This window comes from Acinetobacter sp. TUM15071 (genome assembly GCF_008980925.1).
In the GTDB taxonomy this organism is placed as follows: domain Bacteria; phylum Pseudomonadota; class Gammaproteobacteria; order Pseudomonadales; family Moraxellaceae; genus Acinetobacter; species Acinetobacter dispersus.
The window spans coordinates 57,672-173,014 of sequence record NZ_BKGB01000007.1 but is presented as its reverse complement, the minus strand read 5'-3'; the positions used below and the strand labels follow the sequence as shown (position 1 = coordinate 173,014).

The 115,343-nt window shown below is 40.6% G+C and carries 107 protein-coding genes and 1 other RNA gene (2 of these 108 cut by a window edge); 46 read left to right on the top strand and 62 right to left on the bottom strand.

The annotated features are described in order from the left end of the window. The 3 genes from purT to dapC all read left to right on the top strand — a co-directional run. On the top strand, window positions 1–247 hold the final stretch of the coding sequence (gene purT / locus GBI66_RS08950; RefSeq protein ID WP_171494290.1) for a formate-dependent phosphoribosylglycinamide formyltransferase. Its footprint begins 971 nt before the window's first position; 247 of the gene's 1,218 nt are visible here — the last part of the coding sequence; its start codon lies beyond the left edge, outside the window; the stop codon is at window positions 245–247. A gap of 70 nt (window positions 248–317) precedes the next feature. Beyond that, window positions 318–2,981, top strand: coding sequence for a [protein-PII] uridylyltransferase (glnD, locus tag GBI66_RS08945; RefSeq protein WP_151715835.1), 2,664 nt, complete (start codon window positions 318–320; stop codon window positions 2,979–2,981). Window positions 2,982–3,006: 25 nt separating this feature from the next. Further along, entirely contained in the window at window positions 3,007–4,176 is a 1,170-nt protein-coding gene (gene dapC / locus GBI66_RS08940) for a succinyldiaminopimelate transaminase (RefSeq protein WP_151715834.1), read from the top strand. A 75-nt stretch (window positions 4,177–4,251) separates the two neighbouring features. On the opposite strand, the gene GBI66_RS08935 is transcribed toward dapC, so the two are convergent. After that, on the bottom strand, window positions 4,252–6,282 hold the full coding sequence (locus GBI66_RS08935; RefSeq protein ID WP_151715833.1) for a TonB-dependent siderophore receptor: 2,031 nt from the start codon (window positions 6,280–6,282) through the stop codon (window positions 4,252–4,254). Between the two features lie 190 nt (window positions 6,283–6,472). Next, window positions 6,473–7,090, bottom strand: coding sequence for a LysE family translocator (locus GBI66_RS08930; protein ID WP_032864510.1), 618 nt, complete (start codon window positions 7,088–7,090; stop codon window positions 6,473–6,475). Window positions 7,091–7,242: 152 nt separating this feature from the next. On the opposite strand from GBI66_RS08930, the gene GBI66_RS08925 reads away from it, so the two are divergent. The 3 genes from GBI66_RS08925 to GBI66_RS08915 all read left to right on the top strand — a co-directional run bounded on the left by GBI66_RS08925 (window position 7,243) and on the right by GBI66_RS08915 (window position 12,135). Next, on the top strand, window positions 7,243–7,695 hold the full coding sequence (locus GBI66_RS08925; protein ID WP_004807851.1) for an Lrp/AsnC family transcriptional regulator: 453 nt from the start codon (window positions 7,243–7,245) through the stop codon (window positions 7,693–7,695). 95 nt (window positions 7,696–7,790) lie between these two features. Next, complete coding sequence (locus tag GBI66_RS08920) at window positions 7,791–8,981, top strand: efflux RND transporter periplasmic adaptor subunit (protein WP_151715832.1); 1,191 nt, start codon at window positions 7,791–7,793, stop codon at window positions 8,979–8,981. A gap of 1 nt (window position 8,982) precedes the next feature. Further along, the gene (locus tag GBI66_RS08915) at window positions 8,983–12,135 is read left to right on the top strand and encodes an efflux RND transporter permease subunit (protein ID WP_151715831.1); all 3,153 of its coding nucleotides are present in this window, start codon (window positions 8,983–8,985) and stop codon (window positions 12,133–12,135) included. A 39-nt stretch (window positions 12,136–12,174) separates the two neighbouring features. Here the strand turns inward: GBI66_RS08915 and GBI66_RS08910 are convergent, their stop codons facing one another. The 4 genes from GBI66_RS08910 to msrB form a co-directional block, all read right to left on the bottom strand. Further along, the gene (locus GBI66_RS08910; protein ID WP_151715830.1) at window positions 12,175–12,798 is read right to left on the bottom strand and encodes a LysE family translocator; all 624 of its coding nucleotides are present in this window, start codon (window positions 12,796–12,798) and stop codon (window positions 12,175–12,177) included. A 72-nt stretch (window positions 12,799–12,870) separates the two neighbouring features. Next, window positions 12,871–13,677: an AraC family transcriptional regulator gene (locus GBI66_RS08905; RefSeq protein ID WP_151715829.1), complete on the bottom strand. Its 807-nt coding sequence runs from the start codon at window positions 13,675–13,677 to the stop codon at window positions 12,871–12,873. A 70-nt stretch (window positions 13,678–13,747) separates the two neighbouring features. Continuing rightward, window positions 13,748–14,233, bottom strand: a complete 486-nt coding sequence (locus tag GBI66_RS08900; RefSeq protein WP_005189470.1) for a glutathione peroxidase — start codon at window positions 14,231–14,233, stop codon at window positions 13,748–13,750. Further along, a complete protein-coding gene (gene msrB, locus GBI66_RS08895) occupies window positions 14,230–14,649 on the bottom strand; it encodes a peptide-methionine (R)-S-oxide reductase MsrB (RefSeq protein WP_005152257.1) in 420 nt (139 codons plus the stop codon). Before msrB ends, GBI66_RS08900 begins: the two co-directional genes overlap by 4 nt. A 240-nt stretch (window positions 14,650–14,889) precedes the next feature. Between msrB and GBI66_RS08890 the strand changes: the two genes are divergently transcribed. Next, window positions 14,890–16,320, top strand: coding sequence for a pyridoxal phosphate-dependent aminotransferase (locus tag GBI66_RS08890; RefSeq protein ID WP_151715828.1), 1,431 nt, complete (start codon window positions 14,890–14,892; stop codon window positions 16,318–16,320). A gap of 165 nt (window positions 16,321–16,485) precedes the next feature. Next, window positions 16,486–17,988 (top strand): hypothetical protein, encoded by a 1,503-nt coding sequence (locus GBI66_RS08885; RefSeq protein ID WP_151715827.1) that lies wholly within the window; start codon window positions 16,486–16,488, stop codon window positions 17,986–17,988. Between the two features lie 68 nt (window positions 17,989–18,056). On the opposite strand, the gene GBI66_RS08880 is transcribed toward GBI66_RS08885, so the two are convergent. Then, complete coding sequence (locus GBI66_RS08880; RefSeq protein ID WP_151715826.1) at window positions 18,057–18,953, bottom strand: tetratricopeptide repeat protein; 897 nt, start codon at window positions 18,951–18,953, stop codon at window positions 18,057–18,059. Window positions 18,954–19,168: 215 nt separating this feature from the next. Between GBI66_RS08880 and dnaE the strand changes: the two genes are divergently transcribed. From dnaE to GBI66_RS08855, 5 genes are all read left to right on the top strand, one after another. After that, entirely contained in the window at window positions 19,169–22,732 is a 3,564-nt protein-coding gene (dnaE, locus tag GBI66_RS08875; protein ID WP_151715825.1) for a DNA polymerase III subunit alpha, read from the top strand. A 13-nt stretch (window positions 22,733–22,745) separates the two neighbouring features. Further along, on the top strand, window positions 22,746–23,585 hold the full coding sequence (locus tag GBI66_RS08870) for an RNA methyltransferase (protein ID WP_004807869.1): 840 nt from the start codon (window positions 22,746–22,748) through the stop codon (window positions 23,583–23,585). Next, complete coding sequence (cysE, locus tag GBI66_RS08865; RefSeq protein WP_151715824.1) at window positions 23,578–24,390, top strand: serine O-acetyltransferase; 813 nt, start codon at window positions 23,578–23,580, stop codon at window positions 24,388–24,390. The genes GBI66_RS08870 and cysE overlap by 8 nt, the downstream gene beginning before the upstream one ends. Before the next feature lie 113 nt (window positions 24,391–24,503). Further along, a complete protein-coding gene (locus tag GBI66_RS08860) occupies window positions 24,504–25,403 on the top strand; it encodes an ABUW_2363 family tetratricopeptide repeat lipoprotein (protein WP_151715823.1) in 900 nt (299 codons plus the stop codon). A gap of 124 nt (window positions 25,404–25,527) precedes the next feature. Continuing rightward, complete coding sequence (locus GBI66_RS08855) at window positions 25,528–27,546, top strand: triacylglycerol lipase (protein WP_151715822.1); 2,019 nt, start codon at window positions 25,528–25,530, stop codon at window positions 27,544–27,546. A gap of 46 nt (window positions 27,547–27,592) precedes the next feature. Here GBI66_RS08855 and ahpF read toward each other — a convergent pair whose 3' ends face one another. The 18 genes from ahpF to GBI66_RS08765 form a co-directional block, all read right to left on the bottom strand. Further along, entirely contained in the window at window positions 27,593–29,158 is a 1,566-nt protein-coding gene (gene ahpF / locus GBI66_RS08850) for an alkyl hydroperoxide reductase subunit F (RefSeq protein ID WP_151715821.1), read from the bottom strand. A 127-nt stretch (window positions 29,159–29,285) separates the two neighbouring features. Further along, window positions 29,286–30,203, bottom strand: coding sequence for a hypothetical protein (locus GBI66_RS08845; protein ID WP_151715820.1), 918 nt, complete (start codon window positions 30,201–30,203; stop codon window positions 29,286–29,288). A gap of 27 nt (window positions 30,204–30,230) precedes the next feature. Next, complete coding sequence (locus GBI66_RS08840; RefSeq protein WP_151715819.1) at window positions 30,231–31,355, bottom strand: toxic anion resistance protein; 1,125 nt, start codon at window positions 31,353–31,355, stop codon at window positions 30,231–30,233. Between the two features lie 12 nt (window positions 31,356–31,367). After that, window positions 31,368–32,144 (bottom strand): tellurium resistance protein, encoded by a 777-nt coding sequence (locus tag GBI66_RS08835; RefSeq protein WP_151715818.1) that lies wholly within the window; start codon window positions 32,142–32,144, stop codon window positions 31,368–31,370. Between the two features lie 178 nt (window positions 32,145–32,322). Next, complete coding sequence (locus tag GBI66_RS08830) at window positions 32,323–33,315, bottom strand: putative solute-binding protein (protein WP_151715817.1); 993 nt, start codon at window positions 33,313–33,315, stop codon at window positions 32,323–32,325. Between the two features lie 196 nt (window positions 33,316–33,511). Further along, window positions 33,512–33,937: a PaaI family thioesterase gene (locus GBI66_RS08825; protein WP_151715816.1), complete on the bottom strand. Its 426-nt coding sequence runs from the start codon at window positions 33,935–33,937 to the stop codon at window positions 33,512–33,514. 64 nt (window positions 33,938–34,001) lie between these two features. Then, entirely contained in the window at window positions 34,002–34,985 is a 984-nt protein-coding gene (locus GBI66_RS08820; RefSeq protein WP_151715815.1) for a fatty acid desaturase family protein, read from the bottom strand. Window positions 34,986–35,105: 120 nt separating this feature from the next. After that, entirely contained in the window at window positions 35,106–35,903 is a 798-nt protein-coding gene (locus GBI66_RS08815) for a PaaX family transcriptional regulator (protein ID WP_151715814.1), read from the bottom strand. Between the two features lie 100 nt (window positions 35,904–36,003). After that, entirely contained in the window at window positions 36,004–36,804 is an 801-nt protein-coding gene (locus GBI66_RS08810) for an undecaprenyl-diphosphate phosphatase (RefSeq protein ID WP_004807892.1), read from the bottom strand. Between the two features lie 127 nt (window positions 36,805–36,931). Beyond that, window positions 36,932–38,821, bottom strand: coding sequence for a M48 family metalloprotease (locus GBI66_RS08805; protein WP_171067531.1), 1,890 nt, complete (start codon window positions 38,819–38,821; stop codon window positions 36,932–36,934). A 100-nt stretch (window positions 38,822–38,921) separates the two neighbouring features. Next, window positions 38,922–40,460: an amidophosphoribosyltransferase gene (purF, locus tag GBI66_RS08800; RefSeq protein WP_151715813.1), complete on the bottom strand. Its 1,539-nt coding sequence runs from the start codon at window positions 40,458–40,460 to the stop codon at window positions 38,922–38,924. A 24-nt stretch (window positions 40,461–40,484) separates the two neighbouring features. Beyond that, window positions 40,485–41,078 (bottom strand): CvpA family protein, encoded by a 594-nt coding sequence (locus GBI66_RS08795; RefSeq protein WP_005189525.1) that lies wholly within the window; start codon window positions 41,076–41,078, stop codon window positions 40,485–40,487. A 1-nt stretch (window position 41,079) separates the two neighbouring features. Continuing rightward, the gene (locus tag GBI66_RS08790) at window positions 41,080–42,087 is read right to left on the bottom strand and encodes a quinone-dependent dihydroorotate dehydrogenase (protein WP_005211791.1); all 1,008 of its coding nucleotides are present in this window, start codon (window positions 42,085–42,087) and stop codon (window positions 41,080–41,082) included. A gap of 88 nt (window positions 42,088–42,175) precedes the next feature. Next, complete coding sequence (gene gspM, locus GBI66_RS08785) at window positions 42,176–42,655, bottom strand: type II secretion system protein GspM (RefSeq protein ID WP_005189530.1); 480 nt, start codon at window positions 42,653–42,655, stop codon at window positions 42,176–42,178. Then, window positions 42,655–43,794, bottom strand: a complete 1,140-nt coding sequence (gspL, locus tag GBI66_RS08780; protein ID WP_151715812.1) for a type II secretion system protein GspL — start codon at window positions 43,792–43,794, stop codon at window positions 42,655–42,657. The genes gspM and gspL overlap by 1 nt, the downstream gene beginning before the upstream one ends. A gap of 40 nt (window positions 43,795–43,834) precedes the next feature. Next, window positions 43,835–44,290 carry a histidine phosphatase family protein gene (locus GBI66_RS08775; RefSeq protein WP_005189535.1) on the bottom strand — a complete coding sequence of 152 codons (456 nt, stop codon included), beginning with the start codon at window positions 44,288–44,290 and terminating at the stop codon, window positions 43,835–43,837. 101 nt (window positions 44,291–44,391) lie between these two features. Then, the gene (locus GBI66_RS08770; protein ID WP_004807911.1) at window positions 44,392–45,465 is read right to left on the bottom strand and encodes an NAD(P)H-dependent glycerol-3-phosphate dehydrogenase; all 1,074 of its coding nucleotides are present in this window, start codon (window positions 45,463–45,465) and stop codon (window positions 44,392–44,394) included. Between the two features lie 47 nt (window positions 45,466–45,512). Continuing rightward, window positions 45,513–46,091, bottom strand: coding sequence for a nitroreductase (locus GBI66_RS08765; protein ID WP_151715811.1), 579 nt, complete (start codon window positions 46,089–46,091; stop codon window positions 45,513–45,515). Between the two features lie 254 nt (window positions 46,092–46,345). Between GBI66_RS08765 and GBI66_RS08760 the strand changes: the two genes are divergently transcribed. Further along, window positions 46,346–46,729, top strand: a complete 384-nt coding sequence (locus GBI66_RS08760) for a hypothetical protein (protein ID WP_151715810.1) — start codon at window positions 46,346–46,348, stop codon at window positions 46,727–46,729. Window positions 46,730–46,778: 49 nt separating this feature from the next. On the opposite strand, the gene GBI66_RS08755 is transcribed toward GBI66_RS08760, so the two are convergent. Both GBI66_RS08755 and GBI66_RS08750 read right to left on the bottom strand, forming a co-directional pair. Next, window positions 46,779–47,024: a hypothetical protein gene (locus GBI66_RS08755; protein WP_151715809.1), complete on the bottom strand. Its 246-nt coding sequence runs from the start codon at window positions 47,022–47,024 to the stop codon at window positions 46,779–46,781. A 154-nt stretch (window positions 47,025–47,178) separates the two neighbouring features. Continuing rightward, entirely contained in the window at window positions 47,179–48,366 is a 1,188-nt protein-coding gene (locus tag GBI66_RS08750; protein ID WP_151715808.1) for a phosphoglycerate kinase, read from the bottom strand. Between the two features lie 139 nt (window positions 48,367–48,505). On the opposite strand from GBI66_RS08750, the gene GBI66_RS08745 reads away from it, so the two are divergent. Then, entirely contained in the window at window positions 48,506–48,889 is a 384-nt protein-coding gene (locus GBI66_RS08745; protein ID WP_004653014.1) for a DUF2237 family protein, read from the top strand. Further along, window positions 48,889–49,482 carry a nucleoside triphosphate pyrophosphatase gene (locus GBI66_RS08740; RefSeq protein WP_151715807.1) on the top strand — a complete coding sequence of 198 codons (594 nt, stop codon included), beginning with the start codon at window positions 48,889–48,891 and terminating at the stop codon, window positions 49,480–49,482. Before GBI66_RS08745 ends, GBI66_RS08740 begins: the two co-directional genes overlap by 1 nt. 74 nt (window positions 49,483–49,556) lie before the next feature. Here the strand turns inward: GBI66_RS08740 and GBI66_RS08735 are convergent, their stop codons facing one another. Next, window positions 49,557–49,826: a hypothetical protein gene (locus GBI66_RS08735; protein WP_151715806.1), complete on the bottom strand. Its 270-nt coding sequence runs from the start codon at window positions 49,824–49,826 to the stop codon at window positions 49,557–49,559. Window positions 49,827–50,150: 324 nt separating this feature from the next. Then, a complete protein-coding gene (locus GBI66_RS08730) occupies window positions 50,151–51,641 on the bottom strand; it encodes an MFS transporter (protein ID WP_005202896.1) in 1,491 nt (496 codons plus the stop codon). Between the two features lie 126 nt (window positions 51,642–51,767). On the opposite strand from GBI66_RS08730, the gene GBI66_RS08725 reads away from it, so the two are divergent. Further along, window positions 51,768–52,358 carry a TetR family transcriptional regulator gene (locus GBI66_RS08725; protein WP_151715805.1) on the top strand — a complete coding sequence of 197 codons (591 nt, stop codon included), beginning with the start codon at window positions 51,768–51,770 and terminating at the stop codon, window positions 52,356–52,358. Window positions 52,359–52,365: 7 nt separating this feature from the next. Continuing rightward, complete coding sequence (locus GBI66_RS08720; RefSeq protein ID WP_151715804.1) at window positions 52,366–52,884, top strand: GNAT family N-acetyltransferase; 519 nt, start codon at window positions 52,366–52,368, stop codon at window positions 52,882–52,884. Here the strand turns inward: GBI66_RS08720 and GBI66_RS08715 are convergent. The 3 genes from GBI66_RS08715 to GBI66_RS08705 form a co-directional block, all read right to left on the bottom strand. Beyond that, window positions 52,881–54,134: a serine hydrolase gene (locus GBI66_RS08715; RefSeq protein ID WP_151715803.1), complete on the bottom strand. Its 1,254-nt coding sequence runs from the start codon at window positions 54,132–54,134 to the stop codon at window positions 52,881–52,883. The two genes, GBI66_RS08720 and GBI66_RS08715, sit on opposite strands and share 4 nt — an antisense overlap. A gap of 81 nt (window positions 54,135–54,215) precedes the next feature. Continuing rightward, window positions 54,216–55,070 carry a MaoC/PaaZ C-terminal domain-containing protein gene (locus tag GBI66_RS08710; protein ID WP_005189564.1) on the bottom strand — a complete coding sequence of 285 codons (855 nt, stop codon included), beginning with the start codon at window positions 55,068–55,070 and terminating at the stop codon, window positions 54,216–54,218. A gap of 65 nt (window positions 55,071–55,135) precedes the next feature. Further along, complete coding sequence (locus GBI66_RS08705; RefSeq protein ID WP_151715802.1) at window positions 55,136–56,527, bottom strand: 3-oxoacyl-ACP reductase; 1,392 nt, start codon at window positions 56,525–56,527, stop codon at window positions 55,136–55,138. Window positions 56,528–56,750: 223 nt separating this feature from the next. On the opposite strand from GBI66_RS08705, the gene GBI66_RS08700 reads away from it, so the two are divergent. Next, entirely contained in the window at window positions 56,751–58,286 is a 1,536-nt protein-coding gene (locus tag GBI66_RS08700) for an acetyl-CoA C-acetyltransferase (protein WP_151715801.1), read from the top strand. 88 nt (window positions 58,287–58,374) lie between these two features. Here the strand turns inward: GBI66_RS08700 and GBI66_RS08695 are convergent, their stop codons facing one another. From GBI66_RS08695 to GBI66_RS08680, 4 genes are all read right to left on the bottom strand, one after another. Further along, entirely contained in the window at window positions 58,375–58,728 is a 354-nt protein-coding gene (locus tag GBI66_RS08695) for a hypothetical protein (protein ID WP_151715800.1), read from the bottom strand. A gap of 122 nt (window positions 58,729–58,850) precedes the next feature. Further along, complete coding sequence (locus tag GBI66_RS08690; RefSeq protein WP_151715799.1) at window positions 58,851–59,639, bottom strand: glutathione S-transferase N-terminal domain-containing protein; 789 nt, start codon at window positions 59,637–59,639, stop codon at window positions 58,851–58,853. A gap of 12 nt (window positions 59,640–59,651) precedes the next feature. Continuing rightward, complete coding sequence (gene rraA, locus GBI66_RS08685) at window positions 59,652–60,164, bottom strand: ribonuclease E activity regulator RraA (RefSeq protein WP_005189586.1); 513 nt, start codon at window positions 60,162–60,164, stop codon at window positions 59,652–59,654. Window positions 60,165–60,176: 12 nt separating this feature from the next. Next, window positions 60,177–60,842 carry an NAD(P)H-binding protein gene (locus GBI66_RS08680; protein WP_151715798.1) on the bottom strand — a complete coding sequence of 222 codons (666 nt, stop codon included), beginning with the start codon at window positions 60,840–60,842 and terminating at the stop codon, window positions 60,177–60,179. A 213-nt stretch (window positions 60,843–61,055) separates the two neighbouring features. Between GBI66_RS08680 and rpsT the strand changes: the two genes are divergently transcribed. After that, window positions 61,056–61,322: a 30S ribosomal protein S20 gene (gene rpsT, locus GBI66_RS08675; protein ID WP_004807943.1), complete on the top strand. Its 267-nt coding sequence runs from the start codon at window positions 61,056–61,058 to the stop codon at window positions 61,320–61,322. A 48-nt stretch (window positions 61,323–61,370) separates the two neighbouring features. Here rpsT and GBI66_RS08670 read toward each other — a convergent pair whose 3' ends face one another. Then, a complete protein-coding gene (locus GBI66_RS08670; protein ID WP_151715797.1) occupies window positions 61,371–62,633 on the bottom strand; it encodes a hypothetical protein in 1,263 nt (420 codons plus the stop codon). A 185-nt stretch (window positions 62,634–62,818) separates the two neighbouring features. Beyond that, window positions 62,819–65,710 carry a M66 family metalloprotease gene (locus GBI66_RS08665; protein WP_151715796.1) on the bottom strand — a complete coding sequence of 964 codons (2,892 nt, stop codon included), beginning with the start codon at window positions 65,708–65,710 and terminating at the stop codon, window positions 62,819–62,821. A gap of 317 nt (window positions 65,711–66,027) precedes the next feature. On the opposite strand from GBI66_RS08665, the gene GBI66_RS08660 reads away from it, so the two are divergent. Then, window positions 66,028–66,444: a hypothetical protein gene (locus GBI66_RS08660; RefSeq protein WP_151715795.1), complete on the top strand. Its 417-nt coding sequence runs from the start codon at window positions 66,028–66,030 to the stop codon at window positions 66,442–66,444. Window positions 66,445–66,592: 148 nt separating this feature from the next. On the opposite strand, the gene GBI66_RS08655 is transcribed toward GBI66_RS08660, so the two are convergent. Further along, complete coding sequence (locus GBI66_RS08655; RefSeq protein WP_005189594.1) at window positions 66,593–67,324, bottom strand: histidine phosphatase family protein; 732 nt, start codon at window positions 67,322–67,324, stop codon at window positions 66,593–66,595. A 51-nt stretch (window positions 67,325–67,375) separates the two neighbouring features. Beyond that, window positions 67,376–68,233: a 3'(2'),5'-bisphosphate nucleotidase CysQ gene (locus GBI66_RS08650; protein ID WP_151715794.1), complete on the bottom strand. Its 858-nt coding sequence runs from the start codon at window positions 68,231–68,233 to the stop codon at window positions 67,376–67,378. Window positions 68,234–68,244: 11 nt separating this feature from the next. Here GBI66_RS08650 and GBI66_RS08645 point away from each other — a divergent pair, with 11 nt between their 5' ends. The 4 genes from GBI66_RS08645 to GBI66_RS08630 all read left to right on the top strand — a co-directional run bounded on the left by GBI66_RS08645 (window position 68,245) and on the right by GBI66_RS08630 (window position 71,097). Further along, window positions 68,245–68,946 carry an HAD-IA family hydrolase gene (locus GBI66_RS08645; RefSeq protein WP_151715793.1) on the top strand — a complete coding sequence of 234 codons (702 nt, stop codon included), beginning with the start codon at window positions 68,245–68,247 and terminating at the stop codon, window positions 68,944–68,946. Beyond that, window positions 68,930–69,358, top strand: coding sequence for an RNA-binding S4 domain-containing protein (locus GBI66_RS08640; RefSeq protein ID WP_151715792.1), 429 nt, complete (start codon window positions 68,930–68,932; stop codon window positions 69,356–69,358). Before GBI66_RS08645 ends, GBI66_RS08640 begins: the two co-directional genes overlap by 17 nt. 169 nt (window positions 69,359–69,527) lie before the next feature. After that, the gene (gene recA, locus GBI66_RS08635; protein ID WP_004807961.1) at window positions 69,528–70,574 is read left to right on the top strand and encodes a recombinase RecA; all 1,047 of its coding nucleotides are present in this window, start codon (window positions 69,528–69,530) and stop codon (window positions 70,572–70,574) included. A gap of 40 nt (window positions 70,575–70,614) precedes the next feature. Next, a complete protein-coding gene (locus GBI66_RS08630) occupies window positions 70,615–71,097 on the top strand; it encodes a regulatory protein RecX (RefSeq protein ID WP_151715791.1) in 483 nt (160 codons plus the stop codon). Window positions 71,098–71,107: 10 nt separating this feature from the next. Here GBI66_RS08630 and ffs read toward each other — a convergent pair. Further along, window positions 71,108–71,204, bottom strand: an RNA gene (gene ffs / locus GBI66_RS08625) — signal recognition particle sRNA small type. Window positions 71,205–71,528: 324 nt separating this feature from the next. On the opposite strand from ffs, the gene GBI66_RS08620 reads away from it, so the two are divergent. After that, on the top strand, window positions 71,529–72,383 hold the full coding sequence (locus GBI66_RS08620) for a YbgF trimerization domain-containing protein (protein WP_005189606.1): 855 nt from the start codon (window positions 71,529–71,531) through the stop codon (window positions 72,381–72,383). A gap of 62 nt (window positions 72,384–72,445) precedes the next feature. On the opposite strand, the gene GBI66_RS08615 is transcribed toward GBI66_RS08620, so the two are convergent. The 3 genes from GBI66_RS08615 to GBI66_RS08605 form a co-directional block, all read right to left on the bottom strand. Beyond that, on the bottom strand, window positions 72,446–74,317 hold the full coding sequence (locus GBI66_RS08615) for a SurA N-terminal domain-containing protein (protein WP_151715790.1): 1,872 nt from the start codon (window positions 74,315–74,317) through the stop codon (window positions 72,446–72,448). Window positions 74,318–74,456: 139 nt separating this feature from the next. After that, window positions 74,457–74,729 (bottom strand): HU family DNA-binding protein, encoded by a 273-nt coding sequence (locus GBI66_RS08610; protein ID WP_004639426.1) that lies wholly within the window; start codon window positions 74,727–74,729, stop codon window positions 74,457–74,459. A 168-nt stretch (window positions 74,730–74,897) separates the two neighbouring features. Beyond that, window positions 74,898–75,353, bottom strand: coding sequence for a phasin family protein (locus GBI66_RS08605; RefSeq protein WP_005152136.1), 456 nt, complete (start codon window positions 75,351–75,353; stop codon window positions 74,898–74,900). Window positions 75,354–75,562: 209 nt separating this feature from the next. Here GBI66_RS08605 and GBI66_RS08600 point away from each other — a divergent pair, with 209 nt between their 5' ends. The 8 genes from GBI66_RS08600 to fdx all read left to right on the top strand — a co-directional run bounded on the left by GBI66_RS08600 (window position 75,563) and on the right by fdx (window position 81,683). Beyond that, on the top strand, window positions 75,563–76,210 hold the full coding sequence (locus GBI66_RS08600; protein ID WP_005189610.1) for a hypothetical protein: 648 nt from the start codon (window positions 75,563–75,565) through the stop codon (window positions 76,208–76,210). 107 nt (window positions 76,211–76,317) lie between these two features. Then, on the top strand, window positions 76,318–76,791 hold the full coding sequence (locus tag GBI66_RS08595; protein ID WP_004807972.1) for an Rrf2 family transcriptional regulator: 474 nt from the start codon (window positions 76,318–76,320) through the stop codon (window positions 76,789–76,791). Window position 76,792: 1 nt separating this feature from the next. Then, window positions 76,793–78,010 (top strand): IscS subfamily cysteine desulfurase, encoded by a 1,218-nt coding sequence (locus tag GBI66_RS08590; RefSeq protein WP_005211739.1) that lies wholly within the window; start codon window positions 76,793–76,795, stop codon window positions 78,008–78,010. A gap of 79 nt (window positions 78,011–78,089) precedes the next feature. Next, window positions 78,090–78,476: a Fe-S cluster assembly scaffold IscU gene (iscU, locus tag GBI66_RS08585; RefSeq protein ID WP_004652980.1), complete on the top strand. Its 387-nt coding sequence runs from the start codon at window positions 78,090–78,092 to the stop codon at window positions 78,474–78,476. 29 nt (window positions 78,477–78,505) lie between these two features. Beyond that, window positions 78,506–78,826: an iron-sulfur cluster assembly protein IscA gene (gene iscA, locus GBI66_RS08580; RefSeq protein WP_004807977.1), complete on the top strand. Its 321-nt coding sequence runs from the start codon at window positions 78,506–78,508 to the stop codon at window positions 78,824–78,826. Between the two features lie 84 nt (window positions 78,827–78,910). Beyond that, window positions 78,911–79,429 (top strand): Fe-S protein assembly co-chaperone HscB, encoded by a 519-nt coding sequence (gene hscB / locus GBI66_RS08575; RefSeq protein WP_151715789.1) that lies wholly within the window; start codon window positions 78,911–78,913, stop codon window positions 79,427–79,429. Window positions 79,430–79,467: 38 nt separating this feature from the next. Further along, entirely contained in the window at window positions 79,468–81,327 is a 1,860-nt protein-coding gene (gene hscA, locus GBI66_RS08570; protein WP_004807981.1) for a Fe-S protein assembly chaperone HscA, read from the top strand. A gap of 17 nt (window positions 81,328–81,344) precedes the next feature. Next, entirely contained in the window at window positions 81,345–81,683 is a 339-nt protein-coding gene (gene fdx, locus GBI66_RS08565; RefSeq protein ID WP_004652975.1) for an ISC system 2Fe-2S type ferredoxin, read from the top strand. Between the two features lie 57 nt (window positions 81,684–81,740). Here the strand turns inward: fdx and GBI66_RS08560 are convergent, their stop codons facing one another. Beyond that, window positions 81,741–82,622: an NAD(P)/FAD-dependent oxidoreductase gene (locus GBI66_RS08560; RefSeq protein ID WP_151715788.1), complete on the bottom strand. Its 882-nt coding sequence runs from the start codon at window positions 82,620–82,622 to the stop codon at window positions 81,741–81,743. 109 nt (window positions 82,623–82,731) lie between these two features. Between GBI66_RS08560 and GBI66_RS08555 the strand changes: the two genes are divergently transcribed. Further along, window positions 82,732–83,166, top strand: a complete 435-nt coding sequence (locus GBI66_RS08555; protein ID WP_005316373.1) for an Rrf2 family transcriptional regulator — start codon at window positions 82,732–82,734, stop codon at window positions 83,164–83,166. A 32-nt stretch (window positions 83,167–83,198) separates the two neighbouring features. Here GBI66_RS08555 and GBI66_RS08550 read toward each other — a convergent pair whose 3' ends face one another. The 5 genes from GBI66_RS08550 to aceI all read right to left on the bottom strand — a co-directional run bounded on the left by GBI66_RS08550 (window position 83,199) and on the right by aceI (window position 89,962). After that, a complete protein-coding gene (locus tag GBI66_RS08550) occupies window positions 83,199–84,635 on the bottom strand; it encodes an adenylate/guanylate cyclase domain-containing protein (RefSeq protein WP_005152124.1) in 1,437 nt (478 codons plus the stop codon). Between the two features lie 50 nt (window positions 84,636–84,685). Next, window positions 84,686–85,120, bottom strand: a complete 435-nt coding sequence (locus tag GBI66_RS08545) for an HIT domain-containing protein (RefSeq protein ID WP_032857985.1) — start codon at window positions 85,118–85,120, stop codon at window positions 84,686–84,688. A gap of 194 nt (window positions 85,121–85,314) precedes the next feature. Then, complete coding sequence (gene mfd / locus GBI66_RS08540; protein WP_151715787.1) at window positions 85,315–88,776, bottom strand: transcription-repair coupling factor; 3,462 nt, start codon at window positions 88,774–88,776, stop codon at window positions 85,315–85,317. Between the two features lie 167 nt (window positions 88,777–88,943). Next, the gene (locus GBI66_RS08535) at window positions 88,944–89,339 is read right to left on the bottom strand and encodes a tautomerase family protein (protein WP_005189629.1); all 396 of its coding nucleotides are present in this window, start codon (window positions 89,337–89,339) and stop codon (window positions 88,944–88,946) included. Window positions 89,340–89,533: 194 nt separating this feature from the next. Further along, window positions 89,534–89,962 carry a chlorhexidine efflux PACE transporter AceI gene (gene aceI, locus GBI66_RS08530; protein WP_005189632.1) on the bottom strand — a complete coding sequence of 143 codons (429 nt, stop codon included), beginning with the start codon at window positions 89,960–89,962 and terminating at the stop codon, window positions 89,534–89,536. Between the two features lie 88 nt (window positions 89,963–90,050). On the opposite strand from aceI, the gene GBI66_RS08525 reads away from it, so the two are divergent. The 4 genes from GBI66_RS08525 (at window position 90,051) to GBI66_RS08510 (ending at window position 94,055) form a co-directional block, all read left to right on the top strand. Next, window positions 90,051–90,941 carry a LysR family transcriptional regulator gene (locus GBI66_RS08525; protein WP_151715786.1) on the top strand — a complete coding sequence of 297 codons (891 nt, stop codon included), beginning with the start codon at window positions 90,051–90,053 and terminating at the stop codon, window positions 90,939–90,941. A gap of 114 nt (window positions 90,942–91,055) precedes the next feature. Then, window positions 91,056–92,045, top strand: a complete 990-nt coding sequence (gene tal / locus GBI66_RS08520) for a transaldolase (protein ID WP_151715785.1) — start codon at window positions 91,056–91,058, stop codon at window positions 92,043–92,045. Between the two features lie 72 nt (window positions 92,046–92,117). Then, complete coding sequence (gene leuE, locus GBI66_RS08515; RefSeq protein WP_005189642.1) at window positions 92,118–92,768, top strand: leucine efflux protein LeuE; 651 nt, start codon at window positions 92,118–92,120, stop codon at window positions 92,766–92,768. Window positions 92,769–92,876: 108 nt separating this feature from the next. Further along, window positions 92,877–94,055 carry a benzoate/H(+) symporter BenE family transporter gene (locus GBI66_RS08510; protein WP_151715784.1) on the top strand — a complete coding sequence of 393 codons (1,179 nt, stop codon included), beginning with the start codon at window positions 92,877–92,879 and terminating at the stop codon, window positions 94,053–94,055. A gap of 35 nt (window positions 94,056–94,090) precedes the next feature. Here the strand turns inward: GBI66_RS08510 and GBI66_RS08505 are convergent, their stop codons facing one another. From GBI66_RS08505 to pepN, 6 genes are all read right to left on the bottom strand, one after another. Continuing rightward, window positions 94,091–95,923, bottom strand: a complete 1,833-nt coding sequence (locus GBI66_RS08505; RefSeq protein ID WP_151715783.1) for a monovalent cation:proton antiporter-2 (CPA2) family protein — start codon at window positions 95,921–95,923, stop codon at window positions 94,091–94,093. 115 nt (window positions 95,924–96,038) lie between these two features. Further along, window positions 96,039–96,758 carry an MgtC/SapB family protein gene (locus GBI66_RS08500; protein WP_151715782.1) on the bottom strand — a complete coding sequence of 240 codons (720 nt, stop codon included), beginning with the start codon at window positions 96,756–96,758 and terminating at the stop codon, window positions 96,039–96,041. Between the two features lie 56 nt (window positions 96,759–96,814). Then, window positions 96,815–97,507, bottom strand: coding sequence for a hypothetical protein (locus GBI66_RS08495; RefSeq protein WP_151715781.1), 693 nt, complete (start codon window positions 97,505–97,507; stop codon window positions 96,815–96,817). A 310-nt stretch (window positions 97,508–97,817) separates the two neighbouring features. After that, window positions 97,818–98,255, bottom strand: coding sequence for an RDD family protein (locus tag GBI66_RS08490; RefSeq protein WP_005189657.1), 438 nt, complete (start codon window positions 98,253–98,255; stop codon window positions 97,818–97,820). Window positions 98,256–98,322: 67 nt separating this feature from the next. Continuing rightward, a complete protein-coding gene (locus GBI66_RS08485) occupies window positions 98,323–99,009 on the bottom strand; it encodes a dienelactone hydrolase family protein (protein ID WP_151715780.1) in 687 nt (228 codons plus the stop codon). A gap of 111 nt (window positions 99,010–99,120) precedes the next feature. Further along, the gene (gene pepN, locus GBI66_RS08480) at window positions 99,121–101,727 is read right to left on the bottom strand and encodes an aminopeptidase N (protein WP_151715779.1); all 2,607 of its coding nucleotides are present in this window, start codon (window positions 101,725–101,727) and stop codon (window positions 99,121–99,123) included. Between the two features lie 433 nt (window positions 101,728–102,160). Between pepN and GBI66_RS08475 the strand changes: the two genes are divergently transcribed. Then, complete coding sequence (locus GBI66_RS08475) at window positions 102,161–102,418, top strand: hypothetical protein (RefSeq protein ID WP_004652954.1); 258 nt, start codon at window positions 102,161–102,163, stop codon at window positions 102,416–102,418. Window positions 102,419–102,476: 58 nt separating this feature from the next. Here GBI66_RS08475 and GBI66_RS08470 read toward each other — a convergent pair whose 3' ends face one another. Then, window positions 102,477–102,950 (bottom strand): DUF2147 domain-containing protein, encoded by a 474-nt coding sequence (locus GBI66_RS08470; RefSeq protein ID WP_005189664.1) that lies wholly within the window; start codon window positions 102,948–102,950, stop codon window positions 102,477–102,479. A gap of 217 nt (window positions 102,951–103,167) precedes the next feature. After that, window positions 103,168–103,644: a DUF2147 domain-containing protein gene (locus GBI66_RS08465; protein WP_005189667.1), complete on the bottom strand. Its 477-nt coding sequence runs from the start codon at window positions 103,642–103,644 to the stop codon at window positions 103,168–103,170. A gap of 383 nt (window positions 103,645–104,027) precedes the next feature. On the opposite strand from GBI66_RS08465, the gene GBI66_RS08460 reads away from it, so the two are divergent. Both GBI66_RS08460 and thiM read left to right on the top strand, forming a co-directional pair. Further along, on the top strand, window positions 104,028–105,188 hold the full coding sequence (locus GBI66_RS08460; protein WP_151715778.1) for a hypothetical protein: 1,161 nt from the start codon (window positions 104,028–104,030) through the stop codon (window positions 105,186–105,188). Window positions 105,189–105,226: 38 nt separating this feature from the next. Beyond that, window positions 105,227–106,042, top strand: a complete 816-nt coding sequence (thiM, locus tag GBI66_RS08455; protein ID WP_151715777.1) for a hydroxyethylthiazole kinase — start codon at window positions 105,227–105,229, stop codon at window positions 106,040–106,042. 27 nt (window positions 106,043–106,069) lie between these two features. Here the strand turns inward: thiM and GBI66_RS08450 are convergent, their stop codons facing one another. The 3 genes from GBI66_RS08450 to GBI66_RS08440 all read right to left on the bottom strand — a co-directional run bounded on the left by GBI66_RS08450 (window position 106,070) and on the right by GBI66_RS08440 (window position 109,090). Continuing rightward, complete coding sequence (locus tag GBI66_RS08450; RefSeq protein ID WP_151715776.1) at window positions 106,070–106,921, bottom strand: GyrI-like domain-containing protein; 852 nt, start codon at window positions 106,919–106,921, stop codon at window positions 106,070–106,072. A gap of 76 nt (window positions 106,922–106,997) precedes the next feature. Further along, window positions 106,998–107,366 carry a 5-carboxymethyl-2-hydroxymuconate Delta-isomerase gene (locus GBI66_RS08445; protein WP_151715775.1) on the bottom strand — a complete coding sequence of 123 codons (369 nt, stop codon included), beginning with the start codon at window positions 107,364–107,366 and terminating at the stop codon, window positions 106,998–107,000. Between the two features lie 11 nt (window positions 107,367–107,377). Next, entirely contained in the window at window positions 107,378–109,090 is a 1,713-nt protein-coding gene (locus GBI66_RS08440) for an AAA family ATPase (protein ID WP_151715774.1), read from the bottom strand. Between the two features lie 161 nt (window positions 109,091–109,251). Between GBI66_RS08440 and GBI66_RS08435 the strand changes: the two genes are divergently transcribed. Further along, entirely contained in the window at window positions 109,252–110,217 is a 966-nt protein-coding gene (locus tag GBI66_RS08435; RefSeq protein WP_151715773.1) for an alpha/beta hydrolase, read from the top strand. Between the two features lie 32 nt (window positions 110,218–110,249). On the opposite strand, the gene GBI66_RS08430 is transcribed toward GBI66_RS08435, so the two are convergent. Next, entirely contained in the window at window positions 110,250–111,428 is a 1,179-nt protein-coding gene (locus GBI66_RS08430) for a transcriptional regulator (RefSeq protein ID WP_151715772.1), read from the bottom strand. A gap of 127 nt (window positions 111,429–111,555) precedes the next feature. Here GBI66_RS08430 and GBI66_RS08425 point away from each other — a divergent pair, with 127 nt between their 5' ends. The 3 genes from GBI66_RS08425 to GBI66_RS08415 all read left to right on the top strand — a co-directional run. Continuing rightward, complete coding sequence (locus GBI66_RS08425) at window positions 111,556–113,067, top strand: aldehyde dehydrogenase family protein (protein ID WP_151715771.1); 1,512 nt, start codon at window positions 111,556–111,558, stop codon at window positions 113,065–113,067. Between the two features lie 207 nt (window positions 113,068–113,274). Further along, entirely contained in the window at window positions 113,275–114,705 is a 1,431-nt protein-coding gene (eat, locus tag GBI66_RS08420; RefSeq protein WP_151715770.1) for an ethanolamine permease, read from the top strand. A 23-nt stretch (window positions 114,706–114,728) separates the two neighbouring features. Further along, a protein-coding gene (locus GBI66_RS08415) for an ethanolamine ammonia-lyase subunit EutB (protein ID WP_151715769.1) crosses the window boundary here: on the top strand, window positions 114,729–115,343 show its 5' portion. It continues 771 nt past the right edge of the window; the window shows 615 of its 1,386 coding nt (coding positions 1–615); its start codon is at window positions 114,729–114,731; its stop codon lies off the right edge, out of view.

Below are 115,343 nucleotides of genomic sequence, written 5' to 3'. Positions count from 1 at the left end.
TACAACACGCCATAGTGTCGCTGCAAGTGCGGTGATTTATGCAGGTGTTGATGCTAAAAACTTGAGTTTCACTGGCTTGAATCTTGCTTTAGCAAATCCAAACACAGACTTACGTCTATTTGGCAAACCTGAGGGCTTTAAACGTCGCCGTATGGGAGTTGCAACTGCTCGCGCTGAAACGACTGATCTTGCACGTGAATTGGCACAGCAAGCCGCAGACCAAGTGAGTGTACAAACCAACGCTTAAGATGACCTTAGGTTATTATTATCACAATTTCCCCTCTTTTTAGAGGGGCTTTGATAGAAGATCCAGCTTTATGATCAAGACCTCTCCTTTGTTGAACTACGTCACCAGTCTTCATGATATTCAAGCCATTAACCAATGGCGTACGGATGTAGAAAAGCAATTACAGGAGAGCTATGAAAATGGTCAACCTATTCGTGAAGTGATTGGAGCGCGTTCAGACTCTATTGATGAGGCCCTGATCTTTCTTTGGAGTCATGCCGGTTTAGATCAAACTGAATTGGGCTTATTTGCAGTAGGCGGTTATGGTCGCCATGAAATGCTACCCTATTCAGATACCGATATCATGATTTTGTCTGAGGATGAAATCAGTGAAGAACAAGAAAAACTGATCTCGACCTTTATTTCTTCTTTATGGGATGTCGGTAATTTCAAACCGGGTATCAGCGTTCGTACCATTCAAAACTGTGTTGAACAAGCCATTAATGATTTAACTGTTGCGACTACATTGATTGAAGCTCGTCTCATTACAGGCAATCAGCAACTGGCAAAATGGCCACGCCGTATCGTTGCGCAAACATGGACGGATCAAACCTTCTATGATGCCAAAATGGTTGAACAAGCCAAACGTTATGCGCAACACAACAATACCGAAAGTAATCTAGAACCTGATATTAAAAATGCCCCAGGCGGTATTCGGGATATCAACCAGATTGGCTGGATTGCCAAACGTCACTTCCGTGTTAATCGTATTTATGACCTGGTGCATTTGGGCTTTATTACCGAATTTGAACTCGGCGTACTCGAAGAAGCGGAAAGCTTTTTATGGGAAATTCGAACCCACTTACACCGTTTAGCCAAACGCGATGAAAACCGTTTATTGTTTGAATATCAACGTGATATCGCAGCAAAATTTGGCTATGTGCGTGAAGAAGGTCAGCCTGTTAACTTTGCTGTTGAACAGTTTATGAAGCGCTACTATCGTACCGCGCAGCAAGTTTCAACGCTGAATGAAATGCTACTCGCCTATTTCAATGAGTCGGTGATTACCCCTCGTCTACCTGATTATGAACGCCACATTATTGATATTAATGAACGTTTTAAAATTGTCGATGGGAAATTGGCTGTTCAACATCATAAAGTATTTTCAGAAGAACCAATTGCCATCTTAGAGTTATTCTATCTGTTGGCAAATCGCCCTGAAATTACGGGGATTCGTGCCCGTACCTTGCGTCTGCTGGTGCTTGCTGCAAAACGGATTGATCAGCGTTTCCGCGACAATCCAGAACATCAAGCACTGTTTATGTCGATTATTCGCTCACCGCATTTATATGACACGATGGTAGCGATGAAGCGTTATGGCGTCTTGGGCAATTACATTCCTGCTTTTGGACAGATCACAGGTTTGATGCAATATGACCTGTTCCATATTTATACGGTCGATGCACATACCCTATTATTACTGCGTAATTTAAGTCGCTTTAAAGAACCTGAATTTGCTAAAGAATTCCCTGTGGTCAGCTCTGTGTTCCAACGTATTGCCCGTCATGACATTGTCTATATGGCTGCAATTTTCCATGATATTGCCAAAGGTCGTGGTGGTGATCATAGTGAGCTTGGGGCACTGGATGCGATTGAGTTCTGCCGTATCCATGGCTTTACCGAGCGTGAATGCAAACTGGTTGCATGGCTGATCAACAATCACTTATTGATGTCTCTTACTGCACAGAAAAAAGATATTTCTGACCCTGATGAAGTCAAAGACTTTGCTGAAAAAGTCGGTGATATGGAGCATCTCGATTATCTTTATACCCTGACGGTTGCCGACATTAACGCAACCAATCCGAAACTGTGGAATACATGGCGTGCGTCCTTGATGCGTCAGCTCTATACCTACGCACGTGATGTGATTCGTTCAGGCTTAGGTCGTCCAGTTGACTATCAAATGCTGATTGAAGATACCAAATTTGCTGCCAGTGAACTCTTGGTCAATGACTTCTCTCTCGCTGAAGTTGAGAAAGTCTGGCAAGAGCTGGGCGATGAATACTTCGTCAAAGAATCAGCCAATGAAATTGCTTGGCATACCCAGGCCATTCTGCAACACGGCGATAATCCAGAACCACTGGTTTTATTACGGGCGCATCGTAATGCTGCCGATGATGCGGTTCAGATCTTTATCTATACCCGTGATCAACCGAACTTGTTTGCCACTACGGTTGCAGTACTGGATCGTATGAATCTTGATGTTCAAGATGCCCGCATTATCACCGCCTCAACTTCATTCAGCTTAGATACTTATCTGGTCCTTGATCGTTTTGGTACCTTGCTGACTGATCCAGATCGCGAACGCAAAGTGAAAGCCGCATTGGTCGATGCTTTAAGCCATTCAGATCAATATCCGGGGATCATGCAACGCCGTATTCCACGTCATTTGCGTCATTTTGATGTGCAAAATACTGTCGATATTGTCCTAAACCCGACGCTACAGCAACACATGGTTGAAATCTCAACCCTCGACCATCCAGGTCTGTTGGCGCGTATTGGTGGTTTGTTCATGTTGCAAGGTTTGGATATCCATTCTGCAAGAATTGCCACACTGGGTGAACGTGCGGAAGATATTTTCTTCGTCACCAAGAAAAATGGTGTCTTGCTCACCGATGAAGAAGTGAAAACTTTTGCGGAAAGCTTAAAGTCCGCTTTAGATGAAGCATCGAATCAAATTTGTAATCCATCTTAAATTTTATTGTTTGGTAACTGTTTAAATGAACTCTAGCTTGTCGTTATTGCATCCCTATCCTTTTGAAAAGTTAAATCAACTTTTTAAAGATGTGCAACCTGCCAATTTACCGTTGATTCCTTTATCAATTGGTGAACCTAAACATCCTGCACCAGAGTTCGTTAAACAAGCGATTATTGATAATTTTGCTCATCTATCAACCTATCCGAACAGTAAAGGTCTGCCTGAGTTGCGCCAAAGTATTGCACAGTGGCTCAGCAATCGCTTCAAGTTGAATCATATTAGTGCAGAAGATCATATCCTGCCTGTTTCTGGTACACGTGAAGGCATTTTCTCTTTTGTACAAGCTTTGATTAAGCGTGAAGATGCGCCGTATGTGGTGATGCCAAATCCGTTTTATCAGATTTATGAAGGTGCAGCCCTACTTGCAGGTGCAAAACCTTATTTTATTAACTGTACTGAAGAAAATGGCTACTTAGGTGACTTTGATACTGTTCCTGCGGAAGTCTGGGAAAAAACAGCATTACTGTTTGTGTGCACACCAGGTAATCCGACAGGAACAGTCCTATCAAAAGAACAGTTTAAAAAGTTAATTGCCCTATCTGATCAATATGGTTTCGTGATTGCATCGGATGAGTGTTATTCGGAACTTTGGTTTGATCAAGCACCAATCGGTCTGTTAGAAGTTTGTGCCGAAATGGGACGTGATGATTATAAAAATTGTATCGTCTTCCATTCACTTTCTAAACGCTCAAACCTACCGGGCATGCGTTCTGGTTTTGTTGCAGGTGATGCGGCTTTATTGAAACCTTATTTGCAATACCGTACTTATCACGGTGCTGCAATGCCAGTACAGAATCAATTGGCATCTATTGCAGCGTGGAATGATGAAGCACATGTTGAAGAAAACCGTCAGCAGTATCGTGCCAAATTTGATTTATTCCAGTCTGAACTCGGTCATTTATTGCCTTTACAAAAACCAGATGCAGGTTTTTATTACTGGTTAAAAGTGGATAATGATGAAACTTTTGCCAAAATGCTGATGGAAAAAGCGCATATCAAGGTTTTACCGGGTCGCTATCTATCTCGTGATACAGAACAAGGCAATCCGGGTGAAGGTCATGTGCGCATGGCACTGGTTGCCGATTTGGCCCAGTGTGAAGAAGTGGTCAAACGATTGAAAGCGGTTTTATAATATTTTATTGTTTCAAATAAAAGAGGCTAAATCTGATTAGATTTAGCCTCTTTCTTGTTAAATGTGATATTTCAATTACCACTTATAGTTGACACGTAAATCAACTGAACGACCTGCACCGTAATAACAATAGAAAGAACAAGCACTCACATATTTTTTATCGCTTAAGTTCGTTGCATTGACTTGTACATCCAACTGCTTGTTTAACGGATAACTAGCCATCGCATCTATGAGCGTATAAGACTTCACTTTATAGTCTGGATAATATTGCTCATCATTAGTACTTCCCACATAACGCACACCTGCTCCTAAACGTAGTCCATTTAAGAAGGTTGCATCTGTGAATAAATAACTAAATTTTGCAGCAATTTGATCATTTGGAATTAATGGCGTACGAATGGTTTTTCCACCATCAAGATCCTGTTTAGAATCATTATGCGTATATGCAAGTTGAGTAGACAAATTATCCGTCAATTTTAAGTCAGCTTGAAGTTCAACCCCTTTATTAGTGCGCTTTCCTGCTTGTGATTGAACATTAGAAGCATCACTGACTAAAGCATTTTTCTCGTTTAGATCAAAATACGCTAGGGTAATCTGTCCATTCATCCAATCTGGTGCATATTTAACACCGACTTCATACTGCTCCCCCTCATAAGGCTTATAAAAACGCCCTTGCCCATCTTTACCAGTAGACGGTCTAAATGAAGTTGAATAATTCAAATAAGGTGAAATACCTAAAGGTGCATGATACATCACCCCAGCATTATAACTGGTGTGGTTCACATCATAAGCTTTGCTGTTATCAACAGTCGATTCAGCTTGATCATGGCGAACTCCGATATTCACATCTACAAGATCATTAATATTGGCTTGGTTAGCAAAATAGAAACCTAGTTGTTCAGTTTTAAGATTATATGGAGATCCTGTCACTGCAAAATCAGGCGTATGTACCGGATTAAACATATCGATTTGTGGAACTGAACCAAAACCATTGTTTACACCATCAATCTTATTATGTTGGTAATCCACACCAAGCATGACTTTATTTGAAACTGGGCCAAAATTAAAATCTTTGACGAGACGATTATCAACACTATAAGTATCAGATGTGCCATTGGTGTAAGAATACCCACGTTTTGCCAAACGATTATTATCAGAACCCCAAGCAAATGTACTTAGTTGATTTAAATCTAGACGTCCCCAACGGAAATTCTGACTGGCAACTAAACCATTTTCAAATTCATGAGAAAACTCATAACCAATCGAGGTTTGTTCAAGTTTTGAGTAGTCTCTTTCAGGCTCACCTAAATTAGTTTTAGGATTAATTTTACCATAAGGCGTATCTAGAACTGTTCCATACAATGGCAAGAAGCCAGATGTTGGCACACCATCTTTTTTCAGAAAACTGGTCAACAATGTGAAATGCGTTCGATCCGTAATATCCCATGCAAAGCTTGGTGCAACATAATAATGATCCATCTCTGAACCTTTTTGCTGACCATCTGCCTGACGGAACAAGCCGACTAAACGATAACGAACATCATCGGTTATTACACCACTATAATCAGTACCAATCTCACGTTTATCTAGGCTACCAACCGAATAAGTCACTTCACCTTGTGGAACTAATTTAGGGCGCTTAGATACTAAATTTACATTACCACCTGGCTCCGATGCACCATAGTTAAATGAACTCGCACCTTTAACAATTTCCAAACGCTCCAAGCCATAAATTTCAGGCTCCCAAACAAAGAATCCATTCGGTGCTAAAGCTGTCCCATCAAGCGTCTGACTAGCATCAAAACCACGAATCTTAAACCATTGAGATTTATTATCTTTACCATAAGGTTGCGCTAATATCCCTGCTTCATAAAATAAGGCATTATCTAATTTATCCGCCCCACTGTCTTTAAGCTGTTGCTCACCAATAATCCTTGTAGATAAAGGTTGTTTAAGTAATTCTCCGCCATCTTTAGCCGCAGAACCAACAATAACAATTGTTGGTAAAGTCTGTGTTTCTGCTTGTGAATCTTCTGCAAAAACAGCTGTTGTTCCCATTGAAGCACATGCCATCATCAGCACTAATGGTTTAAGTTGTCTACCCATAATCTTTATCAGCCGACTTTAAAAAACCGCATAATAAATGAGAATTGATACGTTTTACACTATTTTTTACCTATATGTGCCACTGTACAATTTTATGATTTTTAAAACCCGAACCCTATTAAAATTAACATCCTGAATTCAATAATGATAAATTTAAAGCTTTATAAATAGGTGGAATGGAACATTCATTTTAAATTTGCCCAATAAATAGGATTGCTGCGATGAGCATCATCAGTCCGCCCGAAATACGACTGACTACTTTTACTGCACGTGGTCTGCTTCTAAGCAATTTCTTGGCTGCTATACCAACAAACATATACACCACTGCACAACTGATTAAGTGAATAAGCCCCAACAGAATAATTTGTGCAGTTGGCGAAAATGCCATTTGAGGATGAATAAACGGTGGCAATAAGGCAAAAAATAACAACAATACTTTTGGGTTTAAGCCACTAATCCCCACGCCTTTAATCAACCATGAACCCGCTGAATCAAGCGTTTGCGTTATATCGGTCTCATTTGAAATGGTCGCTGGATGTATAAATAGATTGACGCCCATCCATAACAAATAGCAAGCCCCGATGACAGTCATTGCAGTGAGTAAAATCGGATAGTGTTGCACCAAAGCGCCCACACCAGCTGCAACACATAAGATCGCGATGAGATGCCCAAACACTAAACCAGTGACGGCATTTAGGATAAATTTACCTTTGATGCCTGCAAGAATGACATAAGCCCAGTCCGCACCAGGCGTTATTACGAATAAGATCGAAACGCACCAAAAAGCAAAAATGACACTGAGTTCCATAAGCAAAGCCCTTCCCACATCGACAATACGACCTTTGATCGTTTTCTTTTTCACCATTTGGTGAAGATTGTTGAGAAAGGATATGCTTTAATGGTGAAAATGTTATTCCAAATACTTCTATATCTTCAAAGCCCCAAGGGAGATTCTTCTAAATGGATCGCATTGATAAGAAAATTATTGCTGAACTACAAGCAAATGGGCGATTATCTATCACAGAACTGGCGGAAAGAATTGGTTTGAGTCTGTCGCCTTGCCATCGTCGTGTTAAAGCATTAGAAGAAAGTGGTGTGATCAAAGGCTATCACGCTGACCTAGAAGCCTCAAAAATTGGCCTTAATTTTTCGGCGATCATCTTTGTCACTTTAAAAGATGGAGATAAAAAAGCACTTTCTAGCTTTGAAGAAAAAGTCATTGAAATTGCCAATGTAATTCAGGCACAACGATTATTTGGAAATCCAGATTATCTACTACACGTCGTTGCTAAAGACTTGGCCAGTTTTCAGAAACTCTATGACGACAGCCTGTCTGCCTTGCCCAATGTTCAACGTCTAACCTCAACCATTGTCATGAAAAATGTAGTGTCCAACCGACTCTTACCTTTATAAAAAAGCATTATCATTTTAGACCGACCTAAAATGTATCAATGTGAATAAACTCACACTATACTTATTAGCCATCAAAACATGATGACTATGGAAAGATGACTTCTCAAACTCCCAAGAAAATAAAGAAAAAGGGTTGGCTCATTTTAGCAATTGCGGTTGTACTTTTAATTATTGCAGTTGTAATTTGGCAGACTGGAACTGCTAAAAAATCAGTGAATCCTGAAAAAGCTAAAAATGCAGATACCACCGAACAAAAAGCCGCTTTAACCGTCACAATTGTTCAGCCCCAACAACAAAATTGGGAGCAAACCTTTACTGCCAATGGCAACATTGCGGCATGGCAAGAAGTGGTGATTGGTAGCGAACTCTCAGGCCAGCGTCTGACTCGGGTGAATGTCAATGTCGGTGATGAAGTTCGTCGTGGTCAGGTCTTAGCTGAAATTAATAGCGAAACTATCCGTGCCGATTTGGCAGCAGCCAAAGCCAGTTATGCAGAAGCTCAAGCAGTATTGGCAGATGCGATTACCAACAATAAACGTATCCAGCAACTGAAAAATACAGGCGCAATTTCAGCGCAAGAGTCTACTCAGTATCAAACCTCTCAAGCAACAGCTCAAGCGCGTCTAGATGCAGCCAAAGCACAAATTGAAAGTAATCAATTACGCTTAGCACAGACTCAAGTGGTTTCACCTGACAATGGCGTCATTTCAGCCCGTACAGCAACGGTCGGATCTCTTGCACAAACAGGCCAAGAGCTGTTCCGCCTGATTCGTGATCATCGTTTAGAATGGCGTGCCGAAGTGACCACATCGGATTTATACAAGCTTAAACAAGGCATGACCGCACATATTGTTTCACCTGACCCAGCCCAACCTGCTGTAACAGGTAAAGTCAGAATGATTGCACCTGTGATTGATCCACAAACTCGTTATGGCTTGGTCTATGTGGACATTCCAACTACTCAGGCTGTGCGTATGGGCATGTTTGTTAAAGGTGAATTTGATTTAGGTCAAAAGCTCGCATTGACGGTTCCTCAAACAGCCCTACTGTTGCGTGATGGTTTTTCCTATGTCTTTATTGTCAATGACAAGAATCGTGTCACCCAACAGAAAGTCACTGTTGGTCGCCGTTTGGGAGATCGCGTCGAACTCTTGAATTTACCCGCAAATGTAAAAGTAGTTTCTTCGGGTACAGGTTTCTTGGCAGATGGGGATCTGGTGAGTATCGCCAAAGATATTCCAGAGACACCACTTAGCAAACAACTTGTGACCACACAGGAGAAATGATATGAATTTCTCCGCTTGGTCAATCCGAAACCCAATTCCCGGCATTCTGTTATTTATTATGCTGGGTTTGGCAGGATTGCTCTGTTTTAAATGGATGAAGATCCAGCAGTTCCCTGACATTGAACTACCCATGGTCACTGTCACAGCGGCATTACCCGGGGCTGCACCACCTCAGCTTGAAACCGAAGTCGCACGGAAGATTGAAAACTCGATTGCAACTCTGCAAGGTTTAAGGAATCAGTACACCAACATTCAAGATGGTGTGGTCACTGTCACAGCAGAGTTTCAACTAGAAAAACCCCTACAAGAAGCTGTGGATGATGTGCGCAATGCGGTGTCACAAGTTCGTTCTGATCTACCTGCCGATCTACGAGATCCGATTGTCAGTAAGATCAATCTTTCAGGTTCTCCAATCCTGACCTACACCATTCAATCGCCAAAGATGGATGAAGAAGCACTGTCATGGTTTGTAGACTATGATATCGCCCGCGCGATGTTACAGGTTAAAGGCGTTGGTGCTGTCGCTCGTGTTGGTGGTGTCACGCGTCAAGTTGAAGTCGAGCTCGATCCTGAAAAACTATTGGCGCTGAATGCAACTGCAACCGACATTACTCGTCAACTACGTTTGATTCAGCAAGATGCCTCTGGTGGCCAAACCAAAATCGGGGGTAGTGAACAATCCATCCGCACCATTGCGACAGTAAAAACAGCTGATGAAATTGGTGCAATGGATATTGCACTTAATGATGGTCGACATATTCGTTTGGATCAGGTTGCAACTGTTCGTGATGGAATGGCTGAACGACGTTCCGCTGCGTTACTGAATGGCCAACCTGTAATTGGCTTTGAAATTACGCGAAGCAAGGGTGCCAGTGAGGTCGATGTTGAAAAAGGTGTCGTCGTCGCATTAGATAAACTCAAAGCGGGACATCCCGATATTAAAATCAACGAAGCCTTTAACTTTGTAAAGCCTGTCGAAGACAACTATGAAGGCTCAATGTCACTGCTGTATGAAGGTGCAATATTAGCGATCTTGGTGGTGTGGCTATTTTTACGTGACTGGCGTGCCACCATCATTGCTGCAACTGCCCTGCCATTATCGATTTTACCTGCCTTAATTGGCATGTATTTCTTTGGTTTCACTCTCAATACAGTGACGCTTTTAGCCATGTCATTGGTGGTGGGTATTCTGGTCGATGACGCCATCGTTGAAATTGAAAATATCATACGGCATTTACGCATGGGGAAAACACCCTATGAGGCGGCCATGGAAGCAGCCGATGAAATTGGTCTGGCCGTAATTGCCACCACCTTCACATTGATTGCCGTATTCCTACCCACTGCGTTTATGAGTGGTATCGCAGGTAAGTTTTTCGTTCAGTTTGGTTGGACGGCGGCTCTTGCGATCTTTGCCTCACTGCTTGTTGCGCGTTTACTCACCCCAATGATGTCTGCCTATATTTTGAAACCATGGGTCGGTAAGGTTGAACAACAGGATGAATCAGCAACAGTACAAACTGCCACTGATCAAGGCACAAGCAGTCTAGCCAAAGACCGTGCTAAAGATGGCAAAGTTATGCGTGGCTACATGCTTTTGGTGACGTGGTGTCTGAATCATCGCTGGATCACTTTAGCTGGTGCGATTGCCTTTTTTATCTGCTCAGTCATGCTGATTCCATTATTACCTACAGGCTTCGTTCCCCCACCCGATACAGGACAAACCCAAGTTCGTTTGGAACTCACCCCGGGTTCACAGTTTGCAGATACGCTTAAGACTGCCGAATATGCACGTACGCTGATTAAAGATCATCCTGAAATTAAAAGCATCTATACCACGATTGGTGGCGGTGCTGCTGGAACAGATCCTTTTGCTGGTGGTGCATCAAGCGAACCGCGCAAAGCAACACTCACGATTCAAACCACTGAACGTTCTGATCGTAGTGCCAGCTTGCAAGACATTGAAGATCAACTACGCCAACGTCTCGCCCCACTTCCGGGTGCACGCATTCAAGTTGGTTTAGCGGGTAACAACAGTCAATACCAACTAGCTTTATCAGGTGATGATCCAGAAGCATTGATGGCAACGGCACGTAGCCTAGAACGCGAATTACGTACCATTCCGAATGTAGGTAGTATCACCTCGAGTGCAGCCTTGATTCGTCCTGAGTTAGTGATTCGCCCTGATTTTGCCAAAGCGGCTGATTTAGGTGTGACCACTTACGATATTGCTGAGACTTTACGAATCGCGACTGCGGGTGATTTTGACCAGAACTTGGCAAAACTCAATCTGTCGCAACGGCAAGTGCCTGTTGTAATTAAACTTCCACTGGCTGCCCGTCAAGATCAAGAGCTCATGAAACGCTTGATGGTGAAAGGTAGTCGAGGTCCTGTGATGCTCGGTACCATTGCAGACGTCAATATCGAAAGTGGTCCATCACAAATTGACCGTTTCAACCGTTTACGTAACATTAACTTCAATATTGAATTGAATAATCAACCGTTGGGAGATATTGCTGCCAAAGTTGATCAACTACCGACGATGAAGAATTTACCACCTACGGTGAAGCGTACCAATATTGGTGATGCTGAAGTGATGCAGGAACTGTTCTCTAGTTTTGGTCTAGCAATGCTCACAGGTGTACTGTGTATCTATGTTGTTTTGGTATTGTTATTTAAAGATTTTTTACAGCCAATTACCATTCTGGTGGCCTTACCTTTATCCCTCGGTGGTGCATTCGTGATGCTGCTGTTAGCAAAAAGTAGTTTCTCGATGCCAAGTTTGATTGGTCTGATTATGCTGATGGGGATTGCCAGTAAGAACTCGATTCTACTGGTCGATTACGCGATTATCGCAAGGAATGAAAAGCATTATTCGCGATTCAATGCCCTACTCGATGCCTGCCATAAACGGGCACGTCCAATCATCATGACTACGCTGGCCATGGGTGCGGGAATGTTACCAATTGCACTCGGGATTGGTACTGATCCGAGTTTCCGTGCACCAATGGCAATCTCGGTCATTGGTGGCTTGATTACAAGTACCTTCTTATCCTTATTGGTCATTCCTGTGGTGTACACCTTTATCGATGATATTAATCGCAAGATCCATAGCTTTAGGAAGTCACCACATCAACCTATTGAACCCACTCAATAAGCTTGCATAAAAAAGACGGTCATTTGACCGTCTTTTTATTTAATACATGATCAGTACCAGCATAAATAACAAAAAACTGAGTCCTGCTAAATAATATAAATGGTGCAGATGCCGATTTAACCACGACAGGTAAATACTTGAACCGATCAATTGAACAATAGTGAGATTCCAGAGCAACACTAACCCCACCATCCAAAAACACAGCAAAGTATTTTGAACAAAATTATATTGCGGATAAATCAAAATCACCAATACGCTATAGAACATCAAATTCTTCGGGTTCAACAAACTGGAAAGTAATCCCGAGAGAAACGCTTTGGGGTAAGCATTCTTGTTCGGTTGATGAACACGTTTCTCAGCAAGTTCATTGACCCGCTGTGCTGATTGAGCCAAACGGAAACATTGAATCGCCAAATATGCAAAATAAACAACACCCAACCACTTCATGAGGATGAATAATTCGGTATTTACCTGACCAATGATAAATAGACTCAAATAAATGCTGATCAGTATGATGGCATTCCCCAGTGCAATGCCTGCACAGGTGAATCTAGCAGCCTTTTTCTGGTTCTCTAACAAAGTTTTTAAAATTAAAAAGAAATCTGCACCTGGTGTCAGTAATGCAATAAAGTGCGTAATGGCAATGGTTAGAAAAAGCTCCATAGATGCTCTCCAAGTGAATCGGAGTCAGCTTAGAAAAGTACGGTGCTTTGTTCTTGTATAAAATTGCGTGGGCTAAGATTTCTTATAATATTGCTTGGGCGTTATGCCTGTATGTTGCTTAAAAACGCGATGAAAATGACTTTGATCGCTAAAATCGAGTTCGTATGCCAATCGTGCTAAATCACCATCAGGTTCTCTTAAACGCTGCCGAGCTTGGTTGACCTTATAGTTCAACTGATAAGCATGTGGGGTTAATCCAAAGTAATGTTTAAATAATCGTATTAACGCATAACGACTCATATTCATCTTTTCGGAAAGCTCGTACAAAGACAGATTCTCAATATTGCCTTCAAGGCATTCCAATAAGTCGGGAAGATGCTTCTGAAAATAATGAGAAGAATGGATCTTTTCCCAATGGAAGCTCGGTATTAGAATCTCTGTTAAGGTTTGAATTAAACACTGTTCTTTTTCGAATACTGAAATCTGCTCGTTAAATAGTAGCCGATTCAAAGCTGTAAATGCGTCGTAAGCTTTTACATCATCAACAATAGTTGGTCTTAATTGAGGGAGGTATATTGTTTGTCTGTCAGTTTCTAAAGCCATATCTTGGTGCAGTTCTTCAATCAAGGCCGTTAACCAAGCAGCATCCAAATGCATCATCTGGTAACTCCATGCCTGATCAGGTAAAGGATTACAAGAATGTTCTACATGCGATGGAATAACCACCAAACTCCCTGCTTGAATGACTTGCTCTTGTGCAAAAGTACTTGAAAAGCGGCTCTGCCCAATATCAACAGCACCGATTGAAAAAGTAGGATGACTGTGAGATTTATAGCAGATTCGACTTTGACATGCCTTACGTGTTTCAACATAAGGCATATCTGGATCACTCCAAAATTCAACTGTTGAGTCCAAAATAATTTAAACCTCAACCTATGCTTATCATTCTTTATTTTGCCAAAGCTTTTTCAATATCAGCTTCCAAAGCCTCTGGCTTAGTCGTTGGCGCATAACGCTCCAAAACTTCTCCATTACGCCCCACCAAGAACTTAGTAAAGTTCCATTTGATGTTACGACTACCTAGAAGCCCTTTTGCTTCACGAGTTAAATAACGGAAAATCACATGTGCTTCTGGCCCTTTGACATCCACCTTGGCAAACATAGGAAAACTGACCCCATAATTGCGCTGACAAAAAGTACCAATCTCTTTATTCGTACCTGGATCTTGTCCTCCAAACTGATTACATGGAAAACCTAAAACTTCTAATCCTTGAGCATTATATTTTTCATAAAGTTTCTCAAGTCCTGCAAATTGTGGAGTAAAGCCACACTTACTTGCAGTATTTACAATCAGCATGACCTTGCCTTTATAATCAGCGAGCGCTTTTGTTTCTCCCTCTAACAATTCAGCTTCAAACTGATAAATGTTACTCATGGATAAGTTTCCTCGTCATTCTTTTCTTCTGTTTTAAGTTGTAATGATGCCGAATTCACGCAGTAACGCAGTCCTGTCGGCTGTGGACCATCCTCAAACACATGGCCCAAATGTGCATCGCAATCATGGCAGACTATTTCCGTTCTGACCATACCATGCGACAAATCTTCATGTTCTTCTATAGCCACACCATCAATCGGCCTAAAAAAACTTGGCCAACCACAGCCACTATCATATTTCGTTTCAGAAGAAAATAATTCCGCACCGCAACAACGACAAACATACGTGCCATGCTGCTTATTGTTCCAATATTGTCCTGTAAATGCGGGTTCTGTGCCCTTTTGACGAGTTATGCGGTATTCTTCAGGTGATAATTCTCTTTGCCATTCCCGGTCTGTTTTATTCACTTTTCCCATAACCTGCACCTTTTATTCTGATGTTAGAACTATCTTAATGATCAGGTTTTATATTTACGCCATTCGAAAAAAAAACTCTAGTCTCAGATCGTACAATTTAGTGAAAATTAAGCATTTAAACCCAAAATAGCAAAAAGAAAGCAAAATAAATTTATGTGGTAAGCAAATTTTAACAATATTGTCTTTTGCGTAAGCAAATATGGTGTTATTCTAATTTCGCACGGTTGTATAGGACAAAAAATGTCTCAGAAAAAAAGTGTGGTTTTCCAAAACTTATTACCAACCATCAGACAATATCAACAATCAGGTTTCACCCATGAAAAAATTGTTGAATTGCTGAGAGATCAACACGATCTAAATTTGGTAAGTGTTAAAACCTTTAAAAGTTATTTATACCGATATGCAAAAGTGAATCCAGCTATGTCAAAAAATACTGTTGTTCCCCAGTCTACCCAATCAAGCCGAGAAATTAAAAAATCATCTAAGCTTGAGCATGTTTGTTATGACATTCGTGGACCAGTATTACGCGCCGCCAACGAAATGGAGGAGCAAGGACATAAGATCATCAAACTGAATATCGGCAACCCTGCACCTTTTGGTTTTGAAGCACCACAAGAAATTATTAATGACGTTGCTTTAAACCTTCCAAATGCAATTGGTTATACTGATTCGAAAGGGATTTTCCCTGCGCGTAAAGCCATTTGCCAGTACTACCAGCAAAAAGGCATTTTTGATATGCATGTCAATGATGTGTATGTCGGTAATGGTGTTTCTGAACTGATCGTGATGGCGATGCAAGGCCTACTTGATGACGGCGATGAAATGCTAGTGCCTATGCCTGACTATCCATTATGGACAGCAGCAGTGAATCTTTCGGGTGGTACGGCAGTTCACTATAAGTGTGATTCTGAAAACTACTGGTATCCTGACATTGCAGATATGGAAAGTAAAATCACACCGAATACACGCGGTATTGTGATTATCAATCCAAACAATCCGACAGGTTCTGTGTATCCTCGTCATGTATTAGAGCAAATCGTTGCGCTAGCGAAAAAGCATGATCTGATTTTATTTGCCGATGAAATCTACGACAAAATCGTTTATGACGGCATTGAGCATGTCGCTGTTGCGGCTTTGGCTGGTGATCAACTGTGTATTTCATTCAATGGCTTGTCGAAAGCGTATCGTATCGCAGGTTATCGTGCAGGATGGATGGCAATCACAGGTAATAAAGCGCGCGCTGCAGACTATATTGAAGGCTTAGATATGCTGGCTTCAATGCGGTTATGCGCCAATCATCAAGCGCAATATGCCATTCAAACTGCTTTAGGTGGCTACCAGTCAATTAATGATCTAATTCGACCAGGTGGTCGCTTATACGAACAGCGCAATATCGCTTGGGAAATGCTGAATGAAATCCCTGGGGTAAGTTGTGTTAAACCAGATGGCGCAATGTACTGTTTCCCTAAACTTGATCCGACAGTTTATCCAATTGAAGATGATGAAAAGTTGATGCTGGACTTATTAAGAGCTGAAAAAGTTCTCTTGGTTCAAGGCACAGGCTTTAACTGGCCAACACCTGATCATTTCCGTGTGGTGTTCTTGCCTGCTGAAAATGAACTGCGTGAAGCGATCAATCGCTTGAGTCGCTTCTTAGCCAAGATGCGTTAAAATCGAACAATAAAGAGGAGGCAAATGACCTCCTCTTTTATTTTCTAAATCCAGTAAAAACCATTTATCAGAAATACAAGATATATTAAAAATATTCCATTAAGATCAATAATATAATTTTCAAATTATATACTCTAAAAATAAAAATGACAAAAAGGAACCATCATGAAAAAAATAAAGTTAGCAACTCAAGCTATTTTACTTATCAGTACTGCAATTGGTCTGATAAGTTGCACCACCAAACCAACTATACTCCACCAAGGGGAGTCCCTATTACAAACAGGAAGCAAACGATCATCGATCTTATTTCACTCTAGCCTCTATTATCCAAATGAAATTGCGTTAAATACGGATGGATTTATTATTGGTGTTGAAAAAAGTCCATTAAATGCTGTCGTTCAGGATAAAAAAGATATCCGTATTGCCAACATTAACTTTGGCAGAAAATTTTATGGCGCTCAGAAAACCGTAGCAGACGAAATTATTGACCATAAAATTCTATATATATCTCACATACTCGAAAATTTTGGTCAAACACACGGGCAAAAAAACTGCGCCCTTTACGATGTCTATCGAAATATAAATAAGAATAACGCAGATCATCTTCAAACTAACGCCTGCTTGCCATCTCAGCAAAACATTAAAGATCCTAAACAATCGTATTTAGCCAGTTGGGAGGCTTTAGACATTTTATCTGCTGCACTTAAAGATAAAATTGCCCACAACGACTACACGCATATTGTTGTGATCACGATGGGCTGGAATACCACTCAAGAAGAAGCTATGAGGAATTTCAACGCTATCCTCAACAATATTTATAAGGCATCAGGTGTTCCCAATGCTGACGGAAGTGTCAGTAATGCGAAATTCAAACCGTTGGTAATCGGTGTGACTTGGCCTAGCCAATTTGAAAGTCAAGTTTTAAATTCAACGGTCGGTAAAGCGACATCATTTGTGACTAAGCGAGGTGATGCAGATGAATTAGGTCTAACCTGGCTTGGCGTTTTATTAAATAAAACTATTCCAGCCGCTAACAATCGAAAACTTCCTGTTGTTGCAATTGGACATAGTTTTGGGGCACGTGCTGAGACCACAGCAACCTGTTTCGGACCTGCTATATATCAAAAATCTGAGAATGAACTCCAGAACAGTGAAATATTACGCTCAGGAAGTAAGGGTACAGAAACCATCAGAAAACCTGTCCAATATTTAGTGGCACTACAAGGTGCCTTTTCAGAAAAAAGAATCCTAGATAAAGACGGAGCAATTAATGGTGTTAACTTTAATGGTTGTGCTGGTGCAGAAAAAATTCTAATGACGGCAACTATACATGATACAGCCGTGACCAGTGCAATTTGGGGAAGTTATGCGGGAGCAAAGAATAAAGCTTTAATCACCAATAGCCCTCGAGGTATTCTCAAATATTGTAATGAACAAAGTAAAAAACTAATTAACACGCCTAATTTACAATGTGCCAAATCCTCAGCAGAAGGAAACTTAAAGCCAGCTCTTAATAGGGAGACCAAAGTCACCTACGTTGATGCAGATGAGCTGATTAATAAAAATTCTTACTTATCTGGAGGCGGTGCTCATAGCGACATATATCGCTATGCACATGGGAGACTCATATGGAATTTTATTAATGATCCCAAAAACCTTAATAACTAATTGAATATTAAAAAAGACATTTCACTTTTAACAGTGAAATGTCTTAACAAGGTTTAGATTTCTGATATTTAAGAATCCGAATCCTGTAACTCATCCCATTGTGTTTCGTATTCTTTTGCTTTCTTTAAGTTTTTAGCTAAACCAAAACCACCTTTTTCGTATATACGTGATAAATCAAGTAGAGCTTCGTCCTCACCTTGCGCCACTGCCAATTCATAAAATTCCGCTGCCTTTTTATAGTTTTTAGCAACCCCTTTGCCTTCTTCATACACATAGGCAATATTTGAAGAACCTAAACCATTACCTGCACCCGAAGCCAGACTAAATAAGCGCAACGCTTCTTTATAATCTTGCTTTAACCCAGCTTTACCTTCTAAGTAAAAAATACCCAAATTATTGATTGCAGAAGATTCATCCTGTTTTGCAGCCAACTGGTAATAATGCAGTGCTTTTTTCAAATCCTGCGGTACACCTTCACCACCATCATTATATAAATGTCCCAGTTCTGCTTGTGCCATATCCAAACCGGCATCGGCTGACTTGCTCATCCATTCTAGTCCTTTTGGGGTATTCACCTTCACACCATCATCACCATAAAGATATAAATAACCTAAATAATATTGCGCATAGAGTTGTCCTTTTTGCGCGGCTTGGGTATACCACTTTAAAGCTGTTGGATTATCTTCTTCTATACCTTCGCCGTAGTCATACATATAGCCAACCGAGAAAATTGCATCGGCATTGCCTTTAGCAGCTGCTTTTTTAAACCATTCCAAGGCCTTACCAAAATCTTGATCAACCTCATTTCCATAATAATAAGCATCGCCTAAATTATTCTGTGCAGTGGCATCCCCCGTTTTTGCTTGTTGCACAAGTTCTTGACTGAAAGACACATCTTCTGCATGACTAAAGGTAAATAGACTACTGGTTAATAATATTGAAAGTACGATGTTTTTTAGTTTCATTATTTCGCTCACATTGCTACATTTTTATTCGATTACATTCTAGCGGCAAAACACCTTATGTAAACTAAAATTTATATTGATTGAAAAATCAAAGACTAATTTTTAATATTTTATAAAAATAACAAAGCAAAGACACGGTTTGCCAAAATATTAAGCATGTCATTTTCGGTTTGCATGCTAAACTATGCGTTGCTTTGAAAAAGGATAGTCCTTCTATGCGGTTTGTTCATCTCGGTATCCACACAGAATTCTCGATTACGGAATCGATTGTTCGCATACCTGATTTGGTCAAAGCTGCCGTTAAAGAAGAGATGCCAGCATTGGCACTCACAGATTTATCGAATCTGCATGCCGCAGTCAAGTTTTATGAGGCATGTTTAAAAAAAGGCATTAAACCGATTCTGGGCAGCGTCATTCGACTGAATGATGCAGAGCACCGCACAACATTATTGGCGATGAGCAGCAAAGGTTGGCGAAACCTGACTGAAATCGTGTCTCGCGGTTTTATTGAAGGCCAGCAACTCAGTCTCCCATGCGTACAAAAAGAATGGGTACTTGAACAAGCTGAAGATCTGATTGTCTTACTGGGCCAACACAGTGATGTTGGTAAAATGCTCTGTTCTTCCAATCCACAAAAAGCTGAACCTTTATTAGAAGCGTGGATTGAAAAGTTTGGAAATCGTGTCTATTTGGCGTTAACACGGACTGAACGTGCAGGTGAAGAAGATTTCATTCAGCAAGCAGTAAAACTCGCAGCAAAATATCAAATTGGTGTTGTTGCGCATAATGATGTTCACTTTGTTGAACAAGATGATTTTGAAGCACATGAGGCACGTGTTTGTATCGCCGATGGTTATGTGCTTGGGGATGACAAGCGTCCTAAGAATTATACCCCTGAACAATATTTCAAAACTGGCGAGCAAATGTCTGAACTTTTCTCAGATATTCCGAGTGCCATAGAAAATAGCTACCATATCGCAAAGCGTTGTAATGTCAAATTACAACTCGGCACTTATTTCTTACCTGACTTCCCTATTCCCGATGGCTATACCATCGACACCTATTTTGAACATTTGTCTCGTACAGGTTTAGAGGAACGTTTAAATCATCTTTATCCAATTGCTGCACGTGATGAAGATTGGGCAGAAATTCGTAAACCTTATGATGAACGAATCAAATACGAAGTTGATATCATTCTCAAAATGGGATTCCCAGGCTACTTCCTGATCGTCATGGACTTTATTCAGTGGGCTAAAAATAATGGCGTACCTGTTGGTCCTGGTCGTGGTTCGGGTGCTGGTTCACTGGTGGCTTACAGCTTAAAAATTACCGATCTTGACCCATTACGTTATGACCTACTATTTGAACGTTTCTTAAACCCAGAACGTGTTTCGATGCCCGATTTCGACGTCGATTTCTGTATCGCAGGTCGTGACCGTGTCATTGAATATGTAGCTCAAAATTATGGCCGCCAAGCGGTATCACAGATTGCAACTTTCGGTACCATGGCTGCGAAAGGTGCGATTCGAGATGTAGCACGTGTCCTAGGTAAGTCTTATGGTCTTGCTGACCGTATTTCTAAAATGGTTCCAACTAAACCGCTTGGTGTCGATTTAGCGACTGCAATTGATATGGAACCTCAGCTTAAAGATATCGTCACCAATCCATCCAACCCTGACAATGATGATGCTGCTGAAATCTGGGAAATGGCGCTCAAACTTGAAGGTATTACCCGTAATACAGGTAAACATGCGGGTGGTGTGGTTATTGCGCCAGGTAAAATTACCGATTACTCTGCAGTATTGTGTGATGCAGATGGCACTAACCGTGTGGCGCAATACGATAAAGATGACGTAGAAGCAGCAGGTCTGGTAAAGTTTGACTTCTTGGGTTTACGTAACCTGACCGTGATTGAAGATGCGGTTCAAAATATTAATAAAAGAATCAAGGCTGAAATACCACTTAATATTGCCGATGTCCCACTGGATGACAAAGATGCCTATCTGGTCTTTGCCAATGCAAATACCACAGCGGTATTCCAGTTTGAATCCGTCGGCATGAAAAAAATGCTTAAGGAAGCAAGACCAAGCAAATTTGAAGAAATTATTGCTTTCGTATCCTTATATCGACCAGGCCCTATGGATCTTATTCCTGACTTTATCCACCGTATGCATGGTGGTGAGTTTGAATATCTACATCCTTTACTGGAAGGTGTGTTAGAACCGACCTACGGGATTATGGTTTACCAAGAACAGGTAATGCAGGCTGCACAGTTCTGTGCAGGTTATACCCTTGGCGGCGCGGATTTACTTCGTCGCGCTATGGGTAAAAAGAAACCTGAAGAAATGGTGAAACAACGCCAAATCTTTATTGAAGGTGCGTCGAAAAAAGATATTGATGAAGCAACTGCTAACCATATTTTCGACTATATGGAAAAATTCGCAGGTTATGGTTTTAACAAATCCCATGCCGCAGCCTATGCTCTAGTTGCCTATCATACGGCTTGGTTAAAAGCACATTACCCTGCTGAGTTTATGGCGGCAGTTTTATCATCGGAAATGCAGAATACGGACAGTATCGTATTCTTGATTGACGACTGCCGTAATAACAAGTTAGAAGTACTTCCACCTTCAGTGAATATGTCTTTATATCACTTCCATGCCAGTGACGAACAAACCATTGTCTACGGCTTAGGTGCCATTAAAGGTGTTGGTGAACAGGCAATGCAATCGGTCATCGATTCACGAATTAATGAAGGCCCATATAAAGATCTATTTGATTTCTGTCATCGTATTGATCTGAAAAAAATCAATAAGCGTACCTTAGAAGCTTTGATTCGTGCAGGTGCGCTGGATTGTCTTGGTATTGAACGCTCAAGTTTAATGGCTCAATTACCTGAAGCAGTCCAAGCAGCTGATCAAGCTCGAAATAATCGTGAAACAGGTATCATGGACTTGTTTGGTGAAGTTGAAGAAGTTCAGCGTAAACCTGCCAAGCCTGTAAAACCATGGGCAGATGAAGTTCGCCTCAAAGGTGAAAAAGACACACTTGGCTTGTATCTCACAGGTCACCCAATTGATGTTTACCGCCCTGAATTAAAATCATTTATTTCTGCCAAACTGAATGAACTCACTCCGACACGTCGTGGTGTAACTACGGTTTTTGCAGGTCTGGTGGTTGATATTGCCAACTTCCCGAACCGTATCATGATCACACTCGATGATGGTACAGCACGTGTTGAAATTAGCTGTAACCATGAGCGTTTCCAACGCTATAAAGATATTGTTCGTTTAGAACAGGTTGTGGTGATTGAGGGTGAAATTTACGAGCGTGAAGGCTTTGATCGCCCGATGGCACGATTAAGTAAAGCTTTTAATTTGAATGAAATTCGCCAAAAACGAGCGCAAAGCATTCAAATTCGCCTCCCTCAAGATTTGATGACCAAATCTTTGGCCAAGGATCTACAGACGATCCTGTTACCTTATTGTAATATCGATATGTGTCAGCATATTGGTCTGCAAATCCTGCTTGAACAAAGCTTCGCAACTGCTGAATTACATTTGGGTGCACAATGGAAAGTTGTGCCATTAGATGAATTACTTGGAAAATTACGCGATTATTTTGGCAAAGAAACCATTTCCATCGAATACCAAGTGAAATCGAAGGCTGCAAAAGCAGCTGAGGCACCTAAAGTTGCAACGGTAGCTCCTCCACCAGACAATATGTCAATGGATGAAGCACTGGATCTTTATCAAGCTGAAGTCTCTCAATACTCTTAATTTTGGATAATATATGAACCTGTTTGACTCAAACAACGTGTCCAAACATTTGGATCATGTGCGTATTGTTATGGTCAATACCACCCTACCAGCCAATATTGGTAGTGCCTTACGCGCAATGAAAACCATGGGTTTATCAAAACTTGTACTCGTCGCACCTAAGACCTATCCACATCCGGATATTGATGCACTGGCAGCAGGTGCGCAAGATTTAATTGAACAAATTGAAATTGTTGAAACTTTGGAACAAGCAATTCAAGATTGTCATATGGTGTTTGGGACTAGTGCACGTAGTCGCACGATTCCATGGCCATTGCTAGATGTTCGACCTGCTGCAAAAGAAGCATTAGATGCTGCAACCAAACAACAAAATATTGCAATTGTGTTTGGGCGTGAAGATCGTGGACTCACCAATGAAGAATTAGCCCTAGCCAATTACCACTTAACCATTCCAGTAAATCCTGAATATGGCGTGCTCAATGTCGCGCAAGCGATTCAAGTGGTTTGCTATGAGTTAAGAATGGCTGCGCTTGAACAAAATACTCAAGTTCAAGACAAGCCAGATGACCACATGCAACTGAAGCAACAACAAAGCATGGAATGGGATGAACCATTGGTTACACAACAACAAATGGAACAGTTTTATCCTCATTTAGAAAAAATGTTGACTGAAATTGAGTTTTTAGATCCAAATAATCCCCGTTTACTCCCATTACGCTTGCGTCGTCTATTCGGAAGGATACAATTAGATCGTATGGAGTATCATTTATTACGTGGAATTTTTAGCCGCGTACAGGCTTTAGCCCAAGGTTCATGGAAAAAGACCAATACGGAGGATCATAATCATGATTAAACAGCTAAAAGAAGATATCGAAGCTGTATTTGCGCGTGATCCTGCGGCCCGCAATACATTAGAAGTCCTGACCACCTATCCTGGTATCCATGCACTGATTATGCATCGCATGGCACATGAGCTCTGGAAAAAAGAATACAAAGGCACTGCCCGCCTACTTTCTTCATTTAGCCGCTTTGCAACGGGTATTGAGATTCATCCTGGTGCAAAAATCGGTAAGCGATTTTTTATCGATCACGGCATGGGCGTGGTGATTGGTGAAACAGCTGAGATCGGTGATGATGTAACGCTTTATCATAGTGTCACCTTAGGCGGAACCACATGGAATAAAGGCAAACGTCATCCAACACTTGAAGATGGCGTTGTTGTTGGTGCTGGTGCAAAAATCTTGGGACCTTTTACAGTACATAAAGGTGCCAAAGTCGGCTCAAATGCAGTTGTAACCAAAGAAGTACCTGCTGGTGTAACTGCTGTTGGTAACCCTGCCCGTTATATTTTCAAAGACAAAAGTCAAACCGAACAAGACGAAGTCAGTCGCCGTGACTATGCAGAAAGTATTGGTTTCGAACCTTATGCGACAACACAGGATCAGTCAGATCCTATTTTAGAAGGCATTCGTGTTTTACTCGATCGTATGCAAAAGAACGAAAAACGCATGAACGTACTTTGCCAACGTCTGTCTGAACTTGACCCAAGCTTTACCTCGCAGAGTTCAAAAACTCAACCGTTGAGTAAAGAAGAACTTAAAATTATTGAAGAAGTTAGACGTGAGTGTGAAGCACAGAACAAAACTTCAGCAACATAATTCAATATATAAGAAATGTAACAAGCTTATCATTGCAAGTTGGTTTTGCTTTTCCTAGACTGTTGAAACCAACGATCTACTTCTCATTTAACTAAAATTAATGGATGTAAAGCATGAATTTTAAGCCTTTGGCATTACTTGTACTTTCAACTTCTTTTTTGACGGCCTGTGGCATCGCCCCAGCAAAAAAAGATAAGGTTGCTGAACCATTTGTGTTCAAGGAACCAGATCCAACCCCAGCTTTCTATGCTTTAAATCCAATCAAGTATGATGCACCACCAAGTTTTGAAGTTGCGATTAAAGATGCAACTGCTCAACCTGTAACGAAGATGGTGGTATCATTACAAAGTGACCCTTCAAAATCTACAACGCTTGATGTCAACAAACTTATTATTCCAACAATCGACAGCAAACAACGCAGCATGAAATATGCAGTTCTTGCTGGTGACAATGAAGTTGATGTGACTGAAATCGACGATTTCTTACAATTGGTTGAAGGTAAAGCACGTCACTACCCACCTCGTTTCTCTGAGCGTCAAGAACGTAAAGGCTATGAAGTGAAGTTGAAAGAAACGACACAAAAACTAGATGCTTTAGCTGAAAAGCCAAATGCTTCACTTGACGTATTAACACGTGCTTTCAAAGCGAGTGTAATGGCACGTAATCTCGACTTGGGTACCGCATATACTTCAAAATCGTTGACTTATGCTCAACGTATTCTTGCTATCAACCCAAGCGATGCAGAAACTAATTTCTGGTTTGGTTTTGGTTTATCTGAAGGTGGCGGTCAGCGTGAAGCGATTCCATATTTAGATAAAGCCATGAAAGGTGGTGTACAAGAAGCTTATCTTTCTGCTGCAAATAACTACCTTTGGTTAGAGCAAAAGAAAAATGCGATTCAAACCTTAAAGAATTATAAAGTGAGCTATCCAGATGAAGCGGAAGTCACTGATCGCTTAATCAAAGAAGTTGAAACTGGAAAACGCTGGAATATGTGGCAAGTTTTAAACTAATTGTTTACAAATTTTGCTCTAAAAAATAGACTGTCGTGTACAGTCTATTTTTTTATCAGTCATTGAAAAAACATTCTATTTTCGTATTATAGCTACAATCTTCCAGCGAACTTGCTGACATATCATGCTAGCATTTACACCCAATAAGCGTTTATTTTTTATCTCTCTCCTAAGCACTGTCGTGATGAGTGGCTGCCAAGTTGTCAGCATCAAACAACAAGCTCTCAATGTCACAATTGCCAACGAACGTAACAGCATTCTGACTCAAAAGAAGCTCAGCGAAGCCAGTCTAAATGTACTTTCAATGTCAGGCAAAGAAGCTAAAGTCTGTATGCAGACCCCAAATGAGTGTATTGCTGACTTACATAAAATCCCACAGATTCAAGATGAACAATTACTATCGACTGCCAGTGAACTATATCTTTCCAAGGCAATGGCACTTTCTGATTCCTCTGAATGCAAAATCAGCAAGCTGACTAAACATAAAGCTGAAGAACAACAAAAAGCAATCCAAAAGACCTATGAGCAATGCCTCGACCAAGAACTGGAAGCTTTAGATAAAAGTATCCGCTATAGCTATGCTTATTTATTTAAAACTGCTCGCCAGCCACAAGAACGGATTTTTGATAATAGACAGGTTCAGATTCGAGACTTCTATAATCAGGCCTTAACTAAATTGGTAAATGTGCATAGTCTTAGAAATCCATCCAAGATCATAGCACCGACCATTCAGATTGGTAAAAGTATCTATACGATTGATATTCAGTCCTATCAACGACTTCAAAATATGAAACTGGAAAAATTTATTTCTAGTTATAACATGAACTTTTCAGGCTTAAGAGCAATCAACCGTCGTGACGGTTTCGGCTCGGATTTCGTTGCTGTCTTCCCTTCGACAGATGCCACTCATGGTGAAAATAAATATATTCTTGATCCATTAAGTTATAGCTATCCCAATGGGCTTAACCCTAATATTCATAAAGCACGCTATTTAGCCGCAACCATCATTGCGCAACCCAAGAATCCAGCGGCAACGATTAATGATGTTTTAAATAACCCAAACTTTGAAGTAAAGGTTTATGACCCTTATAGCGTAGAGAAAGTCAGTATTGCAGGTAAAGAATATTCACTTGCCGCGAACTTCTCGGCACCTTATGGTCTTTGGTTAGCTGAAAATAATTTAGGTGCAGCAGCCTATTTAACCTTAATCGATCGTGATCAGCATCTCACCATGCCGCATTTATACATGCTTGAACCTTACAATCCAAACAAGAAAGTGATTGTATTGGTACATGGTCTTGCCAGCAGCCCTGAGGCATGGATTGCAGTCACCAATGATATTATGGGTGATGCCGTTCTGCGTGAACACTACCAAGTTTGGCAAGTGTTCTACTCAACCAATATGCCAATCTTGGAAAGTCGTTTCCAGATTTACGCACTTTTAAAACAAGCCTTTGGCTCATTGAATAACAAAGATGCAGCAGCTCAAGATGCGGTTTTAATTGGTCATAGTATGGGAGGTATTATCAGCCGTCTTTTAGTCAGTAATGCAGATATCTCTAAGCAGGCTCTGACCATGATGAATAGTCGCCAGCAAGCACGTTTGCGTAAGCATCCCGTAATTGGTGAACGACTTAAAATGGAACCAATTACTAATTTTGATCGGGCTATTTTCTTGGCTGCTCCACATAAAGGAACTGACTTTGCTGATCGTTGGTTTACTTTGGCGGCACGAAAGATTATCAAACTTCCTGCAACCTTCTTAACCACTCTAGCGGATACTCTTACCAGCGATGACATGGATCTTAAAGATTTTGTCAAAACTCTGACCAATGATGTAATTCAAAATGGTCCAAGCGATCTCAGTAAAAAATCTAAGTTTATGGAGTTAACTGCCAGTATCCCACCAGAAAAAGACCTCGTGTTCCATTCTATTATGGGTAACATTACCAAGAGTGATGATCCAAATGTCATTACTGATGGTATTGTTCCATATAAAAGTGCACATTTAGATGGTGCTGTTTCTGAAAAGATTTTCACTGGTGGCCACTCTATTCAGGAAACACCTGAGGCCGTGTTAGAACTTCGTCGTATCTTACGCCAGCATTTAGTGGATCATGGTTTATATAAACCGAAAAATTAAATGTAAAAAAGCCCCAAACAATTGGGGCTTTTTTTAATCAAATCATTTATACGCCAGAACGGATCATATAATCAAAGGCAGACAGCGATGCTTTGGCACCTTCACCTGTGGCAATGATGATTTGCTTGTATGGGACTGTCGTACAGTCACCTGCAGCAAATACGCCTTTGACATTGGTTTCGTTGCGATCATTAATCACGATCTCACCACGATTACTGAGTTCTACTGCACTGTTCTTTAAGAAATCTGTGTTTGGCAATAAGCCAATCTGTACGAAGATCCCTGCAAGTTCAACACTATGCTCTACATCAGTAGCACGATCTTTGTATTTCAATGCCGTTACCTGAGCACCATCACCAACCACTTCAGTACTTAAGGCATTCAAGATGACCGTGGTATTTGGCAAGCTATTTAATTTGTCTTGCAATACTTGGTCAGCACGAAGTTTGGTATCAAACTCAACCAAAGTCACATGCTCAACAATACCGGCAAGATCAATCGCAGCTTCGACACCTGAGTTACCACCACCAATCACCGCAACACGTTTGCCTTTGAACAATGGTCCATCACAGTGTGGGCAGTAAGCCACACCACGAGTACGGTATTCTGCTTCACCCGGAACATTCATTTCTCTCCAACGTGCACCTGTAGACAGGATAATGGTTTTCGATTCAAGTTTGGCACCATTCTCCAGTTCAACTTCAACCAGACCATTGGCCGTTTGATCTGCACCTGTGATCTTGCTGACGCGTTGCAAGTTCATGATATCCACACCATATTCACGGACATGGGCTTCCATGTCTTGAGCGAACTGAGGACCCACAGTTTTTTGAACAGTAGTGAAGTTCTCAATGTCCATGGTATCCATCACCTGACCGCCAAAACGTTCAGCCACAATACCCGTTTTGATGCCTTTACGTGCCGCATAGATCGCTGCTGTACCACCCGCAGGACCACCGCCAATCACCAATACATCAAATGCATCTTTGGCATTGATTGCTGCTGCATCTTTCTCAGCCGAGTTGCTATCCAACTTGGCTACGATTTCTTCCAAAGTCATACGACCTTGACCAATATGTTGGTTGTCTTGGAACACCATTGGCACGGCTAGGATTTTGCGTTCTTCAACTTCGTCTTGGAAGAAAGCACCATCAATCATGGTTGCTGTGGTATTTGGATTATTAATCGCAATCAAGTTAAGTGCTTGAACCACATCTGGACAGTTATGGCAGCTCAACGAGACAAACACATCAAAGTTTGCAGTTAAGTTTAAACCTTTGATCTGAGTGAGTACTTCATCAGAGACTTTAGGGGCATAACCCGACACTTGTAATAATGCCAAGATCAAAGAAGTAAACTCATGTCCCATCGGTAAGCCAGCAAAGAACACACGTGGTTGTTCACCTGCTTTGGCTACACCGAAACTAGGACGGCGAGCGTTTGAACCGTCAAAACGCGCCGTAACTTGGTCAGAAAGTTCTGCAATTTCAGTCACGAGTTCTTTGATTTTTGCAGCTTTGTCGGAGTCATCTAAAGCAGCAACCAACTCGATTGGACTTTCTAAACGTTCTAAGTAAGCTTTTAATTGAGTTTTAATATTTTGATCTAACATGTATTACTCCAAATTCTAAGACGTTCAAATCGGCTAAATTCATTCAATGAGGCTATAGTACGCAAAAGTACTGAATAGGTAAAACAGTATGTTTTTATGAGTTTGATCGGATAAACCGAACTTAAAATTAAGAGACATCCAGTTTTTGACCAATCCGCACACGACGATTTTTCAAATGTTTAGCGAGTACATATAAAATTGTGCTTAAAGCAACAGCTAATACAATCAAGCCCCATAAAATGACATTCACAATCTGAGAAATACGCTCAGCTTGCTGCGCACGCAGGTCTAAAGGCTGTGTGATTGAGGTAATACTTTTACCGTAAAGCTGCTGTTGCATGACCCACAACTGCTCTGGCTTAAAATCATACGCTTTAAATTGAGTTGGATTGCTTTTCTCGGCATCAATTAATTGATTAACATAGACATTAGCGGTCTTGCGATCGACAGGTTGATGCAATAAGGCCACTTGCGCCAAGACATAGGCTTTTTCAGTCGATGAAATATTGGCCTGCTGTAAATCTTGTGCAATCTGACTTTCAACAATATTATTTTGATAGCTCATCCACTGCTGATAAGCCTGCTTGGTTTCATCTTTCCAGTCATACTGGATGTAGGTCATACCAGACCAAAGCAAAATAAATGAAATCACCCACGCCAAAATACGCTGTGTCCATGCCTGAAAACGTTGCTGAAAAAATTTAAATTTCTTGGCCCAACTGAGCAGTAAAAAAGCACCAATAAATGAGACAAAAAGTTTGAGAAACAGCCAGCCAAACCATGATAATAGATTAAAAAGATAATCAACAGGTTGCTTAAACGGGACAAGATCCTGTACATGATAAGGCAAATCTAAAGCCTGTAGATGTACAGAAAGATCAAAGAAACGATAGATAAATTCTTTTTGCAAAAACAGACCAGCGATTGTAACAACGATGAATGCACTGGTCAGAAAAAACCAGATCATTAAGTTGCGCTGACGTTTTTTTAACACATCTAAACGCTGGTCAATCGGTTGTACACTAAAGTCTTCTATGGGTGACAATGATCTTTCCTTCAAAAATTAGCAATATCAAGATTTAGGTGGTTGGCTATTCTCAAGCACCAGATGATTCAAATTCTCTTGCAAAGCACGTAAACGAGTTGTTGCTTCGGCACGCTTTTGCATCCCTTCTTTCTGAATCTGAATCACATCATTTACTGTTTTAATGAGGGTGTTTTGTACATGTTCAAGGGTTTCAACATCGATCACGGAACGTTGATTGGCTTTTGCCGTATCTACAGAGTTTTGATGCAATAACTCAGCATTACGACGTAATAATTCATTGGTGGTGTCATCAATGGCTTTCGCAAGTTGGACGCTATTCTTTTGCTCTTGCAACGAAATTGCCAAACTAATTTGATTTTTCCAAGCTGGTAATGTGATGTTTTTAATCGCGTAAAATTTATCTACCAACATCAAGTTATTCGACTGGATAATCCGAATCATCGGTAAAGTCTGCATTGCAGACTGCTGTAAAACATGAAGATCACTAACTCTTTTTTCAAGATTATTTGCCACATGATTGAGATCATAAATCTGCTGAGTGGTCTGCTGATCTTGTTCTTGGCTTGTCAGAGTCGTGATTTGCTGTTGAATATCCTGTTGCTTTAACTGGCCCGCTGCAATATAAACCCCTAGTTGTTTATACTCATCCTGCACCGCATCAAACATTTTATCCAATGTCCCAACACGTGCTTTTAAGCCTGATTGTGAGCTTTCAATTTCTTTGACCAATACATCAATCTGCTCTTTAGTGGTATTAAAATGCTGATCAAAATTTTGTTTCGCATTCTTGAACTTACTCAATAAGCCACCAAAAAAACCTGAACTTTTAGATTTATTTAAAATACTTGAAGTATTTAACTGCTGAGCGACTTGCACCACTTCATTGAGTTTTTGTCCAGTTGCATCAAGGTCTTTGTTCTGTACCAGATTCAACAACTCATCGGTATAGGTTGAAGTCTTATTGGCAATATTTTTACCGTATTCTGCGACAGCTGTGCTACTGATTTCAGCCAGTTCTTTATGCGCGTCCATCACTTCAGCATAGTCGTGCGGTTGCAAACCCAACTCTTTTAAATTCAATTGTGCGAAGCGCTGTTCTGGCTTCAGCTCAATTTCGTTTGATGATTTGATCAATTCTGAATCGGACATAAGATTCCCCTCTTATTTCTGTAATGATTTTTTCAAATTTTGAATTAACTCTTCTCGGCTCTTGTCTAGCTGCTCAATCGTCACACTCGACGTTGATTCACGGCTTTGCTTTAAATGATATTGCCAAGCTGGAATCAATACTTGTTGAGCCTCTTTAAAACGATCTAAAAGACTAAAAGATAAATGTTGGGACAGCTGCATCTGTTTGATCGCAATATCATTACTGCTCTGTAAAGTCTGCAATGTATAGATTTTTTTAGATAATCGCTCAACAAAATGATCAAGCACCTGTTGTTTGCTAAATTGAGGATATTCCTTTAAAAACTCGTCTGCAGCAACAATATAAGCAGCCATTTGCTCTCGTAAACCCAATGCCTGCTGCAACCGAGACTGGGATTTTTGAATCTCAATCTGCAAGCGTTGACTTAAATAATTTGCCTCATTAATCAGGCGATCTAAGTCTTTAACATATTTCACTTGTCCTGCATCATATTCGACATCAATTCCTAACCATTTTTGCAATGCATTAAATCGTCGATTACCTAAATGCTTCTTGGAAAGCGATAATTGCTGAATAATCTGTGTAATGACCTCACTGAGCTGTTGATTCAACTTTGGATCAACGCCATTCAGTAACACACTCTGAGCCTGTACCAAATGATCAGCATAATGATTCAGACGATTCGGATCATTCACCAAAGGCAATAAGTCATTCCGTTTAATCGCTAAAATATGTTCTTGATTTGACTCAATTTGCGATAAAGGTGTTAAGTCGAGCGGTATGGTCATAAAAGTAAGAAACAGTCAGAACAAATGAATTTGAACAGATTTAGTTTTAGCATGTTCTCACTATTTCGCATACTTAAATGTTGTTATGTTTTTTAAAGAACTAAATAGCATCATTCCATAAAAAACCCTCTAAATTACAATTAATAAAGAGGGTTCATTTATCGTTTTAAATCATGTTTTACTCATCATTGAGCGCACATTCAAAGCTATTTGGATTTTGTTTACAACGAACCTTTTTCAAAAAGTTCATCATTTTAGGATCATAGATTCCTGCTTTGGTCAGTGAAATACGTGCTTCTCGCATCATTTTCATATAATTCACTTGTTCTTCAGGTGAAATATTCATCCAGTATTTGGCAGGAATTTCTTTTTCGTATTTTGAAATGATATTAAAAGTACGACCAAGTTGCCCAGCGACCCATTCACGAGATTTTTGCCCAAATCCTTCCGGAAACTTATCCTTTCGAATGATGAAATTCGCTGAGATTTGTGTCAGTGGAAACTTTACAATGCCACCTTTATCTCCCAATCCCTTATATAGCTCAAATGGTTTGTAGGCAACGATTGGCGCAGGCACAATATCAATCTGATGATTGTTAAACTTTGCACCTGCATTGGTCACATCGACTGAAACCGCTTGTGCACCCACTTGTGCAACCAATTTCGGTTGAGCTTCATCATAAGCAAAAACACCTACTTTTTTGCCTGCCGCCTTAGCTAAGGTATTAATACTTCGATCAGAAACAAACAAATAGGCAGGACCAATCGTCCCTAGCCCTGCAATCTCATAAGGACCATTGAGCATACTTTTTGCCGCTTGTGGTTTAGAGAGCAATTGATAAGCAAGAATCGCCGTTTTTAAATCTGTTAATGCGCCGATAGCATCCAATGAGCCAACATATTTATTGAATTGTCGACCACGTAATCCACTGATAATTGCACCATCACATTGTCCTACTTTTAAATCTTCTGCAGCAACACGCTCATCGACATAGGCACGCAAATCAATCTCTGCACCCCACTTTTTTGCTTCCAATGCATAGTCTTTTGCCAGTGCAAATGCATCACCCGATTTACCAACTGGATCAAACACACAAACCGTTTGCTTCGCCTGCGCTGTTGCAGCGAATCCGAATAATGCCAAAGCAATTAAACCATTTTTAATTATCATCTCTTTCTTCCCGATAAGACTTATTCCTTTATCACACTTGATTGGTGACAATTATCCTATGACGAGATTTGTTTTTTTCATGTATTTGCAGTCAATCAACGTTTAAAGGCGCTTCATTAAAGGATTTTCAATGCAAGATAATTTTCACCTACCAACAAAATGATTCACTTCCAAATACAAATTATGCATACCCTTGCTAATCTTCTTTCTGTTGCGGTGGAAGCGCATAGGTTCCTATCACATGTGCAACAGGCTCTTCATCATCCAGAGAATATAGCCAAACCTCTCCTGTGACCAAGGTTTTACCAACCTTGATCAATTTACAGACGGCTCGAATATCTCGATTTCCATTGGGTTTGCGAAAAAAATTTATCGTCATATTGGTTGTGACCGCCATCGCAACCAACCCCAGATGTCCCATAATGGCGATGTAAAGCACATAGTCTGCAATCAGCATTAAGGTTGGGCCAGAAACGGTTTGACCTGGCCTTAAATCTCTCGCATCCACTTGGTACAGCAGTTGCGCCCCTTTGGGAGTAATCTCTTCAATCACACTCTTCTGGAGCGCCTGTGGAAACTCTTGCGCCAAAAACTCCATGATTTCTTCTTTACTTGCAGCCATGTTTTCTCCAGTTATTGGTGTTGTAATGGCTTTGATTCAAAAATAGAAAGCCAAAATCCATTGCTTAATCCGCTTTGTCCGATAGCTCATTTAAGACTTGCCAATACGTCGGTGGCGCAGATACATGTCCACGTTCACGTAGCATCTGATGCATTCTCGGCAATTTAAAATAAGGTACCGCAGCCATCAAATGATGCTCTTTATGATAGTTAACATTGATCGGTGCAACCAAAGCTCGAGCAAGGTAACCCGCCTTGGTAGTACGGGTATTGGTTAAAGCACTATGACTGGTCTCCATTCCTGCATGCTCTGCCATTGAACGAACCCGTAGGAATAATGGGAATGGCGTTAAATAAGCCAATACCCACAACCCATAGAGTTTAGGGTGGCCTGCTGCCCATAAGGCTGAAAACAAAGCTGCATTGGTTGCAATTGCACCGCCACTGTTCTTTAAGAATGCTTTGGGATAATCGGTCCAGTGTCGCCCTTCCTGAGAAATCCAGCGACGATCATTCGACACCGTCCATTCCATTTTTCCAATATCCATCAACACTCGACCAACTGCAAACTTGAATCCAGTTACACCTGAAAGATCACGCACAAATTTACGCATTAAGGATTTTTTCGTGGTTGGAAAACCGGTAACTAAGGATAAATCAGGATCATCGACCGTTGAGGTTTTACTATGATGGCGCATATGATGAGCACGGTATTTATGTAAATCATTCCAAATCGGACGCGCGCATAACCAATCGGTCAAGGTATCATTCAACCATTTGGTTTTAAATAAACTTTGATGGGAAGCATCATGCATGATGATCGCGAGTGCCAACTGACGACCAGCCAAAATAACTAAGGCTGCGACACACATCAGTAATTTACCCCAAGCAGGTAAATATTCCCAAGAACTGGCTACTGCGGCAAAAGTCCCGCCAATAACTGCCCATGTCGAAAATACAGCCCAACTACCATGCGCATCAGACTTGGCTGTTAACTCAGTAATTTCCTCTCGCGAGAATAAATCACTAATTGCTACACGTGTATTCATATCCCTATCCCGTATTTGTCTTATTTTAAAAACTACACAATTTATATTTTTATTCTAAACTTAGTAATATTTCTGTCAATAAATTAAAATTTAAATTATTGTAATATTTGTAATGAATATTTACTCAAGACGACTTTCATAAAACTTCTGCCATGCGTCCAAACCTGTCTGATCCAACTGTTGTACGCTCTGCGCAAATTGCTCGCGAAGTTGCACATCAACAAAACCTTCTGGCAATAATGGATCATTCATCAATAAGGAAATGGTTTGTCGACCCAATAATAAAGACTCTCGCGCTGCGTCTTCCAAACTAAGCTGGTCGACAGTCGACAGCCATTTTTGAATCATTTGGCTATATTTTTCGTAGTTAAGATTTAAGGTTTGAGTGGGCCAAAGTGCGGGGATGAGCGCCAAAGTATGTGCATCAAAATGACCAATTTGACAGATCTTGGCACTATTTTCTAAGCCCGAAGCTTTTAACTCTGAAATAAGCTGGTCAAATGTAATGACCAAATTATCAGGGCGTATATAAATGCCCTGCTCTAATTCTTTAAAGCCAAAATGCTTTAATGCTCTTTCACGACGATTTAATGCAGTACGATCAACCCGCCCAAGTTCACCTGTAAAAACAGCTAAATATTGATGTGCCCATACTTTGGTTTGTTTAATACCATGCTTACGATTGAGCATGACATTTGCCCATTCGTGTGATTGGACACTAAATTGGTACACCCCACGTTCACTCGCTTCAATCACGCCATCACTGGATAATCGTGTCACAGCAACACGAATGCTATTTTCACTGATTGCAAAAAGCCGCGCCGCAATAATGATTTGTTTAATTGAAATCGCTCGGCCTTGAAGTCCTAACAGCAAATCAATAATTAAGTCTCGAGCATTCATTTTCGCTATTGTCATCGTGCTATCGAACCAGATCTGAAGGATTTAAAATAAAGAAAGGGAATTTTAACTGAGAATCTCCCTTTTCGCAGTTGCCAAAAGGGAGATGTTTTTATTTTTATAAAAAGACAAATAACAGAATAATACCCAGCACGATACGGTACCAAGCAAATACTCGTAAGGTATGGCGTTCCACAAATTTCACTAAGGCACTGACCACCAATAATGCTGAAATAAAGGCTGCGACAAAACCAACAGCAATATTTAGCATATTGTCTTGTGTCAAGACGTCTGCATTTCGTGCCAAATCAAATACGGCTGCGCCCAACATTGTTGGCATCGCCAAGAAGAACGAAAACTCTGTCGCTGCTTTACGAGATAAACCAGAGAACATCCCACCCACGATGGTCGCACCTGAACGTGAAGTCCCCGGAATCATCGCAACACATTGTGCACAACCCACCAAGAATGCTTGTTTATAAGTAATCTTGGTCGCATCTGTCGTTTTATGATCAAAATTCTTAGACTCGACCCAGAAGATAATCAAACCACCGACAATTAAAGCAACTGCTACCACAAGCGGGCTAAACAAAACGCTTTTAATAAAGTCAACCGCGAAAATACCAATCACGACTGCTGGAATAAAAGCGAGTAAGACACTAAAAGCAAAGTGCCGTGCTTCCGCATCCCCACTAAAGAAACCTTTGACCAAGTCAAAAATCTTTTGACGATACAACCAGCATACAGCCAAAATCGCACCAAGCTGAATAACAACTTCAAAAACACGACCATCATCTGAATGAAAGTCAATCATATGACCAAATAAAATCAAATGACCTGTGCTTGAAATGGGTAAGAATTCGGTAAGACCCTCAATAAAACCTAAAAATAAGGCTTTTAAAATTTCAATATGTTCCATAACTTACTCAAAAGTACGTAATACAAGAATAAAAATAAATGGCAAGCTTACCCTGAAATCTAAGCATTTTATGTGATTGTCAGGTAACGTTTTCGCAAAAAGATTCAGACCAATACAGCAACTGCTCTTAAATAATCATCAGACTGTTTTTCTTTTGCATTTGTTCGACCACTTCATGGGTATCGAAACCTAAGCGCCAATACAAAAGCTCCAAAACATCTAACTCATCCTGGGTAATAATCCGATCATTCCAGAGACATCTTTCAGCAATTGACAAGATATTGAGACGGTCACGCAATAATAAACCTGAGACATCATTTAAGATTTCTGCCAAGTCCAATGGCTCATCTGAAATATCTGCATAGGTTTGCATTTCATCTTCAGTTAAAAGCATCTGCAAGATACGTTCACGAACTTCGAGCTGGTTTGGACTATTAATTTGCTGTACATGCAGTAATGCATCGATCAAATGTACAATCTGAGATTTGACATCTTCAAAAGCCGCAGGCAAATGCGCAGGCATTAAATTCAGTTCCTGCTTTACGCGTTCCAATAACAATGCATCAAGCAAACCAACTTCGCCATCTTCTTGAATAATACAAGCCAGCTTGGTTAGGAACTGACGCGCAATACTGGTTGGCATATGCCCAATATTTTTACAGGCATCATGGAAAATCTGAACATGGATACGGCCATCCAGATTTAACAATGCATCGACAATCGCATGGCTAACAGGTGCTTCTTGTGGAATAAATTCACGGTACTGACGAATCATCAAAATCGCAACCATCACCTCACGAGAACCGGTTGCGGTCTGCATCGCGCGTTGAATCAACTCCGGTCGCTTTTTATTCTTACGGATTTCAGGATTAAGCGGTTTAATTGCATCATTCAAAGCAAAACTGATCGGGGATAAACGCAATAACGGCAACGGTTGAGGCGAACTCCATGGTATGGTCATATCCGCGCTTTCTTCCTCTAATGAGCGGAATAAGCTGAACAGTGGTCGATTACGAAGCTTACGTAGATTTTCTAATTGTAGATCTTGCAACAAAGTTGGATTTAATTCGTAAATTCGCTCTTTAATACTGGGATGAATATTCATCCAGCTCTGCGGACTCAGTGAGTTGGCAAAACACATATGTGAGATCGATTCAGAGTAGGCACTATGAATCTGGGAACCGGAATGATGCACATAAATCCGTAATAAGGTTTGCACATTGGCATTGTTATTCATCAAGTGCATAGTCTTGAGGTCATTACGGAAAGTTCGACCACTTAAGGTGAGATATTTAATACAACGTGTAATTAAAATACCTAAGCTACCAATCAGCCAAATCACCCCACCAATTGCAACAAAGATGGTCTCAAACTTATTTCGGTAAGAGGTTGCATAAGGATTATAGCCTGCTTGAGCAAGCTTACTGCCCCACTGACTAAAGGTTGTTAAGCCACTATATAAAATTTTAAGCTTGGTATTTTCAACAGCTTCGCCAGATAAAATTTGATTAAACTCATAACTGAGTAAACCATAAAGCTCAAGTTCATCCAGATTCTGTAGTGCGCCCCAAGTGAGAATGATCACGATGTCTTGTGATCTAAAACCAGCAGTTAAAGCATTGACCCCAACCTCATCAGGTAAGACATAGACTGCTGGGGTATCAATATTAAAACTTTTAGCAACCTGATCTACAACTTTTAATGCAGTACTTTCTTCAGGTGTACTTTCATCAAATACTAAACGTCTTGCTTTCAACTGTTTTGCCAGTGAGTGACCGCCCTCACGTAATACATATAACTCTGCACCTACAGACCAAAACAAGACGAAAATAAGGACTACAATGAAATAAGGACTAAGAACATGCCACCAAATCGGTTGTGTATAATCAAAGAAATGAACGACTAAACCCAAAATTAAATTGAGAATAAAGACGGTTAATAACATTGCGATAAGACAGAAACTGACTGACCATGCAATATTCTTATTTTCAATTAAATAATGGCTCATTTCTCTCAATGTAAGTTTTCCCGATTACATTGTTTCAGTTAAGTTTCCCGTACCCACTATCATAAAATAAAAAAGCGGGAAATTCCCGCTTTTCTATAGATTAAGATGATTACTCTTCTTTAATCCCTGTTAAATCAACTGATGCTGCATCAATATTGACATCGATATAGCCATCAGATTTACTTTTTGCAGCGTCACTACGTTTTTGCTCTAGTGCGTCAAGATATGCCTTATCAATACCACCAGCGACATAGACACCATCAAACACTGAGCAATCAAACTCAGTTAAATCAGGTACCTTGCTGGTACGAACCGCATTTTTCAAATCTTCCAAATCTTGGAAAATTAAACGGTCTGCACCGATGTTTTCACGGATTTCTTCGACTGTACGACCTGACGCAATCAACTCAGCCTTCGCAGGCATATCAATACCGTACACGTTTGGATATTTCACCATTGGCGCAGCCGAAGCGAAGAATACTTTCTTCGCACCAGAATCACGTGCCATCTGGATAATTTCATTACATGTGGTACCACGAACAATTGAGTCATCGACCAACAGTACATTCTTGTCTTTAAACTCAAGTTCTACAGGGTTCAATTTTTGACGAACCGATTTTTTACGTTGCTGCTGACCCGGCATAATGAAGGTACGTCCGATATAACGGTTTTTCATAAAACCTTCACGGAATTTCACACCTAAAATATTTGCCAGCTCTAATGCAGAGGTACGACTGGTATCTGGAATTGGAATCACAACATCAATATCATGCTGTTCGCCCCATTCTTTCAAGATTTTATAAGCCAACTTTTCACCCATTTTTAAACGGGCTTTATAAACTGAAATTCCATCAATAATGGCATCTGGACGAGCAAAATACACATATTCAAAAATACATGGACGGTATTCAGGATTCACAGCGCATTGCTTGGTAAACAACTGACCTTCTGAATCAATAAAAATCGCTTCGCCTGGTACGATATCACGTTCAACTTTGAAACCGAGTGCTGTAATCGCAACAGATTCAGAGGCAATGATATATTCAACACCTTGTTCAGTTTCACGAGAACCATACACCAAAGGACGAATCCCGTTCGGATCACGAAAACCAACTAAGCCATGACCTGTAATCATCGCTACAACACCATAAGCCCCTTTACAACGCTCATGTACGCGAGACACGGTGTGGAAAATATCATCCGGGCTTGGGTTTAAAGTTCTGATCTTCTGTAGCTCATGTGCGAAAACATTGAGTAAAACTTCAGAATCTGAATCAGTATTCATATGACGTAAATCTGTTTTGAACAGATCGTCATGAATTTCGGCAGCGTTGGTCAAGTTCCCATTATGAGCAAGCGTAATGCCATAAGGTGAGTTCACATAAAATGGTTGCGCTTCAGCACTGCTTGATGAACCAGCAGTTGGGTAACGAACATGTCCGATCCCGTAGTTACCAAGCAATGCACGCATATGACGCGTATGGAATACATCACGTACCATACCGTTATCTTTGCGGAGGAATAAACGCCCTTGATGGCAGGTTACGATCCCTGCAGCATCTTGTCCTCGATGTTGCAGCATCGTTAAGGCATCAAATAACATTTGGTTCACTGGTGATTTACCGGCTATCCCAACAACTCCACACATAGCAACCTCGCGACAAGCTAGCGATTAATAAAAAGGATTTTTCGTCGAATGATCAGAACGCTGATCCACTGAAGCACGTTCTGACTGGTCCATTTCAGTCGAAGGGCGATGTAACAACGCGCCTTCCGATGTCATTTGATTTAAAGCTTGATTTGCTGCATCTTTGGACAATTCAGTTGCCAAAGGTGCATAAGGTAATAGAATTTGTACAAATTTAGACTGTTTCCAGTGCGGTGAACTCTCAACCCAAGGCCCTAAACCCTGCATTGCGATCAGTACAATCAGTAGTCCTTTGAGAGAACCAAATGCACCACCTGCTAAACGATTTAATGGGCCCAATTTCAGACTTTTCAAGAGCCCATTGAGTAATGCAGACACAATCCATGTACACACCACAATGATCAACACAATAAAGGCAAATGCTGCAATTTTTTGCACAACAGGGTCTTGGCTTAAACTGCTCATCGCAGGTGCCAAAACCACAGCGTATTTTGCCCCAACGATCAATGCGAATATCCATCCGATCAAGTTCGCAAAGGCTTTGATAAATCCTTGACGCAAACCGTTCAGCCCTCCAATGAGCAAGATGACCAGAATGATGATATCAAGCGTGTTCATTTCACACAGTCATCGCATCAACACAGTCTTTAACCAGTGTTGGGCCAGTATAAATGAGACCACTATACACTTGTACCAAGCTTGCACCCGCTTGTTGTTTTGCAATCGCCTGTTCGCCCGCTAAAATACCACCGACACCAATTAATGGAATCTGGCCCGCCAGTACTTCAGCAAACTGAGCTAAACATTCAGTACTCTTTTCAAATACAGGCGCACCTGACAAACCACCTGCCTCATTTCCATTCGGCAAGTTTTCTACACCATCACGTCCTAATGTCGTATTGGTTACGATCAGGCCATCGATTTTGAATTGCAATAATTGTGCAGCAATGAATTGAATATCTTCTGCTGTTAAATCAGGTGCGACTTTAAGCACGAGAGGAACATAATGATTATATTGGTTTGCCAGTTCGAGTTGACGCTCTTTTAAAGTTTGCAACAACTCTGTCAGCGCATCGCCACTTTGGAGACTACGCAAATTTTTAGTATTTGGTGATGAAATATTAACAGTAATATAAGAAGCGTAATTATAAACTTTTTCAAGACAGATGAGATAATCTGAAACTGCATCTTCAACAGGTGTATCCGCATTTTTGCCGATATTAATTCCCAAAACACCTTTAAACTTTGCAGCTTTTACATTTTCAATCAGTTTATCGACACCGTCATTATTAAAACCCATACGGTTAATAATCGCTTTTGCTTGAGGGATACGGAATAAACGTGGTTGAGGGTTGCCTGCTTGCGGGCGCGGCGTAATGGTTCCAATCTCGATAAAACCAAAACCGAGTGCAGCTAAAGCATCAATATGTGCACCATTTTTATCTAAGCCAGCGGCAAGACCAACAGGATTTGGAAATTCAATCCCCATACAGGTCACAGGTTTTGCTGCAACTTTTTGATGCATAAAGCCGAGTTTATGGGCCTTATCTAGCATAGAGAGTGTCAGTTCATGTGCACGCTCTGGCGCTAAAGTAAACAACAAAGGGCGAGCCAATGAATATAACATACCAATCACAGTCTACTGATTTTCAAGTAGGCATATTATAGGCATAGGCGTATCAAAACACCATGCCTGACATAGGGTTTTTAATTGCTTACTGTACTGTTGCAGTTAATTTAATCTGATTATTGTTAGAGACCATATCCATTTTTTGAATACTGATGCCCATTTGAGACAGCTGCATCAAAAAATTAGCCAGTACAGCATAATTCTGATGTTCTGCAACAAGCTGAATCTGCTCACCATTTTGCTGTGAAGAAACAGCCAAACCCTGCTGTTGGGCCGTTCGCTGTATTTTATCTGCTGCAGTCAATCCCACATCATTTGCTGGCTTCATTGTCGCCGCATTACTCTGCATCCACACGGTTAGATCTTTTAATTCATTTAACCGTTTTTGCTGTTGATCTGCCAATGCATGCGTTTTCCACAAAGCGAAACCAATCACCGTCACAATGACAAAAATGGTGGTAAAAATCACCATCACTCGTTCACGAACAGATAAGCCTTGTAGATATTCATTTAACGCTTCAATTTTCTGATCAAAGCTATTTTGTAATCGTGTTAATGCTTTCATTATTTTACTTTTACCACCCCAATTGCGCCAACTGTATCCGCCTGAACATTGCCTAATTCAGCTTGGAAACCTTGTTGATTTAATTGTTGAGTTAATCCTTGTAAATCATCCGCAGATTTTGCTTTGAGTGACATAGCCAAAGTTGAAGCATCATAACTCACCTGCTGAGCAACGATTTGTTTTTGCATCAAAATTGGTCCAACACGACTTAACAGCGAAAGTGCTTGCGTATCGCCAAGTTGGCTCATACGTAATTGGCTTTCAAACTGGCTTTTAATATTTTGTTCGGTGACGCGACTATTTTCACCAAACCAAGATTTATACTGCTCAATCGCTTGGCTTGCGGTTTGATCTGCAACTTTTTTCAGTTTTGACCAACGTAAAGCATCATAACCCAATTGCACCACAATCACAGCCAAGAGGACTGCGGCTGCAGCTTTCCAATAACCAGACCACTGCACTTCTGCATTTTTTGATTTCGGTAGAACATTAAATGGATGCTGTTTAGGTCTTAACAATTGTTCAAATTGATAACTGAATTCGGTCCGCTGATCTTTACTCGATGCAGTCGCGAGGCTATCAAGTTGACTGGTATTCAGGTTGGCAAATTTATACTGTGTTTCTGCAGCCTGAAACTCTAGGAACAAACCTAAATCATCAACAGAGTTACCTGTCCATGCATTTTCTCTCACCAATAAGTGATCGTACAGGTTGAGCAACACCACTTGATTCGGTTCTGGTTCAGGTAAAATCAAAAAGTCTGGTAAAAATGCTGCTATCTGGATCGGCAAAAGACTCAGTGCATGTTGCCACGTTTCAATCGTAGATTGTGCAACACCCAAGATATTGAGTTGATCATTATGAAAATGATGTACAACCTTCATATGGTCAATCGGTAAGGTGACAAACTCTTCCAAGAGATATTTGATGCCCTCTTGCCCCAATTGTTTGTAATGTGCCTTAGTCATTGGTTGTTGTAATAATTGCGCATTTCGGCTTGGAAAATAAACCACAGCCTCTTTTCCATGATGCTCTTGCAAATCTTGAATCAACTGTTCAAGACTTTGTGCCTGCAACCAATTTTCCCCTGCCGACCAATACCATGTTCCATTGGTTTCGGGCATCCATATATACAGCATCGGTGTTCAGTACCCTTATCCTATTGCGGATATATAAAAATTATAATGTTGGTGTAAAACGATTCTTTTGTGTCGACAAACCATTCGCGATCACAGCTTGATCATAAATACGTGCTTCGGCCAATGCAAATGGATTAAAGCCTTCGTGTGTCAATTGTTCTTCAATATGTGCCACAACATTCATATGACACACCACTGCAATCGACTCATACGGTAATTTGGATAACCATTCAATCGCATCCTTGGCATCATCATCTGGCTTAATCTTATCGCAAATTAACACAGGAATGCCGTGAAAATGTGCCTTGATATGCGCCAAAGTTTCTTGAGCACGTAACAGTGGACTCACCACAAAAATCTCAGGTTGAATCACATCTTTTAAGAAATGTCCTGTTTGCTCAGCTTGTTGATGTCCACGTGGTGTAAGTGGACGCTGTATATCATTTCCATTGATGGCTGGAGATGCTTCACCGTGACGAACTAAAGTTAACTGCATAAAACGACCTTATTTTTTATAGCTGCATCATAACGCGAATAGATGACAGTTTTAATTAGGTCTGTAGATATTTCAAGCATGTACGAAATATCTACAGCCGCCTAGACTTCATGATGAGGTAAAACAAATTCCACATCACTGCGATGACCATTTTTCATCAAAGATAACGCAATGGTCATTGGTGGCGCACCTTCAAAAATCACATCATACAGCGCATTGGTAATTGGCATATATACATCCAGCTCTTCCGCTTTAGTTCGCACTTGGACGATGGTATTAATCCCTTCCGCAGTTTGACCGAGCTCCTTAGTCGCTTGATCCAGTGTTTTCCCAGAACCTAATGCGAAACCAATTTGATAGTTACGACTTAATGGACTGTTACAGGTAGCAAATAAATCTCCCACGCCTGACAACCCCAAAAAGGTTAATGGATTTGCACCCTGTTTCACTGCAAAACGGCTCATCTCTGCCAACGCACGCGTTAGAATCATACTTTTGGTGTTTTCACCAATCTTATAAGCCCCACCCATACCCATGGCAACTGCATAAATATTTTTTAACGCACCACCTAGTTCAACACCATGTACATCGTCGCTACCAAACACGCGGAATAAAGCACTATGTAAAGCATGTTGCACCGCATAACGAACTAGTTCTGACTCACTGGCGATGACCGTTCCTGAAGGCATACCTGCCATGATTTCTTTGGCAAGATTTGGACCAGATAGAACACCGTACGGTACTTCAGGCAATTCTGTGCGAATAATATCGCTCATAAAACTAAAGGTTTTTGCTTCAATGCCTTTGGTCAATGAAACCACAGCCTGAGAAGTAATAAACGGCGCAATCTGTTTGAGCACATCACGGAATGAATGGCTTGGAATGGCAACCAAAATAATATCACGATCGCGTACAGCAAGCTCCAAGTCAGCCACTGCACGCAAAGCAGGTTCCAATGGATAATCAGGTAAATAGCGTTTATTGATATGCGTTTGATTAATTTCTTCCGCAACAGCAGCATCACGAATCCAAATCATGGTATCGCAACCATTTCTGGTCGCTAAATTTGCCATCGCTGTACCAAAACTACCACCGCCCAAGACCGTAATTCTTAATGCTGTTTTCTGATCTACGGCAACTGGCTCAACTAAATCACTAAAATTTAACTCTGTCATTTTTTATCCTGAAACGAATTTCTTTCTTTAATCATGCAAAACAAAGCTTAGGTTACTTGCCATACTTTTACAAAATCTTGACTATCTATTTCTGCTCTTGGCGCAATCGCTTTCGCTGCTGTTCCAATATAAATAATTCCAGAAATAAGATCCTGTTGTTTTAATCCCAATTGCTGTTTCAACCAATTCGATTCAACCACAGCCCCAGAACGCCACATGGTTGCAAAGCCTTGCGCTTGTAATGACAACAAGAAGTTTTGAATCGCAGCCCCTGTACTTAAAATCTGTTCAAAGTGTGGAACTTTAGGATGATCTTGAATCGTGGTTAATGCTAAAACCAACAAAGGTGCACGAAACGGATGCTGTTTCACTCGATCAAGTTGTGCAGAATCTGTCTCACCCAAATCTGCTAAAGCACTCGCCAATTGCTCACCAAAAGCCGCGCGTAACTCTGGGGTGACAACCACAAAACGAGTTGGTTTTAAACGATGATGATCAGGCGCAGTCAATGCAGCTTGCACTGCTTTTTCGAGTTGTTCTGTATTTGGTGCAGGCTCAATCAGTTGCCCAATAGATTGACGTTGATGAATATTTTGATGAATTGTCTCTATATTTGAGTCCGTCATTGAAATGAATCTAACTAACACAAGGATGGCGCTAGATTAGCATAATCTGAATGATTTCCACTATGCTTAATTCATGCTTGTCACAGACGTCTATATTGAATTTCGTGAGTAAATAACAAATATCATCATCGCTAAACTCATCATTCATTTGAGAAAATTTACAGAGTGTCTGCACAAACTGTACATAACCTGCAAAAGCGCTCAGAAATTCTATGTTCCAATAATACAATTATGTAACGACTTGAGAACAAGTAATGAAAAAAACCTTAATCATGAGTTTAGTTGGTGGCTTGGCACTCGGATTGACAGCGTGTGCATCTACACCAACCAACACGTTGGCAATTCAAAAAGAAAATAATCAATACGAAGTCACAGGTATTGGTAAAACCAATCTAATTGCAAAAAACAATGCTATAACTGCTGCTCAAAAGACCTGTACCCGTAACACAGCCCCAGTCGTTGTTGACGAAAAAACTGCGTACCAAGGCGTACTAAAAGGTGTGGTCGATGAGCAAACTGGTAAAATGGTCGAAGCTGCTGCAGGCGTAATCGGAACAATTACAGGTAAAAATGCTTCTCTGGCGCGTGATGATGATTATCAAACCACGCTTACCTTCTACTGTAAAGCTAATTCATAAATACAAAAAAGCCGATGTTTTAACATCGGCTTTTATTTTCTCAATTACCTTAGTGCGCTTGGCTCGCAGCGACTTCAGATGCTGCACCGTGTTCAGCAACATCTGTATTATTTTCATCTAAATTCGGTTTATCAATCGCATCAATTGCAGCTTGTTGCTCTGGGGATGTCTGTGTTGATACAGCAGAAGCTGCTTGATCTTGCTGTTCAGCATTTTTCGCTTCTTCTTTCTTTGCACATGCAGTCAGCATGATTGGAGCAATAATTAGAGCGGCAAGGGTTAATTTAAATTTCATCACGGCTTTCCACAGTTACTTGGTTAAGTTGTGACAAGCATATTTCAGATATGTGACATTTTGATGACGACAACGTTGTGCAAAAGTAAAAAGAGCCGATTTAAATCGACTCTTTTAAAACTATCTTTTGATTAATCAATGAATTAAAACCTGATTAAGCACGCTCAAGTAAAACTGCAACAGCAGGTAAAGTTTTGCCTTCTACGAACTCTAAGAATGCACCACCACCTGTTGAGATATAGCCAATTTGATCAGCAACTTGGTATTTATCAATTGCAGCCAATGTATCACCACCACCCGCAATCGAGAAACCAGCAGATTCAGCAATCGCCAATGAAAGTGTTTTGGTTCCTTCACCGAATTGATCTACTTCAAACACACCCACTGGGCCGTTCCAAAGAATTGTTTTAGAAGATTTTAAGATGTCCGCAAATGCTTTAGCCGTTTCAGGGCCAACATCCAAAATCATATCGGTGTCAGTGACATCAGCAACGTTTTTCACAACAGCTTGTGCACTTGCCAATGAACCAAGGAAATCTTCAAAGTTGATTTGGCTTGCATCTGCAACCACAACATCTGTAGGTAATGGAACACTCACTTTTGCAGCAATTTGCTTTGCAGTTTCAACCAAATCTTCTTCGTAAAGTGACTTACCGACATTAAAACCAGCTGCAGCCAAGAATGTATTGGCAATACCACCACCCACGATCAATTGATCACAGATTGTAGACAATGAAGTCAACACATCAAGTTTAGTTGATACTTTAGAGCCTGCAACAATTGCAACCATTGGTTTTTCTGGGGTTTGCATTGCACGGCCAAGCGCATCTAACTCAGCTGCCAATAAAGGACCCGCAGCTGCGATTGGCGCAAAACGTGCTGCACCTTCTGTTGATGCTTCTGCACGGTGCGCTGTACCGAATGCATCCATAACAAATACATCGCATAACGCAGCATATTTCTTCGCAAGCTCTTCGTTATTTTTCTTTTCGCCATGGTTGAAACGAACGTTTTCAAGTAACACAACTTGACCCGCAGCCACTTCAACGCCATCTAAATAATCTGTGAATAATTTGACATCTTGACCCAACGCTTTGCTTAAATAAGCAGCTACAGGTGCAAGTGATTGTTCTGGTTTTGGCTCACCTTCTACAGGACGACCCAGATGAGAAAATACCATCACTGCTGCGCCTTTTTCTAAAGCCGCTTTAATTGTTGGCAATGCAGCACGTAAACGTGCATCACTGGTAATTTCCCCATTTTTTACAGGAACGTTTAAGTCTTCACGAATAAGGACACGTTTACCTGTTAAATCAAGATCAGTCATGCGCTGAAAATTCATGGATGGCTCTCTAGTTGATTTTAAAAACGGCACAATTTTAAATGATTCTCTGAAATAAAGGTGAGTTTTTTTGCAGAAAAGCTGCCGAAGCCGTCACTTTTGATTATGATAATCAGCGTCACCAAATCTTTCTATTATTATGTCAATTCATCCAGATCCAAAAATTAATCGTTTAAACGTGCTTGGCGAACCTTTAGCCAGTTGTTGTTATGACCCAATCACGGGGTATTTTCGTAATGGCTTTTGCCACACGGCGGTCACCGATTTAGGTCAGCATACAATGTGTGCACAAATGACTTCTGAATTTCTAAATTTCTCACAAAAAGTCGGCAATGACCTCATTACACCGTTACCTGAAGTAGGCTTCCCTGGTCTTAAACCAGGTGACTTCTGGTGTATCTGTGTGACGCGTTGGGTCGAAGCTTATCAAGCAGGACAAGCACCACCGATTAAGTTGAATGCTTGCCATAATGCCGTACTGCATTATGTTCCCTTGAATATCCTTGTGGAATACGCGGTGTAATGAACCAACATGAATTGATTTTGGCATCCAGCAGTCAAACCCGTAAAGATCTGATGGATCGTTTAAGGCTGGATTATCGTTGTATTTCCCCTGATATTGATGAATCTGCAACAGGTGAACTACATGCCGATGATTTGGCCAAACGTCTTGCTTTTGAGAAAGCGGGTGTGATTGCTCAGCGACATCCAGATGCCATTGTGATTGGTTCAGATCAGGTGGCTTGGCGTGAACATGCTCCGTATGACTTTATTGGTAAACCCTTAAGCGTTGAAAATGCCATTCAACAATTGCAGACAAACTCAGGTCAAACCGTGTTTTTCAGTACCGCGCTCAGCGTCCAACATTTGCAATCTGGCTTTGAAACCACACTGGTCGAACATTACCAAGTCAAATTTCGCCAGCTGACATTGCCAGAAATTGAGCGTTATATTGAAATTGACCAGCCCTTGCATTGTGCGGGTAGTTTTAAATGTGAAAGTTTGGGGATTAGCTTATTTGAAAAAATGTTGGGCGATGATCAAACCACCTTGATGGGCTTACCGATGATTCAGTTGTGTAAGATCTTACGTGAATTTGGGATAACTATTCCTTAATATCTTTTTCGAGGATTCTTCTTTGCTGTTGTATAGTTATGATGACTTAAAAAATAATAGTCTTCTATCAATATTTAGATGGAATAACCTGCTTCTCTCATCTGCATCATAATAGAGTCATCAAATTCCTCATTTGAGATTCCCCTAATTGACTTAATACTTTTCCAATGCCAAATGAGTGGTAAAACTTTGCTATCTAAAAGAAAATATTCCTCAAGAAAAATAGAAGCTAAATCATGCTTATCCAATTCAACATTCGCTATCAATATACGGTTCAATACGACACTTGGTTTTTCACCCTGCAATATTAACTTAAGTTGACTCTTAATATTAAAATTTGACATATGCAATTACTTTGATATTTAGGGGTTAAAAAGAATTTTTTCGAAATTTCTCTAGACAATGTAACACAATATTCTAATTCTATTAACTTGGCCCCCTAATTTTCAAATATCGCCAAGTAAATATTTTAAATTTTTTTGTCAGGTCAATACTCTATTAACTTAAAATTATTTGGATAACTTAACATAAGTAAAGTTTCTTACTTCTCAATCATTCCCTCTGTGCTTATATCTAGAAATTACAGAACAAAACTATTATTTATTCAAAGATGTTAATCTTCCTTAAAAACACCCTGACCTAAACTCAATTTAGATCAGGGTCAATCATTATTCCTCGACCACAGTGACTCTTTTTGGCAATGCGAACCAAATAAAAATCGACAAGATCAAGAATAATAAGGCTGCTACATTCAACACCGAACGATGCGACTGGCTAAAGGCCTGCTTCGCAGCTGCAATGACATGTTCAGCAATCATTGGCTGTAATTGCTTAGCGGCTTGAACGGCCTCACCAATCGAACTACTCACCTGTTCAATGATGTTATGTGGTACATCGGCTGGAACCACAATCGAGTTAGCATAAAACCATGACAACATCAGACCGAAAAAGGCAATTCCTAGACCCGCCCCCAGTTCATAGGCCATCCCTTCAATTGCCCCTGCTGCGGTCGCCTTACTTGGCGGTACTGAAGACATAATTGCAGAGGTTGACGCCAGTAAAGCAATTTCCACACTTAAACCTAAAACAACCATCCAGCTCCAGACCTGCATCTTCGCCTGCATAAAATCAGTATTTGCCAATCCCCATAAGCTTAAAGCACTCATCAACATACCAAGCGATGCAACTGAGCGCAGACCGAAACGATTGACCAGCATACTGGCAATTGGACCACCTAAACTGATCGCAATCATAAACGGTAAAATAAATGCCCCAGCAGCCAACGGTGAAAGCTGATACACAAATTGCAGTTCCTGAGAAATCAGCAATTCGAATCCGACCAAGGCCATCATTGATACAATTGCCATCACCACACCTGTCGCAATCACAGGATGTTTGAATAATTGAATATCAATCATTGGAGACGTTGATGTGAGCTGTGTACGAATAAAGCCAATCAATAAACTAAAACCAACTGCGAATATCAGAACTGACCAGATACTAAAACCATGCATCACAGTTTTAATCGCATAGATCATGCTCAGGATAGCAACCACCAATACAATGGCCTGTAATAAGTTAAGATTTTGCTTCGGTTGCCCTGCCTGCTTTGGAATCACAAACACAGTTAAAGCAAGTACAGCAATCATAATCGGAACATTGATCAGGAACACTGATCCCCAATGAAAGTGCTCAAGCAAAAAACCACCAAGCAATGGGCCAAAGGCTGCACCACCACCACCGACCGTTGCCCAAACACCTAAAGCAAAGTTACGCTGTTTTTCATCAAGAAAAGTATTACGAACCGCAGATAAAGTGGCAGGCAAAATCATGGCTGCACCAACAGCCAATAAAGCACGAGAACCAATTAATGCATAAGCGGTAGAAGAAAAAGCAGCGGCCAATGATGCTAGACCAAATAAGATACCACCAATGATCATCAGCTTTTTAAAGCCAATACGGTCTCCCAAGGCACCCATTGGCAGAATCAGACCTGCCATGACCAAGGAATAAATATCAATAATCCACAGCAATTCATTTGCGGATAATGAAAGTGACTCACTCAACGTCGGTGTCGCCACATGTAAAACGGTTGCATCAATTGATACAGGAAGATAAATCAGTACAACGATTGCAAGAATTAACCACTTGCGTGACATAAATGCCTCTAAATTGGACAATTGTTCAAGTTGGCGTTATTATAACCAAAATTGAACACTTGTCCAACTTTTAAAGTTGAGTTAATTTGTCTCTGATTTGTATGTACTCATAGGTGCTAAAAAAGAATGGCTTATTTAAACCGCGAACAACGTCGTGAAATGATTTTACAAGCTGCGATGCAGGTCGCATTAAACGAAGGTTTTTCTGCAATGACAGTTCGTCGTATCGCCACTGAAGCCCAAACATCTACAGGACAAGTCCATCATCATTTTGCCTCCAGCTCGCATTTAAAAGCAGAAGCATTTATCAAACTGATGCAACAGCTGGACGAAATTGAAAATCAGGTCAACACAGCCAACGCTTTACAGCGCCTCTCTCTGTTACTCGGTTGCGAAAATATTGAGCAAATCCAACCTTATTTAAGATTATGGAATGAAGCTGAAGTCCTTATTGATCAAGATGAAGAAATAAAACGGGCCTATAATATTGCCATGCAGGACTGGCATCGCTCAATTGTGCGTATGATTAATGAAGGTCAAGCACAGGGAGAGTTTCATTTTGAGACCAATAGCCATGACATCGCATGGCGGTTAATTGCGTTTGTCTGTGGTCTGGAAGGGATTTACAAACTGGAGTTGATTGGCTTAAATGAAAACGATTTTAAACGCCACACCGAAGCCATTATTCAAGCAGAATTATTTAAGAAATCAAAATGAGCAAACAATGAAACGAGCACTCTTACAAACGGCAAGACTCGATTTATTTGTATTTAAAATGGATGATCTTGTTGATATCTACCCTTGCGTGACAAAAACATTAACCCGTTATATGGCTTGGGAGCCTGCTCAAAACCTCGTAGCCCAAGAAAAATTTGGGCAACAATGGCTGATCGCCGAAACAAACCATACCGATCGCCATTTTGTATTACGTCGTAAACAAGATCAGCTGTTTATTAGTCTCATCGGTGTGCATCGAATGCATACAGCAACACCTGAACTGGGATTATGGATTCGGGAAGATTGCCACAATCAAGGCTTTGCCAAAGAAGCAATTTTAGAAGTATTCCGTTGGGCCTCTACTCACATATCCGCCCAATATTTCCTATACCCTGTTGCAGTGGATAATCAACCAAGTCGTAAACTGGCTGAAATGTTAGGTGGAACTATTGCTGCATACAAGACTGAAAGCAAATATGATGCAGTGATTTACCACATTCCACCCTATCAAATTAAGGTAAATTAAAACCAGCCTTTTCGACCTGTTAATATTTCATCTGCACAGCGGAGTGTTTCTTGGCTCAAGCCCCATAGACGATAGTCCCCTGTTGCCGAGGTAATATTAAAATTATGGGTATAAGCAAAACTGAGTTCACGATCAAAATCACACCATGCTCCTGAGCCATTAAAGCCAACATGTCCAAAGCCATGCGGTGCTCGTTTACCCATCGTTAAAATACGGTGATAACCCAAACGCCAATGCATTGGAATCGGCATCACGCGATCACGTGCTTTGCTTTGTACCGTACTGAGTTGCTTAAACACTTCTGGGCGAATCAGTTGTTGCCCCTGCCATTGCCCTTGATTGGCTAGCATTGCATAGACTTTTGCCAAACTATCGGCAGTAAATACACCATTAGCCGCAGGAATAACAGCTTGCAAACCTTCATCACTATAGAAGCTAAAGTGACGCATGCCTTTTGGAATCATGGCATCTTGGAAATCTTGTGGATTTTGCCCAGAGAACTCCAATAAGCGTTCTGATAAGGATGCTTTACGTGGTTGACTGTTTTTATTTTGTTGCGGTTTAGCTTGAGATGCCGTTTTCGGTTTTTCCAATAAACGTGCAACACGATTTAATTCTGATGTTGGTGTCCCAAAATACGCACCATCCAGTTCAAGCGGTTGTACCAGATAACGTTGCATCAGCCAACTTAAAGGTTGCTTGGCTGCTTTCTCAAGCACACCACCCAAAATCCAGCCATAGGTCAAAGGCTGATAGGCAAAACTTTGTCCAGCAGCAAAACGTGGTATCGCCGCGGCAATCACATCCAGCATATGCGACCAATCCAGCATTTCCGTTGCCGTTTCAATGGTATTTCGAATGTCAAATAAACCGCTTTGATGTGATAAAACATGACGTAAAGTAATATTGGCTTTACCATTTTGAGCGAACTCAGGCCAATAATGTGCAATCGGTTGCTCATAATCCAGTACGCCTTCACTCACCAAAATATGTGCAAGTGTCGCTAGAATGCCTTTCCCCGTTGAATAACACATGGCTAAAGTATTGGATTGCCAATCTTCTTCTTGAGATTTCTTACCCGTATAAATATCAACAACTTTTTGACCTCGGAAATAAACCACCAATGCAGCGCCACCTTGCTGGGTTCGTGCATCTTGTAGACGGCTAAATTGGCTTGCCAAGTCAATAAATCGCTCATCAACACTGCCATGATAATGATGCGTATCAGCAAATAGAATTTCTTTAATCAAAGCTCAATTCCTTATGATATTTATGTTTCTTATAATATCCCTGTTGCGAACAACAGGGATTATTTACATTATATGATAGTACTAAAGGGCTTTTACTGTACCCGCAACATGTGGCTTTTTAGATTTCACATTACGAATCAAGAAATCTGTTTGTTTTGGCTCGGCTGCAGTTAAAAACTCTACCGTAGAAGGTAAAAACATCGGTAGTTTAAACCATACATCTGCCTCATAAGCCGCAGGTAATTCGATACTTGCCAAAGCTTTAGCTTTACTCCACATCCCATGCGCAATCGCTTGTTTAAAGCCAAACGCTTTTGCAGTCACAGCATGGATATGAATCAAGTTAAAGTCACCCGAAATCACGGCATAACGACGACCTGTATTTTCAGAAATATTCCACTCTGCTTGTGGCTGGTAAGCAGGTTCTTTCACTTCTTTGGCTTTTTCGGTCGCTTTTTTCTCAGTTTTTTGGCGTGATAAATAAGTGGTTAAACTTTCCATCACTACTTCACCACCGACTTTCGCAGTCGTGATGAAATCAAACTGTAAACCTTTGTCATGCGGTTTTAGCTCGCCAAACTTGCACGATAAAGTGATTTGCTCATTCACAGCAATTTTGCGCGTTTGCTTGATTTGGTTACGAATATGCACCAAACCCAAGATCGGGAATGGAAATGCTTCACTGGTCATCATGTGCATTTGCAGACTTTGCGACAAAACTGCCAAATAGATTGCTGGCACGAAACCATCATTTTTAAAACCACAAATCTCGTTATAGCTTTCTAAATGTTTGCTATCAATCTTAAGTGTATCCACCACATACTCAACTTGTGGCAGAACCTTTTCACCTTTTGGCTTTTTGAAAATGAGACCTTGAATGACTTTTGGATAAGCTAAATAAGGTTTTGGCAACTGACTAAAATGACGTGTATTCATAATAAACCTTTCAATATTTTTATAAAAAAGGGATGCACAAGCACCCCTCTTCAAAACCCTAATGCTTAAGCACCTAACAAGCTTTGACCGCAGACGCGAACAACGTTACCTGTCACACCTGTTGAACCAGTAGACGCATACCACGCAATTGCTTCCGCAACATCTACAGGTAAACCACCTTGGTTCATTGAGTTCATACGGCGACCAGCTTCACGAATCGCGAATGGAATCGCAGCAGTCATTTGCGTTTCAATGAAACCTGGTGCAACTGCATTGATGGTAATACCATTTTTCAATGTCGGCGCAGTAAATTTAACCAGACCGATCACACCTGCTTTAGATACCGCATAGTTGGTTTGACCGAGGTTACCCGCGATACCACTGATTGATGATACACAAACGATACGGCCATTTGCATTTAAACCATCATGAGATAGTAAGTAATCGTTAACACGCTCAATGGCAGACAAGTTAATGTTGATTACAAGATCCCAAAGCTCAGGCTTCATATTTGCCAAAGTTTTGTCACGGGTAATCCCTGCATTGTGAACAATCACGTCTAAACCACCCTGTTTTGCAGCAGCAGTCTTGATTTTTTCACCCGCATCAGCAGCAGTAATGTCAATTGCCAATACTGAACCACCAATTGAACCTGCAACACGCTCAAGATCAGCTTGTTGTTGCGGAACATCTAAACAAATGACATGCGCACCATCACGCGCCAATACATGCGCAATCGCTTCACCAATACCACGGCTCGCACCAGTCACTAATGCAGTTTTGCCTGCAAGTGGCTTCGCCCAGTCTAAATCAGCCACATCTGCTTTAGATACGCGGATCACCTGACCTGATACATAAGCAGAACGTGGTGAAATTAAGAAACGTAAAGTCGATTCAAGGTTTGCTTCTGCACCTTGGTCCACATAGACCACTTGTGCAGTAATACCCTTTTTGAATTCTTTACCAACAGACTTGATAAAACCTTCAAGTGCACGTTGTGCAATCGCTTGTTTTACGGTTTTCGCAGTTTCAGGTGTAGTACCAATCACGATCACACGACCAGAACTTGAGATTTGGCGTGCAATTGGATTAAAAAAGTCGTATAGCGCTTTTAATTGCGCTGAATCTTGAATGCCAGACGCATCAAATACAACCGCTTTAAATTTAGATTCTTTGTCATCAGCATTAAGAGGACGAAGATTTAAACCTACTTTGGCAGCCGTTTGTTGTAATTCAACATTATTGCCCACATAGCTATCTGCATGAATATTGCTAAGAACTTGAGCAATCGCAGCAGAAACCGTGCTTGATGGTGCTGCGCCAAGCAATACTGCACCATTTACAACTGGTTGAGCACTTTCAAAACGATCTAGCGCAACTGGCGAAGGTAAACCTAAGTTTTTTACAACAAATTTACCTAAAGGTGATTGTGTAAATGCTTGGTATTGATCAGTCATGGTTATTATCTCTCATACAAATGAATTTGTTACAAACACATGAATCATGTTGGGATATGGCATGAAATCAATGTCTGATTGACTCATCACAAATCATACTTGAGTTCATGTCTGGATGTCTTGACCTGAATGTGGTCTCAAGCGTCATTCTAGTCAATACAGCAGTATTGGAAATATGGTATGTTTGTAGCAAGAATATCGCAATTATGCTTGGAAAAGCCTTATGAGCAAAACAACTCAAGAAAATCCAGCAGTCGAGACTTCTGCTACAGAGACTGTGTCAAATACATCAAAAGCAGCTTCTACTTCGCGTAAAACTGCAAGCACATCTTCTAAAGCAGCAAGTACGACACCAAAAACAACGCGTGCTCGCTCTACAACACGTAGTGCGGGTACGACAAAAAGTACTGCTGCGTCTACAACGACGAAAGCAGCTACAGCTAAAACAACCAAACCTTCTGTTCAACAGGATAAAACCATGAGCCAAAACACTGTGCGCCGTGTTGCCATTATCGGCGGTAACCGTATTCCTTTCGCTCGCTCTAACGGCGCTTATTTCACAGCTTCTAACATCGACATGTTTACAGCTGCGTTAAACGGTTTGGTTGAGCGCTTCAACCTACAGGGTCAACGCCTAGGTGAAGTGGTTGCTGGTGCAGTATTAAAGCACAGCCGCGATTTCAACATGACTCGTGAGTGTGTTTTAAATACACAACTTGCTCCAGAAACCCCTGCATATGACATTCAACAAGCATGTGGTACTGGTTTACAAGCAGCATTCCTCGTTGCAAACAAGATTGCATTAGGTCAAATCGAAGTCGGTGTTGCTGGTGGTGTTGATACCACTTCTGATGCACCGATCGCTTTCGGTGATGGCTTACGTAAAGCATTATTAGAGCTTAACATTGCTAAAACTGGTAAAGACCGTTTAAAAGCTTTAGCAAAAATCAATGTTAAAGATCTTATGGATGCACCTAAAAATGGTGAGCCACGTACGGGCTTATCTATGGGTGACCATCAAGCAATCACTGCGCTTGAGTGGGGTATTCCACGTGAAGAGCAAGATGCTTTAGCTGCTTCTTCTCACCAAAAAATGGCAAAAGCATACGAAGAAGGTTTCTTCGATGACTTAATCACGCCATTCTTGGGTTTAAGCCGTGACAACAACTTACGTGCTGACTCTACTGCTGAGAAATTAGCAAAATTAAAACCTGCATTTGGTAAAGGCGAAGCTGCAACCATGACTGCGGGTAACTCTACACCGTTAACTGATGGTGCTTCATGTGTACTGTTAGCGTCTGAAGAATGGGCTAAAGCAAATGGTCACGAAGTACTTGCTTACCTGACTTTCTCTGAAACTGCTGCGGTTGATTTCGTTGGTAAGAAAGAAGGCTTATTGATGGCACCTGCTTATGCAGTTCCACGTATGCTTGAGCGTGCTGGCCTTAAACTTCAAGATTTCGACTACTATGAAATCCATGAAGCATTTGCATCACAAGTTCTTTCTACGTTGAAAGCTTGGGAAGATGAAAAATTCTGTAAAGAGCGTTTAGGTTTAGATGCACCTTTAGGTTCAATTGATCGTAGCAAGCTGAACATCAAAGGTTCTTCTTTAGCTGCGGGTCACCCATTCGCTGCAACAGGTGGTCGTATCATCGCGACTGCTGCGAAAATCTTAAATGAAAAAGGTTCAGGTCGTATCCTCGTTTCGATCTGTGCTGCTGGTGGTCAAGGTGTAACAGCGATTATTGAAAAATAATAGTTCGTCTAGCTACAGAAAAAGCTGAATCAAATGATTCAGCTTTTTTTATTTTTTAATGCTTCTTCTAGTTAAACAACAGACGCATTTATCTCGCCCGTTTAAACTGCACATAATAGTCATTTAACACTTTAATCGCTTGCTTCAACTCTTTTAGATTTTCTTCTGTATTTCCTAATCGCTCAACAAAGCGTTGTGAATGAATTTCCAAGTCAATCTTTTCATTGATTTGTGGTGCAATCCGAAATAGCTTTTCTAAATCATCAAATCGGTCTAATTTTCGATTAGAAAAATATTCCAAACGAACGCTCAACCCATTCAACACCACGCCATTCAGAATCGCGCCCTGCTCTGCATCAAATACCAAAGCATGTTCTTTTAAAAATAACTGCTCAGGTGTCTCTTTGGAACTTTTGAATAGGTTGCTCAGCTGGCTTAACATCGATCAATCACATCACTCTACTTTTCACTGGTATTAAACCGTTAAAACGACCAATCAAGCAACACTCACATCACACAACTACCTATAAAAAAAGCATCTTCTACGAGATGCTTTCTTAGCACTTATTTTCCGTACTGCGTTTTTAAATATTCCACAATCTTGGCAGATTCAAACATTTTTACGCCTGTGTTCGGATCAACCAAATACGGAACCTGAATATCTCTCCCCATCACCTCAACAACCTTTTCGCGTTTGCCATTTGGCAATGGAATATATTTTCCAGGTTTTAAGCGTAAAGCTGCTGGTCCCATGTCCTGCCAACGTTCTTTTGAGACATTATGCAAAATATAAGGTAGTTCTAATTCCGTCAAAACTTCGCGCACTAAACGCGTATAAGGACTGGCCTCGAAGCTCCACAGCTCTAATAATTGCACTGGCGCAGGACGATCAACAATCTGCTGGTTAATCCATACACCACGCGCTGCATTGGCAACTGTTGCTAAAGTAGAGACATAAGGCAGTTTTGGGTAATGGCTAAATTTCTTCGGTGTCTTCCCAGTGTTCCCATAATGTTTAAACAAGTGATGAATAATTTGTTGTGACTCATATAATTGGTCACCTGTATTTTCATCAATCAAAAATGGAAATTGGCGTTTCCCACCTTTTGCTTTGACGATTTGGCGGTACTTTTGACCACCTTTAGGACATGGATAAATTTCTACATCCAAATTCAACAAGGTGATCACTTCGCGAACACGACGACAAAATGGAGAACCTTCGAACTCATAGAGTTTGAGTGCTTTTGCAGGTTGATTTGGAAATGGTGTACCAGAGACACCTCTCCCACCTTCAATCACACTTGCCAGCACAGATTGTAAAACCTTGAATTGATGGTTCACCATTTTCAACATAACGCTATCCTTTTAGCAATCGACTAGTTTTTCTTTTGCAATCACAATACCGTTATTATCTGCATAGAGATAATCACCAGAATTGATCGTCACACTGCCAAAATACAATGTGATATCAACTTCACCTATGCCTTTACGATTACTTTTTTGCGGAATTGCAGCCAATGCATGTACGCCTAAATCCAATTCTGCAATCGCATCGACATCACGTACGCAACCATAGATCACCACGCCATTCCAGTGATGCTTTACCGCAGACTCCGCAATCAAATCTCCCATCAATGCACAACGCATTGAAGCACCACCATCAACAACCAAGACTTTGCCAGTACCATCAGTTGCCAAAAGTTCTTTCACACGGGAGTTATCTTCAAAACACTTTACAGTAACCACTTGCCCACCAAAGGTCTTACGCGCACCATAACTTTTAAAGAATTTACCATCGAGTGAGGGTATTACCACTTGTAGGTCTTTTTCAGGATTATCATCTAACAAATCACAAGTTACGAAAGGGATCGTTGTCACTGAAATTCTCCATTATTTGCTTTGTTGTATGCTTAAATTGTCATAGAGTTTGAATGCAGCTGTCTGTGTTTGTGCCGCAAGCAACATAGTATGCGCCAATTGCTCAGCCGTTACAGGTTTAAATTTAAACGGTCTGGTCCATGTCTTTTCAACGAGCTTAAAAATCGTTTGAGCCATATCTTCCAAGACCCGCACTTCACTTCGTTTACCAATTAATAGTGACGGCTGGAAGATCGATAGCTTATAAATTGACAGGCTTTTGAGGTAGTTCTCCAGCTCACCTTTTACTTTATTATAGAAAACTGGTGAATTAGTATTCGCTCCCAACGCGCTCACGACTAATAAATGAATATTTTTATCCTGAACTAAATCAGCAAAATGGGCATTGATTTCATAATCAATCGCGTAAAATGCCTCTTTCGATCCTGCTTGTTTTATGGTGCTTCCCAAGCAGCTGAATGCATGTGTATAAGTACTGACATCCTCATCATTGAGTAATAAGAAATCCTCTAAAACAAGCTGATTAACCTTACTGTAAGTCTTTAATGTATCTGATTTTTTTCTAACAACAACGGTAATCGAATTGAAGTCATCCGAATGTTGTAACTCATCAATGAGCGCTTGACCAACCAAACCTGTAGCACCAATGACGATTGCCTTTTTATCACCTATTTTCATTTTTATTTATTCCAATCAATATCTAAGGCTAATGTAACGTTTTCTTGCACAGTTTTCACCTGTTAAATGTACTTAAAAGTATCACAAGACTTGACTTCGCGGCTTAGTTTCCTCAAAATATGGCACTTGTTTACGGGCTGGTGAATGTTGCTAATGTTTTATTGGTTTTAACTTCAGCCCGCCCAGACCAACTTATTTTCAAGGAGTGCACGAGTGGCAAACTCTGCTCAAGCTAAAAAACGTGCTCGTCAAAACGTTAAAGCACGTAAACACAACGCAAGCTTACGTTCTATGGTTCGTACTTATATCAAACGTACTGTAAATGCGATCGCTGCTGGTGATTATGCTGTTGCTACAGAAGCTTATAAAACAGCTGTACCTGTAATCGACCGTATGGCTGATAAAGGCATCATCCACAAAAATAAAGCTGCTCGTCATAAGAGCCGCTTGAACGCTCAAGTTAAAGCATTAGCTAACTAATTTGATGCACATAAAAAAGCCCGAATTTTTCGGGCTTTTTTATTGCCTTTAATTTTTCACATAAGGCTGTAAGCCCGTTCCCGCCTCTGCCACGATCTTGAGCAGCTTTTGGCATAATATATAACTCTCCTCCAACAAGCCCAAATCGCTCGCTCGGGCATTGCTCTGCATCAACAAGGCCTTATGCTGTTGATAGCGTTCTTGCAAATACAACTGATCTTGGCTTAATGCAATCATCATCAACTCAAAGCGAAAATCCAAATCGATTTTAATATCTGCTGGCATATCACCGTAAGCCCATGCCTGTAATACTTCTAACCGACCTTGCCCTAGATTTGAAAAAATAAAATTGATATAAGCATCCAAGTTAGTAAAGAAATCCTGAATATCTGTTTGTGTATCCCAGCGCCCCATCAACGCAAAACTCGGTTCTACATTATTTTTTTGCCCCGTATTTTTATGCACATCCATTGAACGTAGACGAAAAATCAGGCGTTCAGGCAACTGCTCTTGCAATTGATCAGGAATAAAACGATCTGTAAAATCCATCGCAAAAGACAGCATTGGGCTGACCGTTAATTTCCTAAGCACCATTTTCAACTGATAGAAAATACCAAGCTGCTTTTGAGTCAGTAAAAAACAACGATAGCCTGTATCCAACGCCAGTTCAGGCCGTCCGATATTGCCCCAATTTGAAATAAAATCATGTGCAACATTAAATACATCCAACTTTAAATGCTGGGCATAACTTTGCTGCTCAAACCATTGACTAATCAATTGTTCCGCTTCAGGCATGCTTTGTGGTATTTGAAAATGATTTAATTGATTTTTTGGCTCAGAAATTGATTCAGGCTCTTTGATTTTTAAAGGCTCTAACAAATACGGCTGCAACATATTTGAGACCGCATTTTCAGGCGATTGCAACTCACCAATGGCCCATACATTATAATTCGGTTCATAGAAACCAATTCCCGTTTCATGAACCGCCTCATAAAAGACCCGATAAACCGCATCATTTTGTGCTTCATGTGCTAACACATCCAGTTGCACACTGGCGCATAAACCCTGAGCAAATCGATCCTTGATTCCTTGTACCCACTGTTGCGTCTGTTCAGAAAAATAGAGTTGATATTGCGGATCACAAATTTTGTATGAAAACAGATCCAACCATGCTTGTAATGTTTTGCCGTGACTCGCTATATTCCGATATTGCTGATGAAGTTCAAAAGCAACTTGTTGTGAATCATCTTCTGCTGGGACTTTGCCTGTAAAAATTTCAGGTTCCCATAAATAAATTGTGTTTAATAACATCTTTTTATCCAATTTTGCGTCAAGTTTCGCTTTTTATTTCCATATCATGACGAAAATTCATACATTTTAAAAGTACACTTTTATATTTTTTAACGTTATAAAAAATCTATGCTAGATAAAAAATATGAAGCCCCTAAGGACTTCATATCATCAATTTATGACTTTCAGATAAAACACTCAAATCATTAAGGATTAGATTGTAAAACCTTAGCCGCCAATACCAGATTCTTCGCAGACAAACCAGCAAGAACGAGGCTGTTATTTACGACTGGAATCGTCCATTTTTGATTGGCACCGCTGGTACAACGATAGCGAATTAGACGTGCACGATTATTAGTTAAATAGCCACCTTCCAAATCGAAACACTGATTCGATTGCTTAATCGCTTGCGCAGTAGCATCAAGCTCCCACACTTGACTACTTGCACTGCTACAAGGTGTCAGGTTGATAACATTGCCAGCTGTAGTCGTTAAGCACTGATCTATATAGTGCTTATTATGGATTTTACCCAATGCATCATAAATCCATTTCTCGGAATCATCACCAACACAACCTGTTGATCCACTAATAAATGCATTTAAATCACCATTCGCCAACTTCTCAGCTTTTAAACAATTGGTTCTGTTTAATAAACTGGTGCTTGATGCAAAATTCAAATCACCTTTGAGTTCTAACTTTTCAACAAAAGCACGGAACGCAGCTAATGCATCGGCATTTAAATTGGTCAAATCCGAACGATATACATTGATCCAGCGATTGAGTCGATAAAGCTTAATTTGCTGCTGGGTATAACGCACTATTTCATTTTGAGCATCAGGTGATAATTGATCTTTAAAGGTTCTATAAGAATCAAATAATAACTTTGCATCCGTCGAAAGATTTACAACTGGCTTGTTTTTATTCTCGACTAAAGCCTGCTCTAATTGAGGCAGCTCAATCGCTCTAAGCGCTGAATATTCAGCCTCTTTACCAATTTCAACTGCTGGTGCTAGAGCCACTGTACTCACAGGAATAGATGTACTTGAAAGTAGCACTGCTGCTTGATTGGCCTTTTTACAATACAAATTCACCTGCTGTGGTGCTTCACTTTGTGCAAGGTTGACATGGAACTTATTGGCATTGCTATTCGAATTCATTCGTTGCGGTGCTAAAGCAATATTTTGACTTGTACTAGTACTAGCAAACTGCACATTCAGCCAACAACTTGCTGTTACTGTATTCGGATTGGCTTGTGGTAGATCAAATACATTACCCCAGTTACCTTTCGCAGCAGGATAAACCAAACCCACTTGCGTCTCAGGATCATATCCACCCAAGATGGTATAGACTGGCACACCAAACATTTTTGGTTTCAAGTAATTACCATCAGCACGGTTATACCAGACATTACTTGAGTTTGGTGTTTTAGGCTGAGCAACTTCCATCATTCGGGTTATCGCATTCCATTTTTTATAACCCGTTGGAGAAGTTGCATCCCAAACATAACGATCAAATGCAGGCTGAATTTTTAAATAGGTACTATAGCCGGTGTAATGAGTATATTTAGAAATGCTACTTGCCGTCGCACCACCAGACATCGCATCCCAACCATACGCATATTTATTCAGAAAATTCGGTACACCATTTGCACCATCGCCTAAATTGGTCGTCGTCCAATTGAGATTACCACGCATTTTATTTCTAAACGCAATATAGCCCCAGCCACTGTCTGCATGGTGTGCTGCCCAAAACATATTATCCCCAACAGAACCAGGATAATGCCCAAGCCCATAATGATGACCAATCTCATGACTAAACTCATTACCCACAGAGTCAATCAAGGTCAGCATACCATTCCCGCCGCTTAGACCATGAGTTGCCTCACCGTTGCTATATTTGCCGCGCGCATAATGGGCCACAACACTTTGCGTAATTTGTGGCTGTTCTTGGCTCGCCATTGAAGCACTGGTGATGCCCCAGTTGGCCAAGTTAATTCCCACACCAAAAGTTGATTTAGCTGTATTTTCACGCATATCCCCACTATAAACATCACCCGTGGTTGCACTTGCCGAGTCGTAGATCACCCCACTTGCGACCATGACTTTATTCAGCTTTAAATCCTCATATTTGGTCACGATCATACGTGCAGCAGGAATAGTCTGAAAATAATCTGTCCCTGCTTTGGCAGGTTCAAGCAACATATAGTGGCCTGTTGACTTCGGAGGGTCCGTTAATAAGCCCAAACGGATATTTTGTACAACCAGTTCACCTGGTGCAGCCAAATCAATATTGTCTGCAGTTAAATCGCCACTACGATTATTCAGCGGATCAACCACGCGGAGATGTAAACCGGCACGAATTTCGCTCCATTTTAAAGCAACCGTCCATGCTCTTTTAGAGTAACTCACAGGCGGACGCCCATCAGTATTGGATTGATCAGAGGTTGCAATTCTTGACGGCTCTTTTAATTTAACCGTTCTGAGTATTTGATTGCCTTGATAAATTTCGACTTGTAGCTTCTGTAAATCACCCATTTCTGCCAATGGTGTCACCAACAACAAGGCATCTTTTTCTGTTGTTAGACGTGGCATTGAGTCTTTTTCATTATTCTTAGGATTGACCACATGACTTTGTGCAAATTGCAGCATCGCAGCAAAACTGCCATTTAAGTCATTACGCAGTAGCCGTGGCAGTCCAAGCTTATCGTAATCATAAAAACCAAGTACCGATTCATCTATTATATTTTTACGAGGTTCTGGATACTTTTCTACAACTGGTGGAATGGACGGTGTTTCTGTATTTCCTCCTCCACCTTGGCTCGGTGTTTCTGGTGTCGTGTTACCCGAACCATTATTGCCATTATTCGGTGTTTCAGGTTTTGTATTTCCTGAACCATTATTTGGAGTCTCTGGCGTTCCATCCCCAGGTAACTCATTGGTTCCATCACCTGGCGTAGGGCTGGTATTTCCTCCTGCACCATGATCATTTTTTGGCAGCTCAGTATTATTTGTTGCATTTGAATGATCTGCACCACCACCGCAAGCGACGATCATGGCCGATAACAAACAAACCGTTAAATGTTTAAGTTGTAATTGCATCACACTTCCCCAAGAAAAACTTGATAAATTATCGTTAATGACAAATTAAGTTAATTGGTTAAAATTAATATAAATCATGTATTTATATATACTATCAACTTAAATAGCAGGAAGGGAAATTAATTTATCGTAAAAACAAGAAAGACAGGATTTATTACACTTTTACCGTAATTCAATATGATTTAGATTTCTAAATTAAACAGAATTCCCCCACCAGCACTACACTTCCCTCACTCAAACTACCTACTTTATACCGTTAGAATTCATTTAAATTTAAGTTTTGAGCAATAATCAACCTACAAAAACTGGAGAGCCAAATGCATAAGAATGGAAAGCTCATCATCGCAGTCGCACTTTTTTCATGCAGCAGTCTAAGTTTTGCTGCAAGCTGCACAAATACCATTGAGAACAACACAGTCAGTACCCTCACCGTTCCCGCAGGTGCAAATTGCACACTCAATAATTCCTCAATTGAAGGCGATGTAAATATCGGGAAAGGTGGTAGTTTGATTTTAAACAGCTCTTCTATCCAAGGCAGCATTCAAGCTAACCAAGCAAAAGCAATCAAATTAATCAACTCAAGTGTCAGTGGTGATATACATATTGCACAAGCTGCGACAACATTAAGTTTAGATAAGTCGATAATTTCAGGGAATATTCACTGTTCGGCTTCAACCAAGTTGCAAGCAAACCTCAGTAATATCGAAGGACAAAAAATTGGAAAATGTGGTTAATCAGGTTTTAATCCAATCCTGTAAATATGTGAATCCAAATGATCATTTTTTGGATTCACATCAACAACAATCTAATTCTATTGATTAGTGAGTTATTATCCGATTTGATTTTAGTATTTCAAAGCAACATTTCTATTGTCGACCAGAGCTAGCGATTCAAAAACTGCTTTATTTCTAACGCTTGTCGCTCACCACGCCAAATCCATTTTAATTGACTTTCCGCAAAATCATCACCCTCAAACCATACAAACAAACCTTCCATCATGTCTGGCCAATCCGTTTGTTCAATTTGATTTTTACCTGAGATCACCGCGACAATTGCAGCAAGAATTGTGTCATGACTTACAGCCAAGCTTAAACCATTCTGTTGTGTAGGATGGGTATGATAAAGCAATTCCAATACATCAAATACCCCTGTAATGGGATGTTTCATCCCAGGTAAAGCATTATTCACAAAGCTATTAATAAACCCTAATGCACCCTGCTTGCGAAAATAAGGCGCTGCCTGCTGTATGTCCAAAACAAAGCTGCCCGGTTCAACCAATAGACGCTGCTCAACAATTTCAATCTGATGGGTATTAACAGCTTTACGTGTTTCATCAGCGCCTTCAATCATCAAAGCAGCAGTATCCACACAGCGCTGAATCGGGCTGGAAATACAATGTTGAATCGCCCGATCCGTATTTTGAATTAAATATTGCCCCCAAGCATAAGCCAAATCCCGACCTTGCTCAGTCAACTGCAGATCATAACCTGCCAAACCTTGCCCATTCACCAACTCACGTAAAGAGTGGCGCGTAAACAAAGTTACAGGCGTTGAAGCATCTGGCAGTAAATCAATTGCTTCAAACATACTTTTAGGCAATAAATGCAGAGTCATATTCACATACAGGCTTTAATTTAACTCACTATAGCATGAGCCAGATAACACTCAATCTAAAATGCCAGAACGACTGAGCGCATCGTATGCAATATTTTTGCAATGCTGATCACGATAAGCGATAAAGCCACCATTCAACACAGTCTCGCGCTGATTATATAGAAATGGTTTTTGATCCAAAGTCATCAAGCCACCACCAATACTTTCTAACAAGGCTTGTCCTGAGCTGGTATCCCATTCTGAGGTTGGATGGAAACGCGGATAAATATCGATTTCCCCTTCCAACATCATACAAAACTTATAAGCACTGCCCGCTTCACGACGCTCTACCTTGCGATTTTGTAAGATTGGCTCGATAAAGTTTTTATACTTTGGATTTTTACTGTTATGGCTCAAACCAATTTGCAACGGAGCCACCACATCATGCTCTTCAAGCTGATATTGGAACCACTCTTGTCGACTGAAACTATATTTATACGGTAATTGCGAGGTATGTCCAATGTACATTACCTGCTCGCATGGCACAGCAATAATCGCAAATATGGTCTGATGACCGTCAATCAAACTCAGATTAATCGTAAATTCATCCCGCTCATGAATAAACTCTTTAGTACCATCCAACGGATCTAGCATCCAACACTGTTGCCATGCTGCACGGGCTGAATAATCACTTTCTTCAGACAATACAGGTAATTCAGGCGTCACTGTCGCTAAGTGCTTTAATAAGAAGTGATTTACCTTTAAATCCGCTTGCGTTACAGGCGAATCATCGCTTTTTTCCTGAATATTAAACTCGCAACCAGCACAATAACTTTGGTATTCTTCCAACAATATTTGACTTGCCTGCGCCATGATCGGAACAAGTTGTGAAATTAACTGATCTTGTGGGGCAAGCGTTTTAATAAACATAGACCAACCTTATGTCATATTCAGATTTACAGCAGCCTATCGTCATGTTCGACATGGACGGCACATTACTCGATTTAGCCTTTGATGATTTCATTTGGAATCATTGTTTGCCTGAACGTCATGCTCAAGTTCACCAATGTACACTTGAGCAAAGTCAACAAACACTATTTCAATTTTACCAACAGCATAAGCATACACTATCTTGGTATTCTTCGGCGTACTGGACGGCTAAAGTTGGAGTTGATGTATTACAACTACAGTACGAGCATCGCGAAAAAATTCGTGCCCGTGTCGGCTGTCATCAACTCTTGCAACAACTCAATGACCAAGGTTATCGTTGCTGGTTACTAACCAATGCAGATCGTGCAGGCTTACAACTCAAACTTGAAAATGTCGAACTGAGCCCATACTTTGAACTTATGATCAGCAGTGAAGAACTCGGGCATGCCAAAGAGGACGTTGGCTTTTGGCAAAAACTACAGCAACAGCATCCATTTGATCCAGCACAGGCAATCTTTATTGATGACACAGTTGCTGTACTAAAAGGTGCAGAAGATTTTGGCATCACCCAACTGTTCAGTATTCTTCAACCTTCTAGCAGCAAAGCAGCAAGACTTTCTACTGAATTGCCTTACCCAGCACTCGATCAGCTCACTGAACTCTTTGATTATCTTGAAACCAACACACAGGTAACAGATGCCAAAACAGCATGAAGCAGAAAGCATGGATACCATGCGCATTGACAAATGGCTTTGGGTCGCACGTTTTTTTAAAACCCGTTCGATTGCCAAAGCTGCAATTGAAGGTGGTAAAGTCCATCACAATAATGATCGCGTCAAAGTCTCCAGAGATGTGCGTATTGGAATGGAACTGACCATTCAACAAGGTTTTGAGAAGAAAACCGTAGTTGTCAAAGCACTTTCTTCTATCCGTGGTGGCGCGCCAATGGCACAACTACTTTATGAAGAAACTGCAGAAAGTATAGAGCGTAGGGAGTTGCATGCCTCACAACGAAAATTGCATAATCTAGCCCGACCAGATCATCGACCAAGCAAAAAAGATCGTCGTGATATCAATCGTTTTAAGCAAGAAAATGTACAATCCTGGTCTTATCATGATGAATAGATTGGATGAATATTTTCTGTTTTTGGATGCGTCATCTCGTGTCGCATAGACACAGATCAGATGTAGAATAAACAACTAGAATCTGCCACTATACTCAAGTCCCAACAAGTTGAGATTCAATACATCCACTTGGGTTAGTCGTTAAGAAATAAAGTTTTGAGGTTTTGAGATGGATGATAATAAAAGTAAAGCGCTACAAGCTGCCTTAGGTCAGATTGAAAAGCAATTTGGTAAAAATACCGTGATGCGCTTAGGCGATAACACCGTATTGGCAGTTGAAGCTGTTTCTACAGGTTCTCTTACATTAGATATCGCATTAGGGATTGGTGGATTACCTAAGGGTCGTATTGTTGAAATTTACGGTCCTGAATCTTCAGGTAAAACCACCATGACATTGCAAGCGATCGCACAATGTCAGAAAAATGGCGGTACATGTGCATTTATTGATGCAGAACATGCTTTAGATCCTGAATATGCACGTAAACTCGGTGTAGATATTGATAACCTATTGGTTTCACAACCCGACCACGGTGAACAAGCATTAGAAATTGCTGACATGTTGGTTCGTTCAGGTGCAATTGACCTCATCGTTGTCGACTCCGTAGCTGCATTGACCCCTAAAGCTGAAATTGAAGGCGAAATGGGCGATTCACACATGGGCTTACAGGCTCGTTTGATGAGTCAGGCACTGCGTAAGATCACAGGTAATGCAAAACGCTCAAACTGTATGGTGATCTTCATTAACCAAATCCGTATGAAGATTGGTGTCATGTTTGGTAGCCCAGAAACAACAACGGGTGGTAATGCACTTAAATTCTATGCTTCTGTTCGTTTAGATATTCGTCGTATCGGTGCAGTAAAAGAAGGCGATGAAATCACAGGTAACGAAACACGCGTTAAAGTTGTTAAAAACAAAATGGCACCTCCGTTCAAAGAAGCGGTATTCCAAATCATGTATGGTCGAGGTACCAACCAGTTGGGTGAACTCGTTGATCTAGCCGTTCAACAAGATATCGTTCAAAAAGCAGGTGCTTGGTATTCATACCAAGGTAATAAAATTGGGCAAGGTAAAAATAATGTGATTCGTCATTTCGAAGAGAATCCATTAATGGCTCAAGAAATTGAAAAAATCATTCGTGAACAGCTTCTCACCAAGAACAAAAATGAAGCAGCTCAAAATGAGATTGAAGAAGAACCAGATTTACTAGAAATCTAAACTGAAACGCCCTTCGGGGCGTTTTTTTAATGAGGAAGGCATGTTTAATTCAGATCAAACCGATAAACCTAAAACGCTCACTGGGCAACGATTACGCTCCTATGCTTTTGCCCTGCTCACGCGTCGTGATTATTCAAAAGCTGAATTAATCACCAAACTAAATCTCTATGCAATCAATCCAGATGAAGTGGCCAACCTTGTCGAAGAATTAGCACAACAGAATTATCAAAGTGATCAACGTGTCGCTGAGCTGACGCTCGCCAGCCAAATTAGAAAAGGTAAAGGCTTACAACGAATCAAACAGGCATTAAAAGCAAAACAACTGGATGCAGAGCTGATTACTGAGGAACTTCAAGAAGTAGACTGGCTTGATCAAGCCTATCAGCTTAAGGTCAAGAAATTTGGAGAAGAAGTCGCAACTGACCCTAAAATCAAAGCGAAACAAGTTCGATTTTTGCAATATCGTGGTTTTGATATGGGGGTAATTATGAAAGCGATTGCTCGAACGAGCGCAGAGGAATAAATGGTGGCAGCCCTACCAGCATGACTTCGGCACATCATAGTTCTACTACCGTTGCTACCTTCCGGTCCTGGCGGGGTTCGTAAAGTACAATTGCGAAGCTACCAGCAGGGCTACCATTGCCTGACAAAGTATAGAGATTTTTATCCGAGTTGCAAGCCTTGTCTCTGTTTTTCAGCGAGTTTTCAACTCAACTGCCTAATTCCTCATCAATCTCTATATATTTGTTATCTATTTATTTTAATTATGTTTAAACATTAAACAATAACCAACCAATTCCCTTCAAAAGTGCTTGAAGATTGTAAATGCTTATTGCATTTAAATGAGTTGCTGTTTTAATGGCTTAATCAAAAATCTATATCTGGTGTGTTGCAAGTAAAAGGTGAAGACTTGTTCGACCGCAGCTTTATATTTCAACTTATGGATGAATTTTTATGCTAAAAAAGCATTCCGTACTTTTTATTGCCCTGCTCAGCAGTGCACATTTATATGCCAATGTTCCTATTGAATCACGCTCTTTAAGCCAACAGCAAGCCAATAATGTTGTTGCAGGTTCCCCAAGCTTGAACTGGGAAATCATGCAAAAGAACCAAAAACTTGAAGAAGAAATTCGTAAGTTACGTGGTCAACTTGAAGAACATGACAATGCGATCGAGCAATTAAAGAAAGAACTCACCAATCGCTATACCGATCTTGATCAGCGCTTAGAGTTACTTTCACAAAAAATTGATCCACCAGAAGAAAACGCTGAAGCTCAAGATGGAACAGCTGCAACTGGAACAGCCAGTACTGACACAGCAGCTCCTGTAATTGCTCCTACAGCGCCAGCACAACAACAAACAGCACCAGCTAAAGCACAGCCCGCTGCGGATCGACCATCAGCCAATACAGCAACAACCAGCAACACCACCAATCAAATCGAGTTAGAAAAAGCAGCCTACACCGTTGCACTCGATGCCTACAAACAAGGCGGTGCAAAAAAAGCCATTCAACCAATGCAAAACTTCATTAAAAACCATCCGAATGGTATTTATGTCGGGAATGCATACTTCTGGCTTGCTGAATTTTACCTAGCAGTTGAACCTGTAGACTATAAAGCAGCAAAGCAGAACTATAATATTGTGGCGACTCGCTACCCAAACTCAGCCAAAGCGTCTCGTGCAGTTTATCAGTTATATAGCATTGCCAATGAAGTCGATAAAAATACTGCTTTAGCAAATCAATATAAAACTAAGCTACTCAGCCAATACCCACAATCTGAAGAAGCTAAATTTATTCAGAAAAAATAGTTTACAGCCTCCAATAAAAAAGCCAGTTTAAACAAACTGGCTTTTTTATGCTTAGAACAAACTTATTTGATCTTTGCTTGTGATTTTAAGTATTCAGTATAGTCTTCCAAGACCTGCTGACCACGGAACTGTTGATAAAGCTTATTCAACTCTTGTAACTGTTCTGCTGGTAAAGTACTTGCTACACTGCTATTCACATTTGAAACAGCTACGATCACTAATTCGTTTGGTAATTTAGCAGTCGTCGCAGACCATAAACCATCTTTGCTTGGTGCAGGGATACTGAATGCGGCACGTTCAATTGGACGTTTTAAACCTTGTGAACGAGCGAAAGTGCCTGCATTTTCAAAAGTAACTTGTGATTTTGCAACGACCTGTGCAGCTGGTAGTGTTTTAAAATCAGCAAGGATTGTTGCAATTTTCGCTTGTGCTGCTTTATAAGCCTTCGCTTCAATCACTTTTGCTTTAACTTCAGCTGTTGCTTGCTCTAAAGGTTTTACACCCGCAGCATGATAATTACGGACCTTAATCCAAACTGTATCACCATTGGCCAATTGGATGTTTGAAGAAGCATTACGATCACCGTTCTTCACGTCATCATTAAATAATTTTGCCTTAACACTCAAATCACTTAAATATGGATTATCCGTTGTTAAAGTCACATCATTTGCAGATTCAATACGTGCGCCCTTCACTTCTTGTGCAACTACATCTAACGAATCACTACCAACAACCATCTCATTCAGGTTATTGACCGTGTCACTGAATAAATTCGCTGCTTTAGATTTTTCTACCTCAGCGGTTAAACGCGCTTTTTCCGATTCAAATGATGGCAGCTTCACCATTGGTGATTCAGCTTCGATAATGTGATAACCGTATTGCGTTTTAACAGGTTTTGAAATCTCACCATTTTTTAATGCATTCACTGCATTATCAAAATCGGCAGAGAATGCACCTGGTGCATAAGCGTCAACCAAACCGCCTTGAGTCTTCGAAGTTGGATCGTCCGAGAACTGAGCAGCAGCATCTGCAAATGTCATACCTGCCTGAATTTTTGCATAAACATCATTGGCAAGTTTCTGAGCAGCAGCGTCATCACGTGCATCCGTGGTAATTAAAATATGCTTAACTTGACGCTTAATTGCTTTTTTCTGTTCATCAACAAAAGCAGTATAAGCCTGCTGCAAATCCGCTTCAGTCACTACTAGATTCGTTTTAGGCAACAATGCTGGCGTTAAAACCACATAATCAACATCGACACTGGCAACTTGCTTAAATTCATTCTTATGCTTGTTGTAGTAATCGGTAATTTCTTGATTTGATGCAGTTACGCCTTTTTTGTAGTCATCTAACTTGATACTTGCCAAGTGCAAAGTACGTTGTTCAGTTTGCAAATTAGCTAACTGTTGCACATCTGACTTACTCACCAATGCATAATCCATCAATGATGTTGAAATCATTTTAAGTGCATGGTCTTGGCGTAAGCTGGCAATCAATGCCTGATTGGTCATCCCAACAGAACGCAAATAGTTTTCATATAATTTTTGAGAGAATTGACCATTTTCTTGAAAGCTTGGTTGTTGAGCTAACATTTGCTCAAGTTGCACATCGCTTAAAGTCAAACCCAATTTCTCAGCTTGCTGTTGCAACAAACTACGCGCAACAAGTGCATCTAGTGCTTTTTCCTGAATAACAGGCAAGTTTAAAAGAGATTCATCACCTTTCACCAATGATAAATATTGATCTTTATAATTCTTGGTTGCACTTTCTAATTCTTTATTAGAAATATCTTGACCGTTTACTGATTTCGCAACGTCTGCTTTATTGCTACCACTAAAATACCCTTCTATACCGACAAGTGCTAAAGGAGTCAAAAACAAAACTAACAGGACTTTGCCAAGCCAACCCTTAATGAGAGTACGAAACGATTCCATAAGAATTCCAATATTTTATTTCGGGGCAATTTTAACTGAAAAACAAAGACGAATGAATGGAGAATAAAGATCAAATTAACTTTTTCATTCAATAAATAAAAAACGCACCCTAAATGGTGCGTTTATTGATTTAAAAAGATTACGCAACCGAATCTTTTAAACCCTTACCAGCTTTGAAGCTAGGTACTTTGCTTGCTTTGATTTGCAGTTCTTCACCAGTTTTAGGGTTACGACCTGTACGAGCAGCTCGTTCTTTAACGCTGAAAGTACCGAAACCAACTAAAGTAACCGTGTCACCTTTTTTAAGTGCTTCAGTGATTGACGCGATTGTCGCATCGAGTGCCTTACCAGCATCCGATTTAGACACTCCCCCTTTTTCAGCAATCGCATCAATTAATTCTGATTTATTCATGATAAAAAATATCCTCTTAATATCGTTTGTTAAGATCCAAGGCTATAGTTTAAAAGGCCATGACGCCTTTATAGCAATGCTTTGGGGGAGAACGCAATACTAGAAAGACCTTTTAATTAAAATAAATACTGAAATACGACATAAACAGACGAGTTACCTGCATTTTTTTTACTTTTTATTCAATTTGGCCTTCAATTGATTATTTTCTTCGATTAAAGCATCCACCTTAATATGCAGTTGTACAAGCAGCTGTTCGATATGTTGAAGATCCTTTGGCGTGACTAAGCCGATACGATTCAATGAATGATTCACACCCGTATCTAAAATCTTCTCTACTTTATCTTTGGTATCTGTAACAGACTCTTTGGCTTTCTCTGTCACCTTACCAACCGTATTGTCAGCAAAATCGACAGTTTTAGATTCTAGTTCTTCTCCAACCTTGACCAGAGAGTCAAACAATTTATTCCCTTCTTCTTCTGCGCGTGAAAAAGCACCTAAACCTGCAAGCCAAATTTGTTGTGTATATTTTTTGAAATCCAGCGCAGATTTCTTAGAACTCTTTGATTTTTGCTTAGTTTTTACCTCAGCTTCTTCGTTAGGATTTTCTATATTTGAGTTATCCATTGACCATTGCTCCTAAGCACTTTACAAACAGTATGTCGTATTTAACCATAAAAATGTTTTTATAATATCAAAGTTAAGACTTGATCGTTTTAAAAAACTGTTCTACAAAGCAATAAAGTCATGTAAATTATTTTTAACAATTGAGTAAGGATGCTCAAGTTTACAGACGATATTGTTTCACAACGTTACTGGTAAGGAAAAAGAGATCTATGAGTGATACGCAACAAAGACATAAACATCCCCATTTGTTGCTAAACATTGTCATCATTGTTTTAGAAACTTTTTTCTCCTTCATCCTTACACATGATGCGGCTTTACGCCTGCAAGCTCAAAAACTAATCAATCGAAACATTACGATTCGAATCAATAGTTACATCCCTTTTTTCGACTTTTACATTCAATTTACCGAAAAGGGTTTGTTGTTTGATATGAAAGCACTCGATCGAACGATTGATTTAGAGATTAATAGCACACTCATCGATCTGATTAAGATTTTTGTGTTTAACAATCAGCGTAGCATTGCCAATATGCGCATTTTGGGTGACGCTGCACTTGGTGAAGAATTCCTAGACTTACTGCCTCACCTCACACTCACCAGTATTTTCACAAACTGGAAACAATGGTTTAGCCTGTTTAACGATGAGGCTGAAGCAGCTGCATCTCAGCAACGTATTGCCCCACTACTGGATAAAATCGACCAACAACGCACTGAAATTAATACTTTGCTGGTGGAAGTGAAGCAATATCAGAACCGTATTCATCGCCTACAAAAGCGTCAACGCTTGATCAATATTGGCTTCGCAGTATTCAGCTTTATTTTCATCGCCTTTTTTGTTTATAATACGTGGATACAATAATTCCAATATATTTCACTTTTCACGCTGATATTGGCAATTTAAAACTTGACTATTTTAGTCGGAATTCATAAAATTTAGACATCTAGTCTAACCATGTGTACCGAATCATGCGTCTTACAACTCGCGGTCGTTACGCAGTGACTGCTCTACTTGATTTAGCTTTGCAGCCAACTGAACAAACGATCACGCTTGCGGAAATAGCAGCACGCCAATCCATTTCAGTCGCTTATTTAGAACAGTTATTCGCAAAACTTAAACGTCATGGGTTAGTTTCAAGCGTTCGTGGTGCAAATGGTGGCTATCACCTTGCGCGCACTGCAAGTGAAATCACCGTGCTAGAAATTATCGAAGCTGTAAATGAAACTGTTGATGCAACCCGTTGTGACCACAAAGGCAACTGCCAAAATGGTGCAATGTGTTTAACGCACGACTTATGGCAAGAACTCTCCCACCATATTGCCGATTATCTCGCAAAAATCACGCTTGCTGATTTAATTGCGCGTGACAACGTTCAAACTGTTGCTCTACGCCAAAATTCACCAAGCTTAGATTCAGCCCTTCTATCGGTTACAGGTATTTGACATGAAACGTCCAATTTATCTTGATTACGCAGCAACCACTCCTGTACTGCCTGAAGTTGCAGAACGTATGGTGGAATGTTTAACGTTCGAAGGGACTTTTGGTAACCCTGCGTCACGTTCACATGCTTATGGTTGGCAAGCCGAAGAAAAAGCTGAGTATGCGCGTGAGCAAGTTGCAAATTTAATTAAAGCAGATCCACGTGAAATCGTTTGGACTTCAGGTGCAACTGAATCTGACAACCTTGCATTAAAAGGGATTGCTCAGTTCTATGGCTCAAAAGGCAAACACATTATTACAAGTAAAATCGAACACAAAGCAGTGTTAGATCCTTGCCGTGAGCTTGAAGAACAAGGTTTCGAAATTACATATTTAGAGCCAGAACCACGTACAGGTTTAATTACACCTGAAATGGTTCAAGCAGCTTTACGTCCAGATACCATTCTTGTATCCCTAATGATGGTGAACAATGAAATCGGTACCGTAACAGACGTTGCTGCAATTGGTGAATTAACACGTGCCAACAAAACATTCTTCCATGTCGATGCCGCTCAAGCAGCGGGTAAAGTTGAAATTGATCTTTCAACGATGAAAGTCGATTTAATGAGTTTTTCTGGCCACAAAATTTATGGTCCTAAAGGTATTGGCGCACTTTTCGTTCGCCGTAGCCCACGTGTTCGCTTAAAAGCACAAATGCACGGTGGCGGTCATGAGCGTGGTATGCGTTCTGGTACTTTAGCGACACACCAAATTGTTGGTATGGGTGAAGCTTTTGAAATTGCTGGCAAAACTATGCAAGCAGAGCAAGAGCGTATCCGTAAATTACGCGACAAGCTTTGGAATGGTTTACAAGACCTTGAACAAGTGTTCTTGAATGGCCACCCAACTCAAAACGTTGCAAACTATCTAAATGTCAGCTTCAACTTTGTTGAAGGTGAATCACTGATGATGGCACTGAAAGATGTTGCTGTTTCAAGCGGTTCAGCATGTACATCTGCAACTTTAGAGCCTTCATACGTTTTACGTGCTTTAGGTTTATCTGATGAGTTAGCGCACAGTTCAATCCGTTTCAGTTTTGGTAAATACACAACCGAAGCAGATATTGATCACGTGTTAACAATTACCAAAGCTGCAGTTGAGAAATTGCGTGAACTTTCTCCGCTTTGGGATATGTACAAAGAAGGTATCGACCTTTCAACAGTTGAATGGGCTGAACACTAATTCATTGAACCCTCAATTGAAAAACGTGTTTTTACCCTCATATTAATATTAGGCTGACCCCGAGGTTTGGAGAAGCAACATGGCTTATAGCGAAAAAGTAATTGATCATTACGAAAACCCTCGTAATGTTGGCGTTTTAGACAAAAATGCAGAAAACGTAGGTACAGGTATGGTCGGTGCACCAGCGTGTGGCGACGTAATGCGTTTACAAATTCAAGTCGATGACAATGGCGTAATTGAAGAAGCTCGCTTCAAAACTTATGGCTGTGGTTCTGCAATTGCATCAAGCTCTCTTGTAACCGAGTGGTTAAAAGGTAAAACGCTTGATGAAGCTCAATCAATCAAAAACATTGATATCGCGACTGAGCTTGCACTTCCACCAGTAAAAGTACACTGCTCTGTATTGGCTGAAGATGCAATTAAAGCTGCGATTGAAGACTATCGTGGCAAGAAAGCGAAAGCTTAATTGATGAACGAAATAACATTGGAGTTTTCATGATCCATTTAACTGAAAATGCTGCGAGTCACATCAGCAATTACCTGCAAAACCGCGGTAAGGGCGAAGGCATTCGTATTGGCGTGAAAACTTCGGGTTGTTCTGGGTTGGCTTATGTACTTGAGTTTGTCGATGATGTCGATACGCATGATCAAGTATTTGAACAACTTGGCGTTAAAGTTTTTGTTGACCCGAAAAGCTTAGTTTATCTCAATGGTTTAGAGATGGACTATGTCAAAAATGGTCTGAACGAAGGCTTTGAGTTTAACAACCCAAATCAAAAAGGTGAATGTGGTTGCGGTGAATCATTTACTGTTTAACTGGCAACACCCCTCTTTCTTTTCGTCAAAACAGTGTGTTCCGCACTGTTTTAACGTATTTATCAATAGCGGAATTCATCTCCCATGAATCATTTTGAGTTGTTCCAATTACCCGAAGCACTCGATATAGATTTAGCAGCTTTAAAAAAACAGTTTTTAAATTTGCAACAGCAATATCACCCAGATAAAGCCACCGACAAAGATCAGGCATTGATCAAGTCGAGCGAAATCAATCAAGCATTTAAAGTACTTTCACAAGTTGATAGTCGTGCTGCGTATCTGCTTGCCTTAAAAAAACAAGATCATCATCTGGATCAATCCATTAGTGATTTTGAATTTTTGCAATCTGCACTCGAAATGCGTGAACAATTAGATGAAGCAACATCTACAGAGCAATTAAATACACTAAAAGTTGAAATTCAACAGTGGATCGATGGTCTAGTTCGCGAATTTAAAATTGATTTTGCTGACGAAGACTGGGCAGAAGCACGTGATACTGTTCGTAAATTACGTTTTTTCCAACGTGTTATGAATGATATTGATAAAGCTGAAGATCGCATGTTGGACGAAGAAGAAAGCTTCGACCTCGATGATGATTTTTAATCCGCTGTTACCGATTATTTTCAAGGGATACCGCACGCATGGCGCTTTTGCAAATTGCTGAACCTGGTCAAGCTACTGCCCCGCATCAACATCGTATTGCGATCGGCATTGACTTAGGGACAACCCACTCTTTAGTGGCGACAGTGCTATCGGGAAAACCGAAAGTTCTACAAGATGACAAAGACCGAGTATTACTGCCGTCTATTGTTCACTATGCAAAGGATGCAACCACGTTTGGCTATGAAGCTAAACCTTTTATGCTGACTGATCCTAAAAATACAGTTGTTTCAGTAAAACGCTTTATGGGTCGCTCACAAGCAGATATCAAATTCCAGCATCCCTACACACTCGTAGGTGCAGAAAATGAAATGCCGGCATTTGAAACCGCTGCTGGTCGTAAAACACCAGTCGAAATTTCTGCTGAAATTTTAAAACAGTTAAAAGATCGTGCTGAAGCAAGCCTGAGTAATCCGGTAAATGGTGCGGTGATTACCGTTCCTGCTTATTTTGATGAAGCACAACGTCAAGCCACACGTGATGCTGCTCAACTCGCAGGCTTAAATGTTTTACGTTTATTAAATGAACCTACCGCTGCTGCTGTAGCTTATGGATTAGATCAAGACACCAATCTCAGTACTGACCGTAACTACGTCATTTACGATCTAGGTGGTGGTACTTTTGACGTATCGATTTTACGTTTTTCGCAAGGCGTATTTGAAGTTCTTGCAACAGGTGGACACACTGCCCTTGGTGGTGATGATCTTGATCGCTTAATCGTAAAATGGGCGAAAAAACAGCTCAATATCGATACTTTAAGTGATGAAGAATACGCTGTTTTCATCATGGCTGCACGTCAAGCCAAAGAACATTTAACAGACCATGATTCTGCTGAATTAAAACTATTGGATGATCGTCTGACTTTAGATCGTTCAACTTTTGAATCCATTATTCAAGTTGCACTCGATAAAACCATGAGCGTGTGCAAACGTGTATTACGTGATGCTAAGCTTGAACTCGATGACATTGAACATGTTGTTCTTGTTGGTGGCTCTACGCGCTCTTATGCAGTACAAAAAGCGGTACGTGAATTATTTCAACGTGAACCACTTTGCACCATCAACCCAGATGAAGTGGTTGCGATTGGCGCATCAATTACTGCCAACCAGCTCATTGGTAATAGCCAAGATGGCTCATTATTACTTGATGTGACTCCACTCTCTCTTGGCCTTGAAACCATGGGCGGTTTGGTTGAACGTCTGATTTCACGTAATACAGCGATTCCTGTTGCACGCCGTCAAGAATTTACCACTTATCAAGATGGCCAAACCGCGATGTTGATTCATGTGGTTCAAGGTGAACGTGATCTGGTTGAGCATTGCCGTTCATTGGGTCGCTTTGTATTACATGGCATCCCTCCAATGACTGCAGGTCAAGCACGCATTGAAGTGACTTTCCAAGTCGATGCCGATGGTTTATTGACAGTTTCAGCTAAAGAGACCACCTCTGGTGTTCAGGCGCAAATTGATATTAAACCATCTTACGGCCTATCTTCAGCAGATACTGAGCGCTTACTGGTTGAAGGTTTCCAATACGCAGAAGAAGATAAACATCTTCGTCACTTGCAAGAAACCAAAGTTGAAGCACAACGTGAGTTGGAGGCTTTAGAGCAAGCGTTAAAAGCAGATACTGATTTGCTCTCTCAGCAACAGGCTCGTGACTTAATTCTTGCTGCTGAAGCGTTAAAAGCCCGTCTTAAGACAGATGAGCTGGCAGCGATTGAACATGCCGTTCAACAACTTAAAATTCATAGCGATGCCTTTGCTGCGCTTCGTATGAACCGACATATTGACCATGCCTTAAAAGGTACGAAACTTGAAGATTGGTCAAACTCAAACTAAAGGTATAGGTGATCAATATGCCACGTATTAAAGTTCTTCCTCATGCACAAATTTGCCCTGAAGGTGCAGAATTTGAAGTCGAACATAACGCCAATTTATGCCAAAGTTTATTAAAAAATGGCATTAAAATTGAACATGCTTGTGACATGTCTGCAGCCTGCACCACTTGTCACGTGGTTGTGCGTAAAGGTTTTGACAGCCTTGAAGAAATGAATGATGTAGAAGCTGACTTACTTGACCGCGCATGGGGCTTAGAACCAGATTCTCGCCTGTCTTGCCAAGTAGAGATTGTTGATGAAGATTTAGAAATCGAGATTCCTAAATACACCATCAACCATGCTTCAGAAAATCACTAAGTCAGCTGGTTTTGTCAGGTAAAAAAAGCTAGAGTTAATCTCTAGCTTTTTTATTTGTTAAGCAAAAATTAGAGATCGATGTGCAGCAGCACCTGCCATAGTGCCATCACCCACTGCGAGCGGTACTGAGCTTCCCAAACGAGCAACATCACCACAAGCGAAAATACCTGCAACTGTAGTTTCCTTCATAGCATTGGTTTTTACTGCCTCACCCATCGCATTCTGTTCAATCTCACAACCCAACTTGAAAATCCAATCCTGAGCAATAGTACATTTTGTAGTTGCAAAAATACCATCCAGCTGAATAACAGAGCCATCGGTGAGTAAAACATCGCTATGTCCAACAATTTCTTGAATCAATCTTTTTTCTATATTGACACCTCGAGTAGCCAATTGGTCAAGTACCTCCTGATCAATCGGATACTCATTCAATAACAGCGTAGCATCACCCCAATCGGGCAACATCATCGCCATATGTGCAGTATGCTCAGAGCTAGCAATAATCCCAATCTTGCCTTGATTCAGCTCATAACCATGACAATAAGGACAATGAAAAATGCTTTTCCCCCAACGCCCAGCTAAACCCGGAATTTCAGGAAGCTGATCAATGATCCCAGCGGCAATGATCAATCGTTTTGCTATGATAAACCGAGTTGCATCAATACATACAGCAAAGCCATCATCAACTTTTTCAACACGCTTCACCTTACCATTTTCCCAATCTACAGTTTGGTAAGCTAAAAGCTGCTGCTTCGCTATCTCTACAATTTCACTGGCCTTGCTACCATCCTGCGTTAAAAAGCCATGTGAATGCTCCGCAAAGCGATTTCGTCTTTGCCCAGCATCAATCAACACTACTTTTCTGCGAGCTCTCGCCAATGGCATTGCTGCCGCCAAGCCTGCATAACTTCCACCAATAATTGCAACATCGTACTGCATAACTCCAACCCTATATGTAACTTTCAAAGTTACATTAATACTTTTTATTTTAATTTGCAACTTTTGATGTTACATTTAACTTAACTCCTTTTTTTTACTTATGGACTCAATGCGTACAGACAGCAAACTCTCGCGAATGCTTCATGTGTTACTGCACATGGCAAGACAAAATAAGATCTTTACCTCTGATGAAATCGCGCAGATGCTTTCCACCAATCCAGTCGTGGTCAGACGAACTATGTCAGGTCTAAAAAAGGCAGGTTTTGTCCACTCAGAGAAAGGCGCTGGTGGCGGTTGGCAGTTAACAGGTGATTTAGAAAAAATTACACTTTGGGATATTTATCAAGCTGTGGGTGAACCCACTATTTTCGCGATTGGCAATGAAAGAGAAAATCCAGAATGCTTGGTAGAGCGTGTCGTAAATGCAGCTTTAGATCATGCAATACAAGATGCGCAAAAAATACTGACACAACAGCTCAAGGGAACAACACTCGCCTCTTTAGCGCTTGAATTTGATCATTTATATGAGATTCATGCACACTAACGATGAACTTACAGCATATGTGCACGCTTTGATTATCTAACTTCATCATCCAAAGTCAGTTTTGGGATGCCCTGTGCATTAGTAATTTTTTGCTGGGTCTTGATCCGCTGAACCATATTTTCCAAGATTTCTACCAGTTCAGGATATTCATAGTTCTGCACTTCTTCCAGATTTAAGACCAAATGGAAGCCCTTATAATCGAAATCAAACCATTTTTGCGTATCTGATTTCTTACCTGTAAATTTCTCCATCACTTGCCAAGTTTTAACAGGACCTTGAATGCCTTTTAAATAGATTGGCACTTTAGGTACACATAAAAACTCATTCTTAATCAGTTGATGTGTGTCATCGGCAATCAGGATTTCATCAACTTCAGCTGCAGACTGCAAACGTGCCGCCAAATTTACATCACGACCAACAATGGTATAGGCCATACGATGAGAAGCACCATAGTTACCAACGTGACAATAACCTGTACTGATGCCCATACGGATATGTAAAGCGGGATAACCCATTTTCTTCCAGCGTTCACGTAATAATTTCATTTGTTGACGCATCGCAATCGCCATTTCTACGCAAGATTTTGCATCTTGTTCAACACCTTGCGAATTGGGATCACCAAAGAAAATAAGAATCGCATCACCCATAAACTTGTCGACTGTTGCTTCATACTGTTTTGCAATTTCAGTCATATGACTCAAATAATCATTCAACAGGAAAGCTAAATCGTCTGGGATTAAGGTTTCAGAAAGCTCGGTAAAACCTTGAATATCCGAGAAGAAAATGGTTAGTTTTTTACGCTTATATTCAATTTTTGCCTCTGCCTCACCACGCATGATTGACTGCCATAACTGCAATGGCGCATAACGGCTAAGCTGATTGGCAAATGCAATATAGCGCGTCATTTGATTATGATAATGTTGGCGTTGTTGACCCAGAATATTTAAACGACGGTGCTGATAATAGTTACCAATCACGATAAACATCATCAAACCAAGCAAACTAACGACTGTTAATTCCGGATTGGTTGGTTCGAAATATTCTTCCGCGCCAAAAATCACAAAAGTACTGAAATAGAAAACAATGACGCCAATCAAACCGATTAAACAAGAGACTGGCAGAGAAATTTTATTGTTCAATCCCACATAGAGCAATCCAAATAGAATCGTAAAAGTGGGAACTAAACTGAGATGCAATGCAGCGAGAACAAGTGCAATGATCACAGCCTCATTGCCGAAAAGAACATTTTTTTCTATTTTTTTATCAAATTTATATTGCAGCCATTTTTCTAAACGGGGACAAAGCAGAAAATAAATAAGTAATAAAGGAAGAAGGTAGAGTTGATAGCTAGCACTAGTTGAGGTAAATGTATAAATTACCAGAATTAGTGACAGAATCGAATATCCCATCAAACGATGAAAATAAGCAAACTGTCTAGGTTCTTTATCAATCAACCTATCTAGTGGCACTCTATCCTCCTTTTTTATTATAGAATACTGTATTTATTCTATTTTCTGGATCAGTCCATACGCCAATCAAATGGCATATCACCCTGTCCACGCAATGCCAGCATTAACGTTTGACGCATGTGCGCAAGTACTTCATTGCTATAAGGCACAGCTGGTGTTCCCCACACTGGCTTAGGCCATGCAACATCATTTTGATAACGTACTACATGATGAAAATGAAGCTGAGGAACTACGTTTCCTAAAGCTGCGACATTCATCTTGTCTGCGCGGAATACACGTGACAGTTGGCTTGATAACCAGCTTGATTCACGTAAAAACTGTTCTTGGTCTGCTTGGCTTAATTCATATAATTCTGTTACACCTGGCACACGTGGCACAAGGATTAGCCATGGAAATTGCATATCATTCATTAAACGACATGTTGAAAGCGGGAAATCGCCTACAAAAAATGTATCTTGAGCAAGTTGTGGATGCAAACTAAACATATCTTTATAATGATGCAAAATAATGATGATCAATACTATCACATCAGTTTTGATGTGAATATTATTAGTAACCCGTTTGATTACAAATAACAATGATTTTCCTCATTTATTGCATGAACATCTGATCAAAAACATCAAGATGTCATGCAAAAAACAGAACCTGCTCAATTAACCATCACTTTATAATGTTCAGACTATCGATCTAGCTCACTCAAAAGCTTATTCAACAGATCAACAATGAACTGTATTCGTTTGTCATATTCAGCTAATTGCACCATCACTTTTAGACGTTGCCCACCTTCCATTCGATAATAGGTTGGATTCTTCTGCATCAATTGAATAATACTCAACGCTTGTACAGGTGTATCTGGAGCAAATTCGATATAGCCACCATTACTGTTGATATCGATTTTGGTGATTCCAAGTTGCTCTGCACGCAAACGTAACTGATGCACACTAAATAATTGCTTCACAGGTTGTGGCGGAATACCAAAACGGTCGATCAACTCCATACGGATATTATCCAGTTTTTCTTGTGTATCGGTACCACTGATGCGTTTATAGAACAACAGACGTTGATGTACATCACCTAAATAGTCATCAGGAATCAAGGCTGGCATGTGCAAATTAATTTCGGCAGTCAATGACAAAGGTGCATCAAAGTTTGGTGTTTTACCTTTTTGAATCGCCTTGGTTGCTTTCTCTAACATCTCCATATACAGGCTATAACCAATCGCCTGCATTGAGCCACTTTGCTGTTCACCGAGTAATTCACCCGCGCCTCGAATCTCCAAATCTTCGGTTGCTAGCATGAAACCAGCCCCCAAAGTCGAAGCACGTTGAATAGCATCGAGACGTTTTTCGGCATCACCTTTGAGATGCTTAATCGACGGTACCAATAAATAGGCATAGGCTTGATGATGCGAACGTCCGACACGACCACGTAATTGGTGCAGTTGCGCTAGACCCAATTTATCAGCACGTTCGATGATGATGGTATTGGCATTTGGGACATCAATACCTGTTTCGATGATGGTTGAGCACACCAACACGTTATATTCTTTGTGATAGAACTGCTGCATCACTTGCTCAAGTTCACGTTCACGCATTTGCCCATGTGCCACAGCCACCCGTGCTTCAGGGACTAAATTACGAATTGTTTCAGCGGCACGTTCAATGGTATCCACCTCATTATGCAATAGGTAAACCTGACCACCACGTAACAACTCACGCAGAATCGCTTCCTTGACTGAATCATCAGTATGTTCTTGTACAAAGGTTTTAACGGCTAAACGACGTGCTGGTGGTGTTGCAATGATCGACAGATCACGCATACCAGAGAATGCCATATTTAAAGTACGTGGAATTGGCGTCGCAGTTAGAGTCAACATATCGACATCGGCACGTAAAGCCTTGATTCGTTCTTTATCACGAACACCAAAGCGATGTTCTTCATCGACAATCATCAAACCAAGATTCTTAAACTGGATATTTTCTTGCAGAATTTTATGCGTGCCGACCACGATGTCGACTTTTCCATCTGCAAGATCTTCAATGATTTTTAAATGGGTTTTATTACTGCCAAAACGTGATAATACCTCTATACGTACTGCTGTATCGGCAAAACGATCTTTAAATGATTCATAATGTTGTTGTGCCAAAAGCGTAGTTGGAACCAATACTGCAACTTGTTTATTATTTTGCACTGCCACATATGCGGCACGCATTGCCACTTCAGTTTTACCAAAACCAACATCACCACAAACCAAGCGATCCATTGGCTTAGCAAGTTGCATATCGTGCAGTGTTGCATCAATCGCATTGGCCTGATCCAGTGTTTCCTCATAAGCAAAACCACTGGCGAATTGCATATAGCCCGTATGATCCAGTTCAAAGGCAAAACCAGGTTTAGATTGGCGACGTGCTTGGATATGCAATAACTCTGCAGCAACGTCATGGATTTGCTCTAAAGCTTTACGTTTTGCTTTGCTCCATGTATCTGTACCCAATTTATGTAATGGCGCCAGATCTGGATCTCCACCACTATAGCGACTGATCAAATTCAGATTGGTTACAGGTACATAAACTTTAGCGCCGTCAGCATAATCGAGCTGCAAAAACTCATGATCTTGTTGATCAATTTCTAGAGTAATTAAGCCTGCGTAACGCCCAACACCATGATCGATATGCACCACAGGTGCGCCAATACTGAGTTCAGTTAAGCTACGAACCAAGAACTCTTCAGAAACTTCTTGCTGACGTTTCCGACGACGCTGCACCACACGGTGCTCATAGAGCTGATTTTCTGAAATGACCGAAAGTTGATTGGTGAGTAATAAACCACGATCTAAAGGTGCACTAGTGATCGCAATTTGTAGCTGATCTTTTTGAAATTGAGCAAAGCTCTCTACATTCTGGATGTCACCCAAAATTGAACGTAGCGCATCTTTCAGTGTTTCACGACGCCCCGCACTTTCAGCGACCAACAATACAGGATGCTTAACTTGGTCAATATAATGTTTAACTGCAGCAAAAGGCTGTTCTTTTTTAGGGTCAACCGCCAGTTTTGGTGGCTGTTCAGCCTTAATATTTAAGACACCCGCTTTATCGTCATAGGCTTCTGCAGAAGCTAAAATTCTAGGAAATTGATTCAATGCCTGTAACACATGATTTGGCATTAAAAATAATTCTTCTGGCGGCAGAATCGGTTGATCAATGTTATGACGACGATCTTCATAACGTCGTACAACTTCTTTCCAGAAGTTGATTAAATCGTTTTCAACTTCATTATTTGTAATGACAACGCAATTATTTGGTAAGTATGTCGTGAGCATACTTTGTGCTTCCATCACCTTCTTTTCAAAGAATAAAGGTAAATAGAACTCCAAGCCGGGTGTAGCAATCCCGTCTAACACATCTTGATAAATTGGATTTTTCTTTGGATTTGCAGTTGGAAAGCTTTCTGCATAACGATCTCTAAAGGTGGAACGCCCTTCTTTGAGTGGAAACTCTTTTGCAGGCAAAACCGTAAAGTTTTTTAATGATTCTGTGGTTCTTTGCGTCTCTGGATCGAAGAATTTTAAACTTTCAATTTCATCATCAAACAAATCAATTCGAATCGGTTGATCTTGCCCCGAGGCATAAATATCCATGATGCTACCGCGAACAGCAAACTCACCATGATCATAAACTGTATCTACCAAGCGATAACCCGCTTGTACCAATTGCTTTTTCTGTACTTCTAAATCAAGTTTTTGACCAACCTTAATATCAAAATGTTCACCCACCACCCATGAATATGGTGCAACGCGCTGCGCCAAGGTACTGGCAGAAACCAACAAAATACCCTTTTGAGGCATATTCGATAAGATTGCCAAACGCTCAGAGACGATATCTTGATGCGGAGACAAACGGTCATAGGGCAAGATTTCCCAATCAGGGAAAATTACAGGTTTGATTCCGTAGAATTCCAGTTCACTTTCCAACTGAGCAAGATGTTGGTTATTTCTTGCAACAATGACGTATAAATTGGAACTTTGAGTGGCAATTTCTTTGAATAATAGTGCCGCTGATGATCCAAGTAAGGAACCGATCCAGCGTTTGTCACCCGCTTTGAATTGTTGTAGGTTTAATTGAGAGATTTCTTGTTGAAACATAGAGAAAATCGTGCAATCTAAAAAGATAAGTTCCCTATTTTAGCATGATGTTTTTTAGATAAAGAAGAAATTCGCCTTTTGATTAATATCATTTAATTTTACTTAGGCTATTTTTCCATTCAAAGAAAAGAAAGCCCTGACAGAGCTTTCTTTTCAATAATCATATTTTATACGTCTATTTTAAACCCGACGTTGACATCACAGGCTGCCTGCCCACCACGAATACCAAAATTCTCTGAAGGCAGTTCTCTTAACATGATTTTAATATGATCTTTAGGGATGCCCATCGGCTCAAGGTTAGCCACAATCAATTTATAAAGCTGTCGTTTTGCATCTAAGGAACGCCCAAGAAAAGCGTCAATGCTAATTAATGTATAACACTCGGGTTTTTCTTTTTCAGGTGGACATTGGAATCGATGTGGCTCATGTACAATCAGTCGTACATTGCGATCACTGGGCATAATTTTAAACGCCCCTCTAAGTGCCGAATGAACCGCCTCCATAATCCCAAGTTCTACATCTATTGTATATTGTTGCCTGACTTCGATAAGCACACTCGGCATTTTTTATTCTCCTACACTCTAGCGCGATGAAATCTTTATCTTTTTACTATTTTTCTAAAATCTTCTCTTTCGATATTAAATAAACTTTATGCTTCTGACTTTATCAATACTGTAATCAAACCACCCTAATTTGATAAAAATAAAAAAAGCATTCTTCAGAAAATTCCGAAGAATGCTTTTCTATTAGCTAATATTTAAGATGCTAATTTTGCATTTGGAAAGAAACGGCCTTCCACAATGTCATAACACCATTGGAAGATGAATGTATAAATCAAAATACACATCGTCAAACCAAAATCTAGAATCAAGGCCTCAATAAAGCTCATGTTCATTAAATATGCGATAATTGGGATTGTCGCGAGCATCAAGCCGCCTTCAAATCCAATCGCATGCAGAATACGCACAGGAATCGTTCTTTCCCACTGATATTTATACTCAATTTTTTCAAAGTAATGGTTAAAGATCATATTCCAGAATACAGAAATAACAGCCATGATCGTACCGAGGATACCTGTTACTTCAAGTGGCATACTAAAAATAAAACTTAACGCAATTGCGATGATGACCAATAAAATCACTTCATAGCTAATTGCATGAACGAGTCTTCTTTTGGAAATCAACATTTCTATAACACTCTGTTGTTTGGATAGTCGCTATTTTATTTTTATAATATTGATCAATCCAATCAGGTTCTTTCAGTTTTTTTGACAGATGAATATTAATCAAGAACAATTACTCATGTTTCAAACCGTGATTGAAACAGGCTCTTTTTCTGCTGCGGCACGCAAGTTAGGCAAGGTCCCTTCTGCGGTCAGCATGTCCATTGCCAATTTAGAAATTGATCTCAATCTCAATTTATTTGAAAGGATTGGACGTGAACCCATTCCAACAGCTGCAGCAATGGTGCTGTATGAGAAAACTCAGCAACTGTTGATCGAAATGAATCAATGGAAACAACATGCCCATGCCTTAAGCACTGGACTTGAATCTACGCTGAATATTGTAGTGGTTTCTGAACTATTACACACCAACTGGACGGATTACATCACCCTGCTCGGGCAACACTTTCCAAATCTTGCCATCAACATCTTCTCTGCACCACAAGAAGATGCCCTACAGATGTTGCTTGATCAATCAGCCCAACTTGCTCTAATGTTTGAACGAGAGCAATTGGATAGCCGAGAACAATTTGTTGAGTTAAAGCGAGAAGCCTTGGTTCCCGTGATTGCTAAAAACCATCCTTTAGCTCAACTTGATCAAGTTTCATTTGAGCAAATGGTACAGACACGGCAAATCGTTGTGGCTAGCCGTGATAACACCATCAAACCCGAACTGCTTTATTCAAAAGACTATTGGCGAACAGATAACCATCACTCTGCAAGTATGATGATTGTTCGCAATTTAGGTTGGGGAGTTCTTCCTTTAGAAATGTTTAATGAAAACCCAGAGCTTAAGAAAAAGTTAAAAATCTTAGAGCTTTATGATTTCACACCAAAATTTGAATACTATGTTGATCTGGTGTGGAGTCGAGAAAGTGAGTTAGGTGCTGCAGCGAGATTCCTGATTGATCATATTCGTAAACAGCGTCAACATGCTCAGTAATATAAAGATAACCTTAAGGAATCACTCCACCAACAAAAGCGATGCTTTGCTTTCGTCTGGATTGTGTTATAAAAGAAATTACCAATAATATTGTTTATTAAGAACGCGATATCAATGACTCAGAACGCATTACACCAATTAAAAAATTTAACCACAGTTGTTGCCGATAGTAGTGATCTAGAAGCGATTGAAAAATTTCGCCCATTAGATGCAACAACGAACCCATCCCTGATTACTGCTGCTGCTGAACAACCAGAAAGCAAAGAATTGATTGAAGATGCATATACTCAAGCAAAGCAGGAAGGTTATCAAAGTGATGAGTTGATTGAACGCACCATTGATATTCTGACGGTGAAGTTTGGTGTTGAGATTTTAAAATTGATCGATGGGCGTGTATCCACTGAAGTCGATGCTTCATTATCTTATGACACTGAAGCAACCATTGCCAAAGCTCGTGAGTTGTCCAAACTTTATCAGGGTTATGGCATTGAACAATCTCGTATCCTGATTAAGATCGCGTCTACTTGGGAAGGTATCCAAGCAGCAAAAGTTTTAGAAGCCGAAGGTATTCCATGTAACCTGACTTTATTGTTTGGCTTACATCAAGCTCAAGCTTGTGCTGATGCAAAAATAACGCTGATCTCGCCTTTCGTAGGTCGTATCTTAGATTGGTATAAAAAAGCTGAAGGTGTGGAACAGTATCCGATCGCAAAAGATCCAGGCGTACTTTCTGTGAAAAAGATTTATAACTACTACAAGCAAAATGGCATCGCAACACAAGTGATGGGTGCTAGCTTCCGTAGTACTGCACAAGTACTTGGTCTCGCGGGTTGTGACTTACTCACCATTGCTCCAAATCTATTGGCCCAGTTGGAACAAGATCAACAAGTGATTGAAGCCCAACTCAGTGTTGAATCTGCCCGACAAGCTGAAAAAATAGAACGCGCTGCACAAAGTAAAGAAAGTTTCAAAGCTGAACTTGAGCAAGATTTGATGGCATTCCAATTACTGCAAGGCGGTATTGATGGTTTTATCAAGGCACGCGATCAGCTCAGTTTATTGCTGCGTCAATCTTTTGGTATTGATGCTGAAATCAAACCATAATTAGTCGATTTTTCACCTATAAAAACCGATTTTTGCTATATTAGCGAAAATCGGTTTTTTAATGAGTTCACTGTGTTCGGCATAACAGATTTAACCACATATATTATTGGTACAATCTTAATTGTGTTATTACCCGGTCCGAACTCGTTATATGTCATGTCCGTCGCATCTCGTTATGGTGTCCGTACGGGCTATGCTGCAGCTTGTGGGGTCTTTACTGGGGATTCGATTTTAATTCTGTGTACGGTCTTAGGCGCAGCTTCTTTACTCAAAGCCTTCCCGATTCTGTTTATTATTCTCAAATTAACTGGTGCTTGCTATCTTGCTTACTTGGGCTTTAAATTATTACAAGGTGCTTATCAAACATGGAATAAACCACCTCATCATGCCGAGTTAGCCGATCTGCCTAAGCTTGATCAAGTACATCCATACCGTACAGCACTTAGTATCAGTCTACTTAATCCTAAAGCAATCCTATTTTTCCTTTCTTTCTTTGTACAGTTTGTAGAACCTGACTACGCCTACCCTGCAATTAGCTTTTTAATGTTAGCACTGATTGTCCAGATTGTAAGTTTTAGCTATTTAACTGCCCTGATTTTCTCAGGGGTAAAACTTGCAGGCTTTTTCAAACATAATTACAAATTGGCAGCGGCAGGGATTTGTCTAGTTGGAATCTTATTCTTTGGTTTCGGTTTAAGACTGGCGACTTCAACTTTAACCTAGTACAGTTTTTGATTGAATGATCAATTTATTCAATCATTTTAGAACTACGATTTAAGACGCATTAACGATATACTTTTCAACAAATTTTAATCAAGTATAGATGCATAGATGCAACGTCTCATCCAAGATTTCTCAATTCCTGCCGTTTTTGCTGGCTTTATTACCTTCCTTATCGGGATTAGTGTTTCCGCAATCTTGGTAATCCAAGGCGCCCAGTCTTTAGGTGCAAATACAGCACAAATCAGTTCTTGGTTTTGGGCATTGGGACTTGCGATTGGTTTATCAGGTTTAATTCTGTCTTGGAAATACAAATACCCTGTTGCCACCGCATGGTCGACACCAGGGATTGCATTGATCATTGCCTCAACTGGACATTATGATCTCTATGAGGCGATCGGTGCTTTCCTCATCTGTGGTATTGCTATTGCCATTGTTGGCTTTTCAGGCATTTTCCAAAAGTTATTGGCACATATCCCACAAAGCTTAACATGTGCCATGCTGGCAGGGATCTTATTAAAATTTGGTATTCAGATTTTTAGCAGCTTAGAAAGCCATCTTGGTTTCGTACTAAGTATGTTGGTGATTTACCTTGTTTCTAAACGCTTATTTCCACGATACAGTATTGTGCTGACCGTGATTTTAGGTGCTGTCATTTGTCCATTGTTTATTGACTTTAAATTACAAGCAATCTCATGGTCACTGACTCAACCCATTTGGATGCAACCCTCATTCTCATGGTCCGCATTACTAGGGTTAGCCTTACCCTTGTTTGTGATTAATATGACTTCGCAAAACCTACCTGGTATTGCCATGATCAAAAGCTATGGCTATCACCCGCATGTCAATCAATTGGTCGGTTGGACAGGTGTTGCTCATGCTGCTTTTGCGCCTTTCGGCTGTTTCTCAATCAATTTAGCAGCAATTAGTGCTGCTGTCAGCTTAGATGATCAAGTTCACCCTGACCCAAGTAAACGTTATATTGCAGGTATTAGCTGTGGTCTGTTCTATATCATAATGGGGCTTTTTGCGGCAACTTTAGTTAGCCTACTGATGTCATTCCCACAGATCTTTATTGTGGCACTTGCTGGGATCGCTTTATTTGCGACAATTAGCCATAACATTGCAGTCGCTTTCTCCAATGTCGAAGAACGTGAAGCTGCGCTACTCACCTTTTTATGCAGTGCTTCTGGTGTCCAATTCTGGGGCATTGGCTCAGCGTTTTGGGGTTTATTACTAGGTATCTTCGTACTGATCTTATTTAGATTTAAAGCAAAAAATAAGCCTTAGATTGACTAAGACTTATTAGGGAATAGAATCAGTTGTTACTTTTCCTCTAGATCCTTTTGTGCTTCTTCATCATTTAAAATACGTGCTGCTTTTTTAGGACGAATTAATGGCGCTGTTGGACGCGGATGTGAATGTGTATATTGTAAGCCTACACCTGCATAGACATCATCCGCAGCGATTTCTGTTTCAAAACGCTCATCATCACGATCACGAATTTCATCCGTAATGCGTTGTACTTCGTCTTCATCAACGCCTAATTCTTGCAAGATCACGCCGCCAAATTTGATCGCAGACTCGAAGGTTTCTCGAATCATATAATCCACTTTATGCTTCACTAAATAGAGCGAATGTTCACGGTCATAAGAACGAACCAACAGTTTTGCTAATGGAAATTCATGGGTGACCAACTCGACAATCCGATTGGTGGTTTCTTTACTGTCTACGCAAACGACGATGGCTTGAGCGGAAGATGCACCCGAAGCATGCAGAATATCTAAACGACAACCATCACCATAATAAATTTTAAAGCCAAATTTCTCGGCGTTTTGAATCATGTCGATGTCATTATCAATGATGGTGACATCGACACCTCTTGCCAAAAGTAATTGACTGGTCACTTGACCAAAACGGCCAAAACCAATCATTAGCACACTACCGCTCAAACCTTCGGCAATGTTTACATTATCCAAATTAATCTCATCTTTGGTTTCAGTAAAACGCTTAAAGATAATGCCTAAAATTGGTGTCAGGACCATCGACAGCACCACAATCGCTGTGAGATTTGACTTCACCGAGTTGTCAATCACTTGAGCACTGACTGCGGCTGCAAACAGGACAAAAGCGAACTCACCACCCTGCGCCATCAATAATGCTCGATCTAAGGCCTCTGTATGTGGGCTCTTGGTGACACGTGCAACGATGTAAATCATCAGGGCCTTGGCAAACATCATGGCTAAAACACCACTGACAATCAGCTGCCAGTTCTGTGCAACCACAGACAAGTCCAGTGACATTCCAACACCAAGGAAGAACAAACCCAGTAACAAACCGCGGAAGGGTTCGATATCTGCTTCGATTTGATGTCTAAAGGTTGATTCAGATAACAATACCCCTGCAAGGAAAGCACCCATTGCCATTGATAAGCCGCTGACTTGCATCAACAATGCTGCACCTAAAACAACCAGCAGCGCAGCAGCTGTCATCACCTCTCGTGCTTTTGCCGCAGCCAACAGTCTAAACAATGGATTTAATAACCAATATCCTGCGGCAATTAAGCCTGCAATCGCAATTAAGCCAATCCCGATACTTTCTAAACGAGTTGAGGTCGTCTCAACCACATGATTAGGTGCCATAAAGGCAACTATTGCCAGTAACGGCACAATCAATAAATCTTCGAATAATAAAATTGCGACAATCTTTTGGCCTTGAGGCTGAGCGATATCACCGCGATCTCCCAACAGCTGCATCACAATAGCCGTGGAAGTCAGGACAAAACCAGCCGCACCGATAAAGGCAACTTGCCAAGTAAAACCAAACAGTAAGCCCACGCCAGTTAATGCCAAAGCACAGGCAACAATTTGCAAGGTGCCTAGTCCAAAGATTTCACGCCTTAAACTCCATAAATGTGAGGGCTGCATCTCCAGACCAATCACAAATAAGTACATTACAATCCCAAGTTCTGCAATGTGTAAGATCGAAGCCGAATCATGAAAAAATGCAAAACCAAATGGGCCAATAATCAGGCCTGCAATTAAATAACCAAGGACGGAACCCAAGCCAATACGTTTAAAAATTGGAACGGCAATTACAGCAGCGGCAAGCAAGACCACTGGCGCAATTAAACTGATTGAATGTGCTTCTGAACTCATACTGTTCTCATTGTTATCAAGCTGGCGTCATTTTATGTGAAACAATAGACGTTTTATATATCATTAATGAGACAATGTATCCCAGTGCAATGATATAGAAACGATTTCTAAGGGCTTAATTGATCGTATTTTTATCCCAAAATGCCTGTCGAATTTGCGGCATGGCATTCAGATGATTAGTAATATGCTGCGCTTCTTCTGCATCAATTGATGTAGCAATTAAAGTGACTTCAATTTCTACCTCTTTGTCACCAAAAGGCCTTACTTCAATATCTTTGGCAGGATAATTATGGTGTTGCAAGGTTAAATTCAATTCATCCATCACCACCTTACTCTGACTACGGTCACAAATAATATAGATGACATGTAAAACCTCGGTATCGTCATCAATTGGACGACGATCAATGGCATGAACAATCGGTCTCAATAAAGTATTTGCCGCTAAAATAAATGCAGTACCCAGTATCGCTTCAATGATTAGGTCAGAACCAGCAGAAGCACCAACAGCTGCTGAACACCATAATGTCGCAGCTGTATTTAACCCATGAATATTACCTTCTTGGCGCATAATCACACCTGCACCCAAGAAACCAATGCCTGAAACGACATAGGCAATTACACGGACTGCTCCTTCCGCACCGGTTAAGTTGGTTGCAATATCCACAAAGATTGCAGCTCCAACAGCGACCAGTACATTGGTTCTCAATCCTGCAGTACGCTGTCGGTACTGACGCTCAAAACCAATTAATGCACCGAGAATAAAAGCAACGGACAGGCTGACCAACGTGTCAGCAATATTTGATAAATCAATATTTTGTAAAAACTTTAATTGCATCTTACACCTATTTATTTTCAATCATTTTAAGGGTGGCTAAAGTGAATTTAAGGCAATTATGATGACGGCGTATAACTCAAACCAAGTCCAAACCAATGCTGTTTTAAACGATGTAGGCGATCGCCAAAGGAGGCTTCCAAAGTAAGGACATTGGGAATCAAACTATATTGCAACGCTGTCTGGAAAAATGGCGCTTGGCGATCTTGATTATATGTTTCAACTGTTACACCGACATGCTCGGTCAGCGTATAGGTTGAAGCAATTCCCCAGCGAACGAGACGCTCATCGGCCCGTTGATAACCGAGATTGGTATCCAATGCTAAACGTTGATCTAAAAGTTGAAAACTGACAGGAACATTCAAAAACCAGTTTAAATCCCCATGATGAGCAACATCATCACGGGATAGCTGTAAACTACTGGCAACGCCCCAGTCATTCTCCATTGGCTTTAAAATGCTTTTCGCTTGAACCGAAAAGCCATGAATCTGATCTTGATCTTTACTTGAGTGATAGCCCAAAGATACTTCTAAATTTTGATTGAGATTACAGGCAGGTACGACTTGATAAGACCAAGTGCCGTCTTTGTTATAGCTATAAGTACTTTCTAGCTGGCACTGCTGCGCTGCTGTAATAGAAACATCATCGGTGTTGATGAGTGGACCCGCCTTACTCTTTTGAGTCAGCAATAATCCACATAAAATAAATACGTTAAGAACAGCAAGCCATTGAATGGAAGCATGAAAAAACATAGGCTTCTCCCCATTTTAGGTGAGAAACTAAACAGGATGCAGTCAATACAATAAATTTTGTGGATACAGCAAAATTTTATAGGAGGGTTTAGATAATTTTTAGCAAAGCTATCTCATTGCAAGATAGCCGACCTTAATGGCTCGCTTGCTCAGTATTCGCTTTGGCTTAATCCTTTATTAAACCCGAACCTCGAACAACTTCCCATTTAGGATCTCCGTGAATAAACTCAACGGCATTATAGGACATGCGAATTGATTCACAAGCCCTATCTTATGAATTTTTTATTACATGATAAAATTTCGCTCTAAATTAAAGCTCTCTTACCACAACAGTTTTTGCCATTTTGTCGTGCCAGCCTTGCTTCTTAGAATCAAAAGCCACCCAGATTAAACCAATAAAAAAGACTAATGTTGCTGGGATATAGCCAATGTAGCGAATGATAGCCTGCCCGACAGTCACATTTTCACCCGTTTTTTCATCCAGCACTTTTAATCGAAGTAGACGCTTACCCGGTGTTCCTGCAAATTTAATCCAGCAGAAAATATAAAAGACTGCGGCGAGAATTTGCCAAATCCAATCTGCCGTAGACATAAATTGGAATGATGAAAAACCATCAGAAGCAACTGTGGTATTGCCACCACCAAAAATCATAGTTAATGGAATCATGGCAACCATCACAATGATTGAATCAATAATCGCAGCACCGAAACGTATCCAGAAGCCCGCGTATGCGTATTGTTGAGACATATATTCCCCTCACTTTTTTATTTCTATAAATGAATTTCAGTAAATAATAACCTGTTGTTCCAATGATTTATATTGTGTTTTGTTTTAATTCTCGCTCAAAGAAATCCACGGTCCGCTGCCACACGACTTGGGCCTCAGGCAAACCCCGACTCACGCTTCGGAAGCCATGTGGCATATTATAAGTGTAGGCTTCAACCCGATCACCCAATTGCTGGATCAATTTATTACGCTTGGTTGCTGGGCAAAATGGATCTACCGTTGACCAATGTCCCTGTAGAATGCGAACTTCATCCAGAGAATCTTTGTTTGGAACACCAGCACCTTGAATCCCCAGAGAATGATGATAAACCACAGGTGCTAACATATCTTCCCGCTTCGCCATCTGGATCACATAGCCGCCCGTTAAGCACTGCCCTAACATGCCTAAACGACCATTGGATCGAGGATCTGCCTTTAAGGCATCTAACAAGACATGAATTTCTTGATTAACTTCACTGTCAGCTGCATTGATACGTCCCGCTTTGCTTACCATGGCACGAATACAGTATTTAACTGCACCGCCACTAAATAGATTAGGCACATAAACCAAATAGCCACGATCTGCCAAGTCTTGAGCATCTTCACGGTAAACATCGAGAATGCCGAATAACTCATGCAGCAATAATATGGCTGGTGCTTTTTCCGAGCTTGATGAAGATGCATACACTTCAACTTCAATTTGACGTGTCGGTAATGTGATTGTTTTTATTTCCATGGCAGACATCCGTTGCGTTCGAATGATTTCCATACTATTTCTGACAATATTAATTGTCAAATAAAAAAGGATGCCTGACAGCATCCTTTTTTAATACATTTAACTAGCCTATTAAATACTTAATAAGCTGTTCAATGTTTCCACGACATTTTTAGATTTTACTTTAGGTTGCAATGCTTTAAGCGCTTGTTGCACCTGACTACGTTGTGGTTCAGCCAAGGTGTACCAACGTGATAGGACTTGTAATAAACGCGAACCTAAAATTGGGTTTTTCTCATCCAAATAAGCGGCAAGCTCAATAAAATGATCGACACCAAAGCTCCACGTATTCACTGGATTTGCTGCCAAACCACCACTTACGGCACGAATACGGTTTGGTGTACCCAAATCATAATCCGCATGTTTGGTGAGATATTCAATGGTTTCCGCTGTCGCACATGGATTTGAAGCTTGGATGCTAAACCACTGATCTAAAGACAAGGCTTCGTCTTTAAAACGATTATAGAAATCTGCAAGTGCAGCCTGCGCTTGCGGTGCATCATTCCAGACTAAAACACGTAATGCGCCTAAACGTTCAGACATATTGCCTGTTTGTTGATATTGGGTATAAGCCAAATCAAACACAGACTCATCACCTTGACGAGCCAACATATTCAGAGTGATATTCTTTAATGAACGCACGCCCATCGCCAAAGAAAACTCTTTTTGCTGGTCTGGATCTAAGGCCAAATAAGTATCTTTCCAGAATGAACCTAAATCTCGTGCTAAACGATCCAGCACAGCTTCACGCTTCTCACGAATCAATTCCGGCTCATAGTCTTGATCAATACGACTACCTAAATAGTTTTCACTTGGTACATCAAATAAACGCGATGCCAATAAAGGATCTTTATTCACTAAGTCTGGCAAGGTATTTTTAATTGCTTGAATATAGGTATCTACCTTATGGTCTTCTAAAAGAATACGTTCCAATAAAGTTTGTGTCGCTTGCCATTGGTTAAAGCCATTGGTTTCGTGCTGAATCAAGAAGGCAAGATCATCATTGGAATAATCAAAGACTAAATTCACAGGGGCTGAAAAATTACGTAATAACGAAGCGACAGGTTGCTCAGTCACATCTGTAAATTCAATTGTTGCTTCATCTTGATCAAATAAATACACGCCATCTTTGACCTCATTCACAAACAGATCAGTGCTGTGCAAGGTATATTGTTCACCTGTATTGGCATTAAATAATGCCAGAGCCACAGGAATTGGCACTGCCTTGAGGTTTGGATATTTTGGATGTGCTTTCAAGCTTTGTTTGAAGCTTAAACGATAAGTCTGTGCAGCAGCATCATATTCACCTTTAGCTTCTAACTTTGGTGTACCGGGTTGGTTATACCAGGTGAGGAAGTTAGATAGATCAACACCTGAACCTGCACTCAATGCCGCAACCCAGTCTTCAACTGTAACCGCTTGCCCATCATGACGCAGGAAATATTCATCAGTCCCTTGACGGTATTTTTCTTTACCCAATAATGTTGCCATCATGCGGTTGATTTCAGCACCCTTCTCATACACTGTCGCGGTATAGAAGTTGTTGATTTCGACAAAATGGTCTGGACGAGGCGGATGCGATAATGGACCAGCATCTTCAGGGAATTGATGCGATTTTAACACCGCTACATCGTCAATTCGTTGTACGGCTGCTGATTGTAAATCCTCAGAGAAAGACTGATCACGGAAAACCGTTAAGCCCTCTTTTAAACACAATTGGAACCAGTCACGACAGGTGATTCGGTTGCCTGTCCAGTTATGGAAATATTCATGTGCAATGACTGACTGTACTCGCATGATCGCAGCATCAGTGGTGTATTCCTCATCGGCAAGCACACATGAGGTATTAAAGATATTTAAACCTTTATTTTCCATTGCACCCATGTTGAACTGACTGACGGCGACAATCATGTAATTATCGAGATCGTAAGGACGACCATAATGTTCTTCGTCCCAACGCATCGAATGCTTTAATGCTTCCATGGCGATATGACATTTCGGAATATCTTTCTCGATTGCATAAATTTCTAAAGCAACATCACGACCTTCAGACGTGGTGTAACGATCTTTCAATACTGCCAAATCACCAATTACACAGGCAAATAAATAGCTTGGTTTCTTGGTCGGATCTTGCCAGATCGCAAAATGACGACCTTCACCAACCTCACCTGTTTCCAATAAGTTACCATTTGCAAGTAATACTGGATATTTCTTATCGGCCTCTACACGCGTGGTAAATTCAGCCAATACATCAGGACGGTCAGGATAGAAGGTAATTTTACGGAAACCTTCGGGCTCATTCTGAGTCACGAATAAATCACCCGCCTTGTATAAACCTTCAAGCTGCGTATTTGACTCAGGGTGAATCACCACTTGAATTTGCAAAATGACCTGATCTGGTGCATCTGTGATCACCAATTGCTCATCGTCTAAATCATATTGCGCTGCACTCAGGATTTGCCCATTCAGTTGAATCGACTTTAATTCAAGATCACGCCCCAAAAGCACCAAAGCACCAGTCGTTTGACGTTTCATCACTAAGGTTGAGTCAACAATCGTATGATCATCATAGACTTGGATATCTAAGTTAATTGATTCAACCAAGAAAGATGGTTTTTGATAATCTTTGAGGTAAATGGTTTGATCTGCTTGTACGGGAGGTTGTGCCGCAATATTCATCAGTATTCCTTATCTTTCATCATGTCGTTTAGATGGTCTTGTTGGCAAGACTTCTTGATTAAAGTCATTCGGTTGCACAAATCATGCCTTATTTCGCTTAAATTCTTGTGACAAATCACTTTGGTCACAAGCATCGGTGAAACTCTATCAGATCATACGCCAACTTATAAAACCTGTCTTTACGGCTCGGTATTAGTTTTAATAATTTTATTGGGTTTACTATTCAGGTTTTCAAATTTGATCTGCAAATTGCCCGATCATTTAGACAAAATTACAACATCGTTTTCCAATCTTAAATAAAAAATACAGAACCAATTGCGTTCTATCGCGCAACTTACATTTTTTTCCTGAGTTTTACATTTTGTGCACGGTTATTGCTTAACCCTATATGCCAATCTAGGTAAATACAATAAAACAAGTGAGGGTTATGACGATGGAATTAAAAGCACACCTATATCGTTTAGAAAATATCAAAGCAATCCATGATCTGGCTAAAGCTGGCGTCGATCATCATGTAATTTCAGTTTTTTTAACAGCAGAAGGAATTGAACTGACAACCTTAGAAGTGACTAATATCGTGAATACCTATGATGCACTTGGCAAAGAAAAACTGCCGAGTAAAAAAGTCCAAGCACTTATTGCAGCCAAAAAAATCGGTCAGGAGGACGAAAACTTACCATGCCCTGTTTAATCACTTACTTTAACCATAAAAAAACCTCGAAGCGAATTCGAGGTTTTTTTATTTTCGATTAAGGCGTTGCATTATCAGTACGTAACCACACAACAGTGCGACCCAGTGCTGAAACGCCCATATAGCCACGCATACGTAAACGTTTGCCTTCTCCAGTCACCACACCTTTGCCTTTATAGACACGGCCAGAAGTCGGCTCCAGAACGCGACCATCAATATATGAATCAGGCTTATTTGGATCTTCTTTAAAGCCCGATAAGATTTCTAGTCCAAGAATTGGCTTATTGGTGTTCGGTGCTGCACATTTGGTGCAATTCGTGAGTGCAATGCCATGAGAGTTTGGATAACGATAAACAATCTTCCCATGATAACGGCCGTCATTTCCTTTACGGATTTCTACAATTGAGAGTTGTTCACCAGTACGTTCTTCGATACTTTTCCAGTAGCCTTCAATAGAAGCAGCGAAAGTCGTTGCGCTTGCACAAGCAAGAGTGAGCCCCATGATTCCATTCATGAGCATTCGATTTAGCATATTAACCCCGTCTTAAAAAAGTAACCTATTCATCTTTATAGGTTTAATGCACGGAAATTATCACACTTTTATCTAAGTTACACTGTACGCTAGCGTTCATTTGTATAAGAAATAACTGATCTAACCGCTCAATCTAACACCAACGCATATATTCTTTAGTACAAATAAAAAAGCCCAAACGAGTCGTTTAGGCTTTCTAAAAAACAATACTATTTAATTAAGGATTGGCACTATCGGTACGAATCCAGACTTGGGTACGCCCAAGCGCAGAAATCCCCATATAGCCACGCATACGTAAACGCTTACCATCAGCACTCAGTTGCGCTTTGCCCTTATAGATATTACCTGTTTTGGGTTCCAGTACGCGTCCATCAATATATTGATTTGGATTCTTCGGATCTTCTTTTAAGCCCCAAGCAATTTGTAAACCTTGAATTGGTTTGTTCTTAAATGGTTCAGGGCATTTCACACAATGCGTCAAAACCGTGCCACCACCAGGAACAGGATAGCGATATACAATTGTTCCTGTATAGGTATTATCTGGTTTCTTCTTAATTTCTACGATTGAAAGTTGCTCGCCTGTACGATCATCAATACTTTTCCAAAACCCTTCAGGTGTGGAAGCAAAACTAATTGTCGTGAACAATCCCAAGGAGATGCCCATGAATCCTTTCATGAGTGAGTTTCTTTGCATAATAAGCTCCGTAATGCAAAATCGATCCGTCTGTCATTCCATTTTTATTCTAATGCTCAGTAACAGTCAACATAGCTAAGTCATATTTAACTATCTAAAATTAAATAAAATTTTAATTAGTTCACATATTTTAATATTAATGCTTTCCACTATACGTTACAGATTTAAATCCAGGTGACAATGCGAGCAAATTTAGAAAATCCGATCTAGCTGCACATTTTAGGACATGCATAATTGCTACTGACATTTGCTTTAATTTTGATATAAATTTCATCCAATTCAGTCACATTTTGATCTTAGTTCTATTCCATCTATAAACTTTGCATCACTCTGCTAGCACAGCATGTATAATTCTCTTTTTAATGGTCATAGGTTTAATATCAATGGATTTACAGATTCTACAGAAACAGTTAGATGAAAGTAGCCATTGCCCTCTGTGCCAAGCCTCCATGTTTTGGGTTGAAGCCGAACAATACAATCAAGAGTTTCAGTTTCACGAATGCAGCCACTGCCAGCATCGTGTCTTTAAAAGTGACAGCAAGCTGAATTGTCATTGCGCGCAATGTACAGCGCAACGGAAAAAACAAACCCAACAAACAATTTTGCAAGAACAACGCAAATACAAAATTAAAGACGAAGTAATTTATAGCCTGAATCAACTCAGCTTTTTACATAAATTATTCTTATTGAGTCTTTTGGACAGTTATGCCCGTGAAGATGTACAACATGACGAATTGATTCATTGGAAAAATATTAAATATCATGATTTTACTCCCAACTATTTATTCCAGAACCATTTAGCCCAAGAGTTATTAAAATTAGGGGTGTTTAAGCCACAAAATGATAATTTGGAAACTGAACATTTTTATCTCAATCTCCGACTCGATGGTTATTCAGACCCGAGCCTGTTTAGTGTCACGCATCAGTTACGCCAATGGTTCTATGAAAATCTCAGTTTAGGCGTTCCATTTAAAACCACAGATGAAGTAAAAGACGCGCTTTATTTGGTGCTTTATCAAGAAATCGTACAATTTATGCAGTTTTACTGTCGTACTTGGGGCATTCAGATTGCAGGAAATCGTAGCTTCCAAGCTTTTTGCTATCGTTTAATGGAAGGCTTAGCTGTAGGCCAAATTTTTTATTTGATCCAAACCGCATTGGAATATCTCTATAAACAAAAGGCCTTACAGCCAAGAAATGATAAGTTTATCAACACCAACTTGCTGAAAAAAACACTGGAACAATATCGTGAGCGCGCACTCGCAGAACGTTGGGAAACCACTACACTACCAAGACCCTACACCATCCCATTTAGCAAAATGAGTGAAGTACTGCTGTTTAAGTTTTTGGGTTATGACGAAAGTATTTTTATTCAGCCTGTTTGGAAGTCTTGGCGAAAAATCGAACCTCGATTAAATTTCTATTCAGTTAAACGCTGTATGTATTGTGGTTCAAACGATTTAATTGTCGATTATGATGCGAAAGATTATGTCTCTTTGATCTGTCGTCGCTGCAAACATCAAGATCATTATTTCACACGCTAAAACAGTAATATCAAAATCATACTTATGAAGGATGTGTCATGTCACACAAACAACAACTGATCGATCAAGTCATAGAAGCTTGGCGTGCCTTACAACAACAAACACCATTAGTGCAATGCATCACCAATAGTGTTGCAAACAATTATGTTGCCAATATTTTGCTTGCAGCGGGTGCTTCACCAGCCATGATCGACAATCCATTTGAAGCAGAAGATTTCACAAAAATTAGTTCAGCTTTAAGTATTAATGTCGGTACACCAACAACAGAACAAACCCAAGCGATGTTAATTTCAGCCAAGACAGCGCATCAACATCAAGTGCCTTGGGTACTTGATCCTGTTGGATATGGTCCTGTTTTAAAATGGCGAAGTGAAACTGTTGAGCAACTTTTACAATTTAAGCCGACAATCATTCGTGGTAATGCCTCAGAAATTAGTACCTTGGCAGGTAGCCAAAGCCAGTCTAAAGGTGTGGATAGCACTTTAAATAGCCATGAAGTCTACGCTCAAGCAAAAAGTCTGTTACAGCATTCAGAATGCATTGCCATTTCAGGTGAGTCGGATTACATCATTTCCAAACAGTTTGATGCGGTCATTCAAGTCAATGGTGGGTGTTATTTACAACCTAAAATTACCGCAACAGGTTGTGCATTAGGCGCGTTAACCGCTGCCTATCATGCCGTCAGTAACCCAAGCATTGCTGCACTTGCCTCACATATCCATTTTGCCATCGCGGGTAAACTTGCATATGAACATGCGCAAACGGTCGGAAGCTTTAATGTGGCATTTTTAGATTATATACATATGCTCGATGACAATTTAATCCAACAATATGTGGACATTCAGATTGTATAGGCTCTGCTTCGCAGCAGAGCCTCAGACTTATTTTAGTAGTAAATAAATATCTGTAATCAAATCACATTCATCTACATCATGAACAAAGTTGTGATAATGAAAAAAGACAGGGAAATCTCCAACTTCTAACTCCGATTGTGGCAGCCAATCTCGGTATAGATAGTAAACACTGTCTTTAATATGATCATGACTGCCCAAGTGCCGAACTACAGCATATTTCCCTTTGGGAAGCATACCAGTACTTACACCATATGTATTTTCAGGAACATCCACCGTGATTGTTCCAGCAATATCGAAACGAAAATCATCACTTAAGGTTTGTTCTGGATCAGAAAATGGAATTCCATAAGTCTTGCTTTTCGCCAAGGGAGATAAACCTGTTTCCTTGCGCCACTGAATAAACTGCCCAGCCGTTTCAAACACACGTTCTGGTGCACCGTAGTGTGATATAAATGCAATTTTCTCTTCGGCTCTTTCTACAACATTAACGTTCATCACGATTCCTCTCTGAGGTAAAGAAAAAACAAACCTTTGATGCCAAGACAGCCAATCTGGCTGCTCTCTAAAAGCACTTGGGGTTTGATCAAATGAACGTTTAAATGCACGGCTAAATGCTTCAGGACTCTCAAAACCAGACTGTAAGGCAATATCAATGATCTTGATATCAGCAGAAAATGCCAGTTGGAATGATGCACGCTTTAGTCTGGATAATTGAATAAACCTCATCAAATTCACACCAATATTTGCTAAAAAAATACGGTGGAAATGAAATTTAGATAAAGATGCAACTTGGCTTAATGTATCTAAATCAAGCTCATCATCTAAATGCTGTTGGATATATTCACATACGCGCTGCAACTTCTGATCATATAGCGTCATACATTTAACTCAATCATTTGATGAAAGTTAATTTGCCAGATTCACATCCTTTAAACTTGATCAGAATTGCGAATTTTCAGTCCAAGACCGTTGCCTTAAAATAGTTTTCTTTCGGCATATCGATCACTTCGACACACAACTGTATCGGAAAGCTGACCTCAGACTGGATATAGCTTTTTTGTTCCAATCGATGCAACAATGCCGCTCCGACTGCTAGTTTTTGCTCCTGCGTTCTACCACTCAATAAATACAGTTTTAAATGAATATAAGCTTCTTCTGTCTCATTCAAACCAATTAAAAATATCTCATCTTTAAATGCACGAGATTTAATATCATTTGCGACAAATAAATCCGTTTCAATTAATGCGACATTCGCATCTTTTAATAATTGATGTGGATCTAATTCAGTTAAATTAGCTGAATAGTTTGCAATTAAATGCGGCATTTTTATGGTTCCTATTCAATAAATAATAAAGCCAAACGGACTTGGTCATAAGCCATTCGCGGACTGGTGGCTTCAACGATGGGACGCAATTTTATTGAACCGTCATCAGTAAAGTGCTCTGGATTTTTACGTTTATGCAAACGCTTATAAATCTTGCGCACTTCTTCAATCACTTCATCACCCGGGCTGGCAACCGAAATATCCAAGCCCTGCTCTTTATGCAACCGCGCCAGATGATTGATGATCGTTGCAGGCGTTAAACCACGCTCATGCGCAATATCTTCAATTTCATAGCCTTCTTCAAATAAAGTACGAGTTTCATCCAAGGTTGCTGCGGCATAATTCTGTTTTGCACCTTTGGCGATTTTCTTTTCATTACGGGCAATTTCGGTCGCATTCAGTGTGCCACCACAATGCCGAATAAAAGCATTATGTTGTGTGGTTAAATCCACATTTTCAAAATTGGCTTCCGCTTCAGTTGATAATTCCTGAAAACGGCGGTCTGCTTTAATTGCCAAACTATCCAGTTCAAGCGCCTGATCATTGAAACCAAGTAGCTTCAGTCCAGTCAGTGACTTTAAACGTGATAAAGCTACATAGCCCTGACCTTTCTCAAAAGTATGGGTGAGATTGATCTCTGCAGCTTCCAAAGTCATCCCTTGGCTTTTATGGATGGTGATTGCCCATGCCAAACGCAACGGAATCTGTTGGAAACTGGCAATTGCCTTACCCGCTTCATTTTCAATCGACCACGTTTCAGGTTCGACTAAAAATGTTGTGCCATCAGTCAACTTCACTTTAGGCAAAATGCCCTGCTTATCATCTTCTTCAAAGCCAATCACTTCACCCAAACTGCCATTGATATAGCCCATATCAAAGTTGTTTTTAACAAACATCACTTTGGCATTTTTCTTTAGGGTGAGTTCTTCAGGCGCACGCACTGATGATTTTAAGGTTTCCATCAGCTTTTCATTACCATCGACAACCGCATTGAATTGATGGCTTTCATTGTCAATTTCATTCAAATGCTGATAATTAATATTATCGACATCCATATTATGTGTATATAAACGAGTAAAGGTCTCGCCAATATCGTGCTGACGCGATTGTTGTAATGCTGTGAGATGATTCGTTTGAATATTCTGTGCACGAATCGCATTGAGAATCTGATTGAGGATTTCATCATCCTGACGATGCTGTTCGGTCAAATAACAAACACGGAATTTGGCTTCAACCCAAGCATCCGACATAAAACAGAATTTATCGCGATTGCTCTCATCCTTTTTACCGACTGGCGGTAACTGGAAGAAGTCACCCGCAACAATCACTTGAATCCCACCAAAGGCTTCGTCACTTTCTTTAAAGTATTTCAATACCTGATTGACCAAATTCAATTGTTTGGCATGCAGCATTGAAATCTCATCAATAATCAAGACTTGGGCATTTTCTAAATGCTCTTTTAAATATTTACGCTCTTTCATCCGTTTCAGATCATCATCAGTCAGGCGGTCTTTAATCCCGATCCCTGCCCAAGTATGGATAGTCATACCATTCATATGCGTGGCCGCAATCCCTGTGGATGCAGTGATCGCAACAGGTACTTTACGCGCTTTGAGATAATGAATGTACTGATTAAGCGTATAGGTTTTTCCTGCACCTGCTGAGCCCGTTAAAAAAACATTTTCCCCAGCCTTGAGTAACTTGAGTGCAGTCTCTTGTTTCATAATTTCTTCAGTCAAAAACAACAACGCATAGCTTAACGATTTTTTATCAAAAATAAAAACGCAAATCCAATTCGCGAACGCTAGGTGTTGTATAATTACATTGACATCCAAGGGTTTTCATTTAATGTGTTTGTTAATGAATTCAGACTTGATCTATAAAAATGACTACTTCAAATCTTTATGAATATCAAACAGATATACTTGGTGAAGATTATCAACAACTGACTTTAAATTTCGCTGATGATTATGATGGAAAAGTTGTTGCGACCTTGGTCCGCAAGAAGGCCGCTGAAGCGACCAAAAAAGCAGTTTTATATATCCATGGTTTTGCAGACTATTTTTTTCAAAAAGAAATGGCTGAACAATTCAATCAGCATGGTTACGATTTTTACGCACTCGACCTCAGAAAATATGGTCGCTCAAAACTGCCTCATCAAAAACTCTATTACGTTTTAGATCTACGCGAATACGATGCTGAAATCAGCAAGGCACTCGAAGTGATCAGTCAAGAAAATCACAATCAGGTTGTATTGGCAGGACATTCGACAGGCGGTTTAATTGCGACTTTATATGCTGCACATTATCCTGATCATCGTTTAATTAAAGCGGTTTGGAACAACAGCCCGTTTTATGACTTCTATAAAAGTGTTATTGAGAAAAAAGTCGGGATTCCCTTACTCAGTGAAGTGGGTAAACGCTTACCGAATGCAAAATTTCCAAGTGGTCTAAACCCATGGTACACACCAAGCTTGCATAAAGATTTTTACGGTGAATGGGATTTCAATCTGGATTGGAAACCGAAAACCATGCCTTTTGTACATCTCTCTTTTGTCACGGCCATTCATGAAGCACAAAAAGAAATCCATCAAGGTGTGACCTTAAATGTGCCTACCCTAATCATGCATTCACATCAATCCAAATTCCCTAAAAAATGGGGCATTGATGCACAGCAAAGTGATGTGATTCTGGATGTTAATGATATGACGCAAAATGCCAAGAAAATGAAAGGTGATGTGCAAACCCTATCTATTCAAAATGGTTTGCATGACCTAGTGCTGTCTGCCCCACCTGTACGTGAGCAGGTGTATCAACAGCTTTTTGCATGGCTAGCTGAAAAAATCAAATAACCTAGATGGTCTTTTTATAATGATCCTAATGCTCAGTGGTCTTGGTACTTACTGAGCATATTTTTAGCAGGATGAGATGCAGGCAATAATTCCAATAAGCGTTCAGCCGCATCAACCGCTTCAGGACAATAAGCCAAATGCCTTAATAAAGCGTCGCTGCCCTCTGATTGAAAAATGGCGTGACTCAAACGGGATTCCAAACAATCCCGCCAAGCACATAAAAATGGACTTTCGGTTTTTGCTAAAAAAATGCCAGTATAGCCTTGCAGGGCTGTGTTGATATAACCTGCATCCAAAGCTTGTTCCAGTTGCAGGAAATCCGCCTCAACAGGTACATTCAGGCGATAAGGGCGAGAGCCAAGTAAGTCTCCCAAATGCTCTCTTAAATGAGACATCTCCGCTTTTAATGTCCCCATACTGACTTTGCGTTCCCCATACAAAGCCTGATGTAAATTTTCTAAATTCAGTCCTTGCGGACATAAAGCCAAAATCACCAGAATTTCCACTTGTCTCGGGCTTAAGCTCAAATGCTTGCCGTTGATTAAGACCTGTGCCGTATTAAAAGTACGTATATACACATGTTGTTGCTGTAATTGTTGCACCGCCATTTGAATAATTGCAGCACAGCGTTCGACCGCCAATAAACCTAAACTATTGTGGTTTTCCCAGGTGGTGGATAAATCTACTACGCCTAAGACTTGTTTGGAGAATGGGTCTAGGATCGGAGCAGCATAGCAAACCCAATCATGCACCGATGCCATATAGTGTTCATTGGAAAATACACAACTTGATTTCTGCGTCTTGAGCGAAAGTGCCAGCGCATTGGTGCCAACCAGTTCTTCCTGCCATTGCCCGCCAGCAACGAAATGGACACGTTCGGCAGCATTGCGCATTTGGGTACAGGATGCCGTCCAAATAATGGTACTGCCGACATCTCCAACCGCAAGCACCATCGCTGACTGTTCTGCAACATGCTTGAGGTCTTGTTGACAGGCCTGTAATGCCAAGGCCAATGAACCTGTTTGAGTCGAAACTTGATCAAGTAAAGGTGCAGCTAAACGTTCTTTAGGAATATCAGCACGTGTAGAACGCTCCCAGGAACTGGCAATACTCTGTTCCATTTTTTCGGCATGTTGTGGATTGAGGCTACTTTGTGCCCTGAGTTGCTCAACCAATGCCCGCTGTTGCTGTAATTCCCTTTTTGTATGCATTTGTAATTTCCCTATTCCCTTACATGCAATTCCAACCTTTTTCCAACCTTCAATGCGATAACGTCATTCTCAATAACGTACCCAGTACTTTATTTAAAAATATCACAACACATAAAGGAGTATGTATATGCGCTATGTTGATCCGAATCAATCTGGTTCAAAAATCCATTTTAAAGACCAATATGAAAACTTTATTGGCGGACAGTGGGTTGCCCCTGTTAAAGGAGTCTACTTCGACAATATTTCTCCTGTCGATGGCAAAAGTTTTACTCGTATTCCACGCTCGAGTGCAGAAGATATTGAATTGGCACTGGATGCCGCCCACAAAGCCAAGCAAGAATGGAATAAATCCTCTCCAACCACACGATCTAATTTATTACTAAAAATTGCTGACCGTATGGAAGCCAATTTGGAAATGCTGGCGGTTGCTGAGACTTGGGATAATGGTAAACCTGTCCGTGAAACACTGGCGGCTGATATACCTTTGGCCATTGATCATTTCCGTTATTTTGCAGGCTGTATTCGCGCACAGGAAGGTGGTATCTCTGAAATTGATGAAGACACCATTGCCTATCATTTTCATGAACCACTCGGCGTAGTTGGGCAAATCATCCCTTGGAACTTCCCCATTCTCATGGCAGCATGGAAACTGGCACCGGCATTGGCTGCGGGCAACTGCGTGGTGATCAAACCTGCGGAGCAAACACCTGTTGGGATCTTATTGGTGGCTGAGCTGATACAGGATCTATTACCTGCAGGTGTACTCAATATCGTCAATGGTTATGGTGCCGAAGTTGGCCGCCCACTAGCAACCAGTCCACGTATTGCCAAAATTGCGTTTACTGGCTCAACCCAAGTTGGGCAATTAATCATGCAATATGCCACTGAAAACATCATTCCAGTGACTTTAGAGCTAGGCGGAAAATCACCGAATGTGTTCTTTGCCGATGTGATGGATCATGACGATGATTTTCTGGATAAAACCCTTGAAGGTTTTGTCATGTTTGCGCTGAATCAAGGTGAAGTCTGTACATGCCCATCGCGTGCCTTGATTCAGGAAAGTATTGCCGATCAGTTTATGGAAAAAGCCATTGAACGGGTCAAACGCATCAAACTTGGGCATCCCCTCGATACTGACACCATGGTCGGTGCACAAGCCTCATTGGAACAGCAAGAGAAAATCCTGCGGTGTATTGATAAAGGCCGACAAGAAGGTGCTGAAGTGCTATTGGGTGGACATGGTCGCCAAGAAGTCGGCAATGGTTACTACATCGAACCGACCATCTTTAAAGGTCATAACAACATGCAAGTGTTTCAGGAAGAGATCTTTGGCCCTGTGCTATCGGTAACCACATTCAAGGATTTTGATGAAGCCATTCAGATTGCCAATGACACCATGTATGGCTTAGGTGCTGGGGTCTGGTCACGTTCAACTCATACCGCCTATCGTGCAGGTCGTGCCATTGAAGCGGGTCGAGTTTGGACCAATTGTTATCACATCTACCCTGCCCATGCTGCATTTGGAGGTTATAAAAAGTCAGGTGTCGGCCGTGAAAATCACAAAATGATGCTCGACCACTATCAACAAACCAAAAATCTGTTGGTGAGCTATTCAACCAAAGCCATGGGCTTTTTCTAAGCCAATTGAAGGATCAAATACTGTATAAGCCTTGCGACATAGGCTTATACAGCCTTATACCATAATGTACTGATGATTCGATAAACACTGTATTTTCTCAATCAAACTGGATCAAGCAATCAAATAAAAAATTAATTTGGGCACAAGGTGTGCAACATCGGCATTGCTTTTGCATCTTGCTGATGAGACCCATACACGGAGCTTTGTATGAACAACCAAGAACCTATTTCTGCACTTTCAGCATCTGCAACCTCTTCTGAAGATTATTTTGCCCAAAGAAAACTCAAGCAAGGTGCCGTGGGCTGGTTATTACTGATCGGCTTAGGAGTCGCCTATGTTATTTCAGGTGATTTCGCTGGCTGGAATTTTGGTATCGCTCAAGGGGGTTGGGGTGGCATGTTTGTTGCCACCACAGTCGTTGCCGTGATGTATCTCTGCCTATGTCTGGCCATGTCCGAAATGGCGACCATGCTGCCTACAGCGGGTGGCGGCTATAGTTTTGCCCGTATCGCATTTGGTCCACTCGGTGGCTATTTAACAGGTACCGCGATTCTGATTGAGTATGCGATTGCGCCTGCCGCCATTGCGGTCTTTATTGGGGCCTATTGTGAATCTCTATTCGGCATTGGTGGTTGGCAAGTTTATTTAGCTTGTTATCTGATTTTTATGGGTATTCACCTAAAAGGTGCTGGTGAAGCTCTTAAAATTATGTTTGCCATCACCTTGATTGCGGCAATCGCACTAGCTGTTTTTATCGTTGCGATGTTGCCTCATTTTAATTCGCAGAATTTATTTGATATTCCTGCGGGGCAACAATTTGGCGCAAGCAGCTTTTTACCCTATGGCTATTTAGGCATTTGGGCAGCGGTTCCCTATGCGATTTGGTTTTTCTTGGCCGTTGAAGGTGTACCCTTAGCCGCTGAAGAAGCCAAAGATCCAGCCAAATCACTACCACGCGGATTAATTGGTGCGATGTTAATTTTAACCGCCTTTGCCCTACTGATTCTATTCTTAGGCGCAGGTGCAGCCGGTGCCAGTACCTTACAAAACTCCAGTGCGCCATTGGTCGATGCCCTTGTCAAAGTCTATGGACAAGGCACATGGCTGGCTAACTTTGTCAATTTTGTCGGTCTTGCGGGGCTCATCGCCAGTTTCTTTTCAATTATCTATGCCTATTCACGCCAGATTTTTGCACTCTCTCGTGCGGGCTATTTACCCACATCGCTGTCATTGACCAATAAAAATCACGCCCCTTATTTAGCCATTATTATTCCTGGCATCATTGGATTCTTCTTGTCCTTAAGCAAAGAAGGCGATTTGCTTATTTTAATTGCAGTCTTCGGTGCAACCATTTCTTATGTCTTGATGATGCTTTCGCATATTAAGCTGCGCGTATCTCGTCCCCTAATGCACCGCCCTTATAAAACACCTGGTGGTATCGTCACCTCGAGCATTGCCTTAATTTTGGCTGCTATTGCAGTTGTTGCAGGCTTTCTGGTCAACCCTAAAGTGTGGTGTATTGCAGCAGGCATTTATATGGTCTTTATTGCCTATTTTATCTTTTACAGCCGTCATCAACTCATACAAGGGACGCCAGAAGAAGAATTTGCACAGATCACGGCAGATGAAAAGCAATAATCAGAAAGATTAAGGAGAAGCGCATGCGTTACCGTCAAATCGTGGCACAACAACACTATCAGTTTGCCGATCTTAAAACCTTAATGGCAAAGGCTACCCCTTTACGTTCTGGCGATCAACTGGCGGGTGTTGCCGCACAGGATGCTACTGAACGTGTTGCTGCACAAATTACGCTTGCAGATGTGCCTTTAAAAAACTTTTTAAATGAAACCGTAGTGGATTACGAGACCGATGAAATTACCCGTCTGATTATTGATGAACATCGCGCTGATCTATTTGCACCAATTGCGCATTTTACGGTGGGTGATTTTCGTAATTGGTTACTCAGTGAAGATGCAACTACCGAAAAACTGCAACAGCTTGCAGCGGGTTTAACCCCAGAAATGGTTGCTGCTGTGAGTAAAATCATGCGCAATCAAGACTTAATTTATGTTGCAAGCAAATGTGAGGTCATTACCCAGTTTCGCAATACTATCGGTTTAAAAGGACATTTATCCACGCGTTTACAACCCAATCATCCGACCGATGATGTGCTCGGTATTTCCGCCAGTATTTTGGATGGTTTGATGTATGGCAATGGTGATGCAGTGATCGGGATTAACCCTGCAACAGACAATCTGCATAATTTATCAGAGCTG

What these genes read in the sequence shown, in the direction of transcription:
- GBI66_RS08755 (WP_151715809.1), bottom strand. Translation starts at nt 47,024, where the DNA reads ATGAAATTTAAATTAACCCTTGCCGCTCTAATTATTGCTCCAATCATG.
- hscA (WP_004807981.1), top strand. Translation starts at nt 79,468, where the DNA reads ATGGCGCTTTTGCAAATTGCTGAACCTGGTCAAGCTACTGCCCCGCAT.
- thiM (WP_151715777.1), top strand. Translation starts at nt 105,227, where the DNA reads ATGTCACACAAACAACAACTGATCGATCAAGTCATAGAAGCTTGGCGT.
- GBI66_RS08510 (WP_151715784.1), top strand. Translation starts at nt 92,877, where the DNA reads ATGCAACGTCTCATCCAAGATTTCTCAATTCCTGCCGTTTTTGCTGGC.
- GBI66_RS08870 (WP_004807869.1), top strand. Translation starts at nt 22,746, where the DNA reads ATGAACCTGTTTGACTCAAACAACGTGTCCAAACATTTGGATCATGTG.
- GBI66_RS08770 (WP_004807911.1), bottom strand. Translation starts at nt 45,465, where the DNA reads ATGACAGAGTTAAATTTTAGTGATTTAGTTGAGCCAGTTGCCGTAGAT.
- GBI66_RS08590 (WP_005211739.1), top strand. Translation starts at nt 76,793, where the DNA reads ATGAAACGTCCAATTTATCTTGATTACGCAGCAACCACTCCTGTACTG.
- GBI66_RS08610 (WP_004639426.1), bottom strand. Translation starts at nt 74,729, where the DNA reads ATGAATAAATCAGAATTAATTGATGCGATTGCTGAAAAAGGGGGAGTG.
- pepN (WP_151715779.1), bottom strand. Translation starts at nt 101,727, where the DNA reads ATGAATATTGCGGCACAACCTCCCGTACAAGCAGATCAAACCATTTAC.
- GBI66_RS08710 (WP_005189564.1), bottom strand. Translation starts at nt 55,070, where the DNA reads ATGAATACACGTCATTTTAGTCAGTTGCCAAAACCTTATTTAGCTTAT.
- GBI66_RS08835 (WP_151715818.1), bottom strand. Translation starts at nt 32,144, where the DNA reads ATGACCATACCGCTCGACTTAACACCTTTATCGCAAATTGAGTCAAAT.
- GBI66_RS08445 (WP_151715775.1), bottom strand. Translation starts at nt 107,366, where the DNA reads ATGCCGCATTTAATTGCAAACTATTCAGCTAATTTAACTGAATTAGAT.
- GBI66_RS08885 (WP_151715827.1), top strand. Translation starts at nt 16,486, where the DNA reads ATGAAAAAAATAAAGTTAGCAACTCAAGCTATTTTACTTATCAGTACT.
- GBI66_RS08680 (WP_151715798.1), bottom strand. Translation starts at nt 60,842, where the DNA reads ATGAAAATAGGTGATAAAAAGGCAATCGTCATTGGTGCTACAGGTTTG.
- GBI66_RS08830 (WP_151715817.1), bottom strand. Translation starts at nt 33,315, where the DNA reads ATGATAATTAAAAATGGTTTAATTGCTTTGGCATTATTCGGATTCGCT.
- GBI66_RS08650 (WP_151715794.1), bottom strand. Translation starts at nt 68,233, where the DNA reads ATGTTTATTAAAACGCTTGCCCCACAAGATCAGTTAATTTCACAACTT.
- GBI66_RS08535 (WP_005189629.1), bottom strand. Translation starts at nt 89,339, where the DNA reads ATGCCGAGTGTGCTTATCGAAGTCAGGCAACAATATACAATAGATGTA.
- GBI66_RS08745 (WP_004653014.1), top strand. Translation starts at nt 48,506, where the DNA reads ATGTCAATTCATCCAGATCCAAAAATTAATCGTTTAAACGTGCTTGGC.
- GBI66_RS08880 (WP_151715826.1), bottom strand. Translation starts at nt 18,953, where the DNA reads ATGAAACTAAAAAACATCGTACTTTCAATATTATTAACCAGTAGTCTA.
- GBI66_RS08910 (WP_151715830.1), bottom strand. Translation starts at nt 12,798, where the DNA reads ATGGAGCTTTTTCTAACCATTGCCATTACGCACTTTATTGCATTACTG.
- GBI66_RS08605 (WP_005152136.1), bottom strand. Translation starts at nt 75,353, where the DNA reads ATGGATAACTCAAATATAGAAAATCCTAACGAAGAAGCTGAGGTAAAA.
- GBI66_RS08475 (WP_004652954.1), top strand. Translation starts at nt 102,161, where the DNA reads ATGGAATTAAAAGCACACCTATATCGTTTAGAAAATATCAAAGCAATC.
- GBI66_RS08595 (WP_004807972.1), top strand. Translation starts at nt 76,318, where the DNA reads ATGCGTCTTACAACTCGCGGTCGTTACGCAGTGACTGCTCTACTTGAT.
- GBI66_RS08555 (WP_005316373.1), top strand. Translation starts at nt 82,732, where the DNA reads ATGCGTACAGACAGCAAACTCTCGCGAATGCTTCATGTGTTACTGCAC.
- aceI (WP_005189632.1), bottom strand. Translation starts at nt 89,962, where the DNA reads ATGTTGATTTCCAAAAGAAGACTCGTTCATGCAATTAGCTATGAAGTG.
- GBI66_RS08890 (WP_151715828.1), top strand. Translation starts at nt 14,890, where the DNA reads ATGTCTCAGAAAAAAAGTGTGGTTTTCCAAAACTTATTACCAACCATC.
- GBI66_RS08500 (WP_151715782.1), bottom strand. Translation starts at nt 96,758, where the DNA reads ATGCAATTAAAGTTTTTACAAAATATTGATTTATCAAATATTGCTGAC.
- GBI66_RS08690 (WP_151715799.1), bottom strand. Translation starts at nt 59,639, where the DNA reads ATGTTGAAAATGGTGAACCATCAATTCAAGGTTTTACAATCTGTGCTG.
- GBI66_RS08670 (WP_151715797.1), bottom strand. Translation starts at nt 62,633, where the DNA reads ATGTTATTAAACACAATTTATTTATGGGAACCTGAAATTTTTACAGGC.
- fdx (WP_004652975.1), top strand. Translation starts at nt 81,345, where the DNA reads ATGCCACGTATTAAAGTTCTTCCTCATGCACAAATTTGCCCTGAAGGT.
- GBI66_RS08900 (WP_005189470.1), bottom strand. Translation starts at nt 14,233, where the DNA reads ATGAGTAACATTTATCAGTTTGAAGCTGAATTGTTAGAGGGAGAAACA.
- GBI66_RS08935 (WP_151715833.1), bottom strand. Translation starts at nt 6,282, where the DNA reads ATGGGTAGACAACTTAAACCATTAGTGCTGATGATGGCATGTGCTTCA.
- GBI66_RS08460 (WP_151715778.1), top strand. Translation starts at nt 104,028, where the DNA reads ATGGATTTACAGATTCTACAGAAACAGTTAGATGAAAGTAGCCATTGC.
- iscU (WP_004652980.1), top strand. Translation starts at nt 78,090, where the DNA reads ATGGCTTATAGCGAAAAAGTAATTGATCATTACGAAAACCCTCGTAAT.
- dapC (WP_151715834.1), top strand. Translation starts at nt 3,007, where the DNA reads ATGAACTCTAGCTTGTCGTTATTGCATCCCTATCCTTTTGAAAAGTTA.
- GBI66_RS08735 (WP_151715806.1), bottom strand. Translation starts at nt 49,826, where the DNA reads ATGTCAAATTTTAATATTAAGAGTCAACTTAAGTTAATATTGCAGGGT.
- purF (WP_151715813.1), bottom strand. Translation starts at nt 40,460, where the DNA reads ATGTGTGGAGTTGTTGGGATAGCCGGTAAATCACCAGTGAACCAAATG.
- GBI66_RS08855 (WP_151715822.1), top strand. Translation starts at nt 25,528, where the DNA reads ATGCTAGCATTTACACCCAATAAGCGTTTATTTTTTATCTCTCTCCTA.
- GBI66_RS08795 (WP_005189525.1), bottom strand. Translation starts at nt 41,078, where the DNA reads ATGAACACGCTTGATATCATCATTCTGGTCATCTTGCTCATTGGAGGG.
- cysE (WP_151715824.1), top strand. Translation starts at nt 23,578, where the DNA reads ATGATTAAACAGCTAAAAGAAGATATCGAAGCTGTATTTGCGCGTGAT.
- GBI66_RS08665 (WP_151715796.1), bottom strand. Translation starts at nt 65,710, where the DNA reads ATGCAATTACAACTTAAACATTTAACGGTTTGTTTGTTATCGGCCATG.
- GBI66_RS08525 (WP_151715786.1), top strand. Translation starts at nt 90,051, where the DNA reads ATGAATATTAATCAAGAACAATTACTCATGTTTCAAACCGTGATTGAA.
- msrB (WP_005152257.1), bottom strand. Translation starts at nt 14,649, where the DNA reads ATGGGAAAAGTGAATAAAACAGACCGGGAATGGCAAAGAGAATTATCA.
- eat (WP_151715770.1), top strand. Translation starts at nt 113,275, where the DNA reads ATGAACAACCAAGAACCTATTTCTGCACTTTCAGCATCTGCAACCTCT.
- GBI66_RS08425 (WP_151715771.1), top strand. Translation starts at nt 111,556, where the DNA reads ATGCGCTATGTTGATCCGAATCAATCTGGTTCAAAAATCCATTTTAAA.
- tal (WP_151715785.1), top strand. Translation starts at nt 91,056, where the DNA reads ATGACTCAGAACGCATTACACCAATTAAAAAATTTAACCACAGTTGTT.
- GBI66_RS08490 (WP_005189657.1), bottom strand. Translation starts at nt 98,255, where the DNA reads ATGTCTCAACAATACGCATACGCGGGCTTCTGGATACGTTTCGGTGCT.
- GBI66_RS08695 (WP_151715800.1), bottom strand. Translation starts at nt 58,728, where the DNA reads ATGTTAAGCCAGCTGAGCAACCTATTCAAAAGTTCCAAAGAGACACCT.
- GBI66_RS08760 (WP_151715810.1), top strand. Translation starts at nt 46,346, where the DNA reads ATGAAAAAAACCTTAATCATGAGTTTAGTTGGTGGCTTGGCACTCGGA.
- GBI66_RS08435 (WP_151715773.1), top strand. Translation starts at nt 109,252, where the DNA reads ATGACTACTTCAAATCTTTATGAATATCAAACAGATATACTTGGTGAA.
- GBI66_RS08825 (WP_151715816.1), bottom strand. Translation starts at nt 33,937, where the DNA reads ATGGCTGCAAGTAAAGAAGAAATCATGGAGTTTTTGGCGCAAGAGTTT.
- GBI66_RS08740 (WP_151715807.1), top strand. Translation starts at nt 48,889, where the DNA reads ATGAACCAACATGAATTGATTTTGGCATCCAGCAGTCAAACCCGTAAA.
- glnD (WP_151715835.1), top strand. Translation starts at nt 318, where the DNA reads ATGATCAAGACCTCTCCTTTGTTGAACTACGTCACCAGTCTTCATGAT.
- GBI66_RS08430 (WP_151715772.1), bottom strand. Translation starts at nt 111,428, where the DNA reads ATGCATACAAAAAGGGAATTACAGCAACAGCGGGCATTGGTTGAGCAA.
- GBI66_RS08725 (WP_151715805.1), top strand. Translation starts at nt 51,768, where the DNA reads ATGGCTTATTTAAACCGCGAACAACGTCGTGAAATGATTTTACAAGCT.
- GBI66_RS08655 (WP_005189594.1), bottom strand. Translation starts at nt 67,324, where the DNA reads ATGACTCTGCATTTATTGCCTAAAAGTATGTTTGAAGCAATTGATTTA.
- GBI66_RS08860 (WP_151715823.1), top strand. Translation starts at nt 24,504, where the DNA reads ATGAATTTTAAGCCTTTGGCATTACTTGTACTTTCAACTTCTTTTTTG.
- GBI66_RS08730 (WP_005202896.1), bottom strand. Translation starts at nt 51,641, where the DNA reads ATGTCACGCAAGTGGTTAATTCTTGCAATCGTTGTACTGATTTATCTT.
- GBI66_RS08810 (WP_004807892.1), bottom strand. Translation starts at nt 36,804, where the DNA reads ATGGAACATATTGAAATTTTAAAAGCCTTATTTTTAGGTTTTATTGAG.
- ahpF (WP_151715821.1), bottom strand. Translation starts at nt 29,158, where the DNA reads ATGTTAGATCAAAATATTAAAACTCAATTAAAAGCTTACTTAGAACGT.
- GBI66_RS08630 (WP_151715791.1), top strand. Translation starts at nt 70,615, where the DNA reads ATGTTTAATTCAGATCAAACCGATAAACCTAAAACGCTCACTGGGCAA.
- mfd (WP_151715787.1), bottom strand. Translation starts at nt 88,776, where the DNA reads ATGTTTCAACAAGAAATCTCTCAATTAAACCTACAACAATTCAAAGCG.
- GBI66_RS08620 (WP_005189606.1), top strand. Translation starts at nt 71,529, where the DNA reads ATGCTAAAAAAGCATTCCGTACTTTTTATTGCCCTGCTCAGCAGTGCA.
- gspM (WP_005189530.1), bottom strand. Translation starts at nt 42,655, where the DNA reads ATGAAAGCATTAACACGATTACAAAATAGCTTTGATCAGAAAATTGAA.
- GBI66_RS08840 (WP_151715819.1), bottom strand. Translation starts at nt 31,355, where the DNA reads ATGTCCGATTCAGAATTGATCAAATCATCAAACGAAATTGAGCTGAAG.
- GBI66_RS08930 (WP_032864510.1), bottom strand. Translation starts at nt 7,090, where the DNA reads ATGGAACTCAGTGTCATTTTTGCTTTTTGGTGCGTTTCGATCTTATTC.
- GBI66_RS08545 (WP_032857985.1), bottom strand. Translation starts at nt 85,120, where the DNA reads ATGTTTAGTTTGCATCCACAACTTGCTCAAGATACATTTTTTGTAGGC.
- GBI66_RS08790 (WP_005211791.1), bottom strand. Translation starts at nt 42,087, where the DNA reads ATGTTATATTCATTGGCTCGCCCTTTGTTGTTTACTTTAGCGCCAGAG.
- GBI66_RS08705 (WP_151715802.1), bottom strand. Translation starts at nt 56,527, where the DNA reads ATGACTGATCAATACCAAGCATTTACACAATCACCTTTAGGTAAATTT.
- GBI66_RS08560 (WP_151715788.1), bottom strand. Translation starts at nt 82,622, where the DNA reads ATGCAGTACGATGTTGCAATTATTGGTGGAAGTTATGCAGGCTTGGCG.
- gspL (WP_151715812.1), bottom strand. Translation starts at nt 43,794, where the DNA reads ATGCTGTATATATGGATGCCCGAAACCAATGGAACATGGTATTGGTCG.
- GBI66_RS08765 (WP_151715811.1), bottom strand. Translation starts at nt 46,091, where the DNA reads ATGACGGACTCAAATATAGAGACAATTCATCAAAATATTCATCAACGT.
- GBI66_RS08720 (WP_151715804.1), top strand. Translation starts at nt 52,366, where the DNA reads ATGAAACGAGCACTCTTACAAACGGCAAGACTCGATTTATTTGTATTT.
- GBI66_RS08645 (WP_151715793.1), top strand. Translation starts at nt 68,245, where the DNA reads ATGTCATATTCAGATTTACAGCAGCCTATCGTCATGTTCGACATGGAC.
- GBI66_RS08915 (WP_151715831.1), top strand. Translation starts at nt 8,983, where the DNA reads ATGAATTTCTCCGCTTGGTCAATCCGAAACCCAATTCCCGGCATTCTG.
- GBI66_RS08505 (WP_151715783.1), bottom strand. Translation starts at nt 95,923, where the DNA reads ATGAGTTCAGAAGCACATTCAATCAGTTTAATTGCGCCAGTGGTCTTG.
- GBI66_RS08920 (WP_151715832.1), top strand. Translation starts at nt 7,791, where the DNA reads ATGACTTCTCAAACTCCCAAGAAAATAAAGAAAAAGGGTTGGCTCATT.
- GBI66_RS08615 (WP_151715790.1), bottom strand. Translation starts at nt 74,317, where the DNA reads ATGGAATCGTTTCGTACTCTCATTAAGGGTTGGCTTGGCAAAGTCCTG.
- GBI66_RS08905 (WP_151715829.1), bottom strand. Translation starts at nt 13,677, where the DNA reads ATGCCTTATGTTGAAACACGTAAGGCATGTCAAAGTCGAATCTGCTAT.
- recA (WP_004807961.1), top strand. Translation starts at nt 69,528, where the DNA reads ATGGATGATAATAAAAGTAAAGCGCTACAAGCTGCCTTAGGTCAGATT.
- GBI66_RS08660 (WP_151715795.1), top strand. Translation starts at nt 66,028, where the DNA reads ATGCATAAGAATGGAAAGCTCATCATCGCAGTCGCACTTTTTTCATGC.
- iscA (WP_004807977.1), top strand. Translation starts at nt 78,506, where the DNA reads ATGATCCATTTAACTGAAAATGCTGCGAGTCACATCAGCAATTACCTG.
- GBI66_RS08640 (WP_151715792.1), top strand. Translation starts at nt 68,930, where the DNA reads ATGCCAAAACAGCATGAAGCAGAAAGCATGGATACCATGCGCATTGAC.
- dnaE (WP_151715825.1), top strand. Translation starts at nt 19,169, where the DNA reads ATGCGGTTTGTTCATCTCGGTATCCACACAGAATTCTCGATTACGGAA.
- GBI66_RS08700 (WP_151715801.1), top strand. Translation starts at nt 56,751, where the DNA reads ATGAGCAAAACAACTCAAGAAAATCCAGCAGTCGAGACTTCTGCTACA.
- GBI66_RS08495 (WP_151715781.1), bottom strand. Translation starts at nt 97,507, where the DNA reads ATGTTTTTTCATGCTTCCATTCAATGGCTTGCTGTTCTTAACGTATTT.
- GBI66_RS08750 (WP_151715808.1), bottom strand. Translation starts at nt 48,366, where the DNA reads ATGAATTTTCAGCGCATGACTGATCTTGATTTAACAGGTAAACGTGTC.
- GBI66_RS08485 (WP_151715780.1), bottom strand. Translation starts at nt 99,009, where the DNA reads ATGGAAATAAAAACAATCACATTACCGACACGTCAAATTGAAGTTGAA.
- GBI66_RS08465 (WP_005189667.1), bottom strand. Translation starts at nt 103,644, where the DNA reads ATGCAAAGAAACTCACTCATGAAAGGATTCATGGGCATCTCCTTGGGA.
- GBI66_RS08450 (WP_151715776.1), bottom strand. Translation starts at nt 106,921, where the DNA reads ATGACGCTATATGATCAGAAGTTGCAGCGCGTATGTGAATATATCCAA.
- GBI66_RS08470 (WP_005189664.1), bottom strand. Translation starts at nt 102,950, where the DNA reads ATGCTAAATCGAATGCTCATGAATGGAATCATGGGGCTCACTCTTGCT.
- GBI66_RS08600 (WP_005189610.1), top strand. Translation starts at nt 75,563, where the DNA reads ATGAGTGATACGCAACAAAGACATAAACATCCCCATTTGTTGCTAAAC.
- GBI66_RS08925 (WP_004807851.1), top strand. Translation starts at nt 7,243, where the DNA reads ATGGATCGCATTGATAAGAAAATTATTGCTGAACTACAAGCAAATGGG.
- GBI66_RS08815 (WP_151715814.1), bottom strand. Translation starts at nt 35,903, where the DNA reads ATGACAATAGCGAAAATGAATGCTCGAGACTTAATTATTGATTTGCTG.
- hscB (WP_151715789.1), top strand. Translation starts at nt 78,911, where the DNA reads ATGAATCATTTTGAGTTGTTCCAATTACCCGAAGCACTCGATATAGAT.
- GBI66_RS08775 (WP_005189535.1), bottom strand. Translation starts at nt 44,290, where the DNA reads ATGCAGTTAACTTTAGTTCGTCACGGTGAAGCATCTCCAGCCATCAAT.
- GBI66_RS08820 (WP_151715815.1), bottom strand. Translation starts at nt 34,985, where the DNA reads ATGAATACACGTGTAGCAATTAGTGATTTATTCTCGCGAGAGGAAATT.
- GBI66_RS08440 (WP_151715774.1), bottom strand. Translation starts at nt 109,090, where the DNA reads ATGAAACAAGAGACTGCACTCAAGTTACTCAAGGCTGGGGAAAATGTT.